The following is a 106,819-nucleotide window of genomic DNA, read 5'->3' on the forward strand; positions in this document are numbered from 1 at the left end:
AGTGCATGGATTGAAATAAAGCCACTGCCGAGGCTAGACCCCGAGCGTATGGTTGCACTCTTTATGAGTGCATGGATTGAAATATCGACAGATAAAACGAAATAAAACGGCTTAGAAGTTGCACTCTTTATGAGTGCATGGATTGAAATTTGTCTTCGTCGGTCATAATCGCACGCTCATAGCGTTGCACTCTTTATGAGTGCATGGATTGAAATTGCTTTGCTTGAGCGTTCTCAAGAAATGGCATGGGATGTTGCACTCTTTATGAGTGCATGGATTGAAATAGCGCCCTCTATAGTGTCGTTAGAAGTATCTCTTGTTGCACTCTTTATGAGTGCATGGATTGAAATACATTACCGCCAACCAATGAATTATTGATTATCTGTTGCACTCTTTATGAGTGCATGGATTGAAATAAATTGTCAAGAAGTGCTACTTATGACGATTGGATGTTGCACTCTTTATGAGTGCATGGATTGAAATAAACGATATAAAAGGTTTAAATGACGATGTTGTTTGTTGCACTCTTTATGAGTGCATGGATTGAAATTATAGTGATAAAAAACTGCGAAGCTTATTGTTTAGTTGCACTCTTTATGAGTGCATGGATTGAAATTGACGTAAACACTCGTAAGTCGTATTCTTTAATGTTGCACTCTTTATGAGTGCATGGATTGAAATAAGTGTATCAAAATGACCTAAATAAAGTCGTTTTTGTTGCACTCTTTATGAGTGCATGGATTGAAATTCAATATCTCACTGACTGCAATCCGACGTTTGCCAGTTGCACTCTTTATGAGTGCATGGATTGAAATACTGAAAATCAGTGGATTGCATACTATGAAACGCAGTTGCACTCTTTATGAGTGCATGGATTGAAATCAGATTGTTATCAGTCATAACGAAACACCAGATATTGTTGCACTCTTTATGAGTGCATGGATTGAAATTTTCTTTTTAACAAATACATAGACCGCACTCACTGTTGCACTCTTTATGAGTGCATGGATTGAAATTGCTTGCATTGTGTATTCCAATTTACCATTTTCTGTTGCACTCTTTATGAGTGCATGGATTGAAATTACGGTTGTTATTGGTGTTGCCTAGAACGATTCTAAGTTGCACTCTTTATGAGTGCATGGATTGAAATGGATGTTGAAGTTATTGTTCCAAGGGGAAAAAAACGTTGCACTCTTTATGAGTGCATGGATTGAAATAATTGTTTCGGCTCTAGTGAAAAGTCCTCCATTAAGGTTGCACTCTTTATGAGTGCATGGATTGAAATTCGATATTGTCTAATCTGTTGTTAATATTTGTAATGTTGCACTCTTTATGAGTGCATGGATTGAAATATGGCGTAGTAACTCCCTGATGCTGGCGGACAAGAGCGTTGCACTCTTTATGAGTGCATGGATTGAAATAGTATCTTGAAGTTCCCATTGCGATCCATCCACTCAGGGTTGCACTCTTTATGAGTGCATGGATTGAAATCGGTAAAGTAATCAGAAAAAGTTTTAATGGATAGGGTTGCACTCTTTATGAGTGCATGGATTGAAATATTTGGAAACATCCATAATTTTTGAAAGGTCACGTTGCACTCTTTATGAGTGCATGGATTGAAATATTAAAGGATCAAAACTTATCTCGTATTGTTGCACTCTATAGAAAATAAAAAACGAACTGTCCTATTTAAGACAGTTCGTTTTTTTACTCTGATTATTCTGCGAGATTACTCATGACAAAATCAGTTAATTGTTTAGAAATTTCTTCTTTTTGGGCGCTTATTTCTTGCATAATATATGCTTCTAAGATTCCAGTTACACCGTAAGCCAAAAATTGTATTTTGAATTCATCGATATGTTTGGCGAAAATTTGTTCTTTTTTCTTTAATTGCTCCATTGTAAATAGGAGCAATTTATTTCTAAAAGAATATGAACCATGGCTACGGAATAATCGACGAAATAGGGCATGGTGCTCATCGAAAAATAAGAACCATTCATAGGCTGAATCCTGCATGCCAGAAGTTTTCATTTTTTCACAACGTTGATCAAGTTCTTCTAAATAGTTATCAATAATGGTATCCATTAAATCATATTTATCAACATAATGTAGATAGAATGTTTTTCTACCAATATCAGCTTCGTCAGTTAGCATTTTGATAGATATCTGATCTAATTCGTATTTACTTAATAAATCAATAAATGATTGTTTAATTGCTTTTTGTGTACGTACAATACGTCGGTCGATTGTTTTTTCCATTTTTTCTCCTTTCATACCCACTTTTTTATTTGTGTGTCATAATGACCAAACGGGAAAGTTCGGGACTTGATTTAATACTCTACAAGGAGTTATTATACAAGTGTAGATTAAATAACTCAAGTGTAACTTGAATAAAAGGAGAGAATTCTATTGTCAAACAAAGAACAAGTAACAATTAAAGGTCGTCACGCAAATATTTTTGGTGAAATTTATTTTCCAGAAAATTTCGATGCATCAAAAAAATATGCTGCGATTGTAGCATCTCATCCAACTAGTAGTAATTCTCAACAAACATCTTCTATTTATGCAGAGAAAATAGCTGCGAAAGGATTTATCACAATCACTTTCGATGCAACTTATCAAGGACGTAGTGGTGGTGAGCCTCGTAATTTAGAAGATCCTACTGTTCGTGCAGAAGATATTAGCTCTGTCATTGATTATTTAGTGACATTAGACTATGTTGATGACAGTCGTATTGGTGCGGTGGGTGTTTGTGCAGGTGGAGGTTATACAATTCATGCTGCTAAAACAGAACGTCGTATCAAAGCAGTTGCAGGAGTTGCACCAGCAAACATTGGTAACACATATCGTCAAAACTTTGGTCCAGAAGACAAAGTTATTGAATTACTGGAACAAGTTGGACAACAACGTACAGCAGAAGCGCGTGGAGCAGATCAGTTAGTAACAAATTGGATTCCTAATTCAAAAGAAGAAGCTGAAGCAGCAGGAATGACAGATATCGATTTCCTAGAAGCTGTCGATTATTATCGTACAGACCGTGGTTACAGTGAGTATTCACCTAACTTAGTTACTTTCACAAGCTTTGCACAAATTTTAGGTTTTGATACCAACGTATTATTAGAAAAACTTTTGACACAACCATTACAAATTATTGTTGGAGATAAAGTGGGCGGTTTTGCTTCTTATCGTAATGGATTTGACGTATATACTCGTGCAGCATCAAAAGAAAAAGATATTTTAGTCTTGCCTGGTGTTAGTCACTATGATTTATATGACCAACCAAATGGTGTAGAACCAGCTGTCGAAAAATTAGATGAATTTTTCACTAAATATTTAAGATAGTTAATGACTAAGTAGTTGAGCAACCAATCATGAAAGAGATGATTGGTTGCTTTTTCCTTTTGCTAAATACATCTTTCTTTTGTACAATAACGTGTACAAGAGGTGAGGAATAAGTGAAGAAAAAGTTATTGGCGTATTTAGCAAATCAAACGGCCTTTATCGATTTAACAGCAATTGACAAAATTTTTACTGCTACTGAATTAGCCAAAAAATTTGATGTCAAACGAAATACGATTAGCCATTATTTGAATCAGCTGAATGAGCAAGGTGAAGTCATAAAAATTAACTCGCGACCGGTTTATTTTTTTCATAAAGAAGCATTTGAAAATCAGTTTTATCCATTACGTCAACAAATTTACACGAATGCAGAAGAAATTGTGGCAGAACGGCCTTTTTTTGAGCAGCAAAAGGATTTGTTTTCGTTGTTAATTGGTTACGATAAAAGTTTAAGTCGATGTATTGAGCAAATAAAAATGGCGCTTTATTATCCTGATAATGGGTTACCTACTTTAATCACTGGTGAAAGTGGTACGGGAAAAAGTTTCTTAGTCAATTTAATTTATCGGTACTGTTTTGAAAACGATTTAATTAGTGAAGATGCACCATTTGTTACTGTGAATTGCGCGCAGTATGCAAATAATCCTGAATTACTAACAAGTAATTTATTTGGTCATGTCAAAGGTGCGTTTACTGGCGCAGATTATGATAAACAAGGCGCTTTTGAAGCAGCCAATAAGGGAATTATTTTTTTAGATGAGGTGCATCGGTTAAATGCGGAAGGGCAAGAAAAATTATTTACATTTTTAGATCAAGGAATTATTTATCGCATGGGAGATACTAATCATCCGATTCCTATTCAAACAAGAATTTTCTTTGCAACTACTGAGAATTTGGAAAGTAATTTTTTGACTACGTTTATCCGACGAATTCCGATTCAAATTGAAATACCAGCAATTGATAAAAGAAGCCATAATGAACGATTAGAGTTAGTATATAGTTTTTTGTTACAAGAGCAGAAGAAAATTAAAAGACCATTAACGGTGACAGGACAAGTGTTAACTCTTTTAACAAGTGCTAGTTTTAAAGGAAATATTGGTGAACTTAAAAATATCGTCAAAATAACAGTTGCTAAAGCCTTTACTGAACAACAGCGAGAATCGTCTGTTCATTTGACGATTTATCATTTACCAGAAAAGTTATTAATGGCATCCGATTCAAATAAACAAAATTCACTCTATGAAGAAGTGACCCTTAATGAACTTAGTTCGGTTACACAATTAGTCAATAAAAACCAACCACCGCAACAGCGAGTTATTCAAACATTTGAGCATTTACTGACGACTTTTCAGCAGTATGAATGCAAGTTAGAGGATTGTGATGAGATATTTACAAAAGAGGTAGAAACATTATTTGATTTCTTATTGTTTGAAACAGATCGTCAACACAAACAAGAAACACTCCTTTATTTAACACAATATATTCGGGAATCATTAAAGCAAATGGAAACGTCTTATCAAATAAAATTTAATGGAAATAGTATTTATGCCATCAGTTATTATTTATTTCAACGTAGCAGTAATAATTGGTTTCCAGAAGATGACATGATTGGGCAATTAATTCAAACGTTGAATCAAAAAATTGCTCATGCCTATCCTGTAAGTTACCATTACGTGGAGCGCATTTTAGAATTGAGCCAACCTAAAATTGATTTAGTTATTTCACCAATGGATAAAGTACTTTTAACTATTTATTTAAAACGCGTCGATTGGACAAAAAAATTAGCTATCCCGCGAGCGATTATTGTGGCGCACGGTTATGCTACTGCTAGCAGTATTGCCAATGTAGCCAATCGCTTTTTAGGAAAAGATATTTTTGAATCTTTTGATATGCCTTTAGATGTCTCTCCTCAGCGCATTGCAGAAGAAATATTAGATTATAGTGAAACGAATGATGTGTCCAATGGTTTAGTTATTCTAGTCGATATGGGCTCTTTGAAAGAAATTTATCAATACTTTCCTAAACAACTTCAAACATCGATTGTCATTATGAATAACGTTACAACAATGTTAGCAATTTCGGTAGGAGAAAGCTTGCAAAAGAAGTGTCCTTTAGAAGAAATGATTAGTACAGCAGTTTCTTCAGCTTCATTTGATTGGGAAATTATTTATCCAGAAGAAAATAAAATGAAAGCTTTAATCACCACTTGTTTTACAGGAATAGGAACAGCAAATCAAATTTCTCATTTGTTAGAAAAAAGCTTACCGTCTTCTGTAAACTTGAGTGTCATTCCTTATGAGTACACTATTTTACAATCAAAAAAACAACAAGAAACGATTTTTTCAATGTATGACGTCGTAGGAATTATTGGTACGGCGAATCCAGATGTAGGCAAACCATACCTATCTTTGGAAGAACTTATTTCAGGTGATGAAAATCAGGTATTGTCAAATTGGTTAGTCAATATTATGACAGAAGAAGAAAATAAACGATTTATGGAAAATATGATTCGAAACTTTTCCCTCGAAAAAGTGATTGATTCTGTGACTATTTTAGATACCGAAAAAGTGATGAGCGAAGTTGAGTTATTTATGCGTGATTTAGAGAGAGTCATGAATTCAAGTATACCTAATCCTCAAAAATTAGCATTATATGTCCATGTCAGTTGTTTAATTGAGCGATTGATTCGTAACGTGCCGATTGATAACTATGATGGATACAAACAGCTATATCAGTGTCAAAGAAAGACGCTTTTACAGATTAAACAAGCACTTAGTGTCATTGAACGAGATTATAGTGTCAAAATTCCTGATTCTGAAATTGCTTATATCTATGATATTTTATTTGGAACAGTTGATATTTCAACAATTGAAGAGGATTTTTAAGAAAAGTAAGTAGCATGCCACTATTGTTGGCATGCTATTTGCTTTTATATGGTTATAAGAGAGGTGAACAATGTGACGAAAAAAATTATTTTAGCATCTCATGGTAAATTTGCATCGGGGATATTAACATCACTAGAATTAATATGTGGCAAACAAGAACATATACAAGCAGTTGATTGCTATTTAACGCCGCAATTTGATATAGCAGAAACTGTTGAGACGCTGCTGAGAGAGAATAGTAAGGATGAAATAATCGTGGTGACAGATATTTTTGGTGGAAGTGTGAATAATGAATTTATCCACTATATTGAGCACCCTTCGTTTTACTTAGTTGCGGGTTTGAACTTACCATTTTTAATTGAATTAATAACCAACCTGCATCATATGGAAACAAAGACAGCTATTGATCAAGGGCTTACCAATGCAAAGAAAAGTATTCAATTTTGTAATGAAACAATCAAAAATGAAGTAGAAGAAGATGAATTTTAGGAGGAAGAAAAAATGATTATTTTAACTAGAGTCGATCACCGTTTATTACATGGACAAGTTGCTTTTTCGTGGACACAAAATTTAGGTGCTGATTGTATTTTAATTGCCAATGATGATGTTCCTACCAATGATATTCGCAAAACAACCATTAAACTAGCGAAGCCGCAAGGAGTCAAATTGGTTATTAAAAATATTGAAGATTCCATTGCTGCCTTAAAAAGCGGCGTGACTGATAAATATAAATTATTTATTGTAGTGGAGTCGATTCAAGATGCATACCAATTAGCCAATGCTTATCCAGAAATTAAGCAAATTAATTTAGGTGGTATTAAAGCTAAAGAAGGTGCACGTAGTATCGGCAAGTCGGTCAGTGTTTTACCAGAAGAAGAAACTTTATTAGATGAGTTAGTACAAAAAGGAATTGAAGTTGAAATTCGCCAAGTACCCAACGATAAGAAGGTACTCGTCCAAGATGTTTTATAACGAAAGGAAGTGAAAATGATGGTTGTACAAGCAATTTTATTAGGACTTGTCGCATTCATTGCGCAATCGGAATACGCATTAGGAACTTCTTTACTGTCTCGTCCAATTGTAACAGGATTATTTACAGGAATTGTTTTAGGGGATGTAAAAACGGGTATTATTATGGGAGCAACCTTGGAACTAGCATTTATTGGTTCATTTTCGGTCGGTGGATCCATTCCACCAGATGTTGTTACAGGAGGGATTTTAGGTGTAGCATTTGCTATTACAGCGAATGCAGGAACTGAAACAGCACTTTTGTTAGGTCTTCCAATTGCTACGTTAACACTTATTTTAAAAAATGTTTATCTAGGATTATTAATTCCATTGATGAATCATCGTGCAGATACCTACGCAGAAGATGCTAATTATAAAGGTGTAGAACGAATGCATTTATTGGCTGGTTTTGGTTTGTCCTTATTGTTAGCCTTAGTCGTCACAATTTCATTTATGGTAGGTAGTCAGACTGTCGGTAATTTATTAGAAATGATTCCAGAATTTATCCAACATGGATTGTCGGTAGCAACAGGTTTAATTCCAGCGCTTGGTTTTGCTATGCTAGCACGTCTTTTAATTAATAAACAAGTAGCTCCGTATTTCTTTTTAGGTTTTGCGTTGGCGGCATATTTGTCAATTCCAGTAACAGGCATTGCTATCTTTGGAGCAATCTTAGCGGTTATAGTGGTAAATATTATGAATGTGCGTGGACAAACAGTTCAAACAACGACTGGGGAGGTAGTAGATGATGACGAAGACTTCTAAATCGACAGAAATCACCAAAAAAGAGTTAAACAAAGTATTTTGGCGTTCTTTTCAAATGGAATTTTCATGGAATTATGAACGGCAAATGAGTCTAGCGTATGTATACGCAATGATACCTATTTTGAAAAAGCTTTATCCTAATAAAGAAGATATGTCTAGCGCGTTAAAACGTCACTTGGAATTTTTTAATACAACGCCACATATTGTGACATTGATTTTAGGGATTAATGCGGCGATGGAACAAGAAAATGCAGAAGATGCTAATTTCGATGTAAATACCATTGATAGTATCAAAACTTCTTTAATGGGACCTTTAGCAGGAATTGGTGATTCATTCTTTTGGGGAACATTACGTTTGATTGCCACAGGTGTCGGGACTTCTTTAGCTTTACAAGGGAATATTTTAGGTCCGCTACTATTTCTCGTTATTTTTAATGTTCCACATCTTCTGTTTCGATATTTTGCAACTGGTTGGGGTTATAAATTAGGAACGGGCTTCTTGAAAAAAATCCAAGAAAATGGTCTGATGCATAGTTTGACATTTGGTGCATCAATTATAGGTTTGATGGTTGTAGGAGGAATGACTGCGACGATGATTGATATTAATATTCCGATTCAAATTGGAAGTGGCGAAAATGCAGTCACTGTTCAGAGTATTTTTGATGATATTGTTCCACATATTTTAAATTTAGGTGTCTTTGGAGCAGTATTCTATCTATTGAAAAAAGAAGTTAAACCACTTAGTGTGTTATTAATTTTAGCAGTCGTCGGTATTTTAGGGTCATTAATTGGATTATTTTAGGAGGGAATTTTGTGAAAACAATGCTAGATTATATTCAAGAGGAACCTGAAACCCTTCAAGCAATTTTGGATAATTACCAATTTAAACAGGATGAAAAATTTGAAAAACTTACGCATTTACTCATTTTAGCAACTGGTTCATCATATAATGCGTGCTTGTCTGCCAAAGTATTTTTTGAAAAAGTGAGTGGTATTACGGTCAGTATTGAAGAGCCATATCACTTTAATCATTACGGAAAAATAACTGCTGAGACAAATGGTATTTTAGCAGTTTCTCAAAGTGGTAAAAGTGCATCGACGATTGATGCGATGCAGCATACGAAAAAGGACTTAGTTCGATTAGCATTAACCAGCAATTTAGACAGCCCAATTGCAGAAGGAGTCGACGAAGTCATTGATTTAGGGATAGGGATAGAGACAGTAGGGTTTGTGACAAAAGGATACACAGCAACTGTTCTTCACCTTATGCTATTAGGATTGACCATTGGTTTGAATAAAAAACAGGTAACAGAAACCGATGTCTCCAATTATAAAAAACAGTTACAACAACTAATAACCGCTATTCCAAGCATTATTACAAATAGCCAAGTGTTTTTTGAAAAACAAAAAGATAGCTTTCAACTATCTACAAGGTTTATTGCGATTGGTTATGGCGCAAATTGGGGAACAGCCAAAGAATTTGAAACGAAATTTACAGAGACTGTTCGGCAACCTTCCAGTGGGTTTGAACTTGAAGCGTATATGCATGGTCCATATTTGGAAGCAGATGCAGAGCATACCTTATTCTTTATTGAGAATGAAAGTCCGCAAGCAGAACGCTCGTTGCAATTAAGAGCGTATATGCAAGACTATGTAGGGAAAACTTTTACCATTACTACTGCAACGAGTCATGAAGCAGATATGTTGGGTTTAAATATTAGGTGTGATGAAGATTTAACACCACTCATTCAAATTATTCCTTTTCAATTGTTTGCTTACCAAACCGCAACATTCAAAGGAATTGATTTAAGTAAAAGAATTTTTGATGATTTTGATACGGTCTTAAAAAGTAAGAGATAAAAGGAGAAAAATTATGTTGAAATTTGATGAACAAACACAAATAGCTAATATTCAAGGAGCACTAGCTTTACGTTCAGAAGTGGAAGCCATTGTTGATAAAGTGTATGCTCAAGGGTTTGATAATATCTATTATTTAGGAATTGGGGGTACGTATGCTTCCTCTATGCAAGCAGTTACCTACATGAACGGCAAAAGCGACTTACCAGTGTATGTTCAACATGCTGCGGAATATTATACGACAGGTAATCGACGTTTAACAAAAAATTCTATCGTCATTGTTTCCTCAGTGACAGGAACTACACAAGAAGTAGTCAAAGCGCTTGAAGAAATGAAAGAAGTCGGAGCAACCGTAATTGGTTTTATCGATACACCAGATACAGCCTTAGCAAATCTTTCGGATTATGTAATTACGTATCCTGCACCAGGAACAGAGCAATTAAAATTCTTTATGGTAGCTGATCGCTTAATGAAATTAAATGGTGAATTTGAAGATTATGACGTTTACTACCAAGAATTAGAGCAACATTTGGCAACAGGTTTAATTGAAGTGGAGAAAAAAGCAGAAGCATTTGGTAAAGAATTTGCTGAAAAACATCGACATGATGCCATGCACTATTTTATTGGTGCAGGTAATCAATGGGGAGCTGTTTATTCCTATGCAATGTGTTATTGGGAAGAACAAAGTTGGTTGCGCTCAAAATCTATTCATGCAGCTGAATTCCTTCATGGAACATTGGAAATTGTTGATGAAACGACTCCAGTAACAGTTTTTCTAGGAGAAGATGAACAACGTCCGTTAAGCGAACGTGTTGCTGCATTGCTACCAAGAATCTGTGCAAACTATACATTTATCGATACGAAAGATTATCCAGTGAAAGGAATTAGCGAGAAATATCGTGGACGAATTTTATCACATCTTATTATGCATTGTGTAACGCAACGAATTGATGCCTATGTCGAAAAATTAAACTGTCATCCGTTAGATATTCGTCGTTACTATCGTCAATTTGAGTATTAAATCCTTTGAACTATCAACCTTTTTTTAGGTTGGTAGTTTTTTTAGTACTTTCACTTGACATATGAATGAGTATTCAAGTATACTTGTGTTAACAAATGAGAAATCATTCATATGACAAATGTGGAGGAGAAAAACGATGGAAGATTTAAAAACAACACACACGAATCATCATAATCATAGTCATAATCAGGAGCATCATCATGAACACGGACATGCACATGAGCACCATCATGGTGGGAAAATGACCGTTGTCTTATTTTTTGTAGGGTTAGTCATGTTCTTAGTTGGTCTATTTTTTCATCAAAATAATGGTGTCATAGCAAATGTATTGTTTACAGGGACGATTTTATTTAGTGGTTTTCATATTATCATTGAAGGGTTAGGTGATACGGTTCGTGATAGTATTGAAGCGAAGCGGTTTAGACCCAATTTGCATTTATTGATGACATTAGCGACACTAGGAGCCGTAGCAATTGGTAATTTTGAAGAAGGTGCTTTGCTGATTTTGATTTTTGCCGCAGCACATTTTTTAGAAGAATATGTGGACGGAAAAAGCAAAAGAGAAATTACGAATTTATTAAACATGAACCCAACGGAAGCGCGATTGATTTTGGCAGATGATACAGTAAAAGTAATATCCGTTGATGATGTGAAGGTTGGCGCTCGCTTGCAAGTGTTGAATGGCGATCAAGTACCGACAGATGGTGTAATTCTTAGTGGGAGAACAGCAATTGATGAGTCATCTATCAATGGGGAGAGCATGCCAAAAGAAAAAAATGTTGGTGATGAAGTATTTGGAAGTACCATCAATGGTTCTGGAACTTTCACAATGGAAGTAACCAAAGATAGCTCTGAGACGGTCTTTGCGAAAATTTTACAACTTGTGAATCAGTCACAAGGAAATTTATCAAAAACAGCGACGTTTATTAAGAGGATGGAACCTATTTATGTGACAATTGCTTTGCTATTGTTTCCATTGGTGGTTCTATCTGGTCCTTATTTGTTAGGTTGGTCTTGGGATTTGAGTTGGTATCGTGGGATGGTTTTTCTAATTTCGGTTTCGCCATGTGCGTTAGCAGCTAGTGCCGTACCGACGACGCTGTCTACGATTTCGAACCTTGCGAAAAAAGGAGTATTGGTCAAAGGTGGCGCATTTTTATCGACATTAGCTGGTGTGAAGGCATTTGCTTTTGATAAAACAGGGACCCTTACAAATGGGAAACCTGTAGTGACGGATTATTCCTTCGAGGACAATCAAGAATTGATTGATATCGTGGTATCCATGGAAAAACAAACCAATCATCCGTTAGCAACTGCGATTATCGCTAAATTTCCGACAAGTAATGTATTAGACTTAACTGTTGAAAATGAAGTCGGGAAAGGTTTATCGGCAGTTTATCAAGGCCACAACTATCGTATTGGTAAACCAAGTTCTTTTATGCAAGTACCTGAGGCGTTAAAAGCAGAAGAACGTCAATTGGCGCAAGAAGGCAAAACTGTGGTCTTTGTTGCCAAAGATGAAGTAGTTGTCGGCTTACTTGCACTAATGGATGTTCCAAATAAAGATGCGAAACAAGCAATTCAGTATTTCCAACAAGTAGGTATTCATACAACGATGATTACCGGTGATGCCCAGTTAACAGGTGAAGCTGTTGCAAAACAATTAGGAATCGATGAAGTGGTTGCAAATGTGATGCCGGAAGACAAAGCGAAAATTGCCAAAGAACAACAAGAAGCATATGGCACTGTTGGAATGGTTGGCGATGGTATTAATGACGCGCCAGCACTAGTAACATCAGATGTTGGGATAGCGATGGGCGATGGGACTGACGTTGCGATAGATGTCGCCGATGTCGTCTTGATGAAAAACGATTTATCCAAATTAGTGTATGCCCACCAATTAGCCAAAAAAATGGATCGTGTCATTTGGCAAAATTTAATCTTTGCAATGTTTGTCGTTCTTGTTTTAGTTGTCTTGAATTTCTTAGGAAAATCTAGCATTGCGTTAGGGGTTATTTTACATGAAGGTAGCACCATAGTTGTTATTCTGAATGGTCTACGCTTATTGCTGACGCCAAAGAAATTTTTAGCCTAAGGAGGAGACTATGACTGACGTTGAATTATATTTACAGGAAAAAAATATTGCTTTTCAAAGCCACTACTTTTCAGCCAATGAACGTGCGCAATATCCGATATTCAAAACATTGGTGTTAAAAGGGGATAAAACGGGAACTGTGATTGCTTTGATTCCTCTTGAAGCACGTTTAGATTATAAAAAAATGGCGAAAGCATCGAATAATCGCAAAATTGGTTTGCCACCGATGGATTATGTGTTGCAAGCAACGGGCTATCCACATGGAGCAAATACACCAATTGGGATTTTTATGACGCATCCCGAATATTCAATCTTCTTCGATGAAACGGTGAACCAACATAAACAAATCATCGTTTCTGCAGGTGAATTAGAAAAAGGTATTGTCATTTCACCAGCAGCTTTACAAACGCTTATTCATCCAGTTGTTACAGATATACTTCAATAGAGAAAACCATCGCAGACAGCGTTTGCGATGGTTTTTTTCGTACGAAATAGTTAGAAAGAAGTTGAACGCTAAATAAAGATTTGCCTAAATAATCTTTGATTCAAGAAGCAACTGCGGTATAGTAAGAAGATAATACATATTTTAGGAGGAGAAAATGAATCATAAGCTGATTTTTTTAGATGTTGATGGCACACTATGCGATGAAACAGGCCGAGTACCTGAAAGTGCCAAACAAGCAATTACACAAGCACAACAGGCAGGACATCAATTTTTTCTGTGTACTGGACGAACGAAAGGGGAAATTACTGATGAATTACTTGGCTTAAATTTCAGAGGAATGATTGGTGCTGGCGGTGGGTATTGTGAAGTCGATGGCGAAGTAATTTTACACGAGACTTTACCTCAGACAGAATTATTAGAAATGCTAGCGTACTTTAGAGCAGAAAATATTGCTTATTATTTACAATCAAGCGAAGAATTAATTGCTAGTTCAGACTTAAGAGAAACGCTGAGTGAATTATTACTGCAAAATTCAGGTGGTAATCCAGATATCTTAGATTCGGTCCAATGGTTTTTCGATTTATTAAAAGATGAAACAAATGTGGACTATCAACAAATGGAAAAAATTTGTTTTGTGAACAATAAAGTACCTTACCAAGAAATTTATCAACGTTTCCATCCATATTTTGCAGTTATTCCAACTACAACGTCACATTTTGGAGCAGACAGTGGGGAAGTGAGCGTCAAAGGCTTAAGTAAAAAAACAGCTATCGAATTTCTATTGAACCATTTACAAGTAAATATCGAGGATACCATCGCATTCGGTGATGGACACAATGATGGCGAGATGTTTGAAGCGGTTGGGTTAAGTGTTGCGATGGGCAATGCTTCCGACAGTTTAAAAGTATTGGCAGATGGTGTGACGAGTCATATTAATCAGGATGGACTGGCGCATGGCTTGAAAAAATATGTGCTGAATTAAATAAAAAATGCTCAGGTAATCGGCAACTAAAAAGTTTCCAGAATATCTGAGCTTTTTGTTTATTAGTTTGGATTAACACCTAAAGCAATTCGTCCAAAACGGCTGATTCGTGTCATTTTCCAAGCGGGCGACCAGACAATTTTGACTGTTGTTGAATCGATTTCTTCTAGCTGATTTAAGGCAGCTTCAATTTGTGCAGGCACTGATTCAATACATTCACAGCCGATACCTGTAAATGTCAGAACAATGTCACAGTGTTTTTGTTCATCTAAATGGATTTCATAAATAAATCCTAAGTTATAAATATCTAATCCAATCTCCGGATCTTCAATGGTTTGTAATTTTTCAATTAATTTATCGCTTATCAACGCAGCTTGCGGATTAATTTTGATATCTTCACGCATCGTGTAACTTCCTTTCTACATCAGAACTATAGTTATCATTTTTCCATGAAATTTATGATTTGGCAAGCAAAATATTTAATCTTTTTTTTAGCGTATTGATAGATAAATCTCATTTTTCTGTTAGAATAGTATTGAAGTCGTAATGAAATGTATGGATTGACTTTTGAAAGGAGCATATGAAATGACGAAAGAAAAAGCAGATATTCGCATTAGAAGTAATGCTTATGACAGTATGGTTAAATCACCCAATCGTGCCATGTTACGTGCCACAGGAATGGGCGATGAAGAATTTAAAAAACCGATTGTAGGCGTGATTAGTACATGGGCAGAAAACACCCCTTGTAATATTCACCTACATGATTTAGGAAAATTAGCACGAAATGGTGTGGTTACAGCGGGAGGTTGGCCTGTTCAATTTGGGACGATTACTGTCGCTGATGGAATTGCGATGGGAACGCCAGGTATGCGTTATTCGCTACCTTCACGTGATATTATCGCTGACTCTGTGGAAACTGCTATTAGTGGACATAATTGTGATGCCTTTGTGGCAATCGGTGGTTGTGATAAAAATATGCCAGGTTGTATGATTGCTATTGCAAATACAGAAATTCCTTCTATTTTTGTTTATGGGGGAACGATTGCACCAGGCAAATTAGATGGCAAAGACATTGATTTAGTCTCTGTTTTTGAAGCGATTGGTAAATGGAATCATCAAGATATTTCAGAAGAGGAAGTCCGTCGAATTGAATGTAATGCGTGCCCTGGCCCTGGTGGATGTGGTGGTATGTATACTGCGAATACGATGGCTTCAGCAATTGAAGCGATGGGCATGAGCTTACCGGGTTCTTCTTCTCACCCAGCAACGACTGAAGAAAAACTTCGTGATGTAGAAGCAGCGGGAGAAGCTGTCTTAAACTTATTAGAAAAACGTATTTATCCAAAAGATATTATGACACGTAAAGCGTTTGAAAATGCAATTACTGTTGTCATGGCCTTAGGTGGTTCAACAAATGCAATCTTACATTTAATGGCGATGGCCCATGCGGCTAATGTCGAATTGACTTTGGATGATTTCAATGATTTTCAAGAAAAAGTTCCACATTTAGCAGATTTAAAACCAAGTGGACAATATGTTTTCCAAGATTTATACGAAGTTGGTGGCGTACCAGCTGTTATGAAATATTTATATGAAAATGGCTACATTCATGGCGATTGCTTAACAGTAACAGGGAAAACAATTGCTGAAAACTTAGCAGAGGTACCTTCACTAAAAGAAGGTCAAAAAGTGATTATGCCATTAGAAAATCCAAAACGTAAAGATGGCCCATTAATTGTTTTACATGGTAATTTAGCTCCAGAAGGCGCAGTAGCAAAAGTATCGGGCGTAAAAGTTCGTCGCCACGAAGGGCCTGCCAAAGTATTTAATACGGAAGAAGAAGCAATTGATGCAGTTTTATCGGACGAAATTGTCGATGGCGATGTCGTGGTTGTCCGTTACGTTGGACCAAAAGGTGGCCCAGGTATGCCAGAAATGCTTTCACTATCAAGTATGATTGTTGGGAAAGGTCAAGGAGAAACAGTAGCCTTACTGACAGATGGACGTTTTTCAGGTGGGACACATGGTCTGGTTGTAGGTCATATTGCACCAGAAGCCCAAGATGGCGGACCAGTTGCTTTGTTACAAACAGGGGATACGGTCATTGTCGATCAAGATACGAAAGAGTTAACCATGCTTGTTTCGGAAGAAGAATTAGCGAAACGCCAAGCGGCTTTGGTGACTCCAGCATTGCATTCACGCGGTGCTTTAGGGAAATATGCGCATATTGTTTCAAGTGCATCAAAGGGTGCTATTACCGATTTTTGGAAAAAAGGCGAATAAAAATTAAACAACCGTTGAACGCTTTTGGTGTTCAACGGTTGTTTTTTAGTTTTGGATTGAATGGATGACCTGAAAACCTAATTTTTTTGCACTTTCTTTGTTAAATCCTTCGTCTAAATGCATGCAATACACACGTGAACGATATTCTGGGGCAATTAACTCTGTTAGTTTACCAAGAGAGAGATGAATATTGCCGGGATAGTCTGCTTGGCTAGTATCTTGGTAGAAAAAGTCAAATGCTTGCTGATGAATTTGAGTCAAAATCTTTTCAGGAATCATCATGGAATCGCCGCTATAATAAGCCGTTTGGTTTTGATAATTAAAAATATAGCCAAAGCAATCTAAATAAGGAACGTGCTCAACAGGTACGGCTGTAAAGGAAAGCTGCAAATCAGAAGTTTGAATTTCAGACGATTGGTCAAATATTTCGAGAGCGTAATCAGACTGAGGAATGCCCATTAAAGTTAATAAATCAGCGACCTTTATTTCTTTTGGACAAAGAACCGTCACATTAGGTACGCCCATCTCACCTAAAGCGTATTTTCCATAAAAGATTAAATCGCCTAATGATCCGACATGGTCAGCATGTAGATGAGTCAATAGTACATAAATATGTTCAATCCCATCAAATAATTGGTATTTTTTCAATGTACTAAATGCTGTACTCCCACAATCAATCATAAAAAGTGTGGTTCCTTTTTTTATATACGCATTGTTATTTCCTAAAGCAGTGTTAAAACCACTACCAGAGCCTAAAAAATTAAACATTGTGTAACCTCCTTGAATAACGTTTTTGAAAATAGCAAAATCATTTGTAATGATAACGAAATTTTATGAAAAAAGCTAGGTATCGAAAAATTCTAGCGATTCATTATAAATTATACATTTTATTGCGTCCTAATTATATAATTTTTTATATATCGTATTGACAATTATAATTATCAAGAGTAGAATCACAGATATAAGATAATGTGAATTTTTTATCAAATTAACTATTTTTTCTTAGGAGTTATCCAATATGAACATTGATCGATTTATCGAAGCGAGAAAAAGGATGGGATTTTCTCAATCGGAATTAGCTGAAAATATATGTACACAAGCAACTTTGAGTCGTTTTGAGAATCAGGGACAAATTCCAACTCTTAAAATTTTGATGAAATTATGTACACGATTGAATATTTCTTTAGGTGAATTATTTCCCAAAGTGGAAGTTGAAAATTCTGAGATCACTAAAAAAATGAATCAAGCGGAATTTCTACTAATTACGAGTGAGTATGAACAAGCTGAACAACTCATGACAGCAATCAAGCTATCAGACATTGAAGAAGCAAATACTTGGTTGCGTTATCACTACTTGAATGGTTTCATCATGTTCTTTCGTCAACGACCATTAATTGACGTGATGTTTGTTTTTGACCAAATTCTATTGGAAAAAGAAGCAGCAAACACTGAAATTTTTCGTTTGTTGGCCTACACCGGTATTGGGATGATTTATTCAAGAGAAAATGAAGATGAGAAAGCCGAATTTTACTTTAATAAAGTCATTGAGCAAATTTATCATTATCCAACTAAAAATACTGAAGATACGTGGCGTGTCTTGCATATCGTGTTTCAATGCGGTGTTTTTTATGCACATATTAAAGAACTTGCAATTAGTAATGCGTTGCTAACTTATGCGGTCACTATTTGTTCAGATAATCACGTAACTTACTATCTTGCGCGGGCTGCACTGCAATTAGCTAAAAATGCGATAACAACCAATGAACCTGAGGAAACTATTCTAGAATTAATCTATGATGCAAGAGCCTATTCGAAAATTAATCGCAATCAAATCGCTTTAAAGGAATTGGCTCAGATGGAAGAGGAAGTTAAGTGTACCAAGGAGTGAAGCGAATGGAAACCAAAATCATCCATCTGATGGGTACTGTGATTCAGTTACAAATTGCTCATGAAACTCCAAAACCAATTTTGGAGGAAGCCGAACGTCGTTTACGGATTTATGAAAAACGGTTTAGCGCCAATGATGCAAATTCTGAATTAATGGCAGTTAATAAAAATGCAGGTATTCAAGCAGTCCAAGTACATCCTGAACTATATGAATTAATTAAAATTGGTCAGCTTCACAGCGTTGCGCCAAACAGTCGCATGAATATTGCCATTGGTCCATTAGTTCAAACTTGGCGTATTGGCTTTGCGGATGCCAAAGTTCCAACCGATGAAGAAGTTCAACAAAAACTGTCTCAAACCAATCCGCAAGCCATTATATGCGATGATGCGCAATCAACTGTTTTTTTAGCAAAAGCAGATATGGCCATCGATTTAGGGGCATTGGCAAAAGGATACTTTGCGGATTTATTACGGACTTATTTTGAAGAAGTTGGTGTGCAATCAGCATTAATTAATTTAGGTGGCAACTTAGTCGTCTATGGTCCATGTCCAAATCGAACATCGGGTATGTGGAAAATCGGAATTCAAGATCCGTTGAAAGAACGTAATCACTATTTATTGTCTTTAAATGTGCAAAATCGATCTATCGTGACTTCAGGTATTTATGAACGACAATTAGTTCATAAAGGAAAAACCTATCATCATATACTAAATCCCCAAACGGGCTATCCTGCCGAAACAGATGTGGTCAGCTTGACCATTGTTTCAAAACATTCCTTGGATGGTGAAATTTGGACAACCCGCTTATTTGGGCAAAACGCCAACGAGATACTGTTACAACTGAATCAATTGGCAGAAATTGATGGCATTATTGTTACTAGTCAACAAATACTTTTTTCGGAAGGTATAAAAAAATATTTATAAAAAGGGAGATTTCACATGGTTAAATTAATTGGGTTAGTCGGTACAAATTCAGAACAATCAACAAATCGTCAGTTATTGCAATTTATGGCACAACATTTTGCAGAGCAAGCAGAAATTGAAGTGGTAGAAATAAAAGAAATACCTATTTTCAATAAGCCGCTTGAAAGAGAGATTCCAGCAATCGTTCAAACTATTGCTGACAAAATCGAGGCAGCCGATGGGGTGATTATCAGTACGCCTGAATACGATCATGCGGTGACAGCATCTTTAATGAATGCGTTGAGCTGGTTATCTTATGGTATCTATCCATTTGTAGACAAACCAGTTATGATTACTGGCGCTTCTTATGGCACATTAGGTTCATCACGTGCGCAAATGCATTTACGTCAAATTTTGGATTCACCAGAATTAAAAGCGCGTATTATGCCAAGTTCAGAATTTTTATTGAGTCATTCATTACAAGCATTTGATCAAGAAAATCAATTAAAAGACAAAGAACAAGTTGAGCAATTAGATGGTCTGTTCTATGATTTCCTTCAATTTGTTGAAATTATGAAGCATCTCAATCATGCACATGCAGCCAATAAAAAATTAGCAGAAAACTTTTCTTGGGAAGAAATTTAATCAAACTCAATCGAAATTAAAGGAGAGAATCAGAATGAAATTAGTCGGTATTGTAGGTTCAAATGCAGAAGTATCATATAATCGTACCTTATTAACGTATATCAAAAAACAATTTGGTCAACTATTTGATTTAGAAATTTTAGAAATCAAAGATGTTCCGTTGTTTAATCAAAGTGATGACCAAACAAACGGTCCAGTTATTCAAAACTTAAACAAGAAAATTTTACAAGCAGATGGTGTGATTATTGCAACACCTGAGCACAATCATACAATTCCAGCCGCATTAAAAAGTGTGCTAGAATGGTTGTCATTCAAAATCCATCCATTAGAAAATAAACCAGTCATGATTGTAGGTGCTTCTTATTACGATCAAGGTTCATCACGCGCTCAGTTACATTTACGCCAAATTTTAGATGCACCGGGTGTTAATGCGATGGTGATGCCAGGAAATGAATTTTTATTAGGAAAAGTCAAAGAAGCTTTTGATAGTAATGGTTCATTGAAAGATAAACGGACGGTAGATTTCTTACAAAGTACCTTAGAAAATTTTGTTAAATTTATTTCTCTGGTTAATGGCATGCAAGAGCCAAAACCAGCTTTGGAACCAGAAGATTTATTTGCGACAGGTAAAATTGATACAACGATTGAAGGTGTCGAAATGTCTGCCGATGATTGGGTAGAACAAGCTTCTGACATTGTCCAAGCAGCAGAAGGCAATGACTACGTAAAATTAAATCGTGGTGTCTTAACGGTTGATCAATTAAATTACTTCTTAGCTTCTATGCCGATGGAATTAACGTTTGCAGACAGCAATAACCAATTCTTATATTATAACTATACGAAAGAAGCAGAAGATATGTTAGCTTCTCGTACACCAGATCAAGTCGGAAATCCATTAGCGAATTGTCATCCAGAACGTGTATACAAAGGGGTAGAATGGGTTATCCAACAATTACGTTCAGGTGCAACAGATGTGGTTCGTGTGAATGTACCAACACATGGTCCTGATAAATATGTGGTTCATAATTATCAAGCGATGTATGATGAAGCAGGTAATTATGCAGGAATCAATGAATATATTTGGGATTTAAAACCAACGATTGATTGGTATTTAGAACAAACAGGTCAAAAACTAGTTGGTGATGTCGATGCTGTTTCTAGTGCTTCTGTCAAAGAGGATGAAGTCGACGCAGTTTCAGGTGCATCCGAAAATGCCTAAATAAAAAAAGTTGAAATTCTTTTCGGAGGATTTCAACTTTTTTGCGTTATACTAGGAGCAAAGGAAGTGATGAAATGGCAACAGTATCAGTAAGTGAGATTATTGAACAGGTCTCACGTTTTACTAGTATGAAAGAAGAAATTACTCGACTTGTATATGAGCAAAGTTGGGTAGATGCGCAGCGATATATTGGTACGCTTGGAGCAAAATTAGGGATGAATGTCGCTGTAGATGAAATGGGGACGGCAATTTTATCAGTGAGAGGAAGTTCTGAAGAAAAATCAGCTATTACGATAGGTAGTCATATTGATTCAGTCATAAATGCTGGCAAATATGATGGGGTGTATGGAGTTGCTGCAGGAATTGTGGCAGTCTCAGAACTTGTTAGGCAATACGGTCAACCAAGAAAAAATATCCAAGTCTTGTCTTTTTCCGAAGAAGAAGGTAGCCGTTTTCCAATGAATTTTTCTGGTTCGCGCTTTGTTATAAATCAAGTACCAGAAAATATGGATGAACTCAAGGATAATCAGGGTATCACTTTTTCAGAAGCGAAACAGCATGCTGTTTCTCAATTACATGAAACTTTATCGAAAGGGCAAGCGTATGAAGTTGAAAATTTTACCGAAATTCATATTGAACAAGGCCCCGTGTTGGAAAATCAAAAGAAACAAATCGGAATTGTTACCGGAATTGTTGCGCAAAAACGTTTTTCTATTACTGTTAATGGTCAAGGAAACCACGCAGGAACAACACCGATGTCGATGAGAAAAGATGCTTTGAAACAAGCAATGGTTTTAATTGGACGATTAGAAGAGATTGCACAAGAAATTGGCGAACCGCTTGTCTTCACAGTTGGGGAAATGCATGTCTTTCCAAATGTTAGTAATGTGATTCCTAGCCAAGTCGTGTTTTCCATTGATATTCGTCATATGGATATGAATGTTTTACAGTTATTTGAAGACCGAATGTTGGCACAAATTCGTCAACAAAAGCAAGATAGGTTAATGGAGATTCTTGTAGATTGTTGGTTGGATGAACCTGCAGAGAAAACCAATCCAGAGTTATCTGCCTTGCTAGACCAAATTTGTAAAGAGAAAAATATTTCCTCGCACGTTATGTCAAGTGGTGCTGGACATGATACGCAAATCATGAATTTAGTCGCACCCACAGCCTTACTTTTTGTGCCAAGTCGTGCAGGTATTTCACATTCGCCACTAGAATATACGTCAGCAGAAGATTTGAATACTGGAAAAGATGTCTTGAAGGAATTTATTTATCGTCTTGCGTATTAAAATAGCCTTGGAAGTTTATCAATTTGATAAACTTCCAAGGCATGCTAATTAACTTATAGTAATTCTTTACGTAATTCAGCGTCAGAACATGCAGATAGATATTTCGGTGCAATATCTAAGACGGTGTAGGCACCAAACGTTTTCTCTTCTGCTAAACGAGCACATGCTCTTGCGTAAGCCACTAATACACTTGCTGTAAATTCTGGATTACTTTCTAAATACAAATTGTACTCGATGACTTGTTTTGTATTTTCATGAGTTGTCCCAGTATGCAAGACTGTTCCACCATGTGGCATTGCTTTGTGATCACGGTTTAATTCCTCTTGGGAGATAAAATGAACTTCTGTATCATAATCCGCAAAGTAATTTGGCATGTTCATAATTTCTTCTTTGACTGTATCGGCGTCAGCGCCTTCTTCAAGGACCACAAAACATTCTCTAAAATGTTTGTCACGAGTAGTAAGTGTTAGTGATTCACCGGCTTTTAATTTTTCGATAATTTCTGCATTTGGGATAGTGTATTGAGTCGCGTCTGCAACGCCATCAATTCTTCTCAAAGCATCAGAATGTCCTTGGCTAACCCCTTTCCCCCAGAAAGTATTGGTTTCGCCATTTGGTAAGATACTTTGCGCATAGAGACGATTTAAGCTAAATAGACCTGGATCCCAACCAGTTGAAATGATAGAGACTGTTTGGTTTTCTTTAGCAATTTGGTCGACTTTTGCAAAATGCTCGGGGATTTTGGCATGCGTATCGAAACTATCCACGGTATTAAATAAATGCGTATATTCAGGTGTTTGTATAGGTAAATCGGTAGCTGAACCACCACATAGGATACAAACATCAATCTTGTCTTTTTGTTCAGTGAGGCTTTCCATTGTAAAGACAGGTGCACCATCTGTTGTCACTGTTTCGGGCGCACGACGAGTATAGATACCAACTAACTCCATGTCTGCGTGTTGCTTAATCGCACGTTCCACGCCACGACCTAAATTTCCATAACCAATAATTCCAATTTTTATCACTGAGTAACACATCCTTTTCTAAGATAGACAAAGTATAGCAGAAAATAAGTTCATTCGCTTCTTAATTTACTCTTTTTTTTTGAAAGGAAAATTTTTTTGTAGAAAAATTTAAAATCCTCTAGACAACTATTAAATAACATGTTAGAATGATTGAGTTGTTGAAAAACGGCGACCGTGGCGAAGTGGTTAACGCACCGGATTGTGGCTCCGGCACTCGTGGGTTCGATTCCCATCGGTCGCCTTTATAATATTGGGGTATAGCCAAGCGGTAAGGCAAGGGACTTTGACTCCCTCATGCGTTGGTTCGAATCCAGCTACCCCAGTAGAATAAATAACGAGAACGAGTAATCGTTCTCGTTATTTTTTTTATGGTAAATTTGTTTTCCATAGAATTTTTTTTATTCGTGTTAGAACAATTGACACTTGAACAAGAAATGTAGATAATCATTGCATTAGGGGAGTAGCACACATTTTGAATGTGGTTTTAGATCAACATACATGCGAAATATTCGCTGGTCTAAAATATTATTTGCAAGACCTAAGTATCCTTTTTGAAGGATATTTAGGTCTTTTTTTGGCTGAAAGGAGAATATTAAAATGAAACACAAAAAAGCAGTAAGCGCAGGTGGCTTGCTTGTCGCGATGGGGGTCGTTTACGGCGATATTGGGACAAGCCCATTGTATGTAATGAAGGCAATTGTCGAGGAAAACGGCGGTCTGCAGACGGTGAATACCGACTTTATCTTAGGAGCAGTCTCACTAATTTTTTGGACACTGACTTTATTGACGACAGTCAAATATGTGATGATTGCCTTGAATGCAGACAATCACGGAGAAGGAGGAATTTTCTCTCTGTATACATTAGTACGTAAAAGTAGTAAGTATTTAGTAATTCCTGCCATGATTGGTGGGGCAGCTTTGTTGGCTGATGGTGTATTGACACCGGCTGTCACTGTGACAACGGCAATTGAAGGGTTGCGAGGTATTTCGTGGTTCTATGATACGTTTGGTTCCAATCAGAATATTATTATCATGATAACCTTAGTGATTTTACTACTATTATTTGGTGTACAGCGTTTTGGAACCGATATTGTAGGAAAAGCCTTTGGACCGGTGATGTTTTTGTGGTTTACTTTTCTAGCTATTTCTGGACTTATTAATTTTAGCGGCGATTTATCAGTGATTCGTGCTTTAAATCCTATGTATGCCTTTCGTTTATTAGTGAGTGAAAATAATACCCTTGGAATTTTTATTTTGGGAAATATATTTTTAGCAACAACTGGTGCAGAAGCGCTGTATTCAGACATGGGACACGTAGGGAAAAATAATATTCGCTTGAGCTGGCCTTACGTCAAGCTTTGTTTGGTATTAAATTATCTGGGACAAGCTGCTTGGTTGCTACAAGCCAAAGATAATCCAGAGTTGATGAAAGATGTTCATTTAAACCCATTTTTTGAAAGCTTACCTCATGGCTGGCTGATTTTTGGAGTAGCATTTGCTACAATTGCTGCGATTATTGCCTCACAAGCTTTGCTTTCAGGGTCGTTTACCTTGGTCTCAGAAGCAATTAAATTAAAATTATTACCACGTTTAAAAATTGTTTTTCCAGGAACATCGATTGGCCAAATGTATATTCCGAGTGTGAACTTTATTTTATGGTTGGCTTGTTCATTGATTGTGATTACATTTAGAACATCTACGCATATGGAGGCTGCTTATGGACTATCAATTACTGTCACAATGTTAATGACGACCATTTTACTTTATTTTTATTTAATAAAAAGTCGTCACAATAAGCTATTCTCATTACTTATTACCCTATTTTTTGCATCTATTGAGACGATTTTCTTTATTTCAAGTGCAAGTAAATTTTTCCATGGTGGCTTTGTAGCTGTTTTGATGGCTTGTTTGATTTTATTTTTAATGGTGGTCTGGGAGCGCGGAAAAATTATCGAAGAGCGTGAATCGGAAGAAATTGATTTAAATGAGATGTTACCACAACTGCAGCAATTACATTTAGACGAATCCGTTCCAATGTATCAAACAAATGTGGTTTTCCTTGTCCCTAAAATGGATGGCGATCGTATTGGACGACAATTTTTATACTCTATTTTGGATAAATCACCTAAACGTGCCAAAGTTTATTGGTTTATTAACGTAGAGGTGACTGATGAACCTTATACCAAAAAATTTGAAGTTGATATGATGGAAACAGATTTTATTGTTAAAGTGAAATTGTATTTAGGATTTCGTATCAATCAAGAGGTGAATGTCTACATTCGAGAAATTATCCATCTTTTGATGGCCGACGGACGGTTACCAAAACAACCTCAAAAATATTCTATTACACCAGGACGAGAAGTAGGTGACTTTCAATTTGTATTAGTTGATGAGACGCTATCTAACAGTACAGATTTGAGTAAATGGGATCGACAAATTATGCAAACGAAACTCTGGATTAAACGGCATACCGTGGCACCAGAAAATTGGTTCGGTTTAGAATACAGCGAAATTAAGCACGAAACGGTTCCCTTAGTCATTGGAAAGATGAAAAAACCTGAACTAGTAGAGTGGAAATAAGCAGAATAAGAAAAGCGTATTTAGTCATGTTGATTAGATACGCTTTTTTCAACGCTTATTTTAACGAGAGTGTTGAAACGTTCGAAAACTGTTGGAGGTTTTATTCAAACCCTAATGACATCAATAGATAAAGTCATCAACAAAAAAATGGCACGGAATTTGCTTTTAATAAAGCAAGAAGAATAAAGGAGGGAGAAAATGAATCAAATTATCTTAGCAAGTCATGGAGAGCTTGCTAAAGGCATGTTACAAACAGTTAGTATGCTAATTGGGGAGACAAAAAATATTTATGCTTTTGGTAGTTATCGAGAAGAGCAGTCGATTGCGGTAAAGGTAAGAGCGCAATTACATATGTTCGATAGCGCAGATGATGTCTATGTGTTAACAGATATTTTTGGTGGCAGTGTAAACAATGAAATACTTGGAATTTTAAGCGAGTTTCCCAATGTGACGTTACTAACTGGGATGAATTTGATGTTAGTGATTGGAATTGCTTCTCAAACCAATAAAATCGCGCAAGACACCTTAGCAACTATTGTTAGTGAGAGTCAGAATGGAGTAGTAAATTGCAATAAACTAATTGAAGAAAAAATGGGGATGGAGATGGATGACTTATGATTAAATTGGTACGGATTGATTATCGTTTGTTGCATGGACAAGTCGTCTTTGCATGGAGTAAAGCATTAAATATCACACGTACGATTGTAGTGAATAATGAGGCAGCTACAGATGAGTTTAAAAAAATGTCTTTAAATTTATCAAAGCCTTCAGGCATGAAATTAAATATTTTTTCGGTAGAAGAAGTATTGGCTCGGATGCCTAAAATTGAACAGTTAAACGACAATGTGATGCTTATTTTTGGCAACACACAAGAGACACTAGCGTTTTGTGAAGCATATCCATCAATTAAAGAAATTAATTATGGTGGTATTCCTAAAAAAGAAGGAGCCAAAGAATTTAGTAAAGCCATTCATTTAACACCATCAGAAATAGAAGATTCAAAAAAACTAAGTCAGTTAGGTATCAAATTATTTATGCAACAAGTGCCTACATCAAAACGTGAAGAATTAAATAATAAAATTTAAGATAGGAGGAGAGTATATGTTCATTCAATCGTTGTTGCTAGGGTTAATCGGCGTCATTTGTATTTTAGATTCACGATTATTAGGACGATTAAATTTAGAACGTCCATTAATTGTTAGTACCTTAGTTGGACTAGTTTTAGGAGATTTACAGACAGGTTTGATGGTTGGTGCTTCTTTAGAATTGATGGCTCTCGGGATTGTAAATATTGGAGCGGCAGCACCACCAGATATGAATATGGCATCAATTATTGCAACGTCTTTTGCTATTTTGTCAAATGCCAATGCGGAAACAGCCTTAACGATTGCTATTCCAATTTCTGTATTAGGTCAAATGTTAGGAATTTTAATGCGTACGATTCTATCAAACTTATCTCATCGCGCAGATACGTTAATTGAAGAAGGAAAATATGGAGGCGCTCGCAATATTCATATTGTTTATGGGTCGGTACTTTATTCATTGATGTATTTTATTCCAATTTTCTTAGCTATTTATTTTGGAACCGATTTAGTCAAGCAATTGGTGGATATGATTCCTGTGTGGATTACGGATGGATTGACTGTGGCAAGTAAGATTTTACCAGCTTTTGGTTTTGCCTTATTGCTAAATACAATGTTAACTAATCGTTTAATCCCATTCTTATTACTCGGTTTTTTCATTACAGCTTATTCTGGTTTAAGTATTATTGGTGTCGCTGCGTTTGCTTGTATTTTGGCATTTGTCATGTCTGAAATTAAATTTAGAGGTGATGGCAACAGTAATGTTGACCCAGATCCACTAGATGATTTATAGGAGGGTGAAAAATGGGAAAACAAAAAGATCCAAATAATTGGAAATATCGTCAGTTTTTCTGGCGTTCTTGGGCGATTCAAGCATCTTGGAATTACGAACGACAAATGAACATGGGGTTTATGTACGGTATTGCACCGATTTTAGATGCTATTTACAAGGAACCTAAAGATGCGCAATTAAAAAAAGAAGCCTATGAAAGACATATGGCTTACTACAATTGCACGCCGCAAACGAGTGCGTTTGTCTTAGGATTATCGGCATCAATGGAAGAACAATACTATGCAGATCAAGAGAATTTTAATCCTGAGACAATCAATGCCGTTAAAACAAGTTTGATGGGTCCACTCTCTGGTATTGGTGATTCCTTCTTCCAAGGTACCATTCGAGTATTAGCTTTCGGTTTAGGAATTAATTTGGCTCAACAAGGAAGTATTTTAGGTCCGATTCTAGCCATGTTAATCTCATTTATTCCATCATACTTAGTGACATATTATGGTGGGAAATTCGGTTATACGATGGGGAACAAATATTTAACGAAACTATATCAAGAAGGGTTAATGGATAAAGTAATGTATGTTTGTTCGATTGTTGGATTAATGGTTATTGGTTCGATGATTGCTAGTATGATTGGTTTGACCACACCTATTCATTTAGGAGAGTCCTTTGTGCTGCAAGATGTGTTAGATAATATTATGCCACAAATGATTCCATTGGGGATGACGTTCTTTATGTACTGGCTATTGAAGAAAAAAGTTCGTACTGGTTGGATGTTAACTATTTCAATTGTCGGCGGTATTTTATTAAGTGTTTTAGGGATTTTACAATAAGTGATAAACCATTTTTGGTTTAATATAAAAAAATTAGGAGGGTATTCTTCAATGAATCCAAAAGAAATTATCAAAGAAATTTTAGAGAAACAACAAATTGACCATGTCGTATTTGTAGGCTGTGGTGCATCAAAAGCTGATTTGTATCCAGCGAAATTCTTCTTAGATCAAAATGCAAAAAAAATCAGTGTTAGTCATTACACAGCAAATGAATTTAATTATGCGACACCAGCTTTAATTGGTGAAAACACTGTTGTTATTTCTGCCTCATTAGGGGGTACAACTCCTGAAACAGTTGAAGCCAATGCAGTAGCAAAAGCCAAAGGTGCGCAAGTCATTAGTCTTACGCGTAGTGTCGACTCACCGTTAACCAAAGATGCAGATTATGTTATCTATCATCGCTTTGCAGAAGATTATTCCGCAAAATTAGAAAAAACTGGTTATGCGTTGTTGCTAGCTGTTGAATTATTACACCAAATTGAAGGATATGCTCACTATGAAGATATGCTGGATGGATTTGACAAAATATATCCTTTAGCACAACAAGCAGCTTTATCTGCTAAGAAAGACGCCAAGCAATTTGCAGAAGCTTTTAAAGATGAGCCTGTCATCTATGTAATGAGTAGTGGTGCGACACATGAAGTTGCTTACTCAACCTCTATTTGTTTAATGATGGAAATGCAATGGATTAATTCAGGTACTTTCCATACAGGTGAATTTTTCCACGGTCCATTTGAAATTGTTGATAAAGATGTACCGTTTGTTTTATTGATGAATGAAGGTAGCACTCGGTCGATTGATGCTCGTGCATTAACTTTCTTAAATCGTTTTGATGCGAAGACAGCGATTGTTGATGCACTAGATTACGGTTTGTCTTCAGTTGTGAAATCGACAGTTATTGATTATTTCAACCCAATGGTTATTACCGCAGTTTTCCGAGTATATGCAGAAGAGTTAGCAGAAGCTCGCCAACATCCATTGACAAAACGTCGCTATATGTGGAAACTTGAATATTAATATAAACTGAGGTAGATTTCTACCTCAGTTTCCCTTGTTTTATTCTCTTTTTAGAGAGGTATTTTATAAAGAAAAGGGGAGAGAAAGATTGAAAAAAAGTATAGAAGCCTATCTTTTCCAGTTGACGAGCCAATTGAACAAGGTTAATCGAAATGAATTTTCAGCACACGCACTTTCAGAAAAAGTGGGTTTGAATCGAAGTACTGTTAGCAGTTATTTAAATACAGGTTTTCGAAAAGGTATTTTGTTAAAAATCAAAACATATCCAGTCTCATTTTTGCATAAACAAGCGTTCCAAGAAAATTATTTTGAAGTGTCAAAAAATGAATATGATTCCTTTGAAGAATTATTTGCAGAGAATCAAACACAGTTAGTAACTATCGATCCCCTGGAACAAGTCATTGGCGCTACGGGTAGTTTAAGAGAGAAAATTAATCAAATTAAAACAGCTATTATGTATCCTAATGGGGGATTACCCATCATGTTGTTAGGTTCGAGTGGTTCTGGAAAAACTTTTTTAGCTTCAGAAATTTATGAGTATGCGGTCGCAAAAAATATCTTACCGAGTGATGCACCTTATATTTCACATAATTGTGCCCAATACTACAATAATCCAGAATTATTATCCAGTGTACTATTTGGTCATACTAAAGGAGCATTTACAGGGGCAGAAACGGATCGAGAAGGACTATTAGACATTGCGGATGGTGGTATTTTATTTTTAGATGAAGTCCATCGTTTGTCTGATGAAGGTCAAGAAAAATTGTTTACATTTATGGATACGGGCGAATACTCACCGATTGGCGATAATTCAATTAAAAAAAGGGCGACAATTCGGTTGATATTTGCAACGACAGAAGATATTCAGTCTTCTTTTCTGCCTACTTTTTTACGACGTTTGCCTGTAATTGTTCATTTACCCAGCTTCCACGAACGACCTCAAGCAGAACGATTACAATTGATTGATCAATTTTTTATCCAAGAAAGTAATATTTTGCAAAGACGTGTGTCTGTTTCAAGTAAAGTTTTGCATTTTCTTTTAGATGCTAATTTAGAAGGAAATGTGGGGAAAATTAAGAATATTATTAAATTCGCTTGCGGTAATGCTTACTCAAAACAATGGCAAAATGAAGAAATTGTTGTCCGTTTAACAGATATACCAGTAGAACACTTGATGCATCCGTTTTCGTCTGGGAAGATGATTAATAATCAAAAGAATATGAAACAACGCAAGTATCTACCAAACACTACCTATCAATCAAATTTAGAGACAGAAGAACGCAAGCGAGTTAAAACGTTTTTCAATCGTTTGCTAGATGATTTTCAAAAAATAGATGCGCATCAACTATCAGCAGAACAGTTTATTTTATTTGCAACAGAAAGTGTTATTTTGTTGATGGATGAATTTGTGTTTTATACACCAGATGATAAAGAGACATCTTTTTTCTCTTATATGATTCATAATATTCGTTCAACGTTTCAATTTATGAATGAAAATTATGGCTTTAATCAAGATGGCAATAAAGTCCTTTCGATTGCTAATTATTTGTATGCAAAAGAAAATCAAGATTTTTTGACCAACCATCCGAAATGGGAAAATTTGCGTGTCCCATTATTTCAGTTTTTGGAAGAATCAATGAAAGACGAACTATGGTTAGCGAAGCGTTTTTTGAACTATCTGTCGATTCAAATGGATAGTGAGTTTTTAGACGAAGATATTGTATTTATTGCTTTCTATTTGAAAAGTATGAACTTATCTTCTATCGAAAGTGAGATTAAAGCGGTCGTTTTAGCGCATGGCTATTCAACTGCCAGTAGCATGGCAAATGTTGCCAATCGAATGCTACAAAAAAATATTTTTCAAGCTTATGATATGCCTTTAGGAATCACGATTGATGAAATTGAAAAGAAAGTCCTTCAATATATGGAGAGTTATCGTGTGGACGAAGGTCTGATTTTGATGGTAGATATGGGCTCGTTAAATATTGTTGCTCAGCATTTAGCGAATAAAATTCAGGGTCCATTACTAATCATTGATTCATTTAATACTCCCTTGTTACTTGAAGTTGGGAATTTATTGTTACAGCATGCAACGATTTTTGAGATTCATGATAAAATTATGGACACATTACAAATAAAAAAGCAGATGGCGATGCCAAAAGTGAATAAAAAGAAAGCTATTATCACTTGTTGTTATACTGGTATGGGAAGTGCCATTCAAATCAAAGAAATTATGAAAAAGAGTCTAGGAAATGCTAGCAACATGCTAACTATTTTACCGTATGATTATCAAAAACTAAAAGACCATAAGTCCTATGAACTACCCTTTCAAATGTATGATATTTTGGCAATTGTTGGAACAGAGAATCCTGAGTTGGAAAATGTCCCTTACTTTGGTTTGGATAAATTAGTGAATGGTGAGATGATTGATGGTCTAGTGGACTTGTTATCGGATTATTTTGAAGTAGACATTGAAAAATTAAAACAAGAGCTAATTTTTAATTTTTCTTTGAGAAAAATGGTTGAAACATTAACAATATTAGACGCAGATCGAGTATTGCATTCCGTTCGCGAAGCGATTGATGAATTAGAACGAAGTTTAGAATGGTCTTTTGATGCCAATCGCAAATATTTATTGTATCTTCATGTTAGTTGTATGATTGAACGTCTATTACGCAAAGAAGAGGTGGATGATCAAGAGGATATTGAAAGTTACAAGCGACAACATTGGGGAACAATGGAAAAAATACATCGATCCTTTCAACAAATTGAAAAAGAATATACCATCACAATTTCTGACTTGGAACTACGATTGTTAAACGATATTGTTTTGAATTAAGGGAGGAAGAAGAATGTTTGATAATGTTATTTTTGATATGGATGGCGTCTTGATAGACAGTGAGGAATATTTCTTTAAGCGACGGATGGCCTTTTTTGATGAGCAAGGTTTAGAACCGGGTTCACGCAAATTAACAGATTATATCGGTTTGACAGAAGCAGGTATTTGGCAAACGTTAGTGCCAGAAAAAAAGCAACGTCAACATCTAAAAGAAGCCTACCAACAGTATCGACAGAAACATCCAATTGATTTTCCAAAAGCATTGCGTTCTGATGTAAAGCTTGTGTTAAGTGAGTTAAAAAAACGAGAGAAAAAGATTGCACTTGCTTCATCGTCTGCCAGACAACAAATTGAAACAATGTTAGCAACTTGTGAGCTTACTCCATATTTTGATTTCATTATTAGTGGAGATGAAGTCACAAAAAGTAAACCACATCCTGAAATCTATCAAGTAAGTGCTAAGCAATTTGGCGGCCAAAGTTTAGCCGTAGAAGATTCAACAGTGGGAATCCGTTCGGCTAAAGCAGCAGGGCTGTATACAGTAGCTTTAACACAACAATTCACTGTTGATCAATCGGCGGCAGATCGACAAATTTCCAGATTAACAGACTTGCTAACAATTGTTTAAAAACCATCGACTTCGCAAATTGAAGTCGATGGTTTTCGTTTATACGCGATAAGAACGCACAGTATTTTTGATGGCTGTAATGCTAAATGGTAAATCATCTTCAAAAGTAGCATCGACAGAAGTATCTAAGTTATCTGCAAATAATTGCTCGTATTGTTCGATAGTTAATTGCTGGCGCTGTGCTAACAATTGTTGGTGATGTTCTTGGTGTAAATGCTCTTGATAGCCATTCACGATGTTACCGCTGAAAAACTCAGCGACAGCTCCTGAACCGTAACTAAATAAGCCAATTCGATCACCTTCATGTAAGTCTTCTGCATGTTCTAATAATGAAATTAAGCCTACATATAAAGAGCCAGTATACAAGTTCCCGATTTGTTTGCTATACAAGATGCTTTCTTCATAGCGAGCTAAAATGCGTTCTTGTTCTTCCGGTGTTTCGTCTTCCAAAATAGAGAGTAGCGCTTTTTTCCCCATTTTTGTATAAGGAATATGGAAGGCTAAAGCTTTATAATCTGCCAATGTTCGTTCGTGACGACGATTGCTTTCATGCCACACTTTTTGGAAAGAATCAATGTAGGTTTCATTTGATAGTGGTCCGTCAACCATAGGGTATTCGTGACCAACTGGACGCCAAAAATCATAAATATCTTGTGTGAGCATTGTGCTGTCGTCATCAATTGTTAGAATTCGTGGTTCTTTGGTAATCAACATCGCAACAGCGCCAGCACCTTGAGTTGGCTCGCCACCAGAATTTAGGCCGTAACGAGCAATATCGGTCGCTACAACTAAAACGCGGCTTTCGGGATGTAAGGTAACGTGATTAATTGCAAATTGCAAACCAGCGGTACCTCCGTAGCAAGCTTCTTTAATTTCAAATGAACGAGCAAAGGGTTGTACACCTAATAAGCGGTGCAATACAACAGAAGTTGCTTTTGATTCATCCACACTTGATTCGGTACCAACAATTACCATATCGATTTTTTCTAAATCTTCAGCTGTTAAAATTGTGTTTGCCGCATTTGCAGCAAACGTAACAATATCTTGGGTTTTGGCATTAACAGCCATTTTATCTTGCCCGATACCAATATGAAATTTGTTAGGGTCAACGCCTCTTGCGTGTGCTAAATCCGTCATATCAATATAATAGGGCGGAACGAAAAAACTAATTTTATCTATACCAACAGTCATAGTCAGTCTCCTTTAACGATAGTTTACTTATATAAAGTATCACATTCATGCGATATTTTGTGAAAATTAGCTAAAAAAATAGGAGAATTTAAAGTTTGTTAAAGAAACATACAAAAAAATTCGTTATAATAAAGGGAAAGTTCTTTTTTCTAGAGAAAAATGCTATAGTTCATTTGGAGGTGGCGTAGTGGAAGAAGTTGTAATTATTGATGCCTTGAGAACGCCGATTGGCAAATACCGAGGACAATTTAGTCAAGTGTCAGCAGTGGAGTTAGGAACAAAGGTTGCAAAAGCGCTATTGCAGCAAAATCCGACCCTACAATCAGAAATTAAACAAGTTATTTTTGGTAATGTCTTACAAGCAGGAAATGGTCAAAACCCTGCGAGACAAATCGCATTAAACAGCGGATTAGGTCATGAAGTGACGGCTTCAACGATTAATGAAGTTTGCGGATCAGGCTTAAAAGCGATTGCCTTAGCTCGTCAGGCAATTCAATTAGGTGAAGCAGATGTTATTTTAGCTGGCGGTGTTGAGAGTATGAGCCAAGCGCCGTATGTCTCACAATTTGATAAAGCGACGGATTCTTATACGAACCCGAAACCAGTCATGATTCAAGATGGACTGACAGATGCTTTCAGTGGCAAACATATGGGGTTAACAGCTGAAAATGTAGCAGAACAATTTAATATTAGTCGTCAAGCACAAGATGCATTTGCCTATGAATCGCAAATGAAAGCTGTCGACGCTCAAGAACAAGGCTATTTCCAAGCTGAAATTTTACCCATTGAAATAGATGGGACTATGTATACAAAAGATGAGGGGATTCGTAAAGAAACGTCTCTTGAAAAATTAGCAAGTTTACGCACTGTTTTTAAAGAAAATGGGACGGTGACGGCTGGAAATGCTTCGACAATTAATGACGGTGCTGCGGGCGTACTCTTAGCATCGAAACGCTTTGCAGAGGCGCATCAAATTCCTTATTTAGCAGTCATTAAAGATATCACCGAAGTGGGGATTGATCCAAGTATTATGGGGATTTCACCGATTAAAGCAATTGGTTCGTTAATGGAAAAAAATGGCTTGACGGTATCAGATATTGATTTATTTGAAATCAACGAGGCGTTTGCGGCATCATCGATTGTTGTGCAACAAACCTTAGAAATTCCTGTCGAAAAAATTAATATCTGTGGTGGCGGTATTTCTTTAGGTCATCCAATTGGTGCGAGTGGTTCAAGAATTGTGGCAACTGCTGTACATCAATTGCAACGGATCAAAGGTAAATATGCAGTAGCCTCATTATGCGTAGGTGGTGGCTTAGGATTAGCCATTTTATTGGAACGACCTGTACCATACAATACTGAAAAAAAGTTCTATGAGCTAACACGTTCAGAACGCTTGGAACGGTTAGCTCACGAACAAGTTTTGACACCTGACATGCAGCATGAATTACAACAGATGAGCTTGTCAGAAGAAATCGCTGATCATTTAATCGAAAATCAAATCAGTGAGTTTGCGATTCCTTTAGGTGTGGGGATGAATTTTGTAATTAATGAGCAAAACTATCTTGTTCCTATGGCAACCGAAGAACCTTCTGTCGTTGCAGCTTGTAGTAACGGGGCGAAAATAGTGGCCGCTTCTGGTGGATTTCGTAGCCAGATGGAACAAAAACTGTTGTGTGGTCAAATAGTGTTGATGAATGTTACTGATGCAGTGGCAATTTGTAAAAAAATTGCCGCGAATGAAGCATATTTATTTGAAGTGGCTGAAGCAGCGTATCCCTCGATTGTCAAACGCGGAGGTGGTTTGCGACGCATTCAGACGCGAGAATTTCCAGAAGATCCATCGTTTCTTTCGGTTGACTTATTAATAGATACGCAAGATGCGATGGGTGCCAATATGATGAACACGATTTTAGAAAAAGTTGCCAGTGTTTTTCGTGGTTGGTTTTCGGAAGAAATTCTCTTTAGTATTTTAAGTAACTATGCAACGGAATCAGTCGTAACAGCCAGTTGTGACATCTCATTTGAGGCATTAGGAAAACAAGGGAAAAAAGTTGCTGAAAAAATTGCTGCAGCATCAACCTTTGCCCAATTAGATCCGTATCGTGCCACAACCCACAACAAAGGCGTGATGAATGGCATCGAAGCGGTGATTTTAGCTACAGGTAATGATACCCGAGCAACTTCTGCTGCGATTCATGCGTTTGCAGCTCGCAGCGGACAATACAGAGGCTTAACGACTTGGCAATTAACTGCTACAGGCTTGCGAGGCACGATTGAATTACCGCTAGCATTGGGGACGGTTGGTGGAGCAACCAAAGTGTTACCAAAAGCCCAAGTTACGCTTAAAATACTAGGTGTGGAACATGCAAAAGATTTAGCAGAAATTGTTGCTTGCGTGGGCTTAGCGCAAAATTTAGCAGCGTTACGTGCGTTAGTCTCTGAAGGGATACAAAAAGGTCACATGTCGTTACAAGCACGCTCTTTAGCATTAAGTGTTGGTGCGAAAGGGGACGAAATTCAATTCGTTGCCGATCGCTTGCAAAAAGGGATGATGAATGAAGCAATCGCCAAAGAAATTTTAGCTACGTTACGACAATAAGTCAAAACCGCTCAACCAATCGGTGAGCGGTTTTTGTTATAGGCGGTTAATGACTTCCTCGACGTTTTTAATTGTAACTGAAATAGTACCATCTGGATTATTAACAAATTCAATTAAATCGGTATTGCGATAGACATCTAAAGGCACAATTAATTCAATGCCGTTGGATAATTTCAATTTTTGTTTGCCGTATTTCTTCTCGGAAATTTCTTTGACTTCACGTAGCATCGGTGCATTGTCAACAAAGCCTTTTTCTTTGACTTCTTCTTGGAATGCCATTTGAGCGGTAATGTTGTCTTTAAACACTTTTTCAGCGACCTCTTTGGCATCAATTTGACCAGTTTCTTCAATCGTTTCAAAGACGGCTTCTTTGACATCCGCTACAACATCGTATGAAGGAGCCTCAAATTTTTGGCCAATTTTTTCAGCCACTTTTTTGATAACTTTGACATTTTCTTCTAAAGAAGGCAGTGGTTCAGATTCGATAACTTTGGTTGAAAAGTAGGCGCCTTTATCACCAGAAAAAGTATATTTTTTCTCAATTAATTCATACGATAATGTTTCTAACTCGATAGTAATCCCTTCATCGGCTTTTTGTGTTTTACCACCTAGAATCGCACGGTTAATAATCAATTTATTTTGAATGCCATTTTCATCCGCTTCTACAAAATGAGTATAAGCATCCGTATAATTGACTTTTAATAAAGCGGCATAAAGTCGGGTATCCATTTCATAAAGAACAATAAAGACATCCGCACTAGGTGCATCTTCACTTTGTTGGTAAATATCATACCAACGAGCAACTAATTGTTCGCTAAAATAAGTAAAATTGTCTTCTGCTTGCTTGGCTAGTTGCCCAACAGCGGAATCTTCAATTAAAACACCGGTTTTCGTTTGTGGGGTCGATAATTTTTGAATTTTTTTAGTTAAGTAATCGCGAATATATTCAGTTGTTAAATCGAGTTCTACTTGTGAATAAACAGGGTCTCCTGCTTCACGATCAATAATATGCAAGATTGCACGTTTTAAATAAATGTCCATCAGTTTCGCTCCTTTATTTCTTTAGTGTACAAGAAAAAGTAAAAACTAGGAAGTAAAAAATTATCAGTTGTCAAATAAGTTTAGGATTGTTAGACTGATAAAAAAAGGAGGAGAACAAATGACTATCGAAAATCGTTTAAATAACTTAAGTCCAGCAATCCTAACTGCATTTAGTCCTGATTTTGTTTTTTTAGTTACTCCTGAGAAAGTCCAGCATTTTCCAGCTAGAGATTGGAAAAAAGAACAGTACCAACAAGCGTTGACTGAAAAATTAGGTACTTATGCTTTGCAAGCATGGCAAAATAAGGTCGTTGCTGTTTCAGATGAGAAAGAGCTGCTTGCAATTCTGCCAAAATTTCATGATACCCAAGCGTTAAAATGACCATCAAAATCTAGTTTTTTTCATAGAATTTTAATTTTTTGCCACTTTTTCATGAAAATCCCTGTTCAATTCGGCTTTTTTTTCATATAATCAAAAACGTATTGAAAGGGGAACATTATGAAAAAGAAACAACTAGAAAAATTAAAGAAACAATTCCGTCCATCGTTTGAGACTGCTCGTAAAATGCTTTTTGATGAAATGGAAAAGCAAACATTAGCAAAACATGGTTTAACCATTCAAGTTTCAATTAAACCTACGAATCAATCTGAAATGGCGATTGAACTAGTAGGTGAGACAACACGTGATCAAGTCATCTCAGTGCCATTGGATGAAAACTTCAACACAGTTGTCAAACGTATCCAAAATCAAGAAAAAGGCTTATTGACTCGTTTTAGTGAAAACTTGGCAGATGAAGTTGCGAATTATTGGGCAGAGCCAGTAACAGTAGCACAACCAGAACCAGTGGAAGAAGCTGTATCAGAAAACGTTCAAGAAATTTCTGACGGAATGACGTTCGCTGAATTTACAGAAAAAATGACTGCTTTTCCTAAATTCCAGGTACATCAAACTGCCGATGATGTTCAAGTGGTTGAAAAAACACCAAAAGAAGAGCGTTTATTAGCAACAATTTCAATGAAAGAAAAAGATAACTTTACCATTGAAGCAGCTTTAGAGCGCAAATATAAGTTAAAATTAGACGTGATCCCAGTTATTGAAACATTCGCAAAAACTGAGATTACTCATCGTTAAATAAAAAACTCATCATCGCGATGAGTTTTTTTTATTTGTATCCATAGGTTTATTATCTAAAATTAAGAGGGCAACAACAACATAAGCAATCCAACTGTCACGCGAATATAAAGTATAACGAGAAATCCAACGACTTGCATATTTTTCCTTGTAATCACGTAACCCTTGGAAAGAATAAAAGCGACTGCCAAAAGAATAGATTAGTGAAGCGATGCGCTCTTGCAAGAAACTTTTCCTTGAACGTCCGACATTCGATAATGGAGCCATCCCTAAATCAAAAGCTTGGATACCTTCTTCTTTCATGTACTCAAATAAATGGAGAAACAGGAAGTCCATGCTACCAGAAGGCGCTTTGGTAGGGTGGTGACGCATTAAATCAATGGTACCCACTTCATTGGTATAACTCGGAATAATATTAGCAAAGGAAACAATTTCACCTTCGCTATTTTTCACCACGGCAATTGGGTTTCGTTGCAAATAGCTTTCACTGAAAAAGCCTAATGAAAAGCCTCGTTCTTTTCGTCCACCAAGCCATTGTTCAGAAATGTCCGCTAAAACTTGCATGGTGTCTGCTGTAAATGGTGGTTGCAATACTTCGAATGTGTAACCCGCTTTGCTAATTTTATTAATCACTGCTCGAGTACCACGCATTTTTTTACCAGAAAGAGTGAAGCTTTGTAAGTCAACTAAGGCTTCTTCTCCCATTTTGATAAAATCGTACCCAAAATCATGTAAAATCATCACTGTTTCTTCACGTGCTTCATAAAAGACGGGTTGATAGCCCCAACGATCAGCTTCTTGAATAAAAGCATCGACTGCGTCTGGAAAATCAGCTTTATTCCCTGAAGGATCACCCATGACAACACATTTGTTGTTGAAGGTATCAAATTGTAGAAAGACAGTTGGGTTGTCATTTGGATAAAGAAAAATTGATTTATCTTCTAAAAAGACTAATTCACTGTCACTATTGCCTCCATAAGTTTCTAAGATGTTTTGAATATGATCCATTTGATACGATACCCCAATTTTTTTCTTAGTACCTTGAAGATAACGGATAAGTAGCAACATGCTGGTAACGACAATACCAAGAATGATAAAGCCAGATAACCAAATTTTTTCAGAAGGTAAAACAAAAAACTCTTTGAATGGATGGATATGTTTTGGTGCATGTGGAAGTCTTAGAATGCCAATCAGTAAATAGGCTAAAGTTAAACCAGCAAAAATCAGGCCATCAATGGTCATCCATTCCCATGAATAAACCAGTTGTTCGCGGATTAACTCTGATTTAGATACGATAATAATCAATAATAATATACTTAAAAAGAGAATCGTGATCAGACTAAAATCAATCATAAATGAATACAAAATAGCAATACTAATAATTAAAATCGTTGGCCAGTACGCTCGCTTGACCCGAGCTGCAATTCCTCGTCCCATAATCAGTAAGCCAAACCCTAAGAGTAGGCTCGGAAATTGGGTAATCAATCGAAAACGGAAAGGATTCATATGAGCCAACCAAGGGAAATCTTGAAAAGCTTGCGGAACGGTAGCTAAAAGGACCATCATCACACCAGAAAAGTAGAGTAAGCCAACTTCAATTTTATGGAAAATTTCTAAGGTTAATTGCTTAGGAATCCCGTCGTATTTGTTATCAAACGAATGAAACAAATGCTTGAAAAAGAAAATAATACCTAGTGTGACAGGGATGACATAATAACATAGACGGAAAAGCAATAGCCAGAGTACTGCAAGTTCTTTTTCAATGCCTAATGCGGATAATCCTAGAATCATAATCACATCGAAGCTACCAACACCACCAGGAATCATGGACAAAATACCAATCACAATTGCCGCAATAAACAACGGCGCAATTTCCCAAATAGAAAAGTGAATGCCTAACAAGTAGCCAACACTTAAAAAGCTACAGAGGACACCCGTCCATTCAAGAAAAGAAGAAACTAACAGTCCAAGTCGGAATTTCGTAGTTAGGCCGCCTAGCAACCCCTCTTTTTTTAAGCTAGTTATGAGATAGAGCAGTGGGAAATAACCGCCACCAATGACTAACCATAGCCAGTATTGTTGAACATAGACATTGGTATGGAAAAAATAAATTGCAACAAAAGCAAGTAAACTATAGATGGATAGCCCCGCTAAGGTAAACAACAAAATTTTGGTCAAGGCGTGAAAAATTTCTTTCCCTTTATCTTTGCCTTTCCCATAAAACTCGGAACGTAACCCCATGCTAACTAAACCACCAAAGCCAGCAATATTATTAATAGTGTTAATCATCCAACTCGTTTCCAAAATATAAAACGAAGAAAAGTCTAATTGTAGCATCTTTTTTAATATGAAATCATAACCAGTCATAGGTAAAATCGCTAGTAAACCGATGACAATCATGGCTACAATTCGCCAAATTGGTGTCTCTTTAAATAATAAAGCCAGTTGATTAAAGGAAATGGTTTTGGCAATTCCGAGTAGTTCTGCACTGACAATGATTGATAAAATTAAGACAAATAAGAATTTAAATAAGGTTTTATGTTTCAAAAACCGCTGACTAATGTTTTTCATGAAGCGCTCCTCCTAAAAATGCAGATACAGTTTGATTAAAATTATAGGCATCTTTTCGAGCTAGCGTATGACCTTGTCTAGGGACTAGCACGAATGTTGCCTGTAGATGATTGACAATCATCAAGGTGTGTTTCAATTTAATTGCATCATATTTGCCAACAATGACTAGTGTTGGGACATGAATGTGTGAGAGTTGTTCTTTTGTCAGCCCAATATCATGAATCATCAAACCAATGACTGGTCGTTTTTCTTTTGCACGATGACTAATAAAGGAGAGTAACCAATAGAGAAAGTATTGCAAATAGGTCAAGATAATCCAATGATTTTTCAAACCAATTACTCTGGTATTTCCTGCATTTAAAATCATTCGGTGAACGTAAGTCGGATATTGATAAGCAAAGACCATAGCGATATTAGCACCATCGCTAAAGCCTAATAAATTTGCTCGTTGAATATTTTCTTGATCCATAATCGCTTTTAAGTCATCCGCCATCTGTTGAAACGTTATTTGGGGTGATTCATTTGTGGAATGGCCTTGCCCACGACTGTCTACGACAATAACTTGATATTCTTTCATAAAATAGTCAATTTGATAATGGAAATAAGACCCATCGTTATTATTGCCATGTAATAAAAATAAAGGAAAACCGTCACCAAAAATTTCATAAAATAACAAACTGCCATCGGCAATTTCAATATATCTTTTTTTACTCATACTTGTCACCTAATTCTTTTTTCTTCTTAAAGTATAGCTATGTTTGTACGTTTTGGGTATTAAAAACGTGCTAACAATTATGTAAGGCGATTAAAAGTTTGTCTTTTTCTAAAGTTTTTTTATTTTTTCAGTTGGAAATAGACAAGAAAGTGAAGAAATAGTACGCTGAGTGCTGATACAAAAAAAGGTTGGATGATAGTGATGAGAAAAAAAACTTTCTTTAGGCGCATGTTTCGTCTATTTTTGATAGGACTAATCATTTTCTTAGCTTATATAGGCTATCGAAATTACCGGATATTGCGACAAGTCTATCAATATGAAGAACAAGTGGCCTATGCTGTTGAAAAAAACGGTATTCCCGAATACAAAGAATTAGCGATGAGTATTATAATGACTGAAACCAAAGGGACCGGACAAGATTTAATGCAAAGTTCAGAAAGTGCCTATGGTGAACCAAATAAAATTCAAAATGCAAATGAAAGTATTGACCAAGGGGTTCATTACCTTGCACAAGCGATTGAGCGAGCTGAAAATCAACATACTGATTTATGGACAGCGGTTCAAGCATATAATTTTGGTTTGGATTATATTGATTTTGTTGCCAAACATGGTGGGAAAAATTCATTGGATTTAGCTGAAGAATATTCAAAAGAGGTACTGTCTCCCTTACTAGGAAACCCTGAAAAAACGACCTATCGTTATTTAGGTGTGCAGTCTGTTATTTACAATGGCGGCTATTTGTACCATAATGGGGGAAACCTTTTTTATGCAGAATTGGTTAAATTGAATGAACAAAAAATAAAATGGACAAGTCGATTGTTCTAAAAGAAGGAAGTAGGAGCGTAGTAATTTATGGATAATAAGCAACAAACCGCAAAAAAAGGCGGCAATGACTGGATTTTACGATTTGTTAAAGGAATGTTTATTGGTTCTGGTTTTATATTACCAGGTGTAAGTGGTGGGGCATTAGCGGCAATTTTTGGTATTTATGAACGAATCATTAGTTTTTTGGCTCACATCACGAAAAACTTTAAAGAAAATGTACTCTATTTCATTCCTGTCGGTTTAGGTGGGATTACAGGAGTTTTCCTATTATCTTTTGCGGTAAGTTTTTTACTTGGAACGTATGAAACAATTATCCTGTGGTTCTTTGTCGGTTGTATTATCGGAACCGTACCAGCATTATGGAAGGAAGCTGGGAAAAAAGGGCGTTCAAACCGAGAGATTGTTATTTTAGTTGTTAGCTTGATTGCTGGTTTTTTGTTTTTATGGAAAGGCGCCGATTTATTCTCAGAAGTACCTCAAAATTTATGGACTTGGATGATTGCAGGTGGATTAATTGGGTTAGGTATGATTGTACCCGGTCTGAGTCCTTCAAACTTTTTAGTTTACATGGGGATGTATAAAGCGATGTCTGATGGGATTAAAACATTGGATTTATCGGTCGTTATACCAATTGCTATTGGTGGGATGGTGACTGTTTTGGGATTATCTAAGGTGATGGATTATATTTTCAGCAAAGCTTACGCACAATTGTTCCATTTTATTATGGGGATTGTACTTGCTTCAACCATTATGATTATTCCAACAAACTATGCTGGTTTTACAGTAGGGAATTATCTTGCTTGCGTTGCATTGTGTATTGCAGGAATAGCGTTAGGTGCTTGGATGAGTCGCCTGGAAGAACAATATAAATAATTGGCTAAAAAGTAGAAGTTTGTCGCTTCTACTTTTTAATTTGTAAAGCAAAACAAATTGCTTGAAAAACAAATAGAATATGGTAAAATGAAACATGTGAAAAACTGTCTATTTTAGAATCGCGCTGATTTCGATTAGTGCGATTTTTTACCGAATAGATAAGCTCATCTTAGTTATCGATAAGGAGGTGAGTGTCAGTGGCGAGAATTCCACAACACGTAATTGATGACGTTCGGAGTCGAACGAATATTGTTGAAGTCATTGGGCAGTACGTGCAATTGAAGAAATCTGGTAGCAAAAATTATTCAGGTTTATGTCCTTTTCATAATGAGAAGACGCCTTCTTTTTCTGTAGCAGAAGATAAGCAGTTTTATCATTGCTTCGGATGTGGACGTGGTGGGAATGTGTTCAGTTTCTTGCAAGAAATTGAAGGAATTTCATTTGCTGAATCCGTCGTAAAAGTGGCAGATTTGGAAAATATTCAATTAGCAGACGATTATCGTCAAACACCACAAGACAATCCTGAAAATTCAGCACATCAACAATTGATTCAATTACATGAAAAAGCCAGTGAAGTGTACCATCACATGCTGGTTCACACAACAGCTGGTCAAGAAGCTTTGGATTATCTCATTCAACGGGGATTGACTGAAGAATTGATTGAAGAGTTTCAAATTGGTTTTGCCCCAAATCAACGAGAATTTTTAGAACGTATTTTCCAAAATGAATCGCTGAACACACAATTATTTGCGGAGTCGGGGTTATTCATTGAAAGAGACGATGGTCGTTTAGCAGATCGTTTTTATCAGCGAATTATGTTTCCCATTCGTAATGCACAAGGCAAAATCATTGCTTTCTCCGGTCGTTGGCTAAATACCGAAGATTTTCCTGGGGAAGACCAACCAAAGTATCTAAACAGTCCAGAAACCAGTTTGTTTAACAAACGAGAAGTTTTATTTAACTTTGATAAAGCGCGTAGTGAGATTCGTAAAGAAGGTACGACGTTTTTATTTGAAGGTTTTATGGATGTACTAGCCGCTTGGCAATCAGGGATTCGAAATGGGATTGCTTCCATGGGAACCAGTTTAACCAACCAACAAATTGCGACAATTGAACGAATTTCAAAAGAATTAGTTCTTTGTTATGATGGAGATAAAGCGGGAATTGAAGCAACCAATCGAGGAATTGAATTATTGCAGGAGCACAGTCGTTTGAAGCTAGCGATTGTTAGCGTACCAGAACGATTGGATCCAGATGAATATGTTCGAAAGTATGGTAGTGAAGCATTTAAAGAGTTAGCTTTTCATGGGAGAGAATCAATTTTCTCCTTTAAAATGCGTTATCGCAGAATGAATCGGAACTTAGCAAATGAGAAGGAACAGATTGACTATGTGCAAGATTTACTGCAAGATTTATTACAAGTTGATTCATTAATTGAGCAAGATCGATATATTACGCAACTTTCAACGGAATTTCAGATTAGCCGTGATACCTTGCAACAACAATTGCATCAATTGAAACAAACGCGTCGTCAAGAAGCGCGACAACCGGCACCTGTTGAATATCTGTACCCAGATGCCCCAGTTTCACCACCACCGCAGCCAACGACTGTTCGTAAAACACAATTGGAAAAAGCAGAAGAACTGCTTTTATATCGATTGTTCACGGAACCTTCGTTAAATCGTCGGTTTAAAGAATTAAAGCTGACATTCGCTCATGAACATTACCAAGAATTGTATGTGTTATTTGATACTTATGTAGAAATCGAAGGAGAAATGATTATTGCAAAATTCTTGGATTTTTTGAAAGATGGACAGTTAAAAAATTTAGTCATTACAATTGCTTCCCTCAAAGTACCTGAAGAGAGTACGGACCAAGAATTCCATGATTTAATTCGGATTATCCAAACGTCTAGTCTCGTTGAAGAAATAAATAAAAAGAGAATTCAGCAACAAGAAGCTAGTCAAAAAGGGAATCAACAATTAGAGCTGGAATTGGCAGTTGAAATAATAAATCTTACCAAACAATTGAAACAAGCCAAATAGCACATTGAAGGGGGACTTCTTTCATGGCAGAAGAAACAATGAAAAATTATGATAAAGCCGTCGCTGACTTTATTAAAGTAAACAAAACTAAAGGACAAGTCGTTTATGATGAATTGTCTAATCAATTAGCAACACCCTATTCATTAGATGCTGAAGGAATGGATAAACTGATTCAAAAAGTTGAAGACGCTGGAATCAGTGTAGTAGACGAAAACGGTGAACCATCTATTCACAGTCTAAAAAGTACAGAGAAAAAAGCAAAAACACAACCTCAAGAAGATTTATCAGCGCCAACAGGTGTCAAAATTAATGATCCTGTGCGGATGTATCTAAAAGAAATTGGTCGTGTCCCATTGCTGACAGCTGAAGAAGAAGTTGATTTGGCTTTAAAAATCGAAGAAGGCGATCAAGAAGCAAAACAACGATTAGCAGAAGCTAACTTGCGTTTAGTTGTAAGTATTGCAAAACGCTATGTTGGTCGTGGCATGCAATTTTTGGATTTAATCCAAGAAGGAAATATGGGGCTAATGAAAGCTGTTGAGAAATTTGATTACCGCAAAGGATTTAAATTCTCGACTTATGCTACTTGGTGGATTCGTCAAGCAATTACCCGTGCAATTGCAGACCAAGCAAGAACAATTCGTATTCCTGTTCATATGGTAGAAACAATCAATAAATTGATTCGTATTCAACGTCAATTATTGCAAGACTTAGGTAGAGAACCAACGCCAGAAGAAATCGGTGCGGAAATGGACTTACCAACTGAAAAAGTTCGTGAAATTTTAAAAATTGCTCAAGAACCAGTATCTTTGGAAACGCCGATTGGTGAAGAAGACGATTCTCATTTAGGGGATTTTATTGAAGATCAAGAAGCAACGAGTCCAGCAGAACACGCAGCATATGAATTGTTAAAAGAACAATTGGAAGATGTGTTAGACACATTGACGGATCGTGAAGAAAATGTGCTACGCCTACGTTTCGGGATTGATGATGGACGCACACGAACATTAGAAGAAGTTGGTAAAGTATTTGGCGTGACACGCGAGCGTATTCGTCAAATTGAAGCCAAAGCTTTGCGCAAATTACGCCATCCATCACGTTCAAAACAATTGAAAGATTTCTTAGAATAAAAAGCAAGACTTTTAAAAGTTGGAAGCAGCTTTTAAAAGTCTTTTTTTTACATATTATCAAGAAATAGTTAAGTATTTTGCTTTTTCGTGATAGAATTACAATCAGAACTTAACAAAAACGTAACTACTTTAGTATTGGCTAACTTGTTAATATATGGTAGATTATTTTTTAGAAAGTAAAAGGAGCCAGAGATAGATTGATGAAAAAATGTCCTCATTGCGATGCTGAAATCGCTGCAAATCAAACTGTATGTCCAAACTGTGGCAAAGATTTATCAGAAACGTCACAAGCAGAGACACCTACAAGTGATCACAAAAACAACGAACACATCAAATGGTCAGATTACCAAGATGTTCCTTTAGGTTCTGTCATGGAACATTTTTCCGATTTACATGAGAAAAACGATGATGGAAAAACTGACTTTGAAGAAAATTCCATTTTAGCAGATTATATTAAAGAGCATAAAGAACCAACTTTCGTTCAAGAAAAATCAGAAGCAAACGAGCAGAAAATTGATGAGTCAGTCAAAGAATCCGACGTTGTGAATGAACCTGAACCAGAGCAAGTTAACGAACCAGTAGTAACGCCAAGTGTAGCAGAAGACAATTCAGAAGCAGAAAAAACGGAAGAGCCTGTTGAACCTGTAGGCGTCGTTACAAAAGAACCTGAAAGCAACAGCGCAAAATCAGAAAATCTAGCGCCACAAACACCTAAGAAGCGCAACAAAAAGATTTATTGGTTGACTGCAGCAGCTGTTGTTGTCCTAGCTGGTGGCGGCTGGTTTTACTATGACCATCAACAAAAAGAAGAAGCAGCAAGACAAGAACAATTACGGATAGAAAATGCGTTATCTACAATTGATAAAGAAATGGATACTTACTTTCTTGATGCAGATCAACAATTTATTGCACCTGGGAAAACTTCTGAAGGTATTACCAAATTAATGGAAGAATTGGAAGAGTATTCTAAAGAAGATGCTTACGATAAGCTAGTTGTTAAAGGGCAAAAAATTCAAGTCAAATTAGCGGTATTGGATCAAATTAACAGTCATTTTACTGAGCCGATTGTTGTAGGTGACAAACTACAAGAAAACGCGCATATTAAAGAAGGCGAAACGGTAGAGATGGCTTCATTAACGGAAAAAAATGCTTTTTCTGACCTCATTAATCAAGCGATTAAAAAAGGCAAAGATGAAGCAAAACAATTGCAAGCTGCAAGTAAGGCGGTGCAATCATTAACGGCTCACTATAAAGATAATCAATTAAGTGATGCAGTTAGTCGTAAAGACTATGAATCAACAAAACAAGAAGTCGAAAAAATCTTTGATGGCAAAGAAAAAGAAACGTTACTTGCTGATTTAGAGCCAATCGATAAAGCCTTAGTTGCCAAAGAAAAAGCACAAGCAGAAGCCGAAAAACAAGCGGCAATTGAAGCTGAGAAACAAGCAGAGCAACAACGTCAAGCAGCACAACCACAACAACCGAACTCAGGTGGACAAGCAGGAACTAGTGCACCAAGTTCGAACGAAGGCCAAGAAATCCTAAATGACCATACACCAAGAAATAAAAACAATCAGCCAATTATTTCACCTCGTCAAAGCGATATTGATGATGTCAACAATCCAGCATGGGAATGGGCACCTGGTGTCTATGAGAAAGTAATCAATGAAGCGATTAAACGTGGTTACATTGTTGAAGGTGGCTTTAAACTAGAACGTGTTCGGATTGAAAATGGTGAAGGTTATTACAACCTATATGCGACAAACACTAAATCTTCCTTAATGCAAGGAATTGGTGAATCAGCTTTACCAATGTATCTATTTACAATTAATGATAAAACTGGTTTCTTCCGTGGAAACGGTAGTGATTAAAAAAGAATAACTTGTATCCCCTCTTTATTTTCGATATGATATAAAAATATCAGTTGGAAATAAAGGGGGATTCTTTTTGCAAGAAGTGAAGTATGAAAGTTTTTTTGATGGCGTAAAAGCTTGTATCCCAACTGTATTAGGTTATATGGGGATCGGCTTTGCCATGGGCGTTGTTGGGAAGGGGGTTGGGTTATCGGTTCTTGAAATTTTATTGATGTCTGTGTTTATCTATGCGGGGAGTGCGCAGTTTATTATTTGTGGCTTACTAGCGATTGCAGCACCAACATCTTCGATTATCGTGACCGTCTTTTTGGTCAACTTGCGTCATTTTTTAATGAGTTTGTCAGTTGCGCCCGCTTTTCGTAAAGAAAGTATGCTAGGAAATATTGGCATAGGAACGCTGTTGACCGATGAATCGTATGGCGTATTAGTCAATGCACTGCAAAATGAAAAACAACCGACACTCCATTGGATGAACGGCTTAAATATTTTGGCATATGTTAGTTGGATTTTAGCGACCGTTTTAGGTGCAATGTTAGGGGAATTTATTCCCAACCCGGAATTATTCGGTTTGGACTTTGCTTTGGTAGCGATGTTTTTAGGCTTATTCTTATTTCAAGTAGAGATGCCTTTGAAAAAACGAACAAAGCAAACAATTCTTGTGCTAGCGAGCGTAGTAGGTAGTTTGTATTTATTTATGTGGTTTACTTCTGCTGAAATTGCTGTGATTGCAGCTACATTGATTGGTTGTTTTATTGGGGTGGTGACACATAATGAGTAGTACCTTTTTGATAATGATTGCTGGTTGTTTTCTTGTCACGTGGTTGCCGCGCATTTTACCATTCGTTTTTGCCAAACGTCTTGAATTTCCAGAAAAGCTGCATTTATTCTTAAGTTATTTGCCATTATGTATTCTAGCAGCTTTATTAGTTCAAAGTCTCTTGTCTATTCAGAGTGGCAAAGCGCCAATCTTAAAATTACAAGAAACTTTGGCATGTATTCCCACATTAATGGTTGGCATCTATACGAAAAATTTGATGAAGATTGTAATTACAGGTATTATTAGCATAGCGGTTATTCGCCTAGTTTTATAAATTGTCTTCTAAAGGAGAAGGAAAATGAACGAGTTATTAGCATCCGTATTCAGCGGATTAATTATTGATGAAAATGAAGAAAATTATTTTGTCCAAAAAAATGGTGTGACATTTAAATTAGCAAAATCAGAAGGAGAGCATGCATTAGGAGAAGCTGTCGAAGGATTTGGCTATCAAAATCAAAAGCAAGATTACTGCATGACAACGATTATTCCCAAAAGCCGTAAGGGACACTATGCATTTGGAGAAGTGACTGATAGTCGCCGTGATTTAGGTGTTTTCGTGAATATTGGGTTACCTGACAAAGATGTGGCGGTTTCTTTAGATGAATTACCAACCATGCGTGAATTATGGCCGAAAAAAGGTGACCGTTTAATGGTTTCCTTGCGTGTCGATCATAAAGATCGTATTTGGGGCAGTCTAGCAGAAGAAAAAATTTTCCAAGCCCTAAGTAAACGTGGCAATGATACATTAAAAAATCAAGATGTGACAGGAACAGTCTACCGTTTGAAATTAGTAGGGACCTATATTTTGACGGATGATTTTTATATCGGCTTTATTCACCCTTCTGAACGCTTCCAAGAACCGCGTTTAGGAGAACAAGTCAAAGGACGTGTAATCGGCGTGCGTCCAGACGGTGTGTTGAATCTTTCGTTAAAACCTCGTGCGCATGAAGCAATTAGCGATGATGCTGCCATGATTGTCGCCTTTTTAGAACGTGCACCTGAAAATCAAATGAACTATACAGACAAATCATCACCAGAAGAAATTAAACAAATGTTTGGTATCAGTAAAGGTCAATTCAAACGTGCATTAGGAAACTTGATGAAACAACGAATGGTTGAACAAAAAGATGGCGTGACTAAATTAATTAAAAAATCTAATTGAGAATACTTGTATAATTTTCTCGTCTATTTTATAATTATTTTAATGTCATGAGAGATATTTATCTCTTAAATTAGAATGATTATAAATTAAGATGGAGGATTGTATGAATACTGTGGAAGCATTAAAAAAAACCAAAAAACAACTCCATGAATCAGGATTTAAATTAACTCCGCAAAGGGAAGCAACGCTATTAGTCTTGTTAGAAAATGAAAAAGATCACTTATCAGCAGAAGAAATTTACTTTTTTGTGAAACAAAAAAATGCAGATATTGGATTAGCAACAGTTTACCGTACGTTAGAGATTTTAACCGAATTAAAAATTGTTGATAAAATCAGTTTTGACGATGGTGTGGCAAGATATGATTTGCGTAAAGAAGGTGCGAAGCATTTCCACCATCATTTGCTATGTCTGGAATGTGGGAATATTGAGGAAATCGAAGAAGATTTACTTGGGGATGTTGAAGAAATTGTTGAGAAACAATTCCATTTTCAAGTGAAAGATCACCGCTTAACATTTCATGGCGTTTGTCAAGCTTGTCAATTAAAAGAATGAAAAATAGGTACAATTGGAAGAATTCGTTCCAATTGTACCTATTTTTATGTAAACTAAGGGAGAATTTCTGTTCTTACAACTAAGAATTTGTTATGATAGGTAAGGCGAATGGGAGGAAAAAAGATGGAAGAACAAATTACGGACTATTTACACTTTTTGACAATTGAACGTGGTCTTTCTCAAAACACAAGAAAAAGTTATGAGCGCGATTTGGAACGCTATTTAATTTTTTTAAAAGAGCAAAAAGTAACGGAATGGCAAGCAGTTGATCGTTTCATAGTCGTGCAATTTTTACAGCTGTTACAAGAAGAAGGCAAAGCCGCGGCAACGATTACTCGTATGGTCACTAGTTTACGCCGTTTTCATCAATTTCTTCGCCAAGAACGATTTACTGATCATGATCCAATGCAACACATTGATTCACCTAAAAAGGTGCAAAAGTTGCCAGACACACTAAGTTTAAGTGAAGTAGAAAAGTTAATTGAAACTCCTGATACAAAAGAAATTTTAGGCATTCGTGATCGAGCTATTTTAGAAGTTATGTATGCAACAGGATTACGAGTGAGTGAATTGATTGGTCTAAAATTAAATGATTTACATTTAAGCATGGGACTCTTACAAACCCTTGGAAAAGGAGACAAAGAACGAATTGTTCCTCTTGGTGATATGGCTATTCAATGGATTGAGTGTTACTTAGACGAAGCACGTCCGTTGTTAACAGCCAAGCATCCAGAAGAAGTTCATTTATTCGTGAATAATCATGGCTTAGGTCTTTCTAGACAAGGCATTTGGAAAAATCTAAAAGCGTTAGTGCGAAAAGCAGGGATTCATAAAAACGTGACGCCTCATACACTTCGCCATAGTTTTGCGACGCATTTATTAGAAAATGGTGCAGATTTACGAACGGTACAAGAATTATTAGGCCATGCTGATATTTCGACAACCCAGATTTATACACATATTACGAAAAAACGTATGACAGAAGTGTACAAGCAACATTTCCCTCGTGCGTAAAGGAAGGGCAACAATGCAGGAAATTAAAATTAAGTTGGATGTTTTTGAAGGACCGTTAGATTTGTTGTTGCATTTAATTCGTTCTTTAGAAATTGATATTTATGATATTCCAATTGCAGCAGTGACAGAACAATATATGAATTATATTCATGCGATGAAGACATTGGAATTGGAAGTTGCAGGAGAATACTTGGTCATGGCGGCAACCTTGATGGCAATTAAAAGTCAGATGCTTTTGCCTAAGCAAGAAATGGATGAAGAGTATGATGATGTGTACGAAGAAGATCCACGTGATGAACTCGTCTCACAACTTCTCGAATATCGTAAATATAAATATGCTGCGGATAAATTATCAGAAAAGGCGATAGAACGTAGCCAGTATTTTACGAAAGATCCGATGGATATGGATGAGTACAAAGAAACCGAACAAGAATTGCAAAAAAATCAAATCAATACGATTGATTTATTCTTAGCTTTTCATAGTATGCTAGAAAAAAAGAAAAAGCGAAGAGCAATTGAATCAACCATTCGTGCTGATGAAAGTAGTATTGAAGAAAAAATGCAATTTATTGCAGCACAGATGCAGCAAATAAAAACAGGTCGAACATTAGAGTCTTTTTTTACGAGCTACAGCAAGCCAGAAATTGTGATTACATTTATGGCTTTATTAGAATTAATGAAAAATGGAAAAATTAGAGTAGAACAAACTGGGAATTATGAAACTATTTTGCTCTACTCAATAGGAGACACAAATGAGTAAACTAAATCAGTTAGAAGCGATGTTATTTGTTGTTGGTGACGAAGGGATTGGATTAGAAGAATTAAGCTATTTATTAGAAGAACCAACACCACAAGTCTACCAAGCAATTCAATCACTAAATCAAAAATATCAATCTGATGAAACATCCGCATTAAATATTTTAGAAGTAGGTAACCATTTTGTATTGACAACTAAAAAAGAATTTGCCCCTTTGTTAAAAAAATATGCACAATCCCCTATGTCGAATCGTTTATCACAAGCAGCGTTGGAGACGTTGGCGATAATTGCCTATAAACAGCCAATTACGCGAGTTGAAGTAGATGACATTCGTGGTGTGCAATCCTCAGGTTCTGTTCAAAAATTGGTGGCTCGACAATTGGTTGAAGAAAAAGGTCGTGTGGAAGGTCCGGGGCGTGCAATTTTATATGGAACAACAGATTATTTTATGGATTACTTCGGATTAAAAAGTTTAGAAGAATTACCAGATATTCAATCGATGGAAGATGATTTATCTGAAGAATTGCCAACGGACTTATTTTTCAATCGATATGAAGAAGAGAAAGAGGAGAATTAATAATGGAAAGATTACAAAAAGTGATTGCCCATGCCGGTATTGCATCGCGCAGAAAAGCAGAAACATATATTTTAGATGGACGTGTAAAGGTTAATGGACAAGTGGTACGTGAACTAGGTACACAAGTAGGCTCGAAAGATCGTGTCGAAGTAGACGGTGTCCCAATCTATCAGGAAGAACCGGTCTATTATGTGTTTTACAAACCAAGGGGCGTTATCTCAGCGGTCACAGATGATAAGAAACGTAAAGTTGTTGTGGATTATTTATCAGATGTCAGAGAACGCATTTATCCTGTAGGTCGCTTAGATTATGATACTTCTGGCTTGTTGCTATTGACAAATGATGGAGCGTTCTCACAAAAACTAACCCATCCGAAACACGAAGTAGATAAAGTTTATGTAGCCAAGGTAAAGGGCATTGCGGACAAAAAAACATTGACGCCTTTAACACGAGGCATGCGTTTGGAAGGAAAAAGAGTAGCGCCAGCCCGTTATGAAATTATCTCAGTGGACGTGAAAGCGCAGACGAGTATCGTGCAATTGACGATTCATGAGGGGCGTAATCATCAAGTAAAAAATATGTTAAAAGCTGTCGGACTCCCAGTTCAAAAATTAAAACGTGAAAAATATGGTGAACTGACATTAAAAGGCTTGCGTCCAGGAGAATATCGTGAATTGAGCAAAAAAGAAGTCAGCCAACTCTTAGAACAAGCCAAGAAATAATTTGTAAGTAAAAGTAGTTGAAACTTTAAATAAATCATGTATACTTAAACTGTACTAAAAAATGAATAAAGGTTCGTCTTCAGGGGCAGGGTGTAATTCCCGACCGGTGGTTATAGTCCACGAGCTGTTTGTTTACAAATGGCTGAATTGGTGAAATTCCGATACCGACAGTAAAGTCTGGATAAAGAAGATAGGGCGTATTTGGTTTATCTAATTTTGTGACCTCATACCCTATTTTTCCCTGTGGAAAAATAGGGTATTTTTTTGCATCTGGCGCCGATGTAAACACAAAATAGAAAATTTAATAGGTTCGTTTGAAGAGGAATCCTTTCAACTAGGAGGATTTATAATGAAAAACAGCAAAGTACAAAAAATGGTTTCAATGGCATTGTTTGCCGCAATGGGATTAGTATTACAATATGTTGCTTTTCCAGTTATGCCGATGTTCCCATTCTTAAAAATTGATTTTAGTGACATTCCTGTGATGTTAAGTATGTTTTTATTTGGACCGTTGGCGGGGATTATCACGGCATTGATTCGCTCAATATTACATGCGTTAACAACGGGTTTATCGGCACCAAATCTGGTAGGAGATGTGGCAAGTTTTCTTGCTACGACTGTCTTTACGTTACCAATGTATTATTTCTTTAGAAAAGACAGCAAGTTAAAAAATAAAATTTTAGGTACTGCTTCAGGGATCTTATCAATGAGTGTGGTGATGAGCATTGCAAACTACTTTGTAATTACACCGTTGTATCTAATGTTTTTCAACATGACAGCAGATACTTATTTACAAATGTCACTTGCTAAATATGTAGTGATTGGGATCTTACCGTTTAATCTAATTAAAGGTGGCATTGTCAGTGTGGTATTTTTACTTTTACATGCCAAATTATTGCCATGGTTATCAAAAAAACAAGCCTTTTCTCAAAGTCAAACTTTTTCAAAATAAAACAAAGGACATCTCACGAACTCGCGAGATGTCCTATTCGCTTTTTTTTTGCGTATAATAAAAGAAGCTTATGATTCTAGAAGAATTGCTCGAACCGGGCATTTTTTATAAGCGTTCAGTACGACGTCTTGTTTTGCTTCCGGAATAAATTGTTGATGAGCTTCAGGTTCTTGCGCAAAAAGCACGATTCCTTCTTCATCATAATCAAAAATTTCTGGTGCATATACCGCACATAATCCACAAGCAATACAGCGTTCGGGAACGATTTTACATAATTGAGACATGTTGTCACTACTTTCTGGAGGGTTATCTTGAATACATTTATTTTATCGTTGTTTACGAAAGAAGACAAGTTGAAACCAAGTACCTTGTATCAATTATTGTCAGGTAAACGGACATCATCGGTTCTTTGCTACGCTTTTTTTCATGATTTATTTCATTTAGTCGGTGTGTTACCAGAACTAAAAGAAAAGGAATTAGACGTTTGTCTATTCGAATTAACAAAAGCGGGTAAATTGTCAGAAGAACATGGTTTGTATGCCTTAATTGGGGAAGAATGTCCGGAACGGGAATTATTAAAAGAGGTTGATTTTTTTCGATTTGGACGTAAAGCGGATGAGACTTGGCGGTCGTTACAATTTATTGTGCAGGTTAGCTCCTATTTAAACCGTGAAGAAACGTATATCCCTTTGGAAAATTCGCCATTTTATACAGAACGAGCGCGTCAACTTGTTCATACTTATCGCGATAAATTACCTGAGATGATTTACCAAGAATTACTGGCTATTTTTTCTCAATTACCATCTCAACAAGCGGATTTATTAGCTCAAACCTTAACGGGGTATCATCAAAATGGTGCGGTCTTTTTTCAAGTCTTACCAAAAGAACAACAAACACCACCGTGGGCAACCGTTCTTGTGGGAAGAGCGATGCATCATTTCTTTCGTATATTGGCAAAGCATCCTGATTTTATTTTGTATCAATTTTTGCGACCAATTCTGAATCAAAACCGCAATCAAAGTATGTTGTTCACGAGAAAATTATTTCAGCAAGGTGCAACATTTGAAGAGATTATGCGTACCCGTCGATTAAGAAAAGGGACCATTCAAGATCATCTGATTGAATGGGCATTAGTTGATGAGCAATTTCCTTTTGAGACATTTATTTCGGAGTGGGAACAGTGTCAGCAATTGCCAGAAGAGTCTTGGAAGTATCGCTATAAAGAATTGACTGAACGATGTGAAGCATCATTTTTAGACATCCGTTTATATCAAATTTGGAGGAAAAAGCAATCATGAAATTAGAAGAAGCGCTGCAAAAATATTTTCATTACACGCATTTTCGCCCAGGACAAAAAGAAGTCATTACCAGTTTACTTAATGGAGAAGATACATTGGCGGTTTTACCGACAGGAACGGGTAAGAGTTTGTGTTATCAGTTGACTGGCTACTTGCAATCAGGGCTCGTAGTGATTGTTTCACCGCTGATTTCTTTAATGGAAGATCAAGTCACTTCTTTTTTACGTGCAGGTGAAAAAAGAGTTGCTGCATTAAATGGGACCTTACAAGCAGAAGAGAAAAAATTTATTTTAGCACATTTATCCGCATATAAATTTTTATTTTTGAGTCCGGAAATGTTGTTACAAGAAGCTGTTTTAGCGACCCTTTCACGTGAAAAAATCGGCTTATTGGTCATTGATGAAGCGCACTGTGTCTCACAATGGGGAATCGACTTTCGTCCTGAATACCGGAATTTAGATGAAGCCAAACGGCGCCTACATTCGCCTTTAACCTTAGCATTAACAGCTAGTGCGACTGAAAAAGTACGTGAAGAAATAAAAACGTTGTTGCTTTCGCCCAAACAGGCAGAGTGGATTTATTCGATGAATCGTCCCAATATTGCCTTGTTAGTTGAACAATCAGATGATAAGTTAATAAATTTGAAACAAGCCTTGCGACAGCAAGCGGGGTCAGGTATTATTTATTGTGCGACACGCAAAAAAGTAGAGGAACTTTACGAAGAATTACAAGGTGAATTTTCAGTCGGTTATTACCATGGTGGTTTAGAAAGTAACCAAAGAAGAATGTTGCAACAACAATTTTTAGCAAATGAGCTACAATTTTTAATTGCGACCAATGCCTTTGGAATGGGCATTAATAAACCGGATATTCGTTTAGTTGTCCATTATGAGCTGCCAGATAACTTAGAGAACTATATGCAGGAAATTGGACGTGCAGGACGGGATGGTCAACAAAGTTATGGCCTGTTATTATACCAAGAAGGAGATGAACGCATTCATCATTTTCTTCAGAATACAGCACAGGCTGAAAGAGAAGCCTTTGAATTAAAACTGTCTTATCAAGCAATTGCTTCATTAACTGATCTGCAAGAAAAATGGTGGCAACAAACGAAAAAAGAAGGCGCAGAGTTATTTCTGCATCATTTGAAAGCAAATGAGTATGAGAAAAAAGAAAAATTAGCAAAAATGTTGGCGTATGTTCGATATGATGGTTGTCGTCGAGCATTTTTACTTAAATATTTTGAAGAAACTTTAATTGAAGAACAGGATCAATGCTGTGATTTTCATGGCTGTCATTTACCTGAAAGAGTTGTTGGAAGTTGGGATAGCCCTACGTTTGCAAGTTGGCAATCGATTTTAATAAAAATGTTTAAAGAAAATTTTTAAGATAGCTTTTGAGAGACATTGACTATTTTACTGTGGTATAATACATCGGGAAGACAATGGGAGGTTATAGAAATTGAGTAAAAAAGATAAAAATCGTGACGTACAAGAACCTTGGGAGCAACCTATCTATGAGACGGAAACGGAAGAAAGTTATTCTCGTTCAGGCCGTCGTCAAAAAAGAGGAAATAGCGCCTTTTTAACAGTGGTATTAGTCTTATTGTTCCTTATTATTGCTGTGCCAACGGTAGCAGGATTTTGGATTATGAATCGAGACAATAAACCCGAGACTGCACAAACATCTAGTAGTACCGTTGAATCGACCATTTCGTCAACAACGAAAGAAAGCACGACTTCTTCTGAAACACAATCAACAAGTAGTAGTGCATCGTCGTCTGTTGAGTCATCTGAATCTACGGCTCCTTCTGAAACAGTACCATCATCAACTACTGAAGAAGTGCCACAATCAGAAACACCTCAAGCTGAAACTCCAGAGGTACCAGCTGAAACACCTCAAGACGAACAAGGTGCTGTTTATGAAACAGTTTATGAAGGAGAAGGTCCACAACAAGTGGCTGCCCGTGCAGGTATTTCACTAGAAGAACTTTTCCGTTTGAATGGATTAGATATGAATAATTATGATTTACATCCAGGAGATCAATTAAGAGTGAAATAAAAAAACCGCTCAGGCGGTTTTTTTATTTAGATAAATGACAAGAGTAGGGAGAATAGGTATGAAAAAAATCAATATTGCGATTGATGGTCCTGCGTCATCAGGGAAAAGCACCGTAGCGAAAATTTTAGCAAAAGACTTTGGCTATATTTATACAGATACAGGAGCGATGTATCGTAGTGTGACGTATTTAGCTATTCAACATCAAGTAGCTTTTGACGACAAAGAAAAATTGGTATCACTAATTGAGCGTTATCCAATTACATTCAAACAAACAGAGCAAGGACAACTAATTTTTGTTGATGGTCAAGATGTCACAGAAGCGATTCGTCAACCAGATGTGACAAACAATGTGTCTGAAGTATCTGCTCATGCTGAAGTTCGCCAACAGCTTGTTCGCCAACAGCAAAAAATTGCTGAACAAGGTGGCGTTGTGATGGATGGCCGTGATATTGGAACGGTTGTATTACCCCATGCCGAAGTCAAAATTTTCTTGGTAGCAAGTGTGGTTGAGCGTGCAGAGCGTCGGTTTAAAGAAAATCAAGCAAAAGGCATAGCAACTGATTTTGAGACATTGAAAAAAGAAATTGAACAACGAGATTATTTGGATTCCCATCGTGAAACATCACCATTAAAACAAGCCGAAGATGCTACTTTAATTGACACGACAGGTTTAACGATTGAAGAGGTCGTTCAAGCAATTAAAGATGAGGTTATAAGAAAAGTGAAATAAGAAAAAGTCTCTTGAAAGGTGATAGTTAATCATTTTCAAGAGACTTTTTACACATTAATCGGCTACTTTTCAATAAAATTAAAGGAAAATGTTTAGAAAGCGTAAATTTCAAGGCTTTTTTTATTAAAAAATATAGAAATCGCTTTATTTTTTTGTAAGAATAGCATAAACTAGTTATGTAGTGTATTTATAAAACAATTGTTGGTTAGGAGGACATATGTTATGACAGAATTAGAAAACAACCACGTAGAAAATACCAATGAGATGGAAGCTGCTTTAAGTAGTTTTCAAGAAGTAAGTGTGGGTGATGTCGTCAAAGGTGAAGTTTTAGCTATTGAAGACAAACAAGCCATCGTTGGAATTGAAGGTGCTGGTGTAGAAGGTGTGGTACCTGCTAAAGAATTATCTACATTGCCTGTAGACAATATCGATGAAGTAATCAAAGTTGGAGATGTTCTGGATTTAGTAGTAATCTCCGCTATTGGAAAAGATAAAGAAAACGGTAGTTATTTACTTTCAAAACGCCGCTTAGACGCGAAAAAAGTCTGGGAAGATATTGAAAAAGATTTCCAAGAAGGAAAAATTATCGAAGCACCTGTTACAAACGTTGTCAAAGGTGGATTGGTTGTTGATGTTGGCGTGCGAGGTTTCGTTCCTGCATCAATGGTAGAAGACCATTTTGTGGATGATTTTGAAGAATATAAAGGTAAAACATTAACCTTTAAAATTATCGAAATCGAGCCTTCAGAAAACCGTTTAATTTTATCACATAAAGCGGTTGTGGAAGCTGAAAAACAAGAGAAAAAAGCTGAGTTACTTACTTCTATTTCAGAAGGTGACCAAGTGGAAGGTACTGTTGCTCGTTTAACTGATTTCGGTGCGTTTGTTGATTTAGGTGGTATTGATGGACTTGTCCATGTATCAGAAATTTCTCACGCACACGTAGCTAAACCAAGTGACGTATTGAAAGTCGGCGATAAAGTAGAAGTTGCTGTTTTATCTGTTGACCCAACAACTGAACGTGTATCCTTATCAATTAAAGATACATTGCCTGGACCATGGACAGACATTGAAGAAAAAGCTGCGAAAGATACTGTGTTAGAAGGTACCGTAAAACGTCTAACAAGCTTTGGTGCATTTGTTGAAGTCTTCCCTGGTGTCGAAGGGTTAGTTCATATTTCTCAAATTTCACACAAACACATTGCCACACCTCATGAAGTATTGAGTGAAGGACAACAAGTGAAAGTGAAAGTCTTAGAAGTAACACCAGAAGATCATCGTATTGCATTAAGTATCAAAGCATTGGAAGAAAAACCAGAAGTAGAAACAGAAGAAGTAGTTGAAGAAGAAAACTACGAATTACCTGAAGAATCAACTGGTTTTACAATGGGCGATATTTTAGGTGATGCTTTAAAAGAAAAAGAATAAGCAATAAATTGCAACAGTCATTTCTTGAAAGAGGATGACAGTTGCAGTTTTTTTATTTTTGCTTTAATTCTTTTTCAGAATACTTGCAACTTGTGAATGCATTGGGTAAACTAAGTAAGGTTAAGAAACAAACGAATACGTAAGAATCATTCGAAAGATATATTCAAAAAATAAATCAATTCGTTATGTAAAAGAAAGATGGAGGTAAAAAATGGCAAATCCAACGATAGCGATTGTCGGACGTCCGAATGTCGGGAAGTCTACAATTTTTAACCGTATTGCTGGGGAACGCATTTCGATTGTGGAAGACACTCCGGGTGTCACACGAGATCGAATTTACGCAACTGGTGAATGGTTAGGTCGCGAATTTAGTATTATTGATACAGGTGGGATTGATTTGGGCGACGAACCATTTATGGATCAAATCAAGCACCAAGCAGAAATTGCAATTGAAGAAGCAGATGTCATTGTCTTTGTATCAAGCGCCAAAGAGGGCATTACAGATGCGGATGAATTAGTTGCTCGTATTTTATACAAGAGTAACAAACCAGTTATTTTAGCAATTAATAAAGTAGATAATCCAGAAATGCGTACAGATATTTATGAGTTTTATGGATTAGGGTTAGGCGAACCGTATCCAATTTCAGGAAGTCATGGTTTAGGAATTGGGGACGTACTAGATGCAGCGGTCAAACATTTCAGTACAGAGCAAGAAGAGGAAGATGACTCTGTTATCAAATTTAGCTTAATCGGGCGTCCAAATGTTGGGAAATCTTCCTTGATTAATGCTATCTTAGGCGAAGATCGTGTGATTGTTTCTGATATTGAAGGAACGACTCGTGATGCAATTGATACACATTTTGTTAGCGAAAGTGGTCAAGAGTTCACTATGATTGACACAGCAGGTATGCGTAAACGCGGGAAAGTCTATGAAACCACTGAAAAATATAGTGTGATGCGTGCGATGCGAGCAATTGAACGCTCAGATGTCGTCTTAATGGTCTTGAATGCGGATGAAGGTATTCGTGAACAAGACAAACGTATTGCGGGCTATGCCCATGAAGAAGGACGAGGAATTATTATCGTTGTCAATAAATGGGATCTAGTGGAAAAAGAAACCAATACGATGCGTGATTTTGAAGAAGAAATTCGCGATGAATTCCAGTATTTAGATTATGCACCAATCATTTTTGTTTCAGCTAAAACTAAGCAACGATTAAATAAATTACCAGAATTGATTGAAGAAGTGAGTATGAATCAAAATATGCGTATTCCTTCAGCCATTTTAAATGATGTGATCATGGACGCTGTCGCAATTAATCCAACACCAACAGATAAAGGTAAACGATTGAAAATTTTCTATGGTACACAAGTTGCGGTAAAACCACCAACTTTTGTTATTTTTGTGAATGAAGAAGAACTAATGCATTTTTCATATGCCCGTTTCTTGGAGAACCAAATACGTAAGGCTTTCACTTTTGAAGGAACCCCAATTCGAATTATTCCACGTAGAAGAAAATAGCGAATTCTAACATAATTTTTGTTATTTGACAAAGAAAATTATCTTTTTATAACTAATTAATGAAAATTATAAAAAAAAGATGTCAGATGCATTAAAATCCTTGATAATATAAGGTTCTTGTGATAACGTTATATCAGAATATTGATGGTGATAATCAATATTTGTCATATAACTTAAATGAAGAAAGTTCATATGATTGATGTGAGACATCATAACAATTTTCAGGAGGTGAAACCATCCATGGCAAACAAAGCAGAATTAATCGAAAAAGTAGCAGCAGCGACTGATTTAACTAAAAAAGACGCAACTGCAGCAGTTGACGCTGTATTTTCAACTATTCAAGAAGCTTTAGCTAACGGTGAAAAAGTTCAATTGATCGGTTTTGGTAACTTCGAAGTACGCTCTCGCGCAGAACGTAAAGGTCGTAACCCACAAACTGGTGAAGAAATCAAAATCCCTGCAAGCAAAGTTCCTGCATTCAAACCAGGTAAAGCATTGAAAGACGCTGTTAAATAATAACGGCTTTTAGATTTGAAGCCCTCGAGAAATCGAGGGTTTTTGTATCTTTTAATATTGGAAGATGCAAAGTCACACTTTTGTGTGCGGATTGAAATTATATTGTGTTGTTAGAGTAAATAAAGAGAAATGACCTTCGAAATTTGGATGTTTAATCTGAATTTTGAAGGTCTTTTTTTATGTTCCAATAATTTTATATTTTTTTATTGACAAAGCGTTTGAATTCGTTTACATTTATATCAAGAATTTTTTTAAAAACACAATATAGAAAATAGGTTATAAAATATGTATGCTCATTATAATCAAGATACAAAACAATCTCAATTATTGCTAGTGCATTTGTTCAATGTAGCAGATAAATCTTCTGAAGCAGGAAAAGAAATTAATCAGGGGTACATTCTTTTCCTCATTGGTTTATACCACGATTTAGGTAAGAGTGATCGCCTTTTTCAAAGAAAAATTTTAAAAGATCCTTCTTTGAAAGTGAACCATACTTCTGCTGGGGCAATCTATCTTTATTTAAAAATTGCTCATTTACTTAAAAATAGAATTAAAGGAGCCAATAGAAAATACTGTAATTCATTTTGTGAAATCATCGCGTATGTGATTTCAGCGCATCATGGTGTATATGACATTCCAATAATCCGACAAACAGACGATGAAGAATATGTCCCTAAAAATTTTGGCTATAATAAGCTATGTGAGCGTCTTTTTTACAATGAAGACAAAAAATATAACTATGAAGAAGACGTTTTACCATTTGCACAACAACTCGAAAAAGAGCTGTATGAAAAATATCATCTTTCTTTTGAACAACTTGTTTTGAAAGCGTTTAACGAATATGTTGGGCTCTGGGAGAAATTAGATAGTAAGGATGATTCTGAGGATGCTTATTATCGAACGCTAATTGTGCGGTTGTATCTATCGCTATTAAAAAATGCTGATATTCTAGATACTGTTAATGCATATGAAATAATTGTTAATCCAATGCTTACAGCAAGATATGAAGAGTTGGCAGAAAGTTATAAAGCATCTATCGAAGAAGTTTATAAAAACTTTCAAAATCCGACTAAACCTATTAATGTAGTACGTACAAAAATAGCAGATTTCGTGAAAACAAGAGGAATGAATGATTCCAATGGTATCTATCGTTTGGATTTACCAACAGGTGCAGGGAAGACAAATTTGAGCATGCGCTATGGCTTTCATCAAATGGTGCATCAAAAAAAGAAACGATTTATTTATATTACTGCTTACTTATCAGTACTTGAGCAAAATGCACATGAGATTAAAGCTACGGTAGGAAATCAGAGTGAAGCAGAAGGAGTTCTAGAGCATCATTCCAATGTTGTGGAGTCAGAAGAAGATTTGAAAAATGAAAATGATATAGGTGATGAGAAAAAAGAAGCAATGAAAGAGTATTTAGTAGATTCATGGGATAGCCCAATAGTTTTAAGCACAATGGTTCAAATGTTTCAAACGTTCTTTAAAACTAAAGCGAGCAATATCCGACGTTTCTCTAATTTGATTAACAGTACAATCATATTGGATGAGGTACAATCTTTGCCCATCGACGTAATGACGCTGTTTAATTTAACACTCAACTTTTTGAATAAAGTAATGAAGGTGAATGTTGTTTTATGCACAGCAACACAACCTGTTTATAACTCAGACAATATTCCTCATAAAATTCAATATGGAGGTATTAATGGAGAGGAGACAGATATTGTTCAATTAACAGCTGAAGAACGACAAATTTTTAAACGTACAACAGTTTATAAATTTGATGAAGATAATTCAATAATTTCACTTGAAGAAATTGCTCAGGAAGTTACTAATTATTCAGAAGAATCAATTTTAATTATTTTGAATACGAAATCTGCAGTCAAAAATTTATATAAGTTGTTAAAGGAAAAGGACCAACGATTATGTTACCATCTCTCAACTAATATGTGCGCGCAGCATCGATTAGATATTATCAAAACGATTAAAGAGAAGCTCGCTGATGAACCAGTGATATGTATTAGCACTCAACTAATTGAAGCGGGTGTAGACTTGGATTTTAATCGAGTGATTCGTTCATACGCTGGAATTGATTCCATTGTACAAGCCAATGGTCGTTGTAACCGTGAAGGGAATTTAGAATCAGGGACTGTTCAATTAGTTAATGTACATCCAGAACAAGAAAATTTAACAAGGCTTAAATCAATCAGAAAGAAAAAGAAAATTACGGAACAAATTATTAAGAAACTAGACTCACCAATTGATATTATGACATTAAATAATGAATTTTTTGAAAGGTATTATACAAATAGTAAACCTGCAGAGTTTAATTATCCGAAACAAGCAGACGAACCAACAGTTTATGAACTACTTTCATTAAATAAGGATGCTCCAGTGGATCAACGTTTTTGCTTAAGACAATCTTTTAAAAGTGCTGGAACATTAATGAATCTTATTCAAAGTGATACGAATAGCGTGATTGTATATTATAGTGAAAATAAAGGCAAAGTGGAAGAGCTAATTGAAGTAGTGAGTCGATTTGAAAAAAGTTATCAAATAAAAGATTTGAATACCATTCAAAAGCTCTCTAAAGAACTTCAACCATACACAATTAATATGCAAAAAAATGATAGCTTGGATAAAAGTATCGATAAACGGCTAGATGGTCGTATCCAGATATTACAAGAAACTTTGTACACTGAAGATATGGGGGCACATGAATCAATCGAAGGGTTCATTTATTAAATGAAAAAATAGAGAGGATGAGAGAATTGGCTAAACAAAGAGAGTTTTTTGTAAGGATAAAAGGTGACTACGGATTGATTAGCAATCCGTCATCTAAAGGTGGTGGGGAAAAATATTCTTATTCCACTCCTACTAAACAATGTTTAACGGGAATTGTAGATGCACTTTATTTTAAACCGACATTCAAAAATATTGTTACTGAAGTAAAAGTAATCAATCCAATACAGACAGAAGTTATCGGAACAAGAGCATTGTTAGGAAACATGAAAGCTGATTTAAATTATGTATCTTATTTAGTTGATGTTGAATATCTTATTCGATTTCATATGGAATGGGATGAGAATAGACCGGATTTAGTCTATGATCGTAATGCTAAAAAACATGAAGCAATTATGGAAAGGTCGATTAAAAAAGGTGGACGAAGGGATGTGTTTATTGGGACAAGAGAGTGTGTAGCAACTGCAGAATATATTACCAAAGAAGAATATATTCAAGCAAAAAGTTGTTATGACGGACAGGTTATTTCTTTGGGGATTATGTTTCAAGAATTTGAGTATCCGACGGATTCAAATGAACCATTGAAAAGTTATTTTAAAGATACAGTTATGAAAGGCGGTATTATTACATTTGGTCCACGTGAAAAGTGTGAAATTGTTAATGAGCTTTCCAACTATAAATTTAAACGACCTGAGGAAATAAAACCTGTAGACGACGAATTGAAGGAATATCAACAAATGGAAATGAGGTGATTACATGGATTTTCTAACGGCATTATATAATTCATATAATGATTCGTTGAAAAACGACAAGGTCGATAAACACGATGATGATAATACAATTTTATTACCGATTTATCATACCAGTATGAAGTCTAGAGGAAATGATATTATTCAAGTGACATTGACAAAAAACAGTCAAATATTGGACGTTGAATATTTATCGGCTGATGAGGTAATTGTTTTTCCTGTTACAAATGATTCTGTTGCACGTTCAGGGAAAAACCCTCCTAGTCATCCTTTAGTAGATAAAATAAGTTATATGTTACCTGAAAATAAAGAAATGAATGACCTATATCGAACAGAATTTAATAATTGGTATCATGCAGTAGGTAACAGTGAGGTTAAAAGTTATCTTGAAATAATTAAAAATTTTATATACCAAGAAAATTTTGTGGATGACTTATTGAACAGCATGTATAAAAATAAAATGATTGAGTACACGAGAAAAGGTTTGGAAGTACAGTATGTCGAGAAGGAAGGAGACAAAGTCAAAAAAATTGATTTATCCAAAATTTTTCTGACATTTGCAATCGCAGACTTTACAGGTTATAAGACTGTTAGTGTTACTGAATATGTTGCATTGCATAACGATTATATAAAATATGTTGAATCACAAGCAACGAACACAGTATTGTGTAACATTGGTAAGGAAGAGCAACAACTAACGACTAAACATAGAGGATTAATGGGAAATGCAAAACTTATCTCTGTGAGTAATCATATTGAAACTTACAAAGGCAGATTTCAAACAGGATCAGATATTATCCAAATTGGTTATCGAACATCAGAAAAAATACATTTGATGTTGAAATATTTATTGGAAAATAAGAATAGCCGAAGGTGGTTAGGTGGTCAGCAATATCTAATTAATTGGTTTAGTAAAGATATTGCTAATACAGAAGAAGTTGATATTACATTACCTATATTTTTCGATTTTGGAGATAATCAAAGTGAATGGGCGATTCCAAGCGTTTCTCAAGCAAATAAAAAAGTAGGTGACTCTTTTATCAGTGGTAGAAAACTATATGATAAAGACTCTGATTATTATGTTGCTATTATAGATAAGGCTAGTAATGGTCGAATCTCTTTAAAGTATTTTAAAGAATTAAAAGTTTCTCAATTACAAACCAATTTAGAAAAATGGCATAACAAGTATTCTTGGAATGTGTATTATAAAAATTTAGGGAAGACGTCACCAATTACACCGTCAATTTCTCAAATTGTTTTAGCTGCATATGGTGTAGAACGAAATGGGAAATTGGAACTGGATAATGATAACTTTAAAAAAGATCAATTTCAAAACTTAGTTATTCGATTATTAGATGGGCAGTCAGTACCTGCCAATATTTTAACAGCACTTGCTATGAATATTCGCAAGCGATTAAATTATCCTAAAACGTGGAATCAAATTCAATTTACAACACTAGCACTGTTTAGTCATTATAGAGAGGAGATACCATTCATGTTAGACAGACAGTACCAAGATCGGTCATATTTATTTGGACGACTGTTAGCTGTATTAGACCAATTAGAAGCATTAACATACATGACGACACCTGAAAAAGAGAACAAACAAAAGGAAAACAAACGTGTGACGAACGCTCAGAAATTTTGGACTTCATATACTAGTCATCCAGCTTCGACAATGGCAACATTGATTCAAAAAACTAAAGTCTATGAAAAGAGTTTAGTAAATTCAAAACCAGGAATGTTTTATAAACTAGAAAATGAAAAAATAGAGATTATTAATGCTTTATCAGTATATCTAACAAAAGAAAATGAAGCTAATAAGCCGTTAGATTATCGATTTATTTTTGGTTATTATGCAGAAATACAATTTATTTTTACAAAATCTGAAAAAAATGAAAGTGAGGAATAAAAGATGATAACAAAGAAAGTGGATTTTATTGCAACAATTGAAGTAAGAAATGCTAACCCTAATGGTGATCCGTTAGCAGGAAATATGCCTAGAACGGACTCAAAAGGTTTTGGATTGATTAGTGATGTGGCAATTAAACGGAAAATTCGTAATCGGATGCAAGATCAAGGGTACGAAATTTTTGTAAAATCACGAGATCGTAGCGATGATAACTTTACTTCTTTACAGAAACGCTATGAGAGTGTTTTTAATTCAAAAGATTCTGATGAAAAAGTTGAGAAAGAATTTAATCAAAAATGGTTAGATGTGAGAACTTTTGGTCAAGTGATTACCTATGACAAGCGTTCAATCGGTATTCGTGGTCCAGTTTCTATTAGTATGGCGAAATCTTTGGAAACTGTAGCGACAACGACCTTACAAATTACACGGAGTTCTAATAGTATGGAGGCTAAAGGAGCTTCTGGACGTTCCTCAGACACTATGGGTAGCAAGCATTTTATCGAATATGGTGTATATGTTTTTTATGGTTCTGTAAATGTTTATTTTTCCGAGAAGACAGGGTTTGATGAAAAAGATTTAGACGTTTTAAAAGAGTCACTATTAACTTTATTTGAAAATGATTCGTCCTCTGCTCGACCAGAAGGTTCGATGGCACTAAAAGAATTATTTTGGTGTACTCACTCAAACAAGTTAGGAAATGTCTCTAGTGCAAAAATTCGTGATTTATTACAATGGGAACAGCCAAATCCAGATAACGAAATTGGTTATTCTGACTATAAAATCACATTAGATTCAGAGAAATTGAGTGAGTATGAAGAAAAAGGGCTGCATGTGGAATTTCTTGAAGGACTGTAATTATGGACTATAAAACAGATGACTATCTGATGATTTCAGGGATTCAACACTATGAGTTCTGTCCACGGCAATGGGCGCTTATTCATATTGAGCAACAGTGGGAAGAAAATCTGCGAACTGTTCAGGGACAACATTTACATCGGAATGCGGATCAACCTTTCATGAAAGAAAAAAGAGGGGATAAAATTGTTTCCCGTGCGATGCATGTGCAGTCCCATGAATTAGGAATTACTGGTATTTGCGATGTAGTAGAATTTGTTAAAGACAGTGCCGGTGTGGAAATTCCGCAATTGGGAGATAAATTCCATATCTATCCTGTAGAATACAAACGGGGTAAACCTAAAACCAATCATTCAGATATTTTACAATTAGTTGCACAAGCAATGTGTTTAGAAGAGATGCTAGTTTGTACGATTGAGAAAGGCTACCTGTTTTATAATGAAGTGAAGCACCGAGAAACAATTCTTATTACGGATGATTTACGTAGGGAAGTGCGAACTGCGATTTCAAAAATGCAAGATTTATATCAAAAAAGGCACACACCAAAAGTAAAAACTGGTAAGTGGTGTAAGAGTTGTTCGTTGCAAGATATTTGTTTGCCACGATTAATGACGAAAGAATCTGTCAATCGATATATTGAGAAGAGGTTGAGTGAATGAGAAGATTGATAAATACTTTGTTTGTAACGAATCCTGATCATTATCTTTCTCTTGATGGTGATAATATTGTGTTAAAGCATGAAAATTCGATTGTGGGAAGAGTTCCTTCCCACAATGTCGAATCTATTGTGACATTTGGCTACACTGGTGCAAGTCCATCCCTGATGGGCTATTGTGCCAAGAGAAATATTTCTATTACTTTTTTGGATCAAAATGGTCGTTTTAGAGCTCGGGTTATTGGAAGTAGTCAAGGAAATGTGACGCTGCGTAAGGAACAATACCGAGTCTCAGATGATGAGCATCGGTCGGTAAAAATTGCTCGTAATTTTATTTTAGGAAAAGTATATAACAATCGTTGGATGCTTGAACGAACAACAAGAGACCATGGTTTACGCATTGATTTGGAACGCTTTAAACTCGTTTCAAAAAACTTAGGAGAGACGTTACCAGCAATTCAATCATGTGAAGATTTGGATGAACTTCGAGGGTTAGAGGGACAAGCTGCAGTCATGTACAACAGTTTGTTTAATGAGTTGATTTTACAACAAAAAGACGACTTTTATTTTTACGGACGAACACGTAGACCACCAAAGGATAATGTAAATGCGATGCTGTCATTTGCCTATACGTTATTAGCAAATGATGTTGCTTCAGCTTTGGAGACCGTTGGTTTAGATGCATATGTTGGTTTCTTGCATCGCGATCGCCCAGGTAGAGTTTCTTTGGCGTTGGATGTAATGGAAGATTTGCGTGGCGTTTATGCGGATCGATTTGTGCTGTCTCTCATTAATAAAAAGGTAATGACGAAAGACGACTTTCTTACAAAAGAAAACAATGCCGTAACTATGACGGATGATGGTAAACGCAAATTTATCCAAAATTGGCAACAAAAAAAGCAAGAAAAAATTACGCACCCCTATCTAGGCGAGAAAATTAGCTGGGGGCTGGTCCCTTATTCACAGGCATTACTTCTTGCAAGATATTTACGTGGTGATTTAGACGCATTTCCACCATTCTTTTGGAAGTAGGTGATTCATTTTGTTAGTATTAGTAACGTATGATGTCAGTACATCAAGTATTGGTGGTCAAAAAAGATTGCGAAAAGTCTCTAAAGTCTGCCAAAACTATGGACAAAGAGTTCAGAACTCTGTTTTTGAATGTGTTGTTGATGCAGCACAATATGAAGTTATGAAAAATGAATTGATAAAGTTAATCGATAATGCACATGACAGCTTACGATTTTATCGATTGGGGAACAACTATAAATCAAAAGTGGAACACATAGGAGCGAAAGAATCTTTAGATATTGAAGCTCCATTAATTTTTTAGTGCGAATTCTATGCTCCCATAAAATCCCTAGGAGATTCGCACCGTAAAAATCTATTAAAATTAAAAAACGATGAGGAAAACAAATACGAACATATCTATTTTTTTAAATTAATCAGATATATTTGGGCGATTCTCATCAAAAACAAGTCGTTTTCGGCTTGTTTTTCTTATAATCGCCGTTGCACTCTATATGAGTGCATGGATTGAAATTTGGGATAACTTCTCTAATGTTGCAGCATCTGTGGTTGCACTCTATATGAGTGCATGGATTGAAATTGGATTCAAATACACTGTTGTTCCATGTATCCATCGTTGCACTCTATATGAGTGCATGGATTGAAATAATATGCGTGGGATAAGCAAGCCAATTTTTTAAAGTTGCACTCTATATGAGTGCATGGATTGAAATACTCACTCGCTCCACGCTCCTTGTCTATCCTAAAGTTGCACTCTATATGAGTGCATGGATTGAAATTTTTGTGCCTGCTCTCGTATCTCAGGGTTAGATATGTTGCACTCTATATGAGTGCATGGATTGAAATATCTAGTAACATAACTAAAGGTACTGGCAATTTTGTTGCACTCTATATGAGTGCATGGATTGAAATCCCCCAATAAGCCGATCCATGAACAGGGTTTGTTTGTTGCACTCTATATGAGTGCATGGATTGAAATTAGCACAAAATATGCTTGATAACCTTTATCTGTTTGTTGCACTCTTTATGAGTGCATGGATTGAAATTTAAACTTATATTTTCTTAATCCATCATGCATAAAGTTGCACTCTTTATAAGTGCATGGATTGAAATAGTCCCACCAATTGAGCCATAAGCTGTTACTCCGCGTTGCACTCTTTATGAGTGCATGGATTGAAATCTTGATTGGATTCCAATAGTTTCTTGAGGTCAACCGTTGCACTCTTTATGAGTGCATGGATTGAAATACAAAATCTGAAATAGAAATGTTAGGACGGTCTGTGTTGCACTCTATATGAGTGCATGGATTAAAATATGTTATACTATTATCGCAAATGCAATAATAGTATTGCACTCTTTATGAGTGCATGGATTGAAATCGTGTATCAATCCCTTCTGGTACTTTTTCCATTGCTGTTGCACTCTATATGAGTGCATAGATTAAAATATGACAATGAATGTTCATAGACATAGTTATATGTTTTATGAGCATATGGATTGTAATAAAAAAGATAGAGAAAGTTGCTAACAATTGATCTTAGTTAGTCGCACTCTTTAAAAACTCATAAATCGAATACCCAACGCACCATGGCGATAATTGCTGTGAGTAAATAATAAATATACGTTAAAACACCACGCTATTATATACATCTCGACAAACAATAACTATAGAAATGAAACCATATATTTTAAAAGTTAAACCAACAAATTAACACTGAGGAGTGATTGTATTGAATAACGAACGTTCATTAGCATCAATGCAAGAAGAGGTAGATGCTTATATTCAACAATTTAAAGCCGGTTACTTTGGACCGTTGTCTCAAATGGCTCGTTTGACAGAAGAAGTTGGCGAATTGGCTCGGGAAGTCAATCATTATTATGGCGAAAAACCAAAGAAATCCACTGAGGCAGCCAATACGGTTGCTGAGGAATTGGGAGATGTCCTATTTGTTACGATGATTATGGCCAATTCGTTAGATATTGATTTAACAGAGGTCTTTGAAAAGAATATGTCTAAATTTAATCATCGTGATCGCTATCGATTTGAACGAAATGATGGAAAGACAAAAGAGAATGATGAGTCAGGGTGTGAGTAGATGAAATTAAAAACAATTCCTCAGGAGTATCAAAATGCATTACCAATTTTAAAAAAAATTGAGCAAGCTGGGTATGAGGCGTACTTTGTAGGAGGAAGTGTTCGTGATGTGTTACTTAATCAACCGATTCATGATGTAGATATTGCAACGAGTGCATTTCCGGCAGAAATTAAAGAGATTTTTCCGCGTACTATTGATGTCGGAATTGAGCATGGGACTGTTTTGGTACTTGATGGCGATGATAAGTATGAAATTACCACTTTTCGAACAGAGTCGACATATCAAGATTACCGACGTCCTGACCATGTTGAGTTTGTCCGTTCACTGGCGGAAGATTTAAAGCGTCGTGATTTTACAATTAATGCTTTTGCGCTGAAAGAAGACGGAGAGGTTATTGATTTATTTGATGGCTTGCAAGATTTAACGAATCAAGTACTACGTGCAGTTGGCAATCCTCACGAACGTTTTCATGAGGATGCCTTGAGAATGATGCGCGGGCTACGTTTTGTTAGTCAGTTAGGGTTTGAACTAGAGGAAGAAACCTTTGCTTCTATTTATGAAAATCATGCATTGTTAGCGAAAATTTCGGTTGAACGTATCAATATTGAATTTATTAAATTGCTTTTAGGGAAATATCGTAACCAAGGATTAAAGATGTTCGTAGAAACAGAGTGCTATCTCTATTGTCCTATGCTAAGAAATGCTGGACAAGGGCTGTTGAAGTTTGCGGAGTTATCGGAAAAACAAATTCATGAAGAAGCACATGCATGGGTATTGTTATTGGATCAATTACAAATTGAGTCCAATAGTATTCGTACATTCTTGAAAGCATGGAAATGTTCCAATGAATTAATACGAACAGTTCAAAATGTGTATGAGGGATTGCAACAACGCAAAACGAGTTATTTTTCTAAACAATTGCTTTATGAATTAGGTGAGTATCAAGCCGTTTTAGTAGAATCCTTGTTGCCGTATTTTAACCTAACTGCTGATGTTTCAACGGTACAAGAAGATTATCTTCAACTACCAATTCATTCACTACAAGATTTAGCAATCAATGGAACGATTTTGATGGAACACTTTGATAAAAAGCCTGGGAAATGGTTGAAGGATACCTTATCTGCGTGTGAACAGGCGGTAGTGGCAGGGGAAATTTCTAACCAGCAGTCACAATTATTGGTATTTGCACAACAATTTATTTAAACAAACAAGAGGTTCTGTAGGAAATATGTTTCCTGACAGGGTCTCTTATTTACGTAAGACAAATGTTATGTTACACTTACTTTGTAAAACATATCAAATTTCTATGTGAGGAGAGTTTAACATGACTAGACAAATGAAAGCGTTAAAATTCCTTTTCCGTAATGGGGAAACTTGGACGATTGATCGTCGTTATATTGGTGATTTATGGATTAAACAAATTACAACAAGTTTTGGTCGTATCAAAGGTAGTGAGATTGTAGAAATCCACCCTTGCGAAGCATTCAAAATCGAGATTTTCCAAGAAGGAGATCACGTAGCGACGCATGATATCAACTTAGGAGGGTTAGAACTAGGTATGTTTGCTCGTGCGTTAAAATATGAAGATATTGAGCGTATGGAAATTTTATATCAACACGGTGAACCTGATTTGGTTTATTTCCCTTACAAAGATAAAACTACTGAGGGCTTAGACAATGTTTATCAATCAACAAAAGTTAGCGAAAAAACAAAAAGTTTATACATTGTCATCGACCCAGAAAATACGGTAGAAGACTTATATGCAGAGCATTTTGAATAAAAATTTCTAACGAGAATTCCTTTTAGGACTTCTCGTTTCTTTTCTGAAAAAATAGAATGAAAGTGAGACAGAAATGCCAAGGAAGAAAAAACAATCAACAAATAAAGGGAAAGCACTATTATATAGTTTAGTTGCATTGGTTCTCTTTACTGCAACTGCTGGTCAGGTGGATCTTTCAAAAGTAGATTGGTCTGATTTAAGTACATTGATTGAGATGTTTGATACAGAGAAACCAATTGATTATGGTGAGTTAGAAGAATTACCTGATTATGATGGTGAACATTCCATTGTGACAATTAATAATAATCGCCCAACCTTCACCGCAGACGACTTAAAGGGTGGAAAAACATGGCAGACCTTCCAACCTTTGGATTCCTTAAACCGTGTGGGTCAGGCAAATGCTTTGTTGCATAGGAGTATGGCTCCGAAAACAGAACGGGGTGATATATCTAATGTCTATCCAACAGGCTGGAAGCAAAAGAAGTTACCTGATGGCAAATGGCTGTATAATCGTTCTCATCTGATTGCGTTTCGTTTAACAGGCGAAAATGATAATTGGCAAAATTTATTTACAGGTACACAACAAATGAACCAGTTAGCGATGACAAAATATGAAGAGCAGGTTGCAACGTATTTAAAAGAAACCTCCAACCATGTTCGTTATCGTGTGACACCTTATTTTAGAGAAGCAGAGCTTGTTCCTCGAGGGGTACAAATGGAAGCGCAGAGTATAGAAGACCCAGATTGGCATTTTAATGTTTTTATCTATAATGTTCAAGATGGGTATACCATTAATTATGAAACAGGTAGTTCAACTAAAGTGAAAAAATAAGAGAAAAGAAGTGCTTTTTTTACATGATGTAAAGAAAGGCTTTTTTGTTTGTAAAAAGACAAAATAAAAACGCTAAATCCAAGTATACCAAGGAGTTTAGCGTTTGATTTGAACGATTATTTAGTTTCGCGGTGCAAAGTAACTTTTCTTTCACGTGGGCAATATTTTTGTTTTTCCAAACGATCTGGAGTGTTACGTTTGCTTTTGCTTGTTAAGTAGTTACGTTCTTTACAAGATGTGCATTCTAATGTAATGTTTACGCGCATGTGTTTTCCCTCCCATATATCAAGAATCCTCTAAGACATTTCTCAGACCAAACTATAATATCATGTTTATGCACAGAAATCTAGCCTTTTTCACAATTTTTGTTAAGTAGTTTTACTTGACGATAGAAATTAGATTTTTAATAGGCGAAGGAAAGGTTACATGTTAGAATAAGAAGGTATAGTTAATTTTTGGCAAGGAGCGTGAATCAATTGGAAAAAGATGAGCTACGTCAACAAGGAATAGCGATATTAAAGAAGTTGGCAGAGAATACAAAAAAGAAAAAACAAAAAGAAGCAACAATTTTGACGCTCTTTTTTGCGTCGCAATTATGGAAAAATGCAAAAAGTATTGGGGTTGTTCGTTCGACTGAATTTGAGTTTGATACGCAGCCTATTATTGCGCGTGGATTGGCAGAAGGCAAAATAGTCACGGTACCAAAGTCATTGCCAGGACATCAATTGGCTTTTTATGAAGTGGATGAGTATACAGCCTATCGAAAAACGACTTTTGGTGTTGAAGAACCTGTGAGTAATTTATTTGTAACCAAAGAAGAAATTGATTTGTTGTTAGTTCCAGGAATTGTTTTTTCTAGTCAAGGGTATCGAATTGGTTTTGGTGGTGGTTTTTATGACCGATACTTAGCAGATTTTGAAGGGAACACATGTAGTTTGGTATTTTCGGAACAGTTAAATGATGATTGGGAGCCTTTTACTTTTGATCGACCAATTGCACGTATTTACACAGATTATGCAAAAGGGAGGAAGACCCATGAACCAAACTATTAAAAGATGGTCAAATGGCCCTTTTTTAACATACTTATTTTTAACCATTCAAACAGCAGTATTTTTACTAGCATTTTTACTTCCGCAATTGCAACTTGAATTTCGGGGGGCGATGTTTGGTCCACTAGTCGTTTATAATCATGAATATTGGCGGTTTTTGACTCCGATTTTTATCCATTATAGTTTAATGCATTTTGCGGTAAATTCCGTTGTTCTGTATTTTATGGGGCAACAAGTTGAGGCCATTTACGGGCACACACGCTTTTTATTTATTTATCTATTGAGTGGGTTAGCAGGGAATGCTTTAAGTTTTGCCTTCAATCAGATGGGGGTGCAATCAGCTGGTTCAAGCACGTCATTGTTTGGATTATTCGGTGCTTTTGTGATTCTAGGTATTCATTTTAAGAACAATCTAGCCATTCAAGCAATGGTCCGCCAATTTGCATTATTTGTTGGTATGAGCTTAATCTTTGGTTTTTTTGATCAATCGATTGACATATTTGGACATATTGGTGGTTTCCTTGGAGGCGCTTTGCTAGGAAATATCTTTGGGATACCGAAAAATAGTCGTGCCTATTCGATTCATGTACGAATTATTTCAGGGATGATTTTCGCCTTTTTGATTGTCTTTTGTCTGTTTTATGGCTTCAAAAAATATGGCATGTTGTAGGAATATTAAGTGTTTTTCTTTTTTTAAACAGATGGAATTTATCGACTTGTGATATAATCATCTAGTTGATATACGTAACAGAACACTGGGATTTAAGTTTGATATGGTACTTATAAAAATATGCTAAAAACGTTGGTGTAATAAGCTTGATTTTAAGTTGTATTTTGGGTTTCAAAAAATATCAAATACTTGTATAATGTTTAGGAAGTGTCTTTATGGAAACTTTGTATGATGTACAACAATTATTTAAACAATTTGGACTTTACATCTATGTGGGAAAACGGATTTATGATATTGAGTTGATGATGATTGAGCTAAAGAAATTATTTGACGCGCGAGTAATTGACCAACCAACGTATTTAAAAGCTCGGAATATCTTAACCCGTGAACATCGGATTGAAGAAAGCAGGGAGGACTTGTAGTATGGAAGACAAAAAAATTATTGGGATTGATTTAGGTGGAACAACTGTTAAATTTGCGATTTTAACAAAAGATGGTGAAGTACAACAAAAATGGAGTATTGAAACAAATATTTTAGATGAGGGTGCACATATTGTTCCAGAAATTATTGAATCGATTAATCATCGTTTAAGTTTATATGAAATGAAGCCAGAAGACTTTATTGGTATTGGCATGGGGACACCAGGTAGCGTCGATCGTGACAAAGGGACAGTTATCGGAGCCTATAATTTAAACTGGAAAACATTACAACCAGTTCGTGAACAAATTGAAGCTGGTACAGGCATTCCATTTACGTTAGATAATGATGCGAATGTGGCAGCATTAGGTGAACGTTGGAAAGGTGCGGGTGAGAATGCACCGGACGTGGTCTTTGTTACTCTAGGAACAGGTGTTGGCGGTGGTATCATTATGGAGGGCCAATTGCTACATGGTGTTGCTGGCTGCGCAGGTGAAATTGGGCACGTGACTGTCGATCCACATGGGTTTGAATGTACTTGTGGGAAGATCGGTTGTTTAGAAACTGTTTCGAGTGCGACAGGTGTGGTACGTGTAGCACGTCAATTGTCTGAAGAATTTGCGGGTGAATCTGAATTAAAAAAACGTTTAGATGACGGGCAAGCCATTACTAGCAAAGATGTCTTTGTCTTGGCAGAGCAAGGTGATCCATTTGCATTAATGGTAGTAGATAAAGTGTGTTTCTATTTAGGTTTAGCATGTGGAAATTTAGGAAATACATTGAATCCATCAAGTATTGTCTTAGGTGGTGGCGTATCTGCAGCTGGTGAATTCTTGCGTAGCCGCGTGGAAGCTTACTTCGAGCAGTTTACATTCCCACAAGTAAAAGAAAGTACAAAAATTAAATTAGCACAATTAGGCAATGATGCAGGAGTTATCGGTGCTGCTTCATTGGCGCTACAAGCAAAATAGGAAGGTAGAATAAGCATGAATCTTTTAACAACAGTCACAATTATTTTAGCAATTATTTTAATTGCTATGGGTCTAAATTGGTTATATTACTACGTGATGGGCAAGCGTTCTGCTACCATCATTACAAAAGAAGAATTTCGTGAAGGGATGAGAAAAGCCCAAGTAATCGATGTTCGTGAGAAAAATGAATTCGACGGTGGGCATATTTTAGGTGCTCGTAGCATTCCTTATACATTATTTGATACATCAATTAGCGCAATTCGTAAAGATCAACCAGTATATCTGTATGATGGTACAAAAACATTAAGTGTTCGTGCAGCGAACAAATTACGTAAACAAGGCTATACAGATATTTATATCTTAAAAGAGGGCTATGATGGCTGGGATGGTAAAACTAAAAAGAAAAATGGTTAATGAAAAGCCGAGAGATTAAAAAAATCTCTCGGCTTTTTTATTATCTTGCGAAACTTTTACGATGTGCTTGGCGACGTTTCTCATCAATCATCGCTTCTTTTTCATCGATGGGATCAATGACTTGCTTTTTGATTGTTGCAAGCAAACCGATTGTTGCAGCAGTTGTTGCTAATGAGCCGACAACGAAACCTGTGACAAATTTTTTCATTGTTCCTTCACCTCAATTCCTTCATCTTATCTCTATTATGAAGGAAAGAAGAAGTTTTGAAAAGCAAAAACTATAAAAACGCTTAATAAAACATTTGAAAAAATTTAGTAAATGTTTTATAGTTTATTTACTAAATAAAAAAGGAGAAAGTAGATGGAGAATTTAGAACAGATTTTTGAAGAACGTTTTGGAACGATGCCAACTGGTGAATACTTTGCGCCTGGACGTATTAATTTAATTGGTGAGCATACGGATTACAATGGTGGAAATGTTTTTCCAGCAGCTATTACTTTAGGAACATACGGTGTTGCAGCGAAGAGAGAAGATGATGTCGTTCAGGTATATTCTGCTAATTTTCCAGAAAAAGGCGTGATTTCTTTTTCATTAGCTGAGTTAACGTATGACAAAAAAGATGATTGGGCAAATTATCCAAAAGGCATGATATGTTATTTGATTGAAGCTGGATATGAGATTTCCACTGGTTTAAGTATTGTTTTTTATGGCAATATTCCAAATGGTGCTGGTCTATCATCCTCTGCATCGATTGAATTATTAACTGGTGTTATTTTAGAAGATTTATATAAATTAAAATTGAATCGATTAGACTTAGTGAAAATTGGCAAAAAAGTAGAAAATGAATTTATCGGGGTAAATTCAGGGATTATGGATCAATTTGCTGTTGGTATGGGAAAAAAAGATCAGGCATTACTATTGGATACAAATACGTTGTCGTATGAAGTGGTACCAGCCTCATTTGGTGAGTATGTGATTGCAATTATGAATACCAATAAACGCCGTGAACTAGCAGATTCAAAATACAATGAACGTCGAAGTGAATGTGAGGAAGCCTTGCGTCGATTACAAACAAAACTATCTATCAATACGTTAGGGGACTTAGATGAAGCGACCTTCTATGCCAATTCTTCACTAATTGATGAAGAGGTTCTAATTAAACGAGCAAAACATGCCGTAACTGAAAACCAGCGTACCTTGAAAGCCAAAGCTGCTTTAGAAGCAGGAGATTTACCCTTATTTGGTCAATTATTGAATGCTTCTCATCAATCACTGAAAGAAGATTATGAAGTAACAGGTCAAGAATTAGATACGCTAGTTACTGCAGCGCAACAACACCCGAGTACTTTAGGTGCCCGGATGACAGGTGCTGGTTTTGGGGGTTGTGCAATTGCTTTAGTTCGTAAGGAAGGCTGGGAGGACTTTGTCAAGGAAGTTTCTGCCACCTATTTAGAAAAAATAGGGTATGCCACCGATATCTATCAAGCAAGTATTGATGATGGTGCAAGAAAGCTTTAAAATAGAAAGAGAAAAAGAAAGCGAGGATATAAAGACATGTCTATTTTAGTTTTAGGAGGCGCGGGATATATTGGTTCTCACGCAGTCGATCAGTTAATTCATAAAGGATACGATGTGGTAGTCATTGACAACTTGTTAACGGGACATCGTGCAGCCGTACATCCGAATGCCCGTTTTTATGAAGGAGATGTGCGTGATAAAGCGTTTGTTTCAAGTGTTTTTGAAAAAGAGACCATTGAAGGCGTCATCCATTTTGCCGCAAGCTCATTAGTCGGTGAATCGGTCGAAAAACCTCTTGTTTACTTCAATAACAATGTATATGGAATGCAAGTATTGTTAGAAGTGATGAATGAATATGAAGTAAAACATATTGTCTTTTCTTCAACGGCCGCTACCTATGGTGAACCAGAAGTCAGTCCAATTACCGAAACAACGCCAACGAATCCAAAAAATCCTTATGGTGAAAGCAAATTAATGATGGAAAAAATGATGAAGTGGTGTGACAATGCATATGACATGAAATACGTGGCATTGCGTTACTTCAATGTTGCCGGTGCGAAATCAGATGCAAGTATTGGGGAAGACCATACGCCAGAAACACATTTAGTGCCAATTATCTTGCAAGTAGCGTTAGGCCAACGTAAAGAGCTAGCGATTTTTGGTGACGACTACAATACGCCGGATGGGACATGTATTCGAGATTATGTCCATGTGGAAGATTTAATTGCCGCTCACATCTTAGCTTTGGAATACTTGAAAGCAGGCAATGAAAGTAACGTCTTTAACTTAGGTAGTAACAACGGCTATTCTGTTAAAGAAATGTTAGAAGCTGCGCGCAAAGTGACACAAAAAGAAATTCCCGCAGCAATTGCCCCTCGACGTGCCGGTGACCCAAGTACATTGGTTGCATCCAGTGAGAAAGCCAAAACTGTATTAGGTTGGGAACCAAAATATACAGAAGTTGAAAAAATTATCGAAACAGCTTGGAATTGGCATGTGAGCCATCCAAAAGGTTATGCAGAATAGGAGCTGAAGGTATGTTAAGCCAAACGATTACTGATTTTGTAACGTTAGCGATTGCTGCTGGTGGTTGGATGGAAATGGATCGTGTGTATTTGCAAAATCGAGTATTGGGCATGATTGGTGAAGAAGAATGGAGGTCAGCAGATGTTCGTCCGGTTTCAGACCCATCAACGACAGTGCTAGATGAGCTAGTCGCATGTGCGAAAAGAAATCACGTGATTGATGACACATTAGCTGCAACAGAAATTTTAGAAGGTGAATTGATGGACTTGTTAACACCACCACCTTCAGTTGTGAATGCTTTTTTTGCACAACATTATGCAAAAAATCCTCAAGAAGCAACCAATTATTTCTTTGAATTATGCAAAAATAATGATTATATCAAAACACGTGCAATTGCCAAAAATATTTATTTTTTAGCACCAACAGAGTACGGTGATTTTGAGATTACAATTAACTTATCAAAACCAGAAAAAGATCCGAAACAAATTGCAGCAGAAAGAACAGCAGTCTCAGCAGATTATCCAAAATGTATGTTATGTATGGAAAATGAAGGTTACAAAGGCCGAGTGAATTATCCTGCCCGAACCAATCATCGGATTATTCGTATGAATTTGGATGGCGAGGCATGGGGCTTTCAATACTCGCCTTATGCTTATTACAATGAACACTGTATTGTGTTATCAGAAGAACATCGTCCTATGCAGATTGCAAAGAAAACTTTTGAACGCTTATTGCGTATCGTTGAAGTGTTGCCACATTACTTTGTAGGTTCTAATGCCGATTTACCAATTGTGGGCGGGTCGATTTTATCACATGATCATTATCAAGGTGGCAAGCATGACTTTGCGATGGCGAAAGCACCGATTGAGCGGACTTTTACGCTAGCAGATTATCCAAATGTGCACGCAGGCGTTGTGAAATGGCCGATGTCTGTGATTCGCTTGCAAGCAACGGAAAAAGAAGTGTTAGTTGAAGCAGCAGAAGCGATTCGCTTGAAGTGGCAACAATATTCTGCACCGGAATTGTCGATTCGTGCTTATTCGGAAGATGGTACACCGCATCACACAATTACACCGATTGCTCGTCAAAATGAAGGTGTTTTTGAACTTGATTTAGTACTAAGAGACAATAATGTGTCGGATGAACATCCAGATGGTATTTTCCATCCGCATCAAGATGTCCATCATATTAAGAAAGAAAATATTGGCTTGATTGAAGTGATGGGGTTAGCCGTATTGCCTCCACGTTTAGCAAAAGAATTACAAGAAGTTGAAAAATTCTTGTTAGATCAGCCGCATGAAATGGCAACTTATCATCAACCTTGGGCAGAACAAATCAAACAAAACTATACTATTTCATCAGAATCTGTGCACCAAATAATTGAACAAGAAGTCGGTCGCATTTTTGCACGCGTCTTAGAAGATGCAGGTGTCTTCAAGCGTGATGCCACAGGGCAAGCAGCATTTGCTGATTTTACAGCGACATTGTAAGACAAGGAGGGGGAAATCATCGCCACAATCAAAGACATTGCAACAAAAGCAGGTGTTTCTCCTGCAACCGTTTCGCGCGTATTAAATTATGACCCTGAGCTTTCAGTTGGAAAAGAAACCAAACAAAAAATATTCGAAGTTGCTGAAGCGTTGAACTATACGAAACACAAACAAAAAAAACGAGAGCAACGTGTGTTACGGTTTATTCAATGGTATGACACAGAAGAAGAGCTTGAGGATTTATATTATTTAGCGATTCGTTTAGGTATCGAAAAAAAAGCCGAAGAACTGCAAGTACGTCTGGTAAAAGAAACGTTGTCCGAACTAACGGATAGCGTAGCCGATGGCACCATTGCGTTAGGAAAATTTAGTCAAGAACAGATTCGCCAATTAGAACAGTTTTCAGGTCCACTGCTATTTGTCGATACACATGGTTCGATTTACGGACATGATTCCATTGTTGTTGACTTTGAGCAGGCAATAGAACTAGTCATCGACCATTTTATTAGAGAAAATCATACAAAAATTGGTATTTTATCAGGGGTTGAATACCCTAAAAATAGTCAGTACCAACTAGAAGATGCGCGTTTTCGTGCCTTTAAAATCCGAATGAATCAACTAAAATTGTACGATGAGCAATTCCATTTGCAAGGTAAATTTACCATTGATGGTGGCTATCAAGCGATGAGTGACTTTTTAGCACAAGCAAAGGAAATCCCAACTGCTTTTTTTGCTTCAAGTGATGCTTTAGCAATCGGTGCGATGCGAGCGGTTCAAAAACATGGATTGCGTGTGCCCGAAGATATTTCTATTATTGGATTTAATGACGTGAGTGTAGCGAAATATGTGAGTCCCGAGTTATCGACTATTCGTGTGTACACAGAATGGATGGGCGAGTTGGCTGTAGAGACAACGATGAATTTGATTGAAGAAGCTGCCCCTGTCTCCAAACGAACAGTTATAGCAACCGAGCTCATTCTACGACACTCAACCCAGTTATCTTAAAAGAGCCTGAAAAGGCTCTTTTTATTATGACTAAACACTGAAAGAAGAATCTTTGGAATCTATGCACTATTTTGTGGTAGAATATGAAAGAACTTGTAAAGGTAGGAGAAAGAAATGAAGATACTTGCGATGGATACATCAAATCAAACAATGGCAGTTGCTGTGATTCAAGAACAACAAATTCTAGGGCAAATTCAGACAACAGTCAATAAAAACCATAGTAAAAGCCTAATGCCAGCGATTGAAAATTTAATGGCGGCAATTGAAATGAAACCGTCTGAACTAAATCGAATTGTAGTCGCACAAGGACCAGGTTCTTATACAGGCTTACGAATCGGCGTGACAACTGCAAAAACGTTAGCAAGTACGTTAAATATTGAATTAGTTGGTATTTCTAGTTTGAAAGTATTGGCTGCTAATTGTGTCGGACAAGAAGCGTGGATTGTGCCGATTATGGATGCGCGTCGCAAAAATGTGTATGCGGGCGGTTATCAATGGCAAGATGGCGAATTGGTTAATGTATTACCAGATCAACATATCGCTATAGCAGATTTATTAGAGATAGTAGCTGACAAAAACGTTTATTTTGTAGGGGAAGATGTTCAAAAATTTCAAACAGAAATTAGCCAATTACCAGCTGCTAGTTGCAATACAGTCTTATCGTGGAACTATCCAAACGGTGTGGTGTTGGCAGAACTAGGGGCACAAGCACAACCTCAAACCATAGAAACGTTTGTACCTAATTATTTAAAACGAGTTGAAGCAGAAGAGAAATGGTTGGAAAGCCATGAAGCTGGAGACGAAAGTTATGTTGAAAAGATTTAAGACTTGGCTGCCGTTCTATAAAAATAATAAAAACAATTACACCGATCGCGTGGTGAAAGTAGCGGAATCTGTTTATTTGTTGCGACAAATGACAGTGGGGGATATTAAAGACTTGATTCAGTTAGAACGAGAAGTCTATGAAGGTGAAATTCCCTGGACTAAGAGTGCTTTTTTGTCCGAATTGTATTCAAAATACAGTCATCAGTACATTTGTCTATTAAGTGAAGGAGAGATTATTGGTTTTGTAGGGATTCGTGTCACGTTAGAAGATGGACATCTGACAAACATTGCGATTCATCCGGATTATCAAGGTCAAGGGTTAGGTACATTGTTGATTCAAGAGGTTGAAAAATTTGCTAAAAAACAAAAGTGTCAAACAATGTCCTTAGAAGTGCGTATTAGTAATCGTGATGCCCAACGTTTGTATCGGCAATTAGGTTTTGAATCGCGAAGAATCATGCCCAAATACTACAATGAAGGAAATGAAGATGCTGTGGATATGGTGAAACATTTAAAATGAGAACAATTAAAACAAAAGATTTTTTTGATCCCGCATATTTAGCAACGGAACTACATAATTTGTCAAATAGGAGTTATGAGAATGGTTCACCGTGGAATATTGATCAATTTGCGGAGGATTTGTTTAATCAGCAAAGTCAATATTTGATTTTAGAAGAGGAAGGAATTGTTGGCTTCCTAAGTTATCATCAGTTTTTAGATGAGTGCGAGATTTTTAATCTAGCAATCCATCCCAACTATCAAAAAAAAGGTTATGGGGCATTACTATTACAAAAACTTATTCAAACGGCTGTAGAAGAACAGATTGTACAAATTATGCTAGAAGTACGCGTCACTAATTTTTCTGCGCAACATTTGTATATAAATCAAGGGTTTGAAGTAATTGCTCGTCGGAAAAATTATTACCATTCACCAACAGAGGATGCATTGATTATGATGAAGAAAGTGAGGCCTGAATAGGTCAGATGAGAGAATTAATTTTAGCAATTGAAAGTAGTTGTGATGAGACAAGTGTGGCCGTCATAGAAAATGGCGCACATATTTTAAGTAATATTGTAGCTTCACAAATAAAAAGTCATCAACGATTTGGTGGTGTGGTGCCAGAAGTTGCGAGCCGCCACCATGTTGAACAAATTACGTTATGTATTGAAGAGGCATTAGCAGAAGCTGGGGTCTCCGTAGAAGAGTTAAGTGCAGTGGCAGTAACACAAGGTCCTGGTCTAGTCGGTGCGCTATTAATAGGTATTTCTGCGGCGAAAGCTTTTGCTTGGGCACACGATTTGCCATTAATTCCAGTGAATCACATGGCAGGTCATATTTATGCGGCTCGCTTTGTTAAACCTTTAGAATTTCCATTGATGGCTCTATTGGTCAGTGGTGGCCATACCGAACTTGTTTTGATGGAAGAAGATGGTTCATTTGAAATCGTCGGTGAAACGCGTGACGATGCAGCTGGCGAAGCCTATGATAAAGTAGGACGTGTCCTAGGATTGCCTTATCCAAGCGGGAAAGAAATTGATCGACTTGCTCATTTAGGTGAGGATAGTTACCATTTTCCACGAGCGATGATTCATGAAAATAATTTTGATTTTAGCTTTAGTGGTTTAAAGAGTGCGTTCATCAATCTTGTGCATAATGCAGAGCAACGAGGAGAGGTTCTATCAACAGAGGATTTGGCGACGAGTTTTCAAGCGAGTGTTATTGATGTTTTAGTGACAAAAACAATTCGTGCTTGTCAAACTTATCCAGTGAAACAATTAATCGTTGCTGGAGGCGTAGCAGCGAATCAAGGCTTACAACAAGCACTTGAAGAAGCGGTTGCCTCGCAATTAACGGATGTTGATTTACTGATACCACCATTACGTTTATGTGGGGACAATGCTGCTATGATTGGTGCAGCTGCACATGTCGCATTTGCTAAAGGTGAATTGGCGGATATGTCTTTAAATGCTATTCCAAGTTTGGCATTCCAATCGAAAACGAATGAATAAAACCAGAAGAAATGCAAACACTCTGCATTTCTTCTGGTTTTTTGCTCGTAGTATCTAAACAATGAGTGATTCTTCTTTAAATAAGGTTTTTGTTGCGCGATAAATACTTAAAGCTGTTTGCGATTGATTCATTGTGTAAAGATGAATGCCGGCACTATCTTGCGTGACTAAGTCGACAATTTGGTCAATGGCATAAGCTAAGCCGGCTGCTCGTAAGGAAGCTGGATCATGTTCATATTTTTCTAAAATCGCTACGAATTTTCGAGGGAGTGCTGTCTTCGTTGTTTGAATCAGTCGCAATGCTTGGTTGCGATTCACAATTGGCATGATACCTGGGTAAATCGGGACGTCGATACCAACCATTTCACAATTTTCTCGAAAGCGATAAAAAATATCGTTGTCAAAAAATAGTTGCGTAATTAAATCATCGCAGCCACTGTCGACTTTCTCTTTCAGATGGTGTAAATCAGCGACTCTACTAGCAGCCTCGGGATGAATTTCAGGATGGCAAGCGCCACTGATTTGGAAGGTTGGGTCTTCTTTTTTTATAAATTGAATCAACTCACTGGCGTGTTGAAAATCACCAGTGGGTTGTTTGTCTTCATAAATATCGCCTCGTAAAGCCAGAATTCGTTTTGTTTTAAAGCGATCTAAGGTTTGAAGTGCTTCTCGAATCTCTTGTTTGGAAGAATATGCTGCAGTGATATGTGCGATACTTGGCACCTTTAAATTCTTTTGAATATAACCGGCTAATTTTAATGTCGTTGTCTGTAAATTAGCTTGCTTATTGCTACAAGTGACACTAATAAAATGTGGACCTAAGTCTTGTAGCTCATCTAAGGTATCTAATAATAATTCATTTGAAGTTTTGGTGTTCGGTGGAAAAATTTCAAATGATAATGACGGTCGCTGTCTTTCTGTATCAGTCATCCGCAAGCTCCTTTCGTACTTGTTTAGCTGCTTGGACAAGATTTTCTAAGCTGGCGTAAGTTTCTTTTTCGCCACGTGTTTTTAACCCACAATCAGGATTAATCCAAACTTTTTCAGTAGGAATTTTAGCTAATACTTTGTTAATGGTGTCTTTGATTTCTTCCACCGAAGGAATACGTGGCGAATGTATATCATAGACACCTGGTCCGACTTGTGTTTTAAAATGATTGCGATTTAACGCATCAAGTAAGGACAAATTTGATCGAGAAGCTTCAAAACTAATGACATCGGCATCCATGTCGTCAATCGCTTGGATAATATCTTCAAATTCGCTATAGCACATATGGGTATGAATTTGTGTTTCAGGTTGCACTTTGCTGTGAACTAAGCGAAAAGCTGGGATTGCCCAATCTAAATACTCCGTGTGCCAGTCTGTTTGACGTAATGGTAATTTTTCCCGTAAAGCTGCTTCATCAATTTGAATAATGCGAATACCATTTGCTTCTAAATCTAGGACTTCTTCTTGTATAGCTAAAGCTAATTGGTAGGTACTTTCTTGAATGGTAATGTCTTCACGAGGAAACGACCAATTCAAAATAGTGACCGGACCTGTGAGCATTCCTTTGACAATTTTGTCAGTTTTACTTTGTGCGTAGGTTGACCATTGCACGGTGATTGGTTTTGAACGAGAAATATCCCCCCAGATAATTGGAGGTTTCACCCCACGTGTACCGTAAGATTGTACCCAAGCATTTTTAGAAAAAACATAACCATCCAATGCTTCGCCAAAAAATTCAACCATATCATTGCGTTCAAATTCTCCATGAACCAAGACATCTAAGCCAATTTCTTCTTGGAATGCCAAACAATCGTCAATTTTTTGTGCCACAAATGAATCATAAGTTTCTTTGGTAATTTCCCCTCGTTTGAATTTGCTGCGAGTCAGTTTGACTTCTTTGGTTTGCGGAAACGAGCCAATGGTTGTTGTTGGTAATGTTGGTAAGTTCAATAAAGGCGTTTGTTGGGCTTCACGTTCTGAAAAAGCGGGTAGACGAACAAAATCAGTTTCGTTTAAATGAGCGATGTTTGCTTGTAATTCTTTATTTGGTACAATGCGCTCTTGTTCAAAAATCTGTTTATTTTCTGCAAGTGCTTGTTGGTTACAAGTATCTAAGTCTACTAATTCAGTGAGTTTTTCTTTTGCAAAGGCAAAATGTTGTTTAATGGTGTCTGGGAATACTTCATTTTCAACAGAATAAGGAACATGCAATAAGGAACAAGATGTTGTTAAGGTTGTTTGTTTCGGTAATTTAGCAAGTAAATCAAGAGTGGTGATGTAGTTGTTTTTCCAAATATTTTTTCCATTAACAACTCCTGCAAACAAGCGTTTTTCTGCTGGGAATGGTGTCTTCGTTACAAGTGCAAGTGATTCTTTTCCTTCGATGAAATCTAAGCCAATACCATCAAAAGGTAAAGTGATGACCTCTCCGTAAATGTCACGAATGTCACCAAAATAGGTTTGGAGTAAGACATTTAAACCAGCTTTGTTGGCTAATAACGTTTCGTATAAGTTAATAAATAATGCTTTGTCTTCTTGGGATAAGTCAAGAACTAAGCTAGGCTCATCCAATTGGATCCATTCGGCACCTAAGGCAGCTAATTTTGTAAAGACTTCTTGATAGACAGTGAGTAATTGAGTGGCGAAATCTTGGCTACTTGTTCCATCGTGATATTGTCCAAGTTTTAGTAAAGTAAATGGACCTAAAATAACCGGTCGGGTCAAGATTCCTAGTTCTTTGGCTTCAATAAATTCATCAAAAATTTTAGTCGTATTTAGTTGAATCGTTGTTGTTTTCTCAAATTGAGGGACTAGATAATGATAATTGGTATTGAACCATTTTTTCATCGGTAACGCATGGACGTCGCCTTTTGCTCCTTGGTAACCACGTGCGAGTGCAAAATATTCCTCCAATTCGTCAAATGCCAAATCTTTAACTTTCTTAGGAATGATATTGAACAAAACGGCAGTATCTAAGGTATTGTCATAGAAAGAGAAATCATTGCTAGGGATTTCTGTAATTCCCGCTTCTTGGACTAATTGCCAATGTTTTTTACGTAAATTTTTGGCAAAAGATTGTAACTCATCTGCGGCAATTTCATTTCTAAAATATTTTTCTGTTTCAAATTTTAATTCTCTAAATTCGCCTAAGCGAGGAAAACCAATAATTGTTGTTGTCATTAAACGAACACTCCTTTTTTTGTGTTGGAGATAATGTATCATGGAAAGAAAAGCTTGGATAAGTGGTAATTTTTATGTTAGGTTATAAATATAATCTATAACCAATGGTCTTATATAAAAAGGAGTGATGTTATGAGAATTCAACAACTAGAATATTTAGAAAAAATTGTGGCTTTTGGTTCAATGAATGAAGCTGCCAAAGCGTTATATATGACACAACCTAGTTTATCAAGTGCCATCAAAGAATTGGAAAATGAAATGAGTATTCAAATTCTGACGCGTAGTAAAACGGGGGTTCGTTTGACAGAAGAAGGGCGCGAATTTATGTCTTATGCCCAACAAATAATGGATCAAGTACAGTTGTTAGAAGAAAAATACAAAGATACGCGACCTCGCAAGCAGACGTTTTCTGTTTCGGCGCAACACTATGCGTTTGTGGTTCATGCCTTTGTGGAGTTAATTAACAGCTTAGACGTAGAAGAATATCAATTTAAATTGCGTGAAACAGAAACCGAGAATATTTTAGAAGATTTGAGCCATTTTAAAAGTGAGTTAGGTATTTTGTATTTAAATTCATTTAATGAAAAAGTCATGATGAAACTTTTTAAAGAACGAGAGCTCGTTTTTCAGCCATTGTTTCAAGCCAAACCTCATGTATTTGTGAGTAATATGTCGCCTTTAGGTCAAAAGGAAGTGGTGGAATTAGAGGACTTGGAAGACTATCCTTATCTTTCTTATGAACAAGGGGAACGAAATTCATTTTATTTTGCGGAAGAAATTTTAAGTACCGTTGCTCATCGTAAAGAGATTAAAGTCAGTGACCGGGCAACGATTTTTAATTTAATGGTTGGTGTGAATGGCTACACGATTAGCTCGGGCGTATTGAGTAAAAAACTAAATGACGACAAGATTATTGCGGTTCCGTTAAATGTTCCGGATCGTATGACCATCGGTTATTTGAAACATAAACAAAAAGAACTTTCTCCAATTGCTCATCAGTATCTTGATATGTTAGAAACGCATATTCAAGGGTATGGTTTTGATATTTTATAAACAAATAGTTGCATAATCACGACTTATAATGTATTTTTATTCAAAAGGAGTGGTTGCTGATGAGTTATTTATTTTCAAATTATGCAAGAAAAGCTTTTGAAATCGTATCAGGACAAGATTGTTATGTGACGGATAACCAAGGGAAAACATACTTGGATTTTACAAGTGGGATTGGCGTAATGAACGTTGGTTACAATCAGCCGCAGTTAAACGATGCATTAATGAAACAAGCAGCTGAGATTTGGCATACACCAAATCTGTATCATAATCAGTTACAAGAAAAAGTTGCGCAACAATTAGCAAGAGATTTAGATTATCTGGCTTTTTTCTGTAATAGTGGAGCAGAAGCGAATGAAGCTGCAATTAAATTAGCCCGCAAAGCAACAGGAAAGTCAGAAATTATTACGTTTACAAACTCATTTCACGGGCGAACGTATGGTGCGATGTCAGCAACAGGTCAAGCAAGCATCCAAAAAGGCTTTGAACCGCTTGTTCCTGATTTTATTCATGTGCCATACAATGATGTAGAGGCATTAAAAGCTGTGATTACAGAGCAGACAGCTGCAGTGATGTTGGAGTTGATTCAAGGTGAAGGTGGTGTCACCGTCGCTGATGCAACTTGGATAAAAGAGGTAGTTCAATTGTGTCATGAAAACAATATGTTACTCATTGTCGATGAGGTGCAAACAGGTATCGGCCGTACCGGAAGTTTATTTGCTTTTGAACAATTTGGTTTTGAGCCAGATATTTTTACTTTAGCAAAAGGATTAGGCAATGGTTTTCCAATCGGTGCGATGTTAGGTAAAAAAGAATTAACTCATTCTTTTGGTCCGGGAAGTCACGGCTCAACATTTGGCGGTAACAAATTAGGAATGGCGGTTGCCAGTGAAGTTTTAGCGATGTTAACACCTGATTTTTTGGCGCAAGTCATGCACAAAAGTCAACAATTATTTACGGCGTTGCAAACAATTGACAGTGACTATATTTTGGACATTCGTGGTTTAGGATTTATGGTTGGTATCGAGCTACAGGCAGACATTTCAGTTGCTACCATTTTGGAGCAATTAGAAGTAGAAGGGCTATTGGCATTGCGAGCAGGAACGAATACACTACGCTTGTTGCCACCATTAATTATGACAGAAGAAGAACTTTTGGTTGGCGTAGAAAAAATAAAAAAAGTGTTAGCGAAAAATCATTAGCATAGAAAGTGTCCATTAGACAAATGGATGCTTTTTTTATAAATATACAACAATTTACAGCGACGAATACATATAATTACAAAAAAATACATTTTTTTTTATAAAAAACCATTGACGGATGTTGAATTAATCTCTATAATTTGAGTTAATTTAACAAAGGAGTGAAGTGGATGAAAGCAGCAATTGTTGGTGTTACTGGGTATACAGGAATAGAATTGGTGCGTTTAATCCATCAACATCCAGTATTAACACTTGGAACACTTCATAGTCATTCATTGCATAAAAACTCAATTTCAGAAATTTATCCGCATCTGCAGCAACTATACAAACAGGAAGTAGAAGCGTATGATGCCGAAAAAATTATGGCATGCAATGATCTCGTCTTTTTTGCGACACCATCTGGTATTAGCAAAGATCTCGTAGCAGATTTTGTACAGAAGGACTTTCCAGTCATTGATTTATCTGGTGATTTACGTCTGAAAAATTTAGAAAGCTATCGCAAATGGTATCAAAAAGAACCGACGACACAAGAAATGATTGATCAAGCCGTCTACGCTTTTCCAGAATTTACAATCGAAAAGAGCAACCTCTTAGCTAATCCAGGTTGTTATGCAACGGCTGCAATTTTAGCGTTGGTTCCGTTAGTCCAAGCAGAATTGATTGAATTAGATACAATCATTTTAGATGGAAAATCTGGTTTGTCTGGTGCCGGGAAACAGCTGAGCGATGCGAGTCATTACGTGACAGTCGATGAGAATATGTCAATGTATAAATTAAATCAACACCAACATATTCCAGAAATAATTCAGTTTTTGCAACAATTTGACCAGACACTGACGACCTTACAATTTACAACTAGTTTAATTCCAGTAAAACGAGGAATTTTTATGACACTATATGCAAAAGTGAAATTAGGCATTACGCTTGATCAGATTCAACAGACTTATCAACAAGCTTATGAGAACAAACCTTTTGTTCGTTTACAAGATGGTTCATTGCCAGAGTTACGCCAAGTGATTGGCACTAATTTTTGTGACATTGGTTTTGGTTTCAATGAAGATAATCGTGTGCTGACAGTTGTTTCAGTGATTGATAATTTAGTCAAAGGAGCAGCTGGACAAGCCATTCAAAACTTTAATAAATGGGCGGAACTAGATGAGACCAGTGGGTTAATGCACGTTCCTTTATTTCCATAAGGAGAGAGATAGATGAAAAAAATTGAAGGTACGATTGCCAGTCCAACAGGCTTTTCTGCAGATGGCATTCATTGTGGGTTAAAAAAATATAAATTAGATCTTGGTTGGATCTATTCAGAAGTACCAGCAAGTGTCGCTGGCGTTTTTACAACAAATCAAGTCCAAGCTGCCCCGTTATTGTGTAGTAAAGCAGTTGTTCAAAGTGGAAAAATCCAAGGAATTATTGTCAACTCTGGAAATGCCAATGCTTGTACTGGTGAACAGGGACTAATGAACGCGAAAAAAATGCAACAACTAACAAGTAAAAAATGGTCAATTGATGAAACGTTGGTTGCGGTAGCCTCTACAGGAGTGATTGGGCATCAATTACCAATGGAAAAAATCGAAGTGGGAATTGAAACACTGGCACAATCAACGAATAGACAAGGGACGGCTTTTCAACAAGCTATTTTAACCACGGATACTTCTGAAAAAAGTGTTGTAGTTCAAACAACGATTGCTGGTAAAGAAGTAACACTAGCAGGTTGTGCCAAAGGTTCTGGGATGATTCATCCAAATATGGCTACAATGCTTGGGTTTGTCACAACGGATGCTGATATTTCTTCTAAATTATTGCAACAATTATTGTCAGAATTAACAGAAGTTACCTTCAACCAAATTACGGTGGATGGTGATACTTCAACCAATGATATGGTGTTAGTTATGGCAAATGGTTTAGCAAAAAATCAACCAATACAAGCAGATACGCCAGATTATGTGGCTTTCAAAGATGCATTGGCTTTTGTCTTAACCGAATTAGCCAAATTGATTGCTAAAGATGGTGAAGGCGCAACGAAATTAATTGAAGTCGATGTAACCGGTGCGAAAACTGCCAGTGAGGCTCGAATGTTAGCGAAGTCGGTTGTTGGCTCGATGCTTGTTAAATCAGCTATTTTCGGTAAAGATCCCAACTGGGGCCGGATTTTATGCGCACTTGGGTACAGTGGTGTGACTTTTGAACCTGAACAAGTGTCCATCCACTTAGCAAGTCTACCCGTCTTTCAAAATGGAGAACCTGTTTCTTTTGACCAAGTGGATATGGCAGAGTGGTTGGAGAAAGAAGAAGTAAAAATTGATGTATGTTTGCAAGATGGCGTTGCTTTTGGTCAGGCATGGGGTTGTGATTTAACTTACGATTATGTCAAAATCAATGCACTATATCACACATAGGAGGCGAAGGAAGATGAAAACAGTAGTTGTGAAAATGGGCGGTGTGGCTTCAGATAATTTGAATGATGCCTTTTTTGAGAAAATTTCTTCGTGGCAAGAGCAGGGGTATCAGGTAATTATTGTGCATGGCGGTGGCCATTATATTTCAACGATGATGAAGACACTAGGACTGGAAGTTGAAGTGAAAGAAGGATTACGAGTGACTTCAGATGAAACATTAGAAATTACACGTATGGTTCTACTCGGTCAAGTACAACCGATGATTACGACTTATTTTCAACAAGCAGGATTCCATGCATTAGGTTTAAATGCTGGCTGTGATCAATTGATTCAAGGAGAAGTCATTAATGAAGAGCAACTGGGCTTTGTTGGTCAAGTGACGGAAGTGAACCATCAACTATTACAAACGCTACTTACTAAAAAACATATTCCAGTGATCGCTCCTTTAGGGATTACAGCTGCTGGCCAATGGTTAAATATTAATGCTGATGAAGTGGCGTGGAAAATCGCTGCCAGTCTACAAGCAGAGAAATTATACTTGTTGACGGATGTCCCAGGAATTAAAAAGGAATCCGAATGGCTCAAAGAAATTTCAGTAACCGATATTCAACAATTAAAAACTGAAAAAGTAGTGACCGGAGGGATGCTACCTAAGTTAGACAGTGCCCAAAAAGCATTAATGGCAGGGGTAAAATCCGTGTTTATTAGTAATACAATTGATTCGTTTGGCACAGAGATAAAATTTGCTACAGCTGGATAATGGAGGGGACTTATGGAATTTCAAGGAAAAAGTTTTTTAGCCGAAAAAGATTTTAATCAGCAAGAATTGCATTATTTAATTGACCTTTCACAACATTTAAAAGCACTCAAAAAACAAAACATTCCACATCGGTATTTAGAGGGGAAAAATATTGCCTTACTATTTGAAAAAACATCGACACGTACAAGAGCCGCTTTTACTGTCGCTACGGTTGATTTAGGAGCTCACCCTGAATTTTTAGGAGCCAATGATATTCAATTGGGTAAGAAAGAATCAGTAGAAGATACAGCGAAAGTGTTAGGAAGCATGTTTGATGGTATTGAATTTCGCGGGTCTAGCCAACAAGTCGTTGAATTATTAGCAGAACATTCGGGTGTCCCTGTCTGGAATGGCTTGACCGATGAATGGCATCCGACACAAATGATTGCTGACTTCTTAACTATTCAAGAAAATTTTGGCAAAGTCGAAGGAATTAACCTTGTGTATGTCGGTGATGGACGAAACAATGTGGCTCGTTCGTTGTTAATAACAGGGGCAATTTTGGGGACGAATGTGCGGATTGTCGCACCGAAAGAACTCTATCCAGAGCAAGAGCTAATTCAATTGGCAAACGACTATGCAAACAAATCAGGTGCCGAAATTATCGTAACCGATGACGTTGTACAAGGCGTACGACATGCCGACGTACTGTATACTGACGTTTGGGTCTCAATGGGGGAAGAAGCAAAGTTTGCAGAACGGATTGAGCAATTATTGCCTTATCAAGTCAACCAACAAATGCTTGATTTAACTGACAATGAACAAGTAATCTTCCTTCATTGTCTGCCAGCTTTTCATGATCAAGAAACCGACTATGGTAAGGAGATTGCCGAAACATTTGGTTTAAGTGAAATGGAAGTGACCGATGACGTCTTTCGCAGTAAACATGCCAAACAATTTGAACAAGCAGAAAATCGCATGCATTCAATTAAAGCTGTGATGGCAGCGACTCTGGGCAACTTATTTATTCCGAAGTATTAAAATTAAACACAAGACTAGCGCAATAAAAAAAGTTTTGCTATAATCAGTGTATCTTTCATACATGATTTAGTGATCAAGAGAGTAACTTTTTATTTTTAGTTAGCGAATTCGGGAATGGTGGGAGCCGATATAAAGAAAAAAGTGAAGCGCACTTGTGAAAATTTGCTAAGCAAACGGCATCTACCGTTATCAGATAAAGTCGGTTCGAAATTTCGAACAATCAGAGTGGTACCGCGGGAATTCTCGTCTCTAGTGTTTTTTTAACGCTAGGGGCTTTTTTTATTGCCATGCAAGAAATCAATGAAAACTATATAATTAGGAGGCACTAACATGAATAACAAAGACATCGTATCAAAAGCTATTTTTGATGTAGTCAAAGAAGATTTATCTCTCGAACAAGTACAAAATTTATTAGAAAATCCCAAATCAGCAGATCATGGGGACGTCGCTTTTCCGGCATTCTCACTTGCAAAAGTGTATCGTAAAGCACCACAACAAATTGCAGCCGATTTAGCCGAAAAAATTGATGGCTCATCTTTTGAAAAAATTGAAGTGGTGGGACCATATTTAAATTTCTTCATGGATAAATCAGTAATTAGTCAAAACGTATTATCAGCTGTTATCAAAGAAAAAAATCATTTTGGTGATAGTTCAGAAGGCAATTATGCTGCAGTACCAATTGATATGTCTTCACCAAATATTGCCAAACCAATCTCAATGGGACATCTACGTTCAACAGTAATTGGTAACTCAATTGGTTTTATTTTAGAAAAAGTTGGGTACAAGCCAATTCGTATTAACCATTTAGGTGACTGGGGGACACAATTTGGTAAATTAATTGTGGCTTATAAAAAATGGGGTTCAGAAGAAGCTGTTCGTAACGAACCAATCAATGAATTGTTACGTTTATATGTTGATTTCCATGAAAAAGCAGAAGAAGATAAAGCTCTTGAAGATGAGGCCCGCTCTTGGTTCAAAAAATTGGAGGACGGCGATGAAGAAGCATGGTCATTATGGCAATGGTTCCGTGATGAGTCGATGAAAGAATTCAATAAAATTTATGACATGTTAGAAGTGTCTTTCGATTCATTAAACGGTGAAGCTTTCTACAATGACAAGATGGACGAAGTGGTTGAGTTATTAGAAGAAAAACATTTATTAAAAGAAGACCAAGGTGCAGAAATTGTTGATTTATCAGCCTATGACTTGAACCCTGCCTTAATTCGTAAATCAGATGGCGCGACTCTTTATATCACGCGTGATATGGCAGCAGCACTTTACCGCAAACGTACGTATAACTTTGGTAAATCATTGTATGTTGTAGGGAATGAGCAAAGCTATCACTTCAAACAATTAAAAGCTGTACTAAAAGAAATGGGCTTTGATTGGGCCGACGATATGTACCACATTCCATTTGGTTTAATTACTAAAGATGGTAAAAAATTATCTACTCGTAAAGGGAAAATTGTCTTACTTGAAGAAGTTTTAAATGAAGCGATTGATTCTGCAAAAGAACAAATCAGTGAGAAAAATCCGACATTAGAGAACAAAGATGAAGTAGCGAAACAAGTGGGTGTTGGTGCTGTTATTTTCCACGATTTGAAAAATGATCGTCTAAATAACTTTGACTTTACGTTAGAAGAAGTGGTACGTTTTGAAGGAGAAACAGGACCATATGTTCAATATGCGCATGCTCGTGCGATGAGTTTATTAGCAAAAGCTGGTTTTACACCAGACGAATCCGCATCTTATGCTTTAGGTGATGAAGCAAGTTGGGAAGTTATTAAATTAATCCAACGTTACCCAGAAACGATTCAACAAGCTGCGGATAAATATGAACCATCTGTTATTGCTAAACATTCAATCAAATTAGCACAAGCTTTTAATAAGTACTATGCAAACACAAAAGTTTTAGCAGATGATGAACAAAAAGATGCACGACTAGCATTAGTTTATGCAGTTACCGTCTTATTAAAAGAAGATTTACGCTTACTAGGATTACATGCTCCGAATAAAATGTAAGAAAAAAACAACTTGTCAAATTTTGACAAGTTGTTTTTTTAGACATTTGTACGAAAGAAATTTTCGATGACTTTTGCATCATCTTCTGTACGGGAAATAATGACCACGATATCAAAACCTGCTATCGAGCATACTTTTTCTTCCATTGCGACTTCATCAATTGCTGCAGCTAAGATAGGGGCATTGTCAGGGATTGTATTAATAATGGTCATGAATTGGACGCGATCGATTTTAGTCACGACGTCTTGCATCACATGAATTAAACGTTGTTTTTCTGTTTCATCATGTTGTGAATGATTTTCTTGGAATAATTCGAATTTGGTATGACCATGCCCATCAGAAGTTTTCACAATTTGTAAATCACGGATATCTCTCGAGATGGTTGCTTGTGTAGCAGTGACCCCTTGTTCTTCTAATAAATGTAGTAATTCTTCTTGGGTTTGAATTGTATGATTATTGATAAGTTGTTTAATTAATACATGACGATCGGCTTTACGCACGTCTTTTCAGCTCCTTGTGTATAGATATTCATTTCTATAATAGCAAAAGCTTATTGAAATAGATAGGTTTATATGAATGAAAAAGAACAAATTCAAAAAAATCTACTAATAGAGAACAAGACAACTAGTAAGAATCTTTTCAAAAGAACTTAAAAATGGTCGGAAAGAAGAGTTTACATTATACTTTGGGATGGAAAATTTTTATAGAAGGAGTTATGTGATGCGCAAATTATGGGCAATTTTGGCTATGATGTTTGGATTATTGATTAGCCCGACGATTACTCAGGCACAAGAGATTTCTTCAGAAAAGGTATTAATTATCCAATCTGGAGAAGAACAACAATCAATGAAAGAACAAAAAATTTTGGAAATTATTCTTGGGCAATATGATGTAACCAGTGAAACGATATTAGATACAATGATGACAAAAGAAAAAATAAAGAGTGCTTCTGCTATTATTTACTTAGGGATTGAAAAGAAGCAACTATCTAAGGAATTAATTGAAGAGTTAAACACGTTTTCTGGAAAATTTTATGCTATTGGACATAATATGGAGCAAATCCCACGAATGTCTTGGTTGAATTTAGAAGGAGAAGTATTAATTCAACATCTTGTCTTTTCTGAAAAAGAGCAAGCATTACCAGAAGAACGTATTATCTATAAGATAAATGTTCAACTTGATGAAATACAACAAGTAGCAATGACAACCGACGGTACTCGTATTCCTTTAATCGCTAAGCAAGCAAACAACTATTATTTTGCGGCTGAAACATTATCTAATCCTTTTGGAACTATTTTGGCTGAATCATTTCAAAGCTTTTTTAATAAACAACCAACAGGATTTGTTCGCTATCTTCGTCTGGAAGACATCCATCCCAAAGTAGATGCCAAACAGCTTCGTGAACAGGCTAAGTTTTTAAAAGAAAAAGAAATCCCTTATATGGTTGCAGTTATTCCAGTTTATACGAATGAAAATGGTGAAACGATCCATTTTTCAGATGTTCCTGAATTAGTAGAAACACTAAAGTATATGCAAAAAAATGGAGCGAGTATTGTTTTACATGGTTATCGACATCAATACCGAGAGTCAGAAACAGGCGAAGGTTTTGAGTTTTGGGATGTTGAAAACGATCGACCAATTTATCAAAAAGGCTCAGAGAAAGCAAAACAGCGAACGGATTTTGCAACAGAGAAAGACTACCAACAATTTATCAATGAAGGAGAAGCTTTTGAACGAAAGTATATCACAGCGGCTATCGAAAATGGTGTAGCGGAATTAGTGACTCAAGGCATCTATCCACTGGCCTTTGAAGCACCACACTATGCGATGTCTCAACAAGGATATGAAGTAGTTTCACGACATTTTTCTACTTATATTGGACGAATACAAATAAGTGATGAAACTTATAAAAGTGAATATCAGCCAAGCAACGCTTCTAGGCCAGCATTTTTACATGGTATGACTGTTTATCCAGAAACAATTGGCTTTGTCGAGCAAAATAATGAGCAGTCTTTACAATTGATGAAAAATCAAGTGACGAACTTAATGAACTATCAGGAAGCATATATTTCCGCCTTTTATCATCCATATCTCGGGATAGATGGCTTAAAAGATGTTGTAGATATTTTAGGAGAAGTCGATGCCCCATGGTTAGATTTAAAGGCAGCAAACAATCAAGTAACTACTTCGACAATCAAGTTATCCTCTGAAAAAGGACAAATTCAAGTGGAAAAACTCCTTTTTGAAAGGAAACATGAAAAAAAGGAAAAAATGAAGAGAATCGTTATCTATGGCATAATTTTAGTTGGGATAGTTGGAAGTGTATTAGTATTTATCATAAGGAGAAAAACTTCATAAAAAGAAAGAAGAAATTATAGTTGCATAATTTCCTATGCTGTTATATACTATCAAAGGTTGCTGAGAAATCTCAGATAAACCAATAATCCACATTCTAAGAATATTTTTTATAGGGTGCTTAGAAATTCTAAGTCTATAAAGGAGTTTTAAAACTTAGGAGAGGGAAAAATAAAAACCAACTGGAGGAAACAAAAATGGCAGTAATTTCAATGAAACAATTACTAGAAGCCGGCGTACACTTTGGTCACCAAACACGTCGCTGGAACCCAAAAATGAAGAAATATATCTTCACAGAAAGAAACGGAATCTACATTATTGACTTACAAAAAACAGTTAAATTAGTAGATGCAGCTTACGATTACATGAAATCAGTCGCTGAAGATGGCGGAATTGCATTATTCGTAGGAACTAAAAAACAAGCTCAAGAAGCAATTAAAGAAGAAGCTATCCGCTCTGGTCAATACTATGTAAACCACCGTTGGTTAGGTGGAACTTTAACTAACTGGGAAACAATCCAAAAACGTGTGGCACGCTTGAAACAAATCAATGCAATGGAAGCAGATGGAACTTTTGATGTTCTACCTAAAAAAGAAGTTGTTGGTTTGAACAAACAACGTGAACGTTTAGAAAAATTCTTAGGCGGTATCGCTGATATGCCAAGAATTCCAGACGTAATGTACGTAGTTGACCCTCGTAAAGAACGTATTGCGATTCAAGAAGCGCACAAATTAAATATCCCAATCGTTGCTATGGTTGATACAAACTGTGATCCAGATGAAATCGACGTAGTAATCCCTTCAAACGACGACGCAATCCGTGCCGTTAAATTGATTACTGCTAAAATGGCAGATGCATTCATCGAAGGAAACCAAGGTGAAGATCAAGTAGTTGAAGAAGATTTCGTAGCTGAAGAAGCTGCAACTTCAATCGAAGAAATCGTTGATGTTGTAGAAGGCGACAATTCATCAGCTGAATAATCATTAAATGACGGAGCTGTTTCAAAGGCTAGGCGAAAAGCCGCACTCTCCTTTGAAGCAGCTTTTTTTAAAAAACAAAACACATATTTCAGGAGGAATTTCAAAATGGCTCAAATTTCAGCTAAATTAGTAAAAGAATTACGCGATATGACTGGCGTAGGTATGATGGATGCTAAAAAAGCATTAGTAGAAGTAGAAGGCGACATCGAAAAAGCTGTTGATTTTTTACGTGAAAAAGGTATGGCTAAAGCTGCTAAGAAAAATGATCGTATTGCTGCTGAAGGTTTAGCTTCAGTTGCAATTAATGGCAACACTGCTGCAATCATCGAAGTAAACTCAGAAACAGATTTCGTTTCTAAAAACGAAAGATTCCAAACATTAGTAAAAGATATCGCTGAAGCAGTTGCTGCGAACAAACCAGCTGATATGGATGCTGCAATGGCATTGGAAATTTCTACAGGTACAATTGAAAACTCATTAATCGAAGCAACTCAAGTAATCGGTGAAAAAATCAGCTTCCGTCGTTTTGACGTTGTTGAAAAAGACGATAACGCTGCATTCGGTGGCTACTTACACATGGGTGGACGTATCGCTGTATTAACTGTATTAGAAGGTACAACTGACGAAGAAGTTGCAAAAGACGTTGCAATGCACGTAGCTGCAATCAACCCTCGTTACGTTGATGAAACTCAAATTCCTCAAGAAGAATTAGATCATGAAAAAACTGTTTTAACAGAACAAGCATTAAACGAAGGCAAACCTGCTAACATCGTTGAAAAAATGGTTGTTGGTCGCTTGAACAAATTTAAAGCTGAAATTTCATTGGTTGACCAACCATTCGTTAAAGATCCTGATATGACTGTTGCTAAATATGTTGCTTCAAAAGGCGCAACTGTTAAATCATTCACTCGCTTTGAAGTGGGCGAAGGTATCGAAAAACGTGAAGATAACTTTGTAGAAGAAGTAATGAGTCAAGTGAAAAAATAATCTGTTCCTTGAACAGGTGGGAACGCATGAAAGTGCGCTCCCTTTTTTTAAGTAAATATTGTTCTCGAAAGTTAAGGTTAACACTGCTATAACGAAAGGGAATATGCTACAATAGGAATAGAGAATTTACGGAGGAATCGGCATGGAGAAACCAAAATATCAACGAGTTGTTTTGAAATTAAGTGGAGAAGCTTTAGCAGGAAATGAAGGCTTTGGAATTAAACCACCAACAATTCAAGAGATTGTTAAAGAATTAAAACAAGTACACGATTTAGGTGTAGAGTTAGCGATTGTAGTAGGCGGAGGAAACATCTGGCGTGGACAAATCGGTGCTCAAATGGGTATGGAACGTGCACAAGCAGATTATATGGGCATGCTTGCAACGGTGATGAATGCTTTGGCATTGCAAGATACATTAGAAAATGCTGGCGTACCAACGCGTGTTCAAACATCAATTGAAATGCGACAAATTGCAGAACCATATATTCGCCGTCGTGCAGAACGCCATTTAGAAAAAGGTCGTGTCGTTATTTTTGCTGGTGGTACCGGAAATCCTTACTTCTCAACAGATACAACAGCAGCATTAAGAGCAGCTGAAGTGAATGCAGATGTCATCTTAATGGCTAAAAATAATGTTGATGGTGTTTATTCAGCGGATCCAAAAGTTGACCAATCAGCAATTAAATTTGAAGAACTAACTCATTTAGAAGTCATTTCAAAAGGATTGCAAGTAATGGATTCTACCGCAAGTTCTTTAAGCATGGATAATGATATTCCATTGGTCGTGTTCAATTTGAACGAACCAGGAAATATTCAACGTGCAATTTTAGGAGAAAATATTGGGACAACTGTAAAAGGAGGGAAATAATATGGCAGATCAAATTATGACAGAAGCAAAAGCAAAAATGCAGAAAGCTGCAGATAGTTTACAACGTGAATTAGGACAAATTCGTGCAGGTCGCGCGAATGCTAGTCTTTTAGATCGCATTTCAGTGGTTTATTATGGTGTACCGACACCATTAAATCAAATGGCATCTATTACGATTCCAGAAGCTCGTGTTTTAATGATTACACCATTTGATAAATCAATCTTACCAGAGGTAGAAAAAGCAATTATGGCATCCGATTTAGGAATTACACCAACCAATGATGGGTCAGTAATTCGTTTAGTAATGCCACAATTGACTGAAGAACGTCGTAAAGAATTAGCAAAAGATGTGAAAAAAACAGCGGAAAATGCAAAAATTGCTGTCCGTAACGCACGTCGTGATGCTATCGATGCTTATAAAAAACAACAAAAAGCAAGTGAAATCACAGAAGATGATTTAAAAGTTGCTGAAAAAGATATTCAAGCAGCAACTGATGCAAGTATCAAACAATTGGATGATATTGCAGCAGAGAAAGAAAAAGAATTATTAGAGGTTTAATTTTAGACTGAAAAAAATGAGATAGTCGTTAGCTGGCTATCTCATTTTTTTATTTGGTATGGAAAACATTAATATATTCATACATTCTTACTTTTTTGATAGGCAAGAATTGCGATTATTGTTATAATAAATAGGATAAATTTTTAAATTTGGGATGATAGGAGAGAACAAGATGCTACGTTTTTTTCCACAAAAGAACAAATACATCCAAGAAAAAGGGAAATTTGAATTTCAAAGTGATCAAATGATTCCTAAACATATTGCAATTATTATGGATGGAAATGGTCGATGGGCACAGAATCGTCGTTTGCCTCGAGTTGCTGGACATAAAGAAGGGATGGAAACTGTAAAAAAAATCACGAAACATGCCTCTCAACTAGGTGTAGAAGTGTTGACTTTATATGCTTTTTCTACAGAAAATTGGAAGCGACCAACGGATGAAGTCGATTTTTTGATGCAGTTACCGGTTGATTTTTTTGATACGTTTGTACCAGAATTAATCAAAGAAAACGTTCAGGTACATGTGATGGGTTACAAAGAATTACTACCTAAGCATACACAAGATGCGGTTGAACGAGCGATGGAACAAACCAAAGACAACGATGGTATGATTTTGAACTTTGCTTTAAATTATGGTAGTCGAGCAGAAATCGTATCAGCTATGAAGGAAGTCTACCAAGAGGTAGCTACACACGGTGGCGATGTGGAAACGATTGATGAAGAGCTGATTGCTGACCATTTAATGACTGGTTTTTTACCATCTGAATTACGTGACCCGGAATTACTGATTCGTACAAGTGGTGAGGAACGTATTAGTAATTTCTTATTATGGCAAATTGCATATAGTGAATTTTTCTTTACTGATGCATTGTGGCCAGATTTTAATGAATCATTATTAGAAACAGCTATTGCAAGTTTCCAAAATCGCAATCGTCGATTTGGTGGCTTGGAAAAGGAGGAAACAAAATGAGACAACGAGTCATCACAGCAGTTGTGGCCTTAGCACTGTTTCTGCCAATTATTTATTTTGATTTTGGTGGGGTTTCAGTTGCTTTACTAGGTGCATTATTAGCTGTAGTAGGAGTATATGAACTATTTCGTATGAAAAATTTAGCTATGCTAAGTTTTGAAGGAATTCTTTCAGCTATTGGAGCAGTTATTTTAGTTTTACCTCAAGATCCATGGTTTAGTTTTTTGCCTGAGAAAACAGATAAGTTTATGCTTTTTTATTTTATCGTGATGTTATTATTAGGTGTATCGGTGATTTCTAAAAATACGTATACGATTGATGAAGCAGGTTTTCCAGTCTTAGCAAGTCTGTATGTTGGTGTAGGATTTCAAAATTTTGTTAATGCACGAACAGAGAGTTTAGTTGTCTTATGCTTTGGACTATTTGTTGTTTGGGCAACTGATATTGGTGCATATATGGTTGGAAGACAATATGGTAGCCGTAAACTATGGCCAGAGATTTCACCGAACAAAACGATTGAAGGTGCACTTGGAGGAATTGCAAGTGCAGTTGTGGTTGCGCTATTATATTTATTAGCCTTTCCAGGTGAAACATACTTTGGTTATAACTTTTTTGTTATGATTGTATTAACAATTATTTTCTCAATCGTTGGTCAATTTGGTGATTTAGTGGAATCATCAATTAAACGTCATTATGATGTCAAAGATTCAGGAAATATTTTACCAGGGCACGGCGGAATTTTAGATCGATTCGACAGTTTATTATTTGTCTTTCCGATGATGCATTTATTAGGTATCTTTTAATCAAAAAAAGCTGTTTTAGTTTACTACTAAGACAGCTTTTTTGATGTATCCGTACCTATTTATAAAATTATTTAAATATTTTCAGTATCCTATAT

101 protein-coding genes, 2 tRNA genes, 2 CRISPR repeat arrays, 1 riboswitch and 1 other annotated feature are annotated in these 106,819 nt (G+C 36.4%); of the genes, 89 read left to right on the forward strand and 14 right to left on the reverse strand.

The features are described from left to right. Nucleotides 1-51 precede the first annotated feature (51 nt). A CRISPR array of direct repeats spans nucleotides 52-1,623; the repeat unit is 32 nt; unit sequence GTTGCACTCTTTATGAGTGCATGGATTGAAAT. A gap of 93 nt (nucleotides 1,624-1,716) precedes the next feature. Beyond that, nucleotides 1,717-2,259: a TetR/AcrR family transcriptional regulator gene (locus tag BAU17_RS13540; protein WP_161903354.1), complete on the reverse strand. Its 543-nt coding sequence runs from the start codon at nucleotides 2,257-2,259 to the stop codon at nucleotides 1,717-1,719. A gap of 150 nt (nucleotides 2,260-2,409) precedes the next feature. Between BAU17_RS13540 and BAU17_RS13545 the strand changes: the two genes are divergently transcribed. The 11 genes from BAU17_RS13545 to BAU17_RS13595 all read left to right on the forward strand — a co-directional run bounded on the left by BAU17_RS13545 (nucleotide 2,410) and on the right by BAU17_RS13595 (nucleotide 14,397). Next, complete coding sequence (locus BAU17_RS13545; RefSeq protein ID WP_161903355.1) at nucleotides 2,410-3,342, forward strand: alpha/beta hydrolase; 933 nt, start codon at nucleotides 2,410-2,412, stop codon at nucleotides 3,340-3,342. Nucleotides 3,343-3,455: 113 nt separating this feature from the next. Beyond that, complete coding sequence (locus BAU17_RS13550; protein ID WP_161903356.1) at nucleotides 3,456-6,224, forward strand: sigma-54-dependent transcriptional regulator; 2,769 nt, start codon at nucleotides 3,456-3,458, stop codon at nucleotides 6,222-6,224. 72 nt (nucleotides 6,225-6,296) lie between these two features. Beyond that, nucleotides 6,297-6,713, forward strand: coding sequence for a PTS sugar transporter subunit IIA (locus BAU17_RS13555; protein WP_161903357.1), 417 nt, complete (start codon nucleotides 6,297-6,299; stop codon nucleotides 6,711-6,713). Nucleotides 6,714-6,725: 12 nt separating this feature from the next. Next, nucleotides 6,726-7,196, forward strand: a complete 471-nt coding sequence (locus BAU17_RS13560) for a PTS sugar transporter subunit IIB (RefSeq protein ID WP_161903358.1) — start codon at nucleotides 6,726-6,728, stop codon at nucleotides 7,194-7,196. 18 nt (nucleotides 7,197-7,214) lie between these two features. Next, the gene (locus BAU17_RS13565; RefSeq protein ID WP_161903451.1) at nucleotides 7,215-7,997 is read left to right on the forward strand and encodes a PTS mannose/fructose/sorbose/N-acetylgalactosamine transporter subunit IIC; all 783 of its coding nucleotides are present in this window, start codon (nucleotides 7,215-7,217) and stop codon (nucleotides 7,995-7,997) included. Then, nucleotides 7,981-8,799, forward strand: coding sequence for a PTS system mannose/fructose/sorbose family transporter subunit IID (locus tag BAU17_RS13570; protein ID WP_161903452.1), 819 nt, complete (start codon nucleotides 7,981-7,983; stop codon nucleotides 8,797-8,799). Before BAU17_RS13565 ends, BAU17_RS13570 begins: the two co-directional genes overlap by 17 nt. 11 nt (nucleotides 8,800-8,810) lie before the next feature. After that, the gene (locus tag BAU17_RS13575; RefSeq protein WP_161903359.1) at nucleotides 8,811-9,857 is read left to right on the forward strand and encodes an SIS domain-containing protein; all 1,047 of its coding nucleotides are present in this window, start codon (nucleotides 8,811-8,813) and stop codon (nucleotides 9,855-9,857) included. Nucleotides 9,858-9,870: 13 nt separating this feature from the next. Continuing rightward, a complete protein-coding gene (locus tag BAU17_RS13580; protein ID WP_161903360.1) occupies nucleotides 9,871-10,875 on the forward strand; it encodes an SIS domain-containing protein in 1,005 nt (334 codons plus the stop codon). A 136-nt stretch (nucleotides 10,876-11,011) separates the two neighbouring features. Then, complete coding sequence (locus BAU17_RS13585) at nucleotides 11,012-12,970, forward strand: heavy metal translocating P-type ATPase (protein ID WP_161903361.1); 1,959 nt, start codon at nucleotides 11,012-11,014, stop codon at nucleotides 12,968-12,970. A gap of 10 nt (nucleotides 12,971-12,980) precedes the next feature. Next, complete coding sequence (locus tag BAU17_RS13590; RefSeq protein ID WP_161903362.1) at nucleotides 12,981-13,415, forward strand: YbaK/EbsC family protein; 435 nt, start codon at nucleotides 12,981-12,983, stop codon at nucleotides 13,413-13,415. A 154-nt stretch (nucleotides 13,416-13,569) separates the two neighbouring features. After that, nucleotides 13,570-14,397 (forward strand): HAD family hydrolase, encoded by an 828-nt coding sequence (locus BAU17_RS13595; protein ID WP_161903363.1) that lies wholly within the window; start codon nucleotides 13,570-13,572, stop codon nucleotides 14,395-14,397. A 62-nt stretch (nucleotides 14,398-14,459) separates the two neighbouring features. On the opposite strand, the gene BAU17_RS13600 is transcribed toward BAU17_RS13595, so the two are convergent. After that, nucleotides 14,460-14,801 (reverse strand): metal-sulfur cluster assembly factor, encoded by a 342-nt coding sequence (locus BAU17_RS13600; protein WP_161903364.1) that lies wholly within the window; start codon nucleotides 14,799-14,801, stop codon nucleotides 14,460-14,462. A gap of 181 nt (nucleotides 14,802-14,982) precedes the next feature. Between BAU17_RS13600 and ilvD the strand changes: the two genes are divergently transcribed. Next, nucleotides 14,983-16,680 (forward strand): dihydroxy-acid dehydratase, encoded by a 1,698-nt coding sequence (gene ilvD, locus BAU17_RS13605; RefSeq protein ID WP_161903365.1) that lies wholly within the window; start codon nucleotides 14,983-14,985, stop codon nucleotides 16,678-16,680. Nucleotides 16,681-16,725: 45 nt separating this feature from the next. On the opposite strand, the gene BAU17_RS13610 is transcribed toward ilvD, so the two are convergent. Continuing rightward, entirely contained in the window at nucleotides 16,726-17,448 is a 723-nt protein-coding gene (locus BAU17_RS13610; protein ID WP_161903366.1) for an MBL fold metallo-hydrolase, read from the reverse strand. 250 nt (nucleotides 17,449-17,698) lie between these two features. Between BAU17_RS13610 and BAU17_RS13615 the strand changes: the two genes are divergently transcribed. The 5 genes from BAU17_RS13615 to BAU17_RS13635 all read left to right on the forward strand — a co-directional run bounded on the left by BAU17_RS13615 (nucleotide 17,699) and on the right by BAU17_RS13635 (nucleotide 22,626). Continuing rightward, entirely contained in the window at nucleotides 17,699-18,568 is an 870-nt protein-coding gene (locus tag BAU17_RS13615; RefSeq protein ID WP_161903367.1) for a helix-turn-helix domain-containing protein, read from the forward strand. A 5-nt stretch (nucleotides 18,569-18,573) separates the two neighbouring features. Further along, nucleotides 18,574-19,491 carry an FAD:protein FMN transferase gene (locus tag BAU17_RS13620; RefSeq protein WP_161903368.1) on the forward strand — a complete coding sequence of 306 codons (918 nt, stop codon included), beginning with the start codon at nucleotides 18,574-18,576 and terminating at the stop codon, nucleotides 19,489-19,491. A gap of 15 nt (nucleotides 19,492-19,506) precedes the next feature. Next, nucleotides 19,507-20,115, forward strand: coding sequence for an NADPH-dependent FMN reductase (locus BAU17_RS13625; protein WP_161903369.1), 609 nt, complete (start codon nucleotides 19,507-19,509; stop codon nucleotides 20,113-20,115). A 34-nt stretch (nucleotides 20,116-20,149) separates the two neighbouring features. Continuing rightward, nucleotides 20,150-21,334: an NAD(P)H-dependent oxidoreductase gene (locus BAU17_RS13630; protein WP_161903370.1), complete on the forward strand. Its 1,185-nt coding sequence runs from the start codon at nucleotides 20,150-20,152 to the stop codon at nucleotides 21,332-21,334. A gap of 74 nt (nucleotides 21,335-21,408) precedes the next feature. Continuing rightward, nucleotides 21,409-22,626: a M20 family metallo-hydrolase gene (locus BAU17_RS13635; protein ID WP_161903371.1), complete on the forward strand. Its 1,218-nt coding sequence runs from the start codon at nucleotides 21,409-21,411 to the stop codon at nucleotides 22,624-22,626. A 53-nt stretch (nucleotides 22,627-22,679) separates the two neighbouring features. Here the strand turns inward: BAU17_RS13635 and BAU17_RS13640 are convergent, their stop codons facing one another. Continuing rightward, nucleotides 22,680-23,651 (reverse strand): diaminopimelate dehydrogenase, encoded by a 972-nt coding sequence (locus tag BAU17_RS13640; protein WP_161903372.1) that lies wholly within the window; start codon nucleotides 23,649-23,651, stop codon nucleotides 22,680-22,682. Between the two features lie 168 nt (nucleotides 23,652-23,819). Here BAU17_RS13640 and BAU17_RS13645 point away from each other — a divergent pair. The 10 genes from BAU17_RS13645 (at nucleotide 23,820) to BAU17_RS13690 (ending at nucleotide 33,417) form a co-directional block, all read left to right on the forward strand. Continuing rightward, nucleotides 23,820-23,892: transfer RNA gene (locus tag BAU17_RS13645), tRNA-His, on the forward strand. A 10-nt stretch (nucleotides 23,893-23,902) separates the two neighbouring features. Then, nucleotides 23,903-23,974: transfer RNA gene (locus BAU17_RS13650), tRNA-Gln, on the forward strand. A 274-nt stretch (nucleotides 23,975-24,248) separates the two neighbouring features. After that, complete coding sequence (locus BAU17_RS13655) at nucleotides 24,249-26,231, forward strand: KUP/HAK/KT family potassium transporter (protein ID WP_161903373.1); 1,983 nt, start codon at nucleotides 24,249-24,251, stop codon at nucleotides 26,229-26,231. Nucleotides 26,232-26,429: 198 nt separating this feature from the next. Further along, nucleotides 26,430-26,849: a PTS sugar transporter subunit IIA gene (locus BAU17_RS13660; RefSeq protein ID WP_161903374.1), complete on the forward strand. Its 420-nt coding sequence runs from the start codon at nucleotides 26,430-26,432 to the stop codon at nucleotides 26,847-26,849. Further along, nucleotides 26,846-27,316, forward strand: a complete 471-nt coding sequence (locus tag BAU17_RS13665) for a PTS sugar transporter subunit IIB (RefSeq protein WP_161903375.1) — start codon at nucleotides 26,846-26,848, stop codon at nucleotides 27,314-27,316. Before BAU17_RS13660 ends, BAU17_RS13665 begins: the two co-directional genes overlap by 4 nt. A gap of 16 nt (nucleotides 27,317-27,332) precedes the next feature. Next, on the forward strand, nucleotides 27,333-28,106 hold the full coding sequence (locus BAU17_RS13670; protein WP_161903376.1) for a PTS mannose/fructose/sorbose/N-acetylgalactosamine transporter subunit IIC: 774 nt from the start codon (nucleotides 27,333-27,335) through the stop codon (nucleotides 28,104-28,106). An 11-nt stretch (nucleotides 28,107-28,117) separates the two neighbouring features. Further along, nucleotides 28,118-28,933, forward strand: coding sequence for a PTS system mannose/fructose/sorbose family transporter subunit IID (locus BAU17_RS13675; RefSeq protein WP_161903377.1), 816 nt, complete (start codon nucleotides 28,118-28,120; stop codon nucleotides 28,931-28,933). A gap of 51 nt (nucleotides 28,934-28,984) precedes the next feature. Then, nucleotides 28,985-29,950: an SIS domain-containing protein gene (locus BAU17_RS13680; protein ID WP_161903378.1), complete on the forward strand. Its 966-nt coding sequence runs from the start codon at nucleotides 28,985-28,987 to the stop codon at nucleotides 29,948-29,950. Between the two features lie 88 nt (nucleotides 29,951-30,038). Then, a complete protein-coding gene (locus BAU17_RS13685) occupies nucleotides 30,039-32,789 on the forward strand; it encodes a sigma-54-dependent transcriptional regulator (RefSeq protein ID WP_161903379.1) in 2,751 nt (916 codons plus the stop codon). A 13-nt stretch (nucleotides 32,790-32,802) separates the two neighbouring features. After that, complete coding sequence (locus BAU17_RS13690; RefSeq protein WP_161903380.1) at nucleotides 32,803-33,417, forward strand: HAD family hydrolase; 615 nt, start codon at nucleotides 32,803-32,805, stop codon at nucleotides 33,415-33,417. Between the two features lie 39 nt (nucleotides 33,418-33,456). Here the strand turns inward: BAU17_RS13690 and BAU17_RS13695 are convergent, their stop codons facing one another. Further along, nucleotides 33,457-34,608 carry a hydroxymethylglutaryl-CoA synthase gene (locus tag BAU17_RS13695; protein ID WP_161903381.1) on the reverse strand — a complete coding sequence of 384 codons (1,152 nt, stop codon included), beginning with the start codon at nucleotides 34,606-34,608 and terminating at the stop codon, nucleotides 33,457-33,459. Nucleotides 34,609-34,795: 187 nt separating this feature from the next. Between BAU17_RS13695 and BAU17_RS13700 the strand changes: the two genes are divergently transcribed. Continuing rightward, nucleotides 34,796-37,210: a hydroxymethylglutaryl-CoA reductase, degradative gene (locus BAU17_RS13700; RefSeq protein ID WP_161903382.1), complete on the forward strand. Its 2,415-nt coding sequence runs from the start codon at nucleotides 34,796-34,798 to the stop codon at nucleotides 37,208-37,210. A gap of 36 nt (nucleotides 37,211-37,246) precedes the next feature. On the opposite strand, the gene BAU17_RS13705 is transcribed toward BAU17_RS13700, so the two are convergent. Beyond that, nucleotides 37,247-38,251: a nucleoid-associated protein gene (locus BAU17_RS13705; RefSeq protein WP_161903383.1), complete on the reverse strand. Its 1,005-nt coding sequence runs from the start codon at nucleotides 38,249-38,251 to the stop codon at nucleotides 37,247-37,249. Nucleotides 38,252-38,369: 118 nt separating this feature from the next. On the opposite strand from BAU17_RS13705, the gene BAU17_RS13710 reads away from it, so the two are divergent. Both BAU17_RS13710 and BAU17_RS13715 read left to right on the forward strand, forming a co-directional pair. Beyond that, nucleotides 38,370-38,633 carry a hypothetical protein gene (locus BAU17_RS13710; RefSeq protein WP_161903384.1) on the forward strand — a complete coding sequence of 88 codons (264 nt, stop codon included), beginning with the start codon at nucleotides 38,370-38,372 and terminating at the stop codon, nucleotides 38,631-38,633. Between the two features lie 117 nt (nucleotides 38,634-38,750). Then, on the forward strand, nucleotides 38,751-39,383 hold the full coding sequence (locus BAU17_RS13715) for a hypothetical protein (RefSeq protein ID WP_161903385.1): 633 nt from the start codon (nucleotides 38,751-38,753) through the stop codon (nucleotides 39,381-39,383). A gap of 12 nt (nucleotides 39,384-39,395) precedes the next feature. Here the strand turns inward: BAU17_RS13715 and mprF are convergent, their stop codons facing one another. After that, nucleotides 39,396-41,954: a bifunctional lysylphosphatidylglycerol flippase/synthetase MprF gene (gene mprF / locus BAU17_RS13720; protein ID WP_161903386.1), complete on the reverse strand. Its 2,559-nt coding sequence runs from the start codon at nucleotides 41,952-41,954 to the stop codon at nucleotides 39,396-39,398. Beyond that, nucleotides 41,941-42,669, reverse strand: a complete 729-nt coding sequence (locus BAU17_RS13725; protein WP_161903387.1) for an alpha/beta fold hydrolase — start codon at nucleotides 42,667-42,669, stop codon at nucleotides 41,941-41,943. Before BAU17_RS13725 ends, mprF begins: the two co-directional genes overlap by 14 nt. A gap of 201 nt (nucleotides 42,670-42,870) precedes the next feature. On the opposite strand from BAU17_RS13725, the gene BAU17_RS13730 reads away from it, so the two are divergent. The 14 genes from BAU17_RS13730 (at nucleotide 42,871) to BAU17_RS13795 (ending at nucleotide 55,970) form a co-directional block, all read left to right on the forward strand. Next, a complete protein-coding gene (locus BAU17_RS13730; RefSeq protein ID WP_161903388.1) occupies nucleotides 42,871-43,494 on the forward strand; it encodes a lysozyme family protein in 624 nt (207 codons plus the stop codon). A gap of 27 nt (nucleotides 43,495-43,521) precedes the next feature. Then, nucleotides 43,522-44,367, forward strand: a complete 846-nt coding sequence (locus BAU17_RS13735; RefSeq protein WP_161903389.1) for a DUF368 domain-containing protein — start codon at nucleotides 43,522-43,524, stop codon at nucleotides 44,365-44,367. A gap of 197 nt (nucleotides 44,368-44,564) precedes the next feature. Then, the gene (dnaG, locus tag BAU17_RS13740) at nucleotides 44,565-46,412 is read left to right on the forward strand and encodes a DNA primase (protein WP_161903390.1); all 1,848 of its coding nucleotides are present in this window, start codon (nucleotides 44,565-44,567) and stop codon (nucleotides 46,410-46,412) included. 23 nt (nucleotides 46,413-46,435) lie between these two features. After that, on the forward strand, nucleotides 46,436-47,542 hold the full coding sequence (gene rpoD, locus BAU17_RS13745) for an RNA polymerase sigma factor RpoD (RefSeq protein WP_161903391.1): 1,107 nt from the start codon (nucleotides 46,436-46,438) through the stop codon (nucleotides 47,540-47,542). Nucleotides 47,543-47,742: 200 nt separating this feature from the next. Beyond that, a complete protein-coding gene (locus tag BAU17_RS13750) occupies nucleotides 47,743-49,413 on the forward strand; it encodes a cell division site-positioning protein MapZ family protein (RefSeq protein ID WP_237579128.1) in 1,671 nt (556 codons plus the stop codon). A gap of 76 nt (nucleotides 49,414-49,489) precedes the next feature. Beyond that, the gene (locus BAU17_RS13755) at nucleotides 49,490-50,194 is read left to right on the forward strand and encodes an AzlC family ABC transporter permease (protein ID WP_161903393.1); all 705 of its coding nucleotides are present in this window, start codon (nucleotides 49,490-49,492) and stop codon (nucleotides 50,192-50,194) included. After that, the gene (locus BAU17_RS13760) at nucleotides 50,187-50,507 is read left to right on the forward strand and encodes an AzlD domain-containing protein (protein ID WP_161903394.1); all 321 of its coding nucleotides are present in this window, start codon (nucleotides 50,187-50,189) and stop codon (nucleotides 50,505-50,507) included. The genes BAU17_RS13755 and BAU17_RS13760 overlap by 8 nt, the downstream gene beginning before the upstream one ends. Nucleotides 50,508-50,531: 24 nt before the next feature. Beyond that, the gene (locus tag BAU17_RS13765; protein WP_161903395.1) at nucleotides 50,532-51,395 is read left to right on the forward strand and encodes a CvfB family protein; all 864 of its coding nucleotides are present in this window, start codon (nucleotides 50,532-50,534) and stop codon (nucleotides 51,393-51,395) included. A 103-nt stretch (nucleotides 51,396-51,498) separates the two neighbouring features. After that, on the forward strand, nucleotides 51,499-51,948 hold the full coding sequence (gene fur, locus BAU17_RS13770; protein WP_161903396.1) for a ferric iron uptake transcriptional regulator: 450 nt from the start codon (nucleotides 51,499-51,501) through the stop codon (nucleotides 51,946-51,948). A gap of 123 nt (nucleotides 51,949-52,071) precedes the next feature. Continuing rightward, nucleotides 52,072-52,962 (forward strand): site-specific tyrosine recombinase XerD, encoded by an 891-nt coding sequence (xerD, locus tag BAU17_RS13775; RefSeq protein ID WP_161903397.1) that lies wholly within the window; start codon nucleotides 52,072-52,074, stop codon nucleotides 52,960-52,962. A 13-nt stretch (nucleotides 52,963-52,975) separates the two neighbouring features. After that, the gene (locus BAU17_RS13780) at nucleotides 52,976-53,722 is read left to right on the forward strand and encodes a segregation/condensation protein A (RefSeq protein WP_161903398.1); all 747 of its coding nucleotides are present in this window, start codon (nucleotides 52,976-52,978) and stop codon (nucleotides 53,720-53,722) included. Beyond that, nucleotides 53,715-54,296, forward strand: a complete 582-nt coding sequence (scpB, locus tag BAU17_RS13785; protein WP_161903399.1) for an SMC-Scp complex subunit ScpB — start codon at nucleotides 53,715-53,717, stop codon at nucleotides 54,294-54,296. The genes BAU17_RS13780 and scpB overlap by 8 nt, the downstream gene beginning before the upstream one ends. A 2-nt stretch (nucleotides 54,297-54,298) precedes the next feature. Then, nucleotides 54,299-55,018, forward strand: a complete 720-nt coding sequence (locus BAU17_RS13790) for a pseudouridine synthase (protein ID WP_161903400.1) — start codon at nucleotides 54,299-54,301, stop codon at nucleotides 55,016-55,018. 71 nt (nucleotides 55,019-55,089) lie between these two features. Beyond that, nucleotides 55,090-55,214: riboswitch (FMN riboswitch) on the forward strand. Nucleotides 55,215-55,367: 153 nt separating this feature from the next. Beyond that, nucleotides 55,368-55,970, forward strand: coding sequence for an ECF transporter S component (locus BAU17_RS13795; protein ID WP_161903401.1), 603 nt, complete (start codon nucleotides 55,368-55,370; stop codon nucleotides 55,968-55,970). Between the two features lie 68 nt (nucleotides 55,971-56,038). On the opposite strand, the gene BAU17_RS13800 is transcribed toward BAU17_RS13795, so the two are convergent. Beyond that, nucleotides 56,039-56,254 (reverse strand): ferredoxin, encoded by a 216-nt coding sequence (locus BAU17_RS13800; RefSeq protein ID WP_161903402.1) that lies wholly within the window; start codon nucleotides 56,252-56,254, stop codon nucleotides 56,039-56,041. A 27-nt stretch (nucleotides 56,255-56,281) separates the two neighbouring features. Between BAU17_RS13800 and BAU17_RS13805 the strand changes: the two genes are divergently transcribed. From BAU17_RS13805 to BAU17_RS13890, 18 genes are all read left to right on the forward strand, one after another. Then, nucleotides 56,282-57,268, forward strand: coding sequence for a helix-turn-helix domain-containing protein (locus BAU17_RS13805; protein WP_161903403.1), 987 nt, complete (start codon nucleotides 56,282-56,284; stop codon nucleotides 57,266-57,268). Beyond that, nucleotides 57,265-58,656 (forward strand): RecQ family ATP-dependent DNA helicase, encoded by a 1,392-nt coding sequence (locus tag BAU17_RS13810; protein ID WP_161903404.1) that lies wholly within the window; start codon nucleotides 57,265-57,267, stop codon nucleotides 58,654-58,656. Before BAU17_RS13805 ends, BAU17_RS13810 begins: the two co-directional genes overlap by 4 nt. Before the next feature lie 73 nt (nucleotides 58,657-58,729). Next, nucleotides 58,730-59,329 carry a LysM peptidoglycan-binding domain-containing protein gene (locus tag BAU17_RS13815; protein ID WP_161903405.1) on the forward strand — a complete coding sequence of 200 codons (600 nt, stop codon included), beginning with the start codon at nucleotides 58,730-58,732 and terminating at the stop codon, nucleotides 59,327-59,329. A gap of 58 nt (nucleotides 59,330-59,387) precedes the next feature. Beyond that, on the forward strand, nucleotides 59,388-60,059 hold the full coding sequence (gene cmk, locus BAU17_RS13820; protein ID WP_161903406.1) for a (d)CMP kinase: 672 nt from the start codon (nucleotides 59,388-59,390) through the stop codon (nucleotides 60,057-60,059). A gap of 222 nt (nucleotides 60,060-60,281) precedes the next feature. Further along, on the forward strand, nucleotides 60,282-61,487 hold the full coding sequence (rpsA, locus tag BAU17_RS13825; RefSeq protein WP_161903407.1) for a 30S ribosomal protein S1: 1,206 nt from the start codon (nucleotides 60,282-60,284) through the stop codon (nucleotides 61,485-61,487). A gap of 211 nt (nucleotides 61,488-61,698) precedes the next feature. Continuing rightward, on the forward strand, nucleotides 61,699-63,009 hold the full coding sequence (der, locus tag BAU17_RS13830) for a ribosome biogenesis GTPase Der (protein WP_161903408.1): 1,311 nt from the start codon (nucleotides 61,699-61,701) through the stop codon (nucleotides 63,007-63,009). Nucleotides 63,010-63,249: 240 nt separating this feature from the next. Next, complete coding sequence (locus tag BAU17_RS13835) at nucleotides 63,250-63,525, forward strand: HU family DNA-binding protein (protein WP_161903409.1); 276 nt, start codon at nucleotides 63,250-63,252, stop codon at nucleotides 63,523-63,525. Nucleotides 63,526-63,810: 285 nt separating this feature from the next. Beyond that, nucleotides 63,811-66,273 carry a CRISPR-associated helicase Cas3' gene (gene cas3 / locus BAU17_RS13840; RefSeq protein WP_161903410.1) on the forward strand — a complete coding sequence of 821 codons (2,463 nt, stop codon included), beginning with the start codon at nucleotides 63,811-63,813 and terminating at the stop codon, nucleotides 66,271-66,273. Nucleotides 66,274-66,299: 26 nt separating this feature from the next. Then, nucleotides 66,300-67,022 (forward strand): type I-C CRISPR-associated protein Cas5c, encoded by a 723-nt coding sequence (gene cas5c, locus BAU17_RS13845; RefSeq protein WP_161903411.1) that lies wholly within the window; start codon nucleotides 66,300-66,302, stop codon nucleotides 67,020-67,022. A gap of 4 nt (nucleotides 67,023-67,026) precedes the next feature. Further along, nucleotides 67,027-68,931, forward strand: a complete 1,905-nt coding sequence (cas8c, locus tag BAU17_RS13850) for a type I-C CRISPR-associated protein Cas8c/Csd1 (RefSeq protein ID WP_161903412.1) — start codon at nucleotides 67,027-67,029, stop codon at nucleotides 68,929-68,931. Nucleotides 68,932-68,934: 3 nt separating this feature from the next. Next, a complete protein-coding gene (gene cas7c, locus BAU17_RS13855; protein ID WP_161903413.1) occupies nucleotides 68,935-69,786 on the forward strand; it encodes a type I-C CRISPR-associated protein Cas7/Csd2 in 852 nt (283 codons plus the stop codon). Between the two features lie 2 nt (nucleotides 69,787-69,788). Continuing rightward, nucleotides 69,789-70,445, forward strand: a complete 657-nt coding sequence (gene cas4, locus BAU17_RS13860) for a CRISPR-associated protein Cas4 (RefSeq protein ID WP_161903414.1) — start codon at nucleotides 69,789-69,791, stop codon at nucleotides 70,443-70,445. Further along, nucleotides 70,442-71,473 carry a type I-C CRISPR-associated endonuclease Cas1c gene (cas1c, locus tag BAU17_RS13865; RefSeq protein WP_161903415.1) on the forward strand — a complete coding sequence of 344 codons (1,032 nt, stop codon included), beginning with the start codon at nucleotides 70,442-70,444 and terminating at the stop codon, nucleotides 71,471-71,473. Before cas4 ends, cas1c begins: the two co-directional genes overlap by 4 nt. Before the next feature lie 10 nt (nucleotides 71,474-71,483). Beyond that, nucleotides 71,484-71,774: a CRISPR-associated endonuclease Cas2 gene (gene cas2 / locus BAU17_RS13870; protein ID WP_161903416.1), complete on the forward strand. Its 291-nt coding sequence runs from the start codon at nucleotides 71,484-71,486 to the stop codon at nucleotides 71,772-71,774. Between the two features lie 178 nt (nucleotides 71,775-71,952). After that, nucleotides 71,953-72,917: a CRISPR direct-repeat array (repeat unit 32 nt; unit sequence GTTGCACTCTATATGAGTGCATGGATTGAAAT). A 283-nt stretch (nucleotides 72,918-73,200) separates the two neighbouring features. Continuing rightward, on the forward strand, nucleotides 73,201-73,566 hold the full coding sequence (locus BAU17_RS13875) for a nucleotide pyrophosphohydrolase (protein ID WP_161903417.1): 366 nt from the start codon (nucleotides 73,201-73,203) through the stop codon (nucleotides 73,564-73,566). Continuing rightward, a complete protein-coding gene (locus tag BAU17_RS13880; RefSeq protein WP_161903418.1) occupies nucleotides 73,567-74,769 on the forward strand; it encodes a CCA tRNA nucleotidyltransferase in 1,203 nt (400 codons plus the stop codon). It begins immediately after the preceding gene. A gap of 121 nt (nucleotides 74,770-74,890) precedes the next feature. Continuing rightward, a complete protein-coding gene (locus tag BAU17_RS13885) occupies nucleotides 74,891-75,346 on the forward strand; it encodes a hypothetical protein (RefSeq protein WP_161903419.1) in 456 nt (151 codons plus the stop codon). Nucleotides 75,347-75,419: 73 nt separating this feature from the next. Further along, a complete protein-coding gene (locus tag BAU17_RS13890; RefSeq protein WP_161903420.1) occupies nucleotides 75,420-76,178 on the forward strand; it encodes a DNA/RNA non-specific endonuclease in 759 nt (252 codons plus the stop codon). Between the two features lie 116 nt (nucleotides 76,179-76,294). On the opposite strand, the gene rpmG is transcribed toward BAU17_RS13890, so the two are convergent. Continuing rightward, nucleotides 76,295-76,444 carry a 50S ribosomal protein L33 gene (gene rpmG, locus BAU17_RS13895; RefSeq protein ID WP_161903421.1) on the reverse strand — a complete coding sequence of 50 codons (150 nt, stop codon included), beginning with the start codon at nucleotides 76,442-76,444 and terminating at the stop codon, nucleotides 76,295-76,297. 201 nt (nucleotides 76,445-76,645) lie between these two features. On the opposite strand from rpmG, the gene BAU17_RS13900 reads away from it, so the two are divergent. From BAU17_RS13900 to BAU17_RS13920, 5 genes are all read left to right on the forward strand, one after another. After that, nucleotides 76,646-77,230, forward strand: a complete 585-nt coding sequence (locus BAU17_RS13900; protein ID WP_202622340.1) for a 5-formyltetrahydrofolate cyclo-ligase — start codon at nucleotides 76,646-76,648, stop codon at nucleotides 77,228-77,230. Continuing rightward, complete coding sequence (locus tag BAU17_RS13905; RefSeq protein WP_161903422.1) at nucleotides 77,214-77,897, forward strand: rhomboid family intramembrane serine protease; 684 nt, start codon at nucleotides 77,214-77,216, stop codon at nucleotides 77,895-77,897. The genes BAU17_RS13900 and BAU17_RS13905 overlap by 17 nt, the downstream gene beginning before the upstream one ends. 215 nt (nucleotides 77,898-78,112) lie before the next feature. Continuing rightward, nucleotides 78,113-78,319: a YqgQ family protein gene (locus tag BAU17_RS13910; RefSeq protein ID WP_161903423.1), complete on the forward strand. Its 207-nt coding sequence runs from the start codon at nucleotides 78,113-78,115 to the stop codon at nucleotides 78,317-78,319. Nucleotide 78,320: 1 nt separating this feature from the next. Then, a complete protein-coding gene (locus BAU17_RS13915) occupies nucleotides 78,321-79,286 on the forward strand; it encodes an ROK family glucokinase (RefSeq protein WP_161903424.1) in 966 nt (321 codons plus the stop codon). A gap of 15 nt (nucleotides 79,287-79,301) precedes the next feature. Further along, the gene (locus tag BAU17_RS13920; protein ID WP_161903425.1) at nucleotides 79,302-79,700 is read left to right on the forward strand and encodes a rhodanese-like domain-containing protein; all 399 of its coding nucleotides are present in this window, start codon (nucleotides 79,302-79,304) and stop codon (nucleotides 79,698-79,700) included. Nucleotides 79,701-79,740: 40 nt separating this feature from the next. On the opposite strand, the gene BAU17_RS13925 is transcribed toward BAU17_RS13920, so the two are convergent. Beyond that, entirely contained in the window at nucleotides 79,741-79,908 is a 168-nt protein-coding gene (locus BAU17_RS13925) for a DUF3042 family protein (RefSeq protein ID WP_161903426.1), read from the reverse strand. Nucleotides 79,909-80,061: 153 nt separating this feature from the next. On the opposite strand from BAU17_RS13925, the gene BAU17_RS13930 reads away from it, so the two are divergent. From BAU17_RS13930 to tsaD, 8 genes are all read left to right on the forward strand, one after another. Continuing rightward, nucleotides 80,062-81,219, forward strand: a complete 1,158-nt coding sequence (locus BAU17_RS13930) for a galactokinase (protein ID WP_161903427.1) — start codon at nucleotides 80,062-80,064, stop codon at nucleotides 81,217-81,219. A 36-nt stretch (nucleotides 81,220-81,255) separates the two neighbouring features. Continuing rightward, nucleotides 81,256-82,245 carry a UDP-glucose 4-epimerase GalE gene (gene galE, locus BAU17_RS13935; RefSeq protein ID WP_161903428.1) on the forward strand — a complete coding sequence of 330 codons (990 nt, stop codon included), beginning with the start codon at nucleotides 81,256-81,258 and terminating at the stop codon, nucleotides 82,243-82,245. An 11-nt stretch (nucleotides 82,246-82,256) separates the two neighbouring features. Continuing rightward, nucleotides 82,257-83,735 (forward strand): UDP-glucose--hexose-1-phosphate uridylyltransferase, encoded by a 1,479-nt coding sequence (galT, locus tag BAU17_RS13940; protein ID WP_161903429.1) that lies wholly within the window; start codon nucleotides 82,257-82,259, stop codon nucleotides 83,733-83,735. 18 nt (nucleotides 83,736-83,753) lie between these two features. Continuing rightward, nucleotides 83,754-84,740 (forward strand): LacI family DNA-binding transcriptional regulator, encoded by a 987-nt coding sequence (locus BAU17_RS13945; protein WP_161903454.1) that lies wholly within the window; start codon nucleotides 83,754-83,756, stop codon nucleotides 84,738-84,740. A gap of 114 nt (nucleotides 84,741-84,854) precedes the next feature. Then, nucleotides 84,855-85,565: a tRNA (adenosine(37)-N6)-threonylcarbamoyltransferase complex dimerization subunit type 1 TsaB gene (gene tsaB, locus BAU17_RS13950; RefSeq protein WP_161903430.1), complete on the forward strand. Its 711-nt coding sequence runs from the start codon at nucleotides 84,855-84,857 to the stop codon at nucleotides 85,563-85,565. Further along, on the forward strand, nucleotides 85,549-86,085 hold the full coding sequence (gene rimI, locus BAU17_RS13955) for a ribosomal protein S18-alanine N-acetyltransferase (protein WP_161903431.1): 537 nt from the start codon (nucleotides 85,549-85,551) through the stop codon (nucleotides 86,083-86,085). Before tsaB ends, rimI (BAU17_RS13955) begins: the two co-directional genes overlap by 17 nt. Next, nucleotides 86,082-86,543 carry a ribosomal protein S18-alanine N-acetyltransferase gene (gene rimI, locus BAU17_RS13960; protein ID WP_161903432.1) on the forward strand — a complete coding sequence of 154 codons (462 nt, stop codon included), beginning with the start codon at nucleotides 86,082-86,084 and terminating at the stop codon, nucleotides 86,541-86,543. Before rimI (BAU17_RS13955) ends, rimI (BAU17_RS13960) begins: the two co-directional genes overlap by 4 nt. 5 nt (nucleotides 86,544-86,548) lie before the next feature. Then, nucleotides 86,549-87,574 (forward strand): tRNA (adenosine(37)-N6)-threonylcarbamoyltransferase complex transferase subunit TsaD, encoded by a 1,026-nt coding sequence (gene tsaD, locus BAU17_RS13965; RefSeq protein WP_161903433.1) that lies wholly within the window; start codon nucleotides 86,549-86,551, stop codon nucleotides 87,572-87,574. Nucleotides 87,575-87,628: 54 nt separating this feature from the next. On the opposite strand, the gene metF is transcribed toward tsaD, so the two are convergent. Together metF and metE are read right to left on the reverse strand one after the other, a co-directional pair. Further along, nucleotides 87,629-88,504: a methylenetetrahydrofolate reductase [NAD(P)H] gene (gene metF, locus BAU17_RS13970; RefSeq protein WP_161903434.1), complete on the reverse strand. Its 876-nt coding sequence runs from the start codon at nucleotides 88,502-88,504 to the stop codon at nucleotides 87,629-87,631. Beyond that, the gene (gene metE / locus BAU17_RS13975; protein ID WP_161903435.1) at nucleotides 88,497-90,743 is read right to left on the reverse strand and encodes a 5-methyltetrahydropteroyltriglutamate--homocysteine S-methyltransferase; all 2,247 of its coding nucleotides are present in this window, start codon (nucleotides 90,741-90,743) and stop codon (nucleotides 88,497-88,499) included. Before metE ends, metF begins: the two co-directional genes overlap by 8 nt. Nucleotides 90,744-90,875: 132 nt before the next feature. Here metE and BAU17_RS13980 point away from each other — a divergent pair, with 132 nt between their 5' ends. From BAU17_RS13980 to argS, 7 genes are all read left to right on the forward strand, one after another. Continuing rightward, on the forward strand, nucleotides 90,876-91,796 hold the full coding sequence (locus BAU17_RS13980; protein WP_161903436.1) for a LysR family transcriptional regulator: 921 nt from the start codon (nucleotides 90,876-90,878) through the stop codon (nucleotides 91,794-91,796). A 59-nt stretch (nucleotides 91,797-91,855) separates the two neighbouring features. Beyond that, nucleotides 91,856-92,995, forward strand: a complete 1,140-nt coding sequence (locus tag BAU17_RS13985; protein ID WP_161903437.1) for an acetylornithine transaminase — start codon at nucleotides 91,856-91,858, stop codon at nucleotides 92,993-92,995. 170 nt (nucleotides 92,996-93,165) lie between these two features. Beyond that, nucleotides 93,166-94,191 (forward strand): N-acetyl-gamma-glutamyl-phosphate reductase, encoded by a 1,026-nt coding sequence (argC, locus tag BAU17_RS13990; RefSeq protein WP_161903438.1) that lies wholly within the window; start codon nucleotides 93,166-93,168, stop codon nucleotides 94,189-94,191. Between the two features lie 12 nt (nucleotides 94,192-94,203). Next, nucleotides 94,204-95,400 carry a bifunctional ornithine acetyltransferase/N-acetylglutamate synthase gene (gene argJ / locus BAU17_RS13995; protein ID WP_161903439.1) on the forward strand — a complete coding sequence of 399 codons (1,197 nt, stop codon included), beginning with the start codon at nucleotides 94,204-94,206 and terminating at the stop codon, nucleotides 95,398-95,400. A 13-nt stretch (nucleotides 95,401-95,413) separates the two neighbouring features. Continuing rightward, complete coding sequence (gene argB, locus BAU17_RS14000; RefSeq protein ID WP_161903440.1) at nucleotides 95,414-96,160, forward strand: acetylglutamate kinase; 747 nt, start codon at nucleotides 95,414-95,416, stop codon at nucleotides 96,158-96,160. Nucleotides 96,161-96,172: 12 nt separating this feature from the next. Next, entirely contained in the window at nucleotides 96,173-97,180 is a 1,008-nt protein-coding gene (argF, locus tag BAU17_RS14005; RefSeq protein ID WP_161903441.1) for an ornithine carbamoyltransferase, read from the forward strand. A gap of 60 nt (nucleotides 97,181-97,240) precedes the next feature. Beyond that, nucleotides 97,241-97,434, forward strand: a binding site (T-box leader). A gap of 76 nt (nucleotides 97,435-97,510) precedes the next feature. Further along, nucleotides 97,511-99,202: an arginine--tRNA ligase gene (gene argS, locus BAU17_RS14010; protein WP_161903442.1), complete on the forward strand. Its 1,692-nt coding sequence runs from the start codon at nucleotides 97,511-97,513 to the stop codon at nucleotides 99,200-99,202. Nucleotides 99,203-99,240: 38 nt separating this feature from the next. Here argS and BAU17_RS14015 read toward each other — a convergent pair whose 3' ends face one another. Continuing rightward, nucleotides 99,241-99,702, reverse strand: a complete 462-nt coding sequence (locus tag BAU17_RS14015) for an arginine repressor (protein WP_161903443.1) — start codon at nucleotides 99,700-99,702, stop codon at nucleotides 99,241-99,243. 220 nt (nucleotides 99,703-99,922) lie between these two features. On the opposite strand from BAU17_RS14015, the gene BAU17_RS14020 reads away from it, so the two are divergent. From BAU17_RS14020 to BAU17_RS14050, 7 genes are all read left to right on the forward strand, one after another. Beyond that, the gene (locus BAU17_RS14020; RefSeq protein WP_161903444.1) at nucleotides 99,923-101,560 is read left to right on the forward strand and encodes a DUF2334 domain-containing protein; all 1,638 of its coding nucleotides are present in this window, start codon (nucleotides 99,923-99,925) and stop codon (nucleotides 101,558-101,560) included. Between the two features lie 194 nt (nucleotides 101,561-101,754). Further along, complete coding sequence (gene rpsB, locus BAU17_RS14025) at nucleotides 101,755-102,537, forward strand: 30S ribosomal protein S2 (RefSeq protein ID WP_161903445.1); 783 nt, start codon at nucleotides 101,755-101,757, stop codon at nucleotides 102,535-102,537. A 105-nt stretch (nucleotides 102,538-102,642) separates the two neighbouring features. Continuing rightward, entirely contained in the window at nucleotides 102,643-103,524 is an 882-nt protein-coding gene (gene tsf / locus BAU17_RS14030; RefSeq protein ID WP_161903446.1) for a translation elongation factor Ts, read from the forward strand. 142 nt (nucleotides 103,525-103,666) lie between these two features. Next, nucleotides 103,667-104,392, forward strand: coding sequence for a UMP kinase (gene pyrH, locus BAU17_RS14035; protein ID WP_161903447.1), 726 nt, complete (start codon nucleotides 103,667-103,669; stop codon nucleotides 104,390-104,392). A 1-nt stretch (nucleotide 104,393) separates the two neighbouring features. Next, nucleotides 104,394-104,951, forward strand: coding sequence for a ribosome recycling factor (gene frr, locus BAU17_RS14040; RefSeq protein ID WP_161903448.1), 558 nt, complete (start codon nucleotides 104,394-104,396; stop codon nucleotides 104,949-104,951). Between the two features lie 172 nt (nucleotides 104,952-105,123). Further along, nucleotides 105,124-105,921 carry an isoprenyl transferase gene (locus tag BAU17_RS14045; protein ID WP_161903449.1) on the forward strand — a complete coding sequence of 266 codons (798 nt, stop codon included), beginning with the start codon at nucleotides 105,124-105,126 and terminating at the stop codon, nucleotides 105,919-105,921. Then, entirely contained in the window at nucleotides 105,918-106,724 is an 807-nt protein-coding gene (locus BAU17_RS14050) for a phosphatidate cytidylyltransferase (protein WP_161903450.1), read from the forward strand. Before BAU17_RS14045 ends, BAU17_RS14050 begins: the two co-directional genes overlap by 4 nt. The last annotated feature ends 95 nt before the right edge of the window (nucleotides 106,725-106,819 follow it).

Origin of the sequence: Candidatus Enterococcus willemsii (genome assembly GCF_009933335.1) — a bacterium.
GTDB lineage: Bacteria > Bacillota > Bacilli > Lactobacillales > Enterococcaceae > Enterococcus_F > Enterococcus_F willemsii.

Excerpts from the sequence above, each read along its gene's own strand:
- rpmG (WP_161903421.1), bottom strand. The coding sequence starts at position 76,444 with ATGCGCGTAAACATTACATTAGAATGCACATCTTGTAAAGAACGTAAC.
- BAU17_RS13690 (WP_161903380.1), top strand. The coding sequence starts at position 32,803 with ATGTTTGATAATGTTATTTTTGATATGGATGGCGTCTTGATAGACAGT.
- BAU17_RS13585 (WP_161903361.1), top strand. The coding sequence starts at position 11,012 with ATGGAAGATTTAAAAACAACACACACGAATCATCATAATCATAGTCAT.
- BAU17_RS13735 (WP_161903389.1), top strand. The coding sequence starts at position 43,522 with ATGGATAATAAGCAACAAACCGCAAAAAAAGGCGGCAATGACTGGATT.
- BAU17_RS13800 (WP_161903402.1), bottom strand. The coding sequence starts at position 56,254 with ATGTCTCAATTATGTAAAATCGTTCCCGAACGCTGTATTGCTTGTGGA.
- cas7c (WP_161903413.1), top strand. The coding sequence starts at position 68,935 with ATGATAACAAAGAAAGTGGATTTTATTGCAACAATTGAAGTAAGAAAT.
- galT (WP_161903429.1), top strand. The coding sequence starts at position 82,257 with ATGTTAAGCCAAACGATTACTGATTTTGTAACGTTAGCGATTGCTGCT.
- BAU17_RS13915 (WP_161903424.1), top strand. The coding sequence starts at position 78,321 with ATGGAAGACAAAAAAATTATTGGGATTGATTTAGGTGGAACAACTGTT.
- BAU17_RS13595 (WP_161903363.1), top strand. The coding sequence starts at position 13,570 with ATGAATCATAAGCTGATTTTTTTAGATGTTGATGGCACACTATGCGAT.
- rimI (WP_161903431.1), top strand. The coding sequence starts at position 85,549 with ATGTTGAAAAGATTTAAGACTTGGCTGCCGTTCTATAAAAATAATAAA.
- BAU17_RS13760 (WP_161903394.1), top strand. The coding sequence starts at position 50,187 with ATGAGTAGTACCTTTTTGATAATGATTGCTGGTTGTTTTCTTGTCACG.
- BAU17_RS14020 (WP_161903444.1), top strand. The coding sequence starts at position 99,923 with ATGCGCAAATTATGGGCAATTTTGGCTATGATGTTTGGATTATTGATT.
- pyrH (WP_161903447.1), top strand. The coding sequence starts at position 103,667 with ATGGAGAAACCAAAATATCAACGAGTTGTTTTGAAATTAAGTGGAGAA.
- BAU17_RS13570 (WP_161903452.1), top strand. The coding sequence starts at position 7,981 with ATGACGAAGACTTCTAAATCGACAGAAATCACCAAAAAAGAGTTAAAC.
- scpB (WP_161903399.1), top strand. The coding sequence starts at position 53,715 with ATGAGTAAACTAAATCAGTTAGAAGCGATGTTATTTGTTGTTGGTGAC.
- mprF (WP_161903386.1), bottom strand. The coding sequence starts at position 41,954 with ATGAAAAACATTAGTCAGCGGTTTTTGAAACATAAAACCTTATTTAAA.
- BAU17_RS13695 (WP_161903381.1), bottom strand. The coding sequence starts at position 34,608 with ATGACTGTTGGTATAGATAAAATTAGTTTTTTCGTTCCGCCCTATTAT.
- BAU17_RS13630 (WP_161903370.1), top strand. The coding sequence starts at position 20,150 with ATGAAATTAGTCGGTATTGTAGGTTCAAATGCAGAAGTATCATATAAT.
- tsaB (WP_161903430.1), top strand. The coding sequence starts at position 84,855 with ATGAAGATACTTGCGATGGATACATCAAATCAAACAATGGCAGTTGCT.
- BAU17_RS13790 (WP_161903400.1), top strand. The coding sequence starts at position 54,299 with ATGGAAAGATTACAAAAAGTGATTGCCCATGCCGGTATTGCATCGCGC.
- rpoD (WP_161903391.1), top strand. The coding sequence starts at position 46,436 with ATGGCAGAAGAAACAATGAAAAATTATGATAAAGCCGTCGCTGACTTT.
- BAU17_RS13890 (WP_161903420.1), top strand. The coding sequence starts at position 75,420 with ATGCCAAGGAAGAAAAAACAATCAACAAATAAAGGGAAAGCACTATTA.
- BAU17_RS13670 (WP_161903376.1), top strand. The coding sequence starts at position 27,333 with ATGTTCATTCAATCGTTGTTGCTAGGGTTAATCGGCGTCATTTGTATT.
- BAU17_RS13810 (WP_161903404.1), top strand. The coding sequence starts at position 57,265 with ATGAAATTAGAAGAAGCGCTGCAAAAATATTTTCATTACACGCATTTT.
- BAU17_RS13610 (WP_161903366.1), bottom strand. The coding sequence starts at position 17,448 with ATGTTTAATTTTTTAGGCTCTGGTAGTGGTTTTAACACTGCTTTAGGA.
- BAU17_RS13620 (WP_161903368.1), top strand. The coding sequence starts at position 18,574 with ATGGAAACCAAAATCATCCATCTGATGGGTACTGTGATTCAGTTACAA.
- rpsB (WP_161903445.1), top strand. The coding sequence starts at position 101,755 with ATGGCAGTAATTTCAATGAAACAATTACTAGAAGCCGGCGTACACTTT.
- BAU17_RS13655 (WP_161903373.1), top strand. The coding sequence starts at position 24,249 with ATGAAACACAAAAAAGCAGTAAGCGCAGGTGGCTTGCTTGTCGCGATG.
- cas1c (WP_161903415.1), top strand. The coding sequence starts at position 70,442 with ATGAGAAGATTGATAAATACTTTGTTTGTAACGAATCCTGATCATTAT.
- BAU17_RS13925 (WP_161903426.1), bottom strand. The coding sequence starts at position 79,908 with ATGAAAAAATTTGTCACAGGTTTCGTTGTCGGCTCATTAGCAACAACT.
- BAU17_RS13675 (WP_161903377.1), top strand. The coding sequence starts at position 28,118 with ATGGGAAAACAAAAAGATCCAAATAATTGGAAATATCGTCAGTTTTTC.
- BAU17_RS13625 (WP_161903369.1), top strand. The coding sequence starts at position 19,507 with ATGGTTAAATTAATTGGGTTAGTCGGTACAAATTCAGAACAATCAACA.
- argF (WP_161903441.1), top strand. The coding sequence starts at position 96,173 with ATGGAATTTCAAGGAAAAAGTTTTTTAGCCGAAAAAGATTTTAATCAG.
- BAU17_RS13580 (WP_161903360.1), top strand. The coding sequence starts at position 9,871 with ATGTTGAAATTTGATGAACAAACACAAATAGCTAATATTCAAGGAGCA.
- BAU17_RS13680 (WP_161903378.1), top strand. The coding sequence starts at position 28,985 with ATGAATCCAAAAGAAATTATCAAAGAAATTTTAGAGAAACAACAAATT.
- xerD (WP_161903397.1), top strand. The coding sequence starts at position 52,072 with ATGGAAGAACAAATTACGGACTATTTACACTTTTTGACAATTGAACGT.
- der (WP_161903408.1), top strand. The coding sequence starts at position 61,699 with ATGGCAAATCCAACGATAGCGATTGTCGGACGTCCGAATGTCGGGAAG.
- galE (WP_161903428.1), top strand. The coding sequence starts at position 81,256 with ATGTCTATTTTAGTTTTAGGAGGCGCGGGATATATTGGTTCTCACGCA.
- BAU17_RS13660 (WP_161903374.1), top strand. The coding sequence starts at position 26,430 with ATGAATCAAATTATCTTAGCAAGTCATGGAGAGCTTGCTAAAGGCATG.
- BAU17_RS13635 (WP_161903371.1), top strand. The coding sequence starts at position 21,409 with ATGGCAACAGTATCAGTAAGTGAGATTATTGAACAGGTCTCACGTTTT.
- BAU17_RS13590 (WP_161903362.1), top strand. The coding sequence starts at position 12,981 with ATGACTGACGTTGAATTATATTTACAGGAAAAAAATATTGCTTTTCAA.
- BAU17_RS13910 (WP_161903423.1), top strand. The coding sequence starts at position 78,113 with ATGGAAACTTTGTATGATGTACAACAATTATTTAAACAATTTGGACTT.
- BAU17_RS13730 (WP_161903388.1), top strand. The coding sequence starts at position 42,871 with ATGAGAAAAAAAACTTTCTTTAGGCGCATGTTTCGTCTATTTTTGATA.
- rimI (WP_161903432.1), top strand. The coding sequence starts at position 86,082 with ATGAGAACAATTAAAACAAAAGATTTTTTTGATCCCGCATATTTAGCA.
- argC (WP_161903438.1), top strand. The coding sequence starts at position 93,166 with ATGAAAGCAGCAATTGTTGGTGTTACTGGGTATACAGGAATAGAATTG.
- BAU17_RS13665 (WP_161903375.1), top strand. The coding sequence starts at position 26,846 with ATGATTAAATTGGTACGGATTGATTATCGTTTGTTGCATGGACAAGTC.
- cas8c (WP_161903412.1), top strand. The coding sequence starts at position 67,027 with ATGGATTTTCTAACGGCATTATATAATTCATATAATGATTCGTTGAAA.
- cmk (WP_161903406.1), top strand. The coding sequence starts at position 59,388 with ATGAAAAAAATCAATATTGCGATTGATGGTCCTGCGTCATCAGGGAAA.
- BAU17_RS13920 (WP_161903425.1), top strand. The coding sequence starts at position 79,302 with ATGAATCTTTTAACAACAGTCACAATTATTTTAGCAATTATTTTAATT.
- BAU17_RS14050 (WP_161903450.1), top strand. The coding sequence starts at position 105,918 with ATGAGACAACGAGTCATCACAGCAGTTGTGGCCTTAGCACTGTTTCTG.
- BAU17_RS13980 (WP_161903436.1), top strand. The coding sequence starts at position 90,876 with ATGAGAATTCAACAACTAGAATATTTAGAAAAAATTGTGGCTTTTGGT.
- BAU17_RS13705 (WP_161903383.1), bottom strand. The coding sequence starts at position 38,251 with ATGGACATTTATTTAAAACGTGCAATCTTGCATATTATTGATCGTGAA.
- rpsA (WP_161903407.1), top strand. The coding sequence starts at position 60,282 with ATGACAGAATTAGAAAACAACCACGTAGAAAATACCAATGAGATGGAA.
- cas4 (WP_161903414.1), top strand. The coding sequence starts at position 69,789 with ATGGACTATAAAACAGATGACTATCTGATGATTTCAGGGATTCAACAC.
- BAU17_RS13710 (WP_161903384.1), top strand. The coding sequence starts at position 38,370 with ATGACTATCGAAAATCGTTTAAATAACTTAAGTCCAGCAATCCTAACT.
- BAU17_RS13600 (WP_161903364.1), bottom strand. The coding sequence starts at position 14,801 with ATGCGTGAAGATATCAAAATTAATCCGCAAGCTGCGTTGATAAGCGAT.
- BAU17_RS13905 (WP_161903422.1), top strand. The coding sequence starts at position 77,214 with ATGAACCAAACTATTAAAAGATGGTCAAATGGCCCTTTTTTAACATAC.
- tsaD (WP_161903433.1), top strand. The coding sequence starts at position 86,549 with ATGAGAGAATTAATTTTAGCAATTGAAAGTAGTTGTGATGAGACAAGT.
- fur (WP_161903396.1), top strand. The coding sequence starts at position 51,499 with ATGAATACTGTGGAAGCATTAAAAAAAACCAAAAAACAACTCCATGAA.
- BAU17_RS13725 (WP_161903387.1), bottom strand. The coding sequence starts at position 42,669 with ATGAGTAAAAAAAGATATATTGAAATTGCCGATGGCAGTTTGTTATTT.
- BAU17_RS13930 (WP_161903427.1), top strand. The coding sequence starts at position 80,062 with ATGGAGAATTTAGAACAGATTTTTGAAGAACGTTTTGGAACGATGCCA.
- BAU17_RS13715 (WP_161903385.1), top strand. The coding sequence starts at position 38,751 with ATGAAAAAGAAACAACTAGAAAAATTAAAGAAACAATTCCGTCCATCG.
- BAU17_RS13540 (WP_161903354.1), bottom strand. The coding sequence starts at position 2,259 with ATGGAAAAAACAATCGACCGACGTATTGTACGTACACAAAAAGCAATT.
- metE (WP_161903435.1), bottom strand. The coding sequence starts at position 90,743 with ATGACAACAACAATTATTGGTTTTCCTCGCTTAGGCGAATTTAGAGAA.
- argS (WP_161903442.1), top strand. The coding sequence starts at position 97,511 with ATGAATAACAAAGACATCGTATCAAAAGCTATTTTTGATGTAGTCAAA.
- BAU17_RS13565 (WP_161903451.1), top strand. The coding sequence starts at position 7,215 with ATGGTTGTACAAGCAATTTTATTAGGACTTGTCGCATTCATTGCGCAA.
- BAU17_RS13560 (WP_161903358.1), top strand. The coding sequence starts at position 6,726 with ATGATTATTTTAACTAGAGTCGATCACCGTTTATTACATGGACAAGTT.
- argJ (WP_161903439.1), top strand. The coding sequence starts at position 94,204 with ATGAAAAAAATTGAAGGTACGATTGCCAGTCCAACAGGCTTTTCTGCA.
- BAU17_RS13835 (WP_161903409.1), top strand. The coding sequence starts at position 63,250 with ATGGCAAACAAAGCAGAATTAATCGAAAAAGTAGCAGCAGCGACTGAT.
- BAU17_RS13795 (WP_161903401.1), top strand. The coding sequence starts at position 55,368 with ATGAAAAACAGCAAAGTACAAAAAATGGTTTCAATGGCATTGTTTGCC.
- BAU17_RS13615 (WP_161903367.1), top strand. The coding sequence starts at position 17,699 with ATGAACATTGATCGATTTATCGAAGCGAGAAAAAGGATGGGATTTTCT.
- cas3 (WP_161903410.1), top strand. The coding sequence starts at position 63,811 with ATGTATGCTCATTATAATCAAGATACAAAACAATCTCAATTATTGCTA.
- BAU17_RS13880 (WP_161903418.1), top strand. The coding sequence starts at position 73,567 with ATGAAATTAAAAACAATTCCTCAGGAGTATCAAAATGCATTACCAATT.
- frr (WP_161903448.1), top strand. The coding sequence starts at position 104,394 with ATGGCAGATCAAATTATGACAGAAGCAAAAGCAAAAATGCAGAAAGCT.
- BAU17_RS13780 (WP_161903398.1), top strand. The coding sequence starts at position 52,976 with ATGCAGGAAATTAAAATTAAGTTGGATGTTTTTGAAGGACCGTTAGAT.
- BAU17_RS13985 (WP_161903437.1), top strand. The coding sequence starts at position 91,856 with ATGAGTTATTTATTTTCAAATTATGCAAGAAAAGCTTTTGAAATCGTA.
- BAU17_RS13885 (WP_161903419.1), top strand. The coding sequence starts at position 74,891 with ATGACTAGACAAATGAAAGCGTTAAAATTCCTTTTCCGTAATGGGGAA.
- BAU17_RS13750 (WP_237579128.1), top strand. The coding sequence starts at position 47,743 with ATGAAAAAATGTCCTCATTGCGATGCTGAAATCGCTGCAAATCAAACT.
- tsf (WP_161903446.1), top strand. The coding sequence starts at position 102,643 with ATGGCTCAAATTTCAGCTAAATTAGTAAAAGAATTACGCGATATGACT.
- metF (WP_161903434.1), bottom strand. The coding sequence starts at position 88,504 with ATGACTGATACAGAAAGACAGCGACCGTCATTATCATTTGAAATTTTT.
- argB (WP_161903440.1), top strand. The coding sequence starts at position 95,414 with ATGAAAACAGTAGTTGTGAAAATGGGCGGTGTGGCTTCAGATAATTTG.
- BAU17_RS14045 (WP_161903449.1), top strand. The coding sequence starts at position 105,124 with ATGCTACGTTTTTTTCCACAAAAGAACAAATACATCCAAGAAAAAGGG.
- ilvD (WP_161903365.1), top strand. The coding sequence starts at position 14,983 with ATGACGAAAGAAAAAGCAGATATTCGCATTAGAAGTAATGCTTATGAC.
- BAU17_RS13765 (WP_161903395.1), top strand. The coding sequence starts at position 50,532 with ATGAACGAGTTATTAGCATCCGTATTCAGCGGATTAATTATTGATGAA.